The organism is Streptomyces sp. NPDC018263 (assembly GCF_055562575.1).
Genome location: NZ_JBVHFA010000005.1, coordinates 217,945 through 329,739, shown reverse-complemented (window position 1 = coordinate 329,739; position 111,795 = coordinate 217,945). Strand labels below are relative to the sequence as shown.

Genomic DNA, 111,795 nt, shown 5'->3' with positions numbered 1-111,795 from the left:
CGGTCGGTCTTGTCCTCGACGCGTCGGAAGAGCCGGAACGGAAGCAGGTCCAGCCAGTCCCGCACCTCGGGCTCGATCTCGATCTCCCACCGCCCCGTCATGCAATCGACGATATATACCATCGATTGCATAGCGCAAGCCCCGCAGGCTTCTGCTGCAGCGCCCCGTCGGGTAAGCGGGCCGCCCCGGGGAGGGGGATGGGGTGAAGACCCGGAGGGCACCCCGTGTTTATGTGGTGCTTACTTTTGCTGTAGCGTGCGCGCGTTCGAATTTTGTTCAGCTTCATAGAGAGAACGCCGATGAGCGCTTCGACGCCCCCCGCTGCCCCGAAGGACCCGTACTTCCCGCAGGAGCAGCCCGTTCCGGGGGCCGCGCCCGCGCCCGCGCCCGCCGCGCCTGCCAAGAAGGGCAAGGTGAAGAAGTTCTTCGGCATCGTGGCCCTGCTCGTCGCCGCCGTGGCGGTGAAGTTCGGGATCGCGTACGTGTTCAACTCGCCGGTGCACGCCGAGGCGGGCGACTGCGTTCGGGTCACCGGGTCGGAGAACAATCCCGAGGTCGACACCAAGGACTGCACCGACAAGGACGCCAACTACAAGGTGGTCAAGGTCGTCAAGGACACCTTCGACGTCAACGCCTGCACCGTCGGCGAGGCAGCGCTCGCGCAGGAGTGGGACGCGGAGAAGTTCGTGCTCTGCCTGGACCCCGTGAAGAAGTAGGTCAACTCCCGAGCCGGGTACGGCGGTTCATCCATGCCGCCACCACCGCCCCCGACACGTTGTGCCAGACCGAGAAGACCGCGGCGGGCAGAGCGGTCAGGGGGCTGAAGTACGTCGCCGCCAGGGACGCCGCCAGGCCGGAGTTCTGCATGCCGACCTCGAAGGCCATGGCCCGGCGGGCGGCGGGGTCGAGGCGGGCGAGGCGGGCGGCTCCGTAGCCGAGGGCGAGGCCGAAGGCGTTGTGGAGGACCACCGCCAGGAACACGATCGCGGCCGCCGCCTTCAGCGCGGAGGCGCTCGCCGCCACCACGATCAGGACGATCACCGCCACCGTCCCGGCCGACAGCCAGGGCAGCGCGGGCAGGCAGCGGCGGATCACCGGGGCGGCCAGGCGGCGGACCAGGAGCCCGGCCACCACCGGGACCAGGACCGTCTTCAGGATGTCCACGACCATCGGGCCCGCCTGGACATCCAGCATGTGCCCCGCGAGCAGCAGCACGAGGTACGGCGTGACCAGCGGGGCGAGCAGCGTGGAGACCGTCGCCACCGACATCGACAGGGCCACGTCGCCCTTGGCCAGGAACGTCACCACGTTGGACGCCGTACCGCTCGGCGTGCAGCCGACCAGGATGACCCCCACGGCCAGCGCCGGGGGCAGGTCCAGCAGCTCGGCGATCGCCCAGCCGAGGCCCGGCATGATCACGTAGTGCGCCACCAGGCCGAGCGCGACGACCCACGGGCGCTTGACCACGCCCTGGAAGTCCTCCGCCGTCATCGTCAGGCCCATGCAGAACATGACGACGCCGAGCAGGTACGGCACCGCCTCCTTGCCCGCGGCGAACGTCGACGGCATCAGCATCCCGACGGCGCCGGCGGCGAGCACGAGCAACGGGAAGACGGTCACGGCCCGTTTCGCCGTACGGTCGGCATCCGCCCCGCCGGCCCCGTCGGTTGCCGCCTCGACCGGTACGACCCGGCCCTCTGATTCCCGCACTCACCGCTCCCGCGTCCGCGTTCCGTCCTCGCGGACCACAACCGCCCGCCCGGTGATCGTGCCAGACCCGCCCCCGTCCGTGTAGGGCACACCTACCGCGGCCCCGCCCCCGCGCACCCCACGCACCGCGTGCTCGCCGGCCGTATCTCCAGCCGTTCCGCCGGGATCTCCGCCCCGCACCGCTCGCAGACCCCGTACCGCCCCTCGCTCAGCCGGACCAGGGCCTCGTCGAGGTGGTCCAGGTGCTGGCGGGCCCGGGTGAGGAGGGAGGCCACGTGGGCTCGCTCGAAGGCGGTGCTGGAGCCGTCGGGGTCGTGTTCGTCGTCCACGGCGACGAGGGCGTTCGCGTCGACGATGGCCTGGAAATCCCTGGTCAGGGCCTCGATCTGGGTCAGGGTGGCCGCGCGGTCGGCCGCGAGGCGGGCCTCGAAGTCGGCATTTCCGGGCATCTCGGTCATCTATGCCTCAGCGTCCAGCGGGACGGCCGTATTCCGGGCCGGGGTACGGCCCGCCAGCGCCAGCCCCAGGGTCGCCGCCACCGACGCACCCGCCATCACCGTCATCCCGGTCGCCGGAGACGTGACCTGGGCCAGCGACCCCGCCACCCCCGCACTCACCCCCTGCATGGTCAGCATCCCCGCCGAATGCAGCCCCAGGGCGTGGCCGGACAGCGCGTCCGGAGTCAGGGACATCAGCCGCTCCTGCTGGACCAGACTCGCACCGAACCCGACAGAGGCCAGCGTCACGCACACGACCGCGGGCCCCAGCGGAGGATGCGCCGCGAAGGCCAGGTACGGCACCGCGAGCAGGAGCAGCAGCGGTGTCGCCAGGTGCGCCCGCACCGCCGGAGGCAGCAGGCGGCCCACCGTGACATCGCCCGCCAGCATCCCCACCGCCCCGCAGGCGAACAGCGCGCCCGCCGACTCGGGGGCGTACGAGACGTACAGCGACTCGCAGCCGACGACCAGGCCGTTGGGGACCCAGAGGCCGAGGTAGGTGAGGCGGCGGGGGCGGGAGGACCACAGGACTGCGTTGGTGTGCCAGGTCGCCGCGACGGACGGGCGGCCGGTGGCGCGGGGCGGGCGATCGGTGAGGCCGAGGCGGAGCGTGAGGGCGGCGGTCAGGTACAGGGCGGCGGCGAGCAGGAGGCACACGCGCGGGGAGATCGTGGCCAGGAGGAGCCCACCGGTGGCGAACCCGACCGTCTGCATGAGGCCGTTGAGGATGTTGAAGAGGGAACGCCCGGGCAGATAGCCGTCCTTGGTGAGGATCTCGTTCAGCAGGCCCCAGCGCACGCCCCCGCCCAGCGCGGCCACCAGGCCCAACAGCAGGACCACGGCGAGGAGTACGCCCGGCGGCAGTCCCGGTACCGCCTGGAAGGCCGTGCCCGCCGCGAAGGTCGCCGCGATGGCGGACAGTGCCGTACGCGGGGGCAGGCGGTCGGAGCCGGAGAGCAGGAAGGTCGCGCCGACGACCTGTGCGAGGGCCGGGCCGAACATGCTGAGCGCCGAGAGCAGCGGGGAGCCGGTGGCCCGGTAGACGAGGGTGCCGAGCGCGAGTCCGCCCATGGTCTGGGCGGCGGTCTGCGCGGAGGCGGCGAGGAAGAGAGGGGTGAACTCCGGTGTGCGGAACAGGGATCGGTAGCTGGGCATGCCGGGAGTCTCGGCCGGGCACCGGGGGCCTCGTTATTGTTTCGCCGGGTGGCGAAAGGTGGTGCGGGGCATGGGGTGGTGGCTGCTCGACGCGGACACGCTGGCGCGCAGCCGGTTCGTGATCTCTCCTCTCGCCGAGACCTTCGCCTGCCTGAAGCTGCTGCACGCCGCCACGCCCGCGCACCCCGGCGAACGGGAGTGGCTGCACGCCCATCTCCCCGCGTATCAGGCCCGGTTGGCGCAGGACCCCGTCACCGCGCGCCTGATCCGCGCCGGGCTCGGCCGCGCCTGGATCGCCGACTTCCTCACCCCCACCCCCCGCGACGGCGAGACCTTCGCCGAGGAGGTGGACCGGGTACGGACCGCCCGCCCCGCCGACGCCCGCGCCCACCTGCTGCTCTCCCTCGCCGGCCCGCTGCCCGCCGTTCTGGAGCGGGACGACCTGCCCGAGCGGGCGGCCGTGCTGCTGGAGTGGGTGTGGGAGGAGACGGTACGGCCGTACTGGGAGCGGCGCAGGCGCGTCCTGGAGGCGGACGTGCTGGCGCGGACCGCGCGGATGGGGCGCGACGGCTGGGCCGGTGTGCTGGACTCGCTGCGGCCGGGGACGCGGTGGCTCGGGGAGAGCCGGTTCCAGGTCAACGCCCGGGCTTACCCGCCCCGCGAGATCTCCGGTGCCGAACTCCTCCTCGTCCCGGTGACCCCGCAGCGGCAGGGCTGGGTGGCGTGGGAGGGGCGGGAGCGGTACGCGGTGATCTACCCCTGCGCCGGTGCCCTCGCCGGACAGCCCGAGCGTCCGGTGCCCGCGAGCCTGGGCGCGCTGCTGGGCCCGGCCCGCGCGAGCGTGCTCACCCTGCTGGAGTCCCCCTTGAGCACCACCCAGCTCACCGCCCTGACCGGCCAGACCCTCGGCTCGGTCGGCCGCCATCTGAAGGTGCTGCGCGAGTCCGGCCTGATCACCCGCCGCCGCGCGGGCCGCTCGGTGCTGTACTCGCGCACGGCGGCTGGGGAGGTACTGGTGGAGGCGGGGCGGGCGGGGCCTAGGCTGCCCGCATGACCAGCGACCACAACACCTCTTCCCCCCTCGCCGTCGAGATCGGTGCCCTCCAGGGCGGTTCCGCCGAGCTGCCCCGGTACGCCGGCCAGGCCGTGCTCGTCGTGAACGTGGCCTCCAAGTGCGGGCTGACCCCGCAGTACACGGGCCTGGAGCGGCTCCAGGAGCGGTTCGGCGGGCGCGGCTTCACCGTGCTCGGCGTGCCGTGCAACCAGTTCATGGGCCAGGAGCCCGGCTCCGCCGACGAGATCGCGGAGTTCTGCTCGGCGACGTACGGCGTGACCTTCCCGCTCACCGAGAAGGTCGACGTCAACGGCGACACCCGCCACCCCCTCTACGACCGCCTCACCGGCTTCGCCGACGCCGAGGGCCACACCGGCGACATCCGCTGGAACTTCGAGAAGTTCCTGATCGGCCGCGACGGCCAGGTCGTCGCCCGCTTCGCCCCGCAGACCGAGCCGGAGTCGGCGGAGGTCGTCGCCGCGATCGAGGCCCAGCTCGGTTGACCTTGCCCCTGGGGCAGACCCGAGCGTCCCTGGCACCGGGCGGAGCGGCCGCCCGGTGACGGAGGAAGGCCCCATGGAAGCCGAACCCCTGCTGTCCATCGGCGCGTTCGCCGCCCGGTCCCGGCTCTCGCCCAAGGCGCTGCGCCTGTACGACCGCCTCGGCCTGCTCACCCCGGCCGAGGTGGACGGGGCCAGCGGCTACCGGTACTACCGGGCCGATCAGGTGGAGCGCGCCCGACTGGTGGCCCTGCTGCGGCAGTTGGACATGCCGCTGGCGCGGATCGCCGAGGTGGTCGGCGCTCGGGGCAGCGCGGCGGCCGGGCTGCTGGACGCCTACTGGGCGGACGTGGAGGCCCGGATCGCCGGGCAGCGCACCCTCGCCGCCTACCTCCGTGGACGACTGTCGGGAAGGACTTCCGAGATGGACGAGATGTTCGCGGTGGACGTGGTGGAGGTGCCGGAGCAGGTGGTGCTCACCGAGTCCCGGCACACCCTGGCCGACGAGCTGCCCACCTGGATCGGCGCCTCGCTGGACCGGCTGGAGACGGCCGCGCGGGAGTGCGGTGGCGTGGCCGGGGCGCCGTACGTCGTCTACCACGCCGAGGTGTCGATGGAGAGCGACGGTCCGGCCGAGTCGTGCGTACCGGTGGCCGACGAGGCGGCGGCGCGGGCGTGGGCCGCGCGGCACGGCGGGCCGCGGGCGGCCGGGGTGCGGGTGGAGCCCGCGGGGCGGCTGGCGCGGACCCGGATCACCAAGGCGCAGGTGGCGCATCCGCAGATCCTGGCCGCCTTCGAGGCGGTGGAGCGGTGGGTGGCCGCCGAGGGACTGACGGTGGCCGGTCCCTGCCGCGAGGTGTACTTCGCGGACTGGGCGGCGGCCGGTCCCGGTGACCCGGTGTGCGACGTGTCGCTGCCCGTGCGCTGACGTGACGAAGCCCCCTCGGCAAGGACGGCGGGCCGGCCGAGAGGGCTCCGGGGTGGTGCGTGTGCTGTGGGCGAAGCATTGGTCAGGTGCTTCTACGCGGTGGGACCGGGGACGGTCCCCTACGCCTTGACCGAGGCGACGAAGGCGTTCCACGCGGTGGCGGGGAAGGCCAGGACGGGGCCCGCGAGGTCCTTGGAGTCGCGTACGGCGAGTTCGGCGGCGGTCGGCGACTTGACCTCGACGCAGGCGCCGTTGCCCGCGGAATAGGAGGACTTCATCCACGTCTCCGTCGCGCCCTGAATCAGTGCCATGTCCACTCCTGTTGCGAGTTGCGGTGGTGCGGTTCGCGCCAACCCATACGAGCGATTGGCGTGATCGACGCTACCGGTCAACCCCCTTGCCCGCAGCGGCCGTTCACTCAAGCGGGTGGCATATTCCAAGCGAGCCGTCATGCGAGTGGGGCGACGGTGTACGATCCCTCGCCCCACGTATCACAGCCCTGCCGGAGCGGCTGCCGAGTCCCTACTGGGCGAACCTCTTCGCCGCGTCCTGGATGAACCGCTGGGACTGCTCCACCGGGAGCGCCTGGGCACGCAGGTGCTCGTACATCACGGCGTACTGCTGCACGTCCGGCCCCTTCTCCAGGTAGAGGTCGCTGGTGACGCCCTCCAGGTAGACCACGCTGGAGTCGGCCGCGTCGGCGAACTCCAGGATGGCGTACTGGCCGTTGAGCCCCGGATGCGCGCCGACCTCGAAGGGCAGCACCTGCACGGTGACGTGGGGGAGGTTGGACAGCTCGATCAGGTGCTCCAACTGCTCGCGCATGATGAGCTTGCTGCCGACCACCCGGTGCAGCGCGGCCTCGTCCAGCACCACCCACAGGCGCAGCGGGTTGCTCTCGTCGGTGACCCGCTCCTGCCTGCGCATCCGGACCTTGACGCGCTTGTCGATCTCGGCGGTCGAGGTCTCCGGCAGCGCGCCCCGCACCAGCGCCTCCGCGTACGCGTGGGTCTGCAACAGACCGGTCACCAACTGGGGTTCGTACACGCGCAGCGACTGCGCGGCCGACTCCAGGCCGATGTACACGCTGTACGGGATGTCGCCGAACGTGTGCCACCAGCCCTGCTGGCGGGAGTCGCGGGCCATCTCCATCAGTGAGTCGACCACCCTCTGATCCTCGACCTCGTAGACCCCGCACAGATCGCGGACGTCGCGCTGGCTGATGCTGCGGCGGCCGTTCTCCAGCCTGCTGATCTTCGACTGCGACACCAGCAGGCGGTCGGCGACCTCTTCGGCCGTCATGCCCTTGAGCTCACGGAGCTTGCGCAGCTCCTGGCCCAGCCGGCGCCGCCTGACGGTGGGATTGACATTGGACGCCACGGGACGCGCACCTCCGGCTGGCTGCCTGTATCTGACACTTTGTGTATCTGCTGTTGAGCAGACTGCCACCAAGGGGGTTTCTACCGCTGGGAAACGTCGGATATGCGGCGCCTGCCCGGCAGTTCGGGGTACGGACCGGCCGACGGCCTGGTATTGGGGTGAAGCGGCGGAGCGGGGCGGGGGGACTCTGTCGGTCCCCCCGCCCCGCTCTTCAACTCAGCCGTCGCCGACCGGGGTTGTGCCCGGCCGGGCCGTTCAGTGTGCCGCCGCGCGGGCCATCGTGCCGTGGTGCGGCTGCATCGGGACCCCGCGCGCGGGTTCCCCGGTCGCCCTGGCTCCCGGTCCGGCCGGCCGGCCGGCCGGAGCCTGGCCGCGCCTCGGCTGGGCGCCCACGCCGTTCTGCACGTCCATCACGGCGTGCGCGACCAGGCCGCCCATCGGGTCGTGCCGGATCAGGTCCCTGAGCCGGGAGCGGGACGAGCGTCCCTCGTTCCCCGGGTACAGGTGCTTGCCCAGGCCGACCGCGTGGGCCAGCGCGGCCAGCGCGGCGGTCCGTGGGTCCGGTGGTACGCCGGTGCGGATCGCGGAGTCGAGCCTTCCGCGGATCTCCCGGCTGATGGTGGTGTCCGTCGCCTGGTACCGCGTGGTCGGCAGCACGCCGCACATCTGGCCCGGTACGGCGGCCACCATGCCGCACCTTTCCAGGTGCGACAGATAGGTCTGGCGCAGGCCCAGCCGGGGCCCGCCTATCCAATGGACGGCCCGTACCGGAGCGCCGCGCCTTCGCAGCAGCTCCAACGCGCAGTCCAGAGTCGGATCTCCTGTCGGCCGTGGCACCACCACGGCGATACGATCCCCGTCTGGGGCTATCCGTCCGGCCAGCGCCAGCTCCACTAGCTGCGCACCGGCCAGACCGAGGTCGAGCGACTGCGGCTGCGCAGTGGTACCCGTGGCCGGGTCCAGTGCGAGCATCAGAAGCTCTTCCGGAAGTGTTCTGCGGCTCCTGCCCATCCATGCCTCCCCGCGTGGATGAATGACAGGGTGACGCCTCTCACATTCATCTGTCGAGAGCGCGTGCCGGGTTCGTGGGGGAACCGGCAGGTATGTCGTTCTCGTCTCCCACTACGGGCGTACCCCCACACAGGACACTGGTACATGGTTCGGACAGGGCGCGCGAGAGCGCGTGCGGCGCATCAAGGAGGCATCGGTGGCGGGCGAGTCCCCCGACAGGTCGAAGCAGCACGAAGACTCCGTCGGTTCAGCGGGTTCCGTGGCGGACGAGGAACTCCGCGAGGCGGTCTCGGCGTGGGTCCGGCCTCCCTCCGGGGGCCCGGCGAAGACCAAGTCGGCCGCTGCCGGGGCGGGTTCTGCCGACAGGGGGAAGGTTTCCGCAGGTTCCGACACCTCCGAGGCCGCCGCCACCACCGAACGTGACGCCACGCCCAGCAACTCCCCCGGACCCGGCTCCGCGAAGGGGACGAAGGGCGCCGACGCGTCCGGCTCCGCCGAGGGGGCGGGGAAGAAGGCGTCTGGCTCCGCCGAGGGGGCGCAGAAGGGCGAGGCGGCCGGCTCCGCCGAGGGCGCGAAGGACAGCGCGTCCGGCTCGGCCGAGGGCGGGAAGGAAAGCACGTCCGGCTCCGCCGAGGGGGCGGAGGAGGACAGCGCGTCCGGCTCCGCCGAGGGCGCCTCTTCCGGCGACGCCGAGGGCTCTGCGGCCCCGGCCGCGAAGGGGGGTGCCGAGGGCTTGGGCACGGGTGCCTCCCTCCCGACGGCTGCGGACGGTACGGAAGCCGCCGGGAAGGCCGCCTCCGGCTCTGCCGACGACTCCGGGACGGGCACCGGCAGTTCGGTCGCCGTGGGCACCGAGACGGATGCCTCCGCACCCGCCGCCAAGGGCGCGGATGCGGCCGTCGATGCGGGCGCCGCGAAGGGCGACGCCGAGTCGGCCGACGAGGACGACACCGAGGGCGCCGGGAAGGCCGCCTCCGGCTCTGCCGACGACTCCCGGACGGGCACCGGCAGTTCGGCTGCCGCGAGCTCCGAGACGGATGCCTCCGCACCCGCCGCCAAGGGCGCGGGTACGGCCGTCGCTACGGGCGCCCCGAAGGGCGACGTCCAGTCGGCCGACCAGGACGACACCGAGGACGCCGGGAAGGCCGCCTCCGGCTCTGCCGACGACTCCGGGAAGGCCACCGGCAGTTCGGCTGCCGCGGGGTCCGAGACGGATGCCTCCGCACCCGCCGCCAAGGGTGCCTCCAAGTCCGGCGCCAAGGGCGCGGGTGCGGGCGCCGCGAAGGGCGACGCCGAGTCGGCCGACGAGGACGACACCGAGGACACCGGGAAGGCCGCCTCCGGCTCCGGGACGGGCAGCGGTACTCCGGCTGCCGAGGGCGACGATGACGCCCCCGCGCCGGCCGCCGAGGGCACCCCCCGCTCTGCGAAGGACACCGGGGACACCTCCAGCGCCGCCGAGGGCATCACCGGCTCCGCCAAGGGCACCCCGGCCGCCGGCGCTCCCCAGAGCGACTCCGAGTTCGCCGCCAAGGGCACCCCTGGCTCGGCCAAGGACGACGAGAGCACGTCCCGCTCCGTCGGGGACGCCCCGGCCGCAGACACCGACAGCGCCGCCAACGGCGCGGGCGACGCGGCCGTCCCGGACGCCAAGAGCGCCCCTGGCTCGGTCGAGGACACTCCCGGCTCCGCCAAGGCCGACAGGGCTGTTAAGGACGACTCCAAGTCCGGTGCCAAGGGCGCGGGTACGGCCGTCGCTGCGGGCGCCGCCGTCGCGGCCGCGAAGGGCGACGCCCAGTCGGACGACGGCGACGACGCCTCGGCGCCGACCGCCAAGGGCACCGCCGTCACGACCCCCAACGGCACCGCCAGCTCCGCCGACGACTCCGGGACGGACACTGGCATCCCGGCCCCGAAGGGCACCGCCGGCTCCGTCCCCAAGGGCACCTCCAGCCCCGCCAAGGACGCCGAGGGCAAGTCCGAGGGCATCACCGGCTCCGCTGAGGAGGACTCCGAGTCCGGTGCCAAGGGTGCGGGTAAGGACGCCGAAGGCACCGCAGGTGCCGGCAAGGGCGCCGCCCTGCCCGCGCCCCGGGGTGATGCCAAGGCCCCCGGTAAGGCCGTGGACACCCCCACCACCGCGCTCAAGTCGCCCGCGGCCAGGAAGCCGCAGGTGGATCAGCCGACGACCATGCTCAAGGTCGGGGGGAAGGCGAAGCCGGCTCCCGCGGAGCAGGAAGCCGAGCGGACCAGCAAGTTCGTCGCGTTGAAGCCCGACCTCAAGGGGCCCTCGCCCCGCGTGGAGGAGACTCGGGCCGTGCCGCAGGTCGGGCCGGAGCGGACGACGCAGCAGCCCTTGCCGCCGAAGCCGCCGCTGGACCTGCTGGCGGAGCTGACGAACACCCCGCCCCCGCCGGAGACCCCGGTGCGCACGCTGGTGCGGCGGGTGAAGATCTGGACGCCGCTGGTGATCCTGCTGGTGGTGATCCTGGGCGTGGTCCAGGCGATGCGCCCTCTGCCGCAGCCCACGCTCGCGCTGACCGCGAAGGACAGCTACACCTTCGAGGGCGGCAAGCCGGACATCCCGTGGCCCACGGACGGACAGGCCGCGCTGGACGTACAGGGCATCGGCTCGTTCGGCTCGTCCGGTTCGGGCAAGCCCGTGCCGATCGCGAGCGTGGCGAAGGTGATGACCGCGTACCTGATCCTGCGCGACCACCCGCTGAAGAGCGGCGCCCCGGGCCCGGAGATCCCGATCGACAAGACGGCGCAGGCGCAGTCGAAGGCGGGCCAGGAGTCCACCGTCGACGTCACGGAGGGTGACAAGATCACCCAGCGGGAGGCGCTGGAGGGCGTGCTGATCGCGTCCGCGAACAACGTGGCCCGTCTCCTCGCCCGCTGGGACGCCGGCTCGGAGAAGGCGTTCGTGGCGAAGATGAACGCCGCCGCCAAGGGCCTCGGCATGAGCGGGACGACGTACACCGACCCCTCGGGTCTGACGAACTCCACCGTCAGCACGGCCGTGGACCAGGTGAGGCTGGCCAAGGCGGCGATGACGCAGCCCGCGTTCCGCGAGGTCGCGGCGATGATGTCGTACACCGACTACAAGGGCACGTACCACTCCAACTGGAACCAGCTCGTCGGGCACAACAACGTCGTCGGCATCAAGACCGGCACCACCACCTCCGCGCTCGGCAACCTGGTGTTCGCCGCGAAGCAGGACGTCGGCGGCGAGACCCGGATGATCATCGGCGCGGTGCTGCGGCAGCCGCCGAGCAAGCGGGACAACAGCATCCTCAGCGCCGCCATGGACAGCAGCGACGCGCTGATCCGGGCCGCGCAGGGCGCGCTGAAGGACGAGACGGTGCTGAAGAAGGGCACGGTCGTCGGGTACGTGGACGACGGCTTGGGCGGCCAGACGCCGGTCGAGGTCACCGAGGACGTGAAGGCGGCCGGCTGGGCGGGCCTGAAGGTCAAGCTCTCCTTCACGTCGGGCACGATCCCGCACACCGCGAAGGCCGGTACCGAGGTCGGCTCGCTGACCGTGGGCGACGGCTCGTCGGCCGGTGCCGTGAAGGTGCCGGTGGCGCTCCGCGCGGACCTGGCCGAACCGGGCCTCGGAGCCAAGCTGACCCGCATCGGCTGACCCCCGCGCGGGCCCCCGCGCCACCCGCTGTTTCCGCACCCCGTCGTCCGCCCTCCCGCCTCGGGAGCCGGTCGGCGGGGTGCGTGCTAGCGTCACGAATCGGGGCAGGTCACCGAGGACCCGCGCCGGGCCGCGCAGGGGCCGAGAACGGAAAGACGGGACACGGGGAGTGCCTGACGTGGCGACAACCGAGCCGAAGCGCGCCGAGAACGCCGAGCCGGACCCGGCGTCCGGCCCCCGGATACCCGGCCGGCCCGCGACGAGCCGCGAGGGCACGACGGGCCCCCTTGACACTCTGCACACTCTGCGCGCCCTCGCGCGCAAGCACCCCGTGCTGTCGGTGACCCTGCTCGCGGGTGTCCTGCACATCATCTGGTTCTTCACGTTCGCCAACAGCGGCGGCGACCTCGCGGCGCAGGACGCGTGGGCGGAGTTCGTCGGCCGGCACCCGGACTCGGCGTACAACCTCGCCTGGTACGGCGGCATGCACCCGGTGTCCTACAGCGTGGTCTCGCCCTATCTGATGTCCGTGCTCGGGGTGCGGACCACGATGATGATCGCCGGTACCGGCTCGGCGGCCCTGCTGACCATGGTCCTGGTGCGCAGCCGGGCGGTGCGCAATCCGCTGTGGGCCGCGCTGGCCGGGGTGTTCGCGCTGCTGGGGAACGCGGTCTCGGGCCGGGTGACGTTCGGGCTCGGCACGCTGTTCGCGCTGGGCGCGGTCGCGGCGGTGTTCTGCTGGCCGTACGAGGGCCGGTACGAGCGCTGGGCCAAGCCGATGGCCGCGGCGCCGCTCGCGGCCCTGGCGGGCATCCTGGCGCTGCTCGGCGGGGCGGTGTCCGGCTGGGTGATGTACGGGCTCGCGGCGCTGTTCGCGGCGGGCGCGGTGGCGGTGGTGTGCTGCTGGCCGTACCGGGGGCGGTACAAGCGGTGGGCGAAGGCGCTGGCGGCGGCTCCGCTGGCCGCGCTGGCCACGATGGCGTCGCCGGTGGCGGGGCTGTTCGTGGGGCTGGTCGCGGTCGCGCTGTTCCTCCAGAAGCGGCGGCCGGGCGCGTACGCGCTGGGGGTGGCGCCGACGGTGGTGGTGGCCGCGTCGGCGTGGCTGTTCCCGTTCTCCGGGACGCAGCCGATGACGTTCGGCTCGGTGGTGATGCCGCTGCTGTACGGGCTGCTGTGCCTGTTCCTGGTGCCCAAGGAGTGGGTCACCGTGCGGCTCACGGCGGGTGTGTACAGCCTGAGCGTGGTCCTGGTGTGGCTGATCAGTTCACAGATCGGCTCGAACATCTCGCGGCTGCCGATGCTGTTCGCGGGGGTGGCCCTGGTGGCCGCGCTGCCGTTCACGGCTCCGCGCTCGCGCCGGTGGTACGTGACGGTGCTGGCGCTCGCCGGGTTCGTCGGGTGGATCGGCTTCAAGTCGGTGGACGACGCGATTCACACGACCCCGGCCGCGTCCTGGGCGCGTGAGCTGGCGCCGCTGGTGCACCAGTTGCAGCGGGTGGACGCGGAGAAGGGCCGGGTGGAGGTGATCCCGGCGCGCTCGCACCGGGAGGCGTCCGCCCTGGCGCCGTACGTGAACCTGGCGCGCGGCTGGAACCGGCAGGCCGACATGGAGCGCAACCCGCTCTTCTACGACGACACGCTCAACTCGGCGAACTACCACGAGTGGCTCCAGCGGTGGGCTGTGCGGTACGTGGTGCTGCCGAGGGTGGACGACCCGGACGGGGACGGCGGGCTGCGCGAGCGGGAGCTGGTGCTGCGCGGGATGCCGTACCTGGACCGGATCTGGAGCGACTCCAACTGGCAGCTCTACCGGGTGACCGACCCGGCGCCGCTGGCCGAGCCGAACGCGGTGGTGCGGCGGGCGGAGCAGGGCGAGATGACGCTGGACGTGCGGGAGCCGGGGCGGATTCTGGTGCGGGTGCCGTACTCGCCGTGGCTGAGCGTGGTGGACGAGCACGGCAAGAGCCTGGCTCCGCCGCAGGAGACCGAGGAGTCGAAGCGGCGGCCGGAGGGGTCCCCGAAGTCGTTCGTGAACGTCAACGGGTGCCTCAAGGAGACCCCGGTGGACGCGGCGGGCGACCGGTGGACGGTGCTGCTGGCGCCGAGGGCGGGGACGTACCACCTGGCGGCGCCGTACCAACTGCCGCGCGGGACGCACTGCCCGGACGAGCTGAAGTGACGGAGACGAGCGTCACGGGTCAGGCGCGGGGGTAGCGGGCCAGCCAGCCCGGGGCGGAGCCCGCTGGGCTGTGCAGGGCGGGGCCCTGGGTCATTTCCAGGGCGAAGTCGTCGGCGAGTTCGAGGATGGTGGGGCGGCCCTCCAGGTCGGGGAGCCAGGCCGGGGGGAGGGCGGTTTCGCCGTGCAGGGCGCCCAGGAGGCCGCCTGTCAGGGTGCCGGCGGCGGCCGAGGGGCCCGGCTGGTTGACCGCGAGGCAGAGGCCGTGGCGGACGTCCTCGCCCACCAGGGCGCAGTAGACCGCGGCGGAGAGCAGGCCGTCCGCCATGCCCTCGCCCGCCAGTTCCGCCACGCGCGCCGGGCTGGGGAGGCCCTGGCGTACCGCGCCGAGGGCGCGTTGGAGGGCGGTCGTGACGGGCTCGTGGCCGGGGCGGGCGGACAGGAGGGCTAGGGTGCTCTGCACGGCGCCGTCCAGGCTCTCGCCGCGCGCGAGGGCGTGCACGATGACCGCGTACGCGCCCGCCGAGAGGACCGCCACCGGGTGGCCGTGGGTCTGGGCGGCGCACTCCAGCGCGAGTTGGACGACGAGCTGCGGCTCCCAGCCGACCAGCAGGCCGAAGGGCGCGGAGCGGGCGACGGCCTCGGGGCCCGCCTCGCCGGGGTTCTTGGGGCGTTCCAGCGTGCCCATCACGTCGTTGCCGAGCCCCAGCAGCAGGGCCCGGGTGGGGCCCCGGCGGGCGTACAGCCACTCCTCGCGGGCGAGCCAGCCGTCCTCCGCCCGGCGCTCGTCCGGGCCCCAGTCCCGCTGGGTGGCCGCCCAGCGCAGGTACGCCCGGTGCAGGTCGGTCGGCGGGTGCCAGGCGCCGGTGTCGCGGCGGACCTGGGCGCGGATCAGGCCGTCCACGGTGAAGAGGGTGAGCTGGGTGTGGTGCGAGACGGTGCCGCGTCTGCCCTGGCCGGGCGCGAGGTCGGTCAGGCCCTCGGGGCCGTGCGCGCTGCGGATCGCGTCCAGGTCCAGCGAGTCGACCGGTGCGCCGAGGGCGTCGCCGATCGCGGCGCCCAGCAGGGTGCCCCGTACGCGGCCCCGGAAGTCCTGCTGTTCCGCACGGCCCCAGACGGCGCCGCTCGTCGCACCCACCCAGACCTCCTCGCGCCACCGTCCGCCCGTACGCCGGTCAGCACTGTAATGGACCCGGAACGGTCCGATCAGGGACCTGATCGGTCTCCGCCGAACCCATACCGGCCAGGAACGGACGCTTCAGCTCCGCCCACACGGTCTTGGCCCCGGCGGGCGCGTCGACCACGCCCCACTGGTGCGCGTACGCGGCGACGATGCGCAACCCCCGCCCGTGGTCGGTCAGTTCGGTCGTCTCCTCCGGCAGCCGCGGCCTCCGTTCACCCCGCGCGTCGGTCACCTCGACACGGAGCGTGCCGTCGTCCCGCCGCAGCAGCTCCAGCCGGAAGTCCCGCCCGCTCACCCGGCCGTGCAGCACGGCGTTGGCCGCCAGCTCGGCCACGACCTGCGTCGCCGCCTCGAACGGCATGCCCCACTCGTCCAGTTGGCGCTCGGTCAGCAACCGGGCGAGCCGGGCACCTCTCCGCGTCGCGGACAACTGGATACGCAGCCGTGATTTCTCATTCATGTCACCCAGCGTGGCCGCCTGTCCCTACTCTGAACAGCGACGACCACGGTACGCAGGGTGACTGTACGGGTGGCCGGAGCAGCGGTACGGCTGGTACGAGGGAAAGGGGCGCCGGTGGAGGACGAGGAGGCCGAGGCCGTACTCAGGGCGGTCGGCCGGCAGATCAAGGCGTGGCGGGAAGCGGCGGGTCTCCGCCAGGTGGAGCTGGGCGCCGCCATCGGGTACGGGGAGGAGATGGTGTCCTCCGTGGAGCGGGGGCGCCGGGTCCCCAAGCCGGACTTCCTGGACCGCACGGACGAGGTCGTGGGGGCGGGCGGCAAGGTGTCCGCGATGAAGGCGGACGTGGAGAGGGCTCGGTATCCGAAGAAGGTCCGGGACCTCGCCAATTTGGAGAGGGACACGACAGAGCTAGGCGCCTATGCCGCCCTCCATGTGCATGGGCTCCTCCAAACTCCCGAGTACGCCCACGCCTTGTACGCCATGCGGCGACCCTCTTACACGGAGGAGGAGATCGAACGCCTCGTGGCCGCGCGCATGGCGCGCAAGTCCGTCTTCGACCGCGTCCCGTTCGCACAGATCACGTTCGTGCAGGAAGAGGCGACGCTTCTTCGACCGATCGGCGGCAAACTGGTCTTGCGGAAGCAACTGGAACACCTCGTCGAGATGGCCAAGTTGCGGCACGTTGAGATCCAGGTGATGCCCACTGCGTGCGAGGAACACGCGGGAATGATGGGCTCGATCCAGGTGCTGAAGCTCCGGGACGGCAAGACGCTTGCGCACACCGAGGGGCAGTTGTACAGCCGCGTGATCAGCGACCCGAGGGAAGCCCAGGTCATGGAGATGCGCTATGGAATGATCCGAACGCAAGCGCTCACGCCCCCGGCGTCACTGGCCCTCATCAAGGAAGTACTGAAATGCGAGACATGAACGGCCTGGAGTGGTTCAAGAGCAGCTACAGCGGCAACGACGGCCCCGAATGCGTGGAAGTCGCCCTCACCCCCGACCACATCCACATCCGGGACTCCAAGACCACCGACGGCGACCAACTGACCGTCTCCACGGACACCTGGACCTCCTTCCTCAGCTACGCAGTGCCCCGCGTCTGAAAGGCGTTCCTCCTCGGCGTGGGTCGGGAAGTATTCGGGTCATGACCATGACCGAATCTGCGGCCCCCGCCGACTCCACCCGCGCCGCCCGGACGGGACTGACGCTCGCCGCCACCGTCCTCACCGGCGTGCTCGCGCTGTACATCGCCCTCGTCGCCGTAGGCAACATCACCGACTTCGGGACGAACCAGCAGTACGTGCGGCACGTCCTGGCGATGGACACCACGTTCAAGGACGACCACCTGATGTGGCGGGCTATCACCAGTACCGCGCTCCAGGACACCGCCTACGTGGCGATCATCGCGTGGGAGACGGCGGCGGCAGCGGTGCTCGTGTGGGGCACCTGGCTGTGGGCCCGGCGGGACAACGCCCGCGCGCGCCGCTTCTCCACGTACGGCCTGCTGATGCTGATCCTGCTCTTCGGCGCCGGCTTCATCGCCATCGGCGGCGAGTGGTTCGCCATGTGGCAGTCCAAGACCTGGAACGGCGTGGACGCGGCGACCCGCGTCTTCCTGCTCAGCGGAGTGGCCCTGATCATCAACCACTTGCCGGCCCGCGACGAGCGGTAGCCGTCCGGCTATTCGACGACCGACACCCTCGTCCCCAGATCCCCGAAGGACCACAGCGCGGCTCCGTCCTCCTTGTGGAGGCGGATGCCGCCGGTCTGGGCTCCGTTCGCGGGTGGAGGCGAGGAGCCGTCGAGGGCGTTGGAGAAGCCTATGTTCACGCCGGAGACGGCCGTGAAGTACATGATGTGCTCCACCGGCACTCCGTCCGAACCGGTCGTGGCTTCGGTCCGCTTGATGACCGAGTACCGGCCCGGCTGCGGGTCCAGCGTCCCCGGCCACACCGTGAACGTCTTCGCGGGCGCCCCCGTCGCGTCCACCAGCCACACCCGGTGTGCCCTCACCGAATACACGATCCGCCGCCCCACCCCCGACGCCTCCGGCAGGGCCGGCGGGCCGGAGGGGGTCGGGGTGATGGAGGGGGTCGGGGAGGCGGAGGCCGTCGGGCGGGTGTGGGCCGCCGGGGCCGTGGGGCGCGGGCCGTGGTCGGCCTGGACGGCGAGGGCGACGACGGCGGCGGTCGCCGCGACCGTCAGTCCGGAGACCCAGGCCCACGAGGGCAGTAGGGCAGCCACGGGTACGCATCTCCTCCGCTGTGGGACCCCCTTCTCAGATCCGGGGTCGGATCATCGTACTCAGTCCACGAGGGGCAGCAGATCCGGCAGGTGCCCGTCCGAGGCGCGGGCCGCCGAGACCCGCTCCTCGGACACCTCGCCGTACAGCGTGGTCCTCGGCTTCGCCGGCCGCCCGGCCGCCTCCGCGACCGCCTCCAGGTCCCGTACGGACTTGTACGAGCCGTACGACGAGCCCGCCATCCGGGAGATCGTCTCCTCCATCAGCGTGCCGCCCAGGTCGTTCGCGCCGGAGCGCAGCATCTCGGCCGCGCCCTCCGTGCCGAGCTTGACCCAGCTCGTCTGGATGTTGGGGATCAGCCCGTGGAGCAGGAGCCTCGCCATCGCCGTCACCGCTCGGTTGTCCCGCATGGAAGGGCCCGGGCGCGCGATACCCGCCAAGTACACCGGCGCGTTGGTGTGGATGAAGGGCAGGGTCACGAACTCCGTGAATCCGCCCGTCCGTTCCTGGATTCCGGCCAGCGTGCGCAGGTGGCCGAGCCAGTGCCGGGGCTGGTCGACATGGCCGTACATCATCGTGGACGAGGAGCGGAGGCCCAGTTCGTGGGCGGTGGTGATGACCTCGGTCCAGGTGGCCGTGGGCAGCTTGCCCTTCGTCAGCACCCAGCGGACCTCGTCGTCCAGGATCTCCGCCGCCGTGCCGGGGATGGAGTCGAGCCCGGCCTCCTTGGCCGCCGTCAGCCACTCCCGGATGGACATGCCCGTACGGGTCGCCCCGTTGACGACCTCCATCGGGGAGAAGGCGTGGACGTGCATGCCGGGCACCCGCTCCTTCACCGCCCGCGCGATGTCGAAGTACGCCGTGCCGGGCAGGTCCGGGTGGATGCCGCCCTGCATGCAGACCTCCACCGCGCCCACCTCCCAGGCCTGCTGGGCCCGGTCCGCTACCTGGTCCAGGGAGAGGGTGTAGGCGTCGGCGTCGGTGCGCCGCTGGGCGAAGGCGCAGAAACGGCAGCCGGTGTAGCAGACGTTGGTGAAGTTGATGTTGCGCGTGACGATGTACGTCACGTCGTCCCCGACCACCGACTTGCGTACGTCGTCAGCCACTTGGCACAGCGCGTCCAGTGCACGACCGTCCGCGTGGAGAAGCGCCAGGGCCTCGGCATCCGTCAGCTTCGTCGGGTCGTCGGCGGCCGTGCGCAGGGCCTCGCGGACGTCGGTGTCGATGCGCTCGGGGACCATGCCGGGGGCGGCGGCCTCGCGCAGCTCGGCCCAGTCGCCGTACACCTCGTCGAAGTCGTCGCGCCGGTCGGAGGTGCGGCCCTCGGTGTCGATGGAGGCGTGCAGGTCGGTGCGTCCGGTGGCGGTGAAGACCTCCTCCGGCTCCTGCCAGGGCAGGCCCTCAGGGAGTACGCCGGGCCGGGCGAGGCCGGTCTCCGGGTCGGCCAGGGCGGCGACGTGCGGGCGCAGCCGGGGGTCCAGCCAGGGTTCACCCCTACGGACGAACTCCGGGTACACGCAGAGCCGTTCCCGCAGCTCGAAGCCCGCCGCACGGGAGCGCTCGGTCAGCTCCTCGATCTGCGGCCAGGGGCGCTCGGGGTTGACGTGGTCGATGGTGAGCGGCGAGACCCCGCCCCAGTCGTCGATCCCGGCGCCGATCAGCCGCTCGTACTCGCTGTCCACGAGGTTGGGCGGGGCCTGGAGGCAGGCGGCCGGGCCCATGATGTGCCGGGCGACGGCGACGGTGGCGATCAGCTCGTCCAGCTCGGCGTCCGGCATGCCGCGCATCGCGGTGTCGGGCTTGGCGCGGAAGTTCTGGATGATCAGCTCCTGGACGCCGTGGTAGGCGCGGGAGACCTTGCGCAGCGCGAACAGGGACTCCGCGCGCTCCTCGTAGGTCTCCCCGATGCCGATCAGCAGGCCGGAGGTGAAGGGGACGGAAGAGCGTCCGGCGTCCTCCAGCACCCGCAGCCTTACGGCGGGTTCCTTGTCCGGGGAGCCGTGGTGCGGGCCGCCCGGCTCGGACCAGAGGCGCTCGGCGGTGGTCTCCAGCATCATGCCCATGCTCGGCGCGACCGGCTTGAGCCGCTGGAAGTCGGTCCAGCTCATGACGCCGGGGTTGAGGTGGGGCAGCAGACCGGTCTCCTCCAGGATGCGGATGGAGATGGCGCGTACGTAGGCGATCGTGTCGTCGTAGCCGTGCGCGTCGAGCCATTCGCGCGCCTCGGGCCAGCGGTCCTCGGGCTTGTCGCCGAGCGTGATGAGGGCTTCCTTGCAGCCGAGCGCGGCACCCTTGCGGGCGATGTCCAGCACCTCGTCCGGCGACATGAACATCCCGTGGCCCGCGCGGCGCAGCTTGCCGGGGACGGTGACGAAGGTGCAGTAGTGGCACTTGTCGCGGCACAGCCGGGTCAGCGGGATGAAGACGCTTTTGGAGTACGTGATGACTCCGGGTCGCCCCGCCGCGTCGAGTCCCGCGTCCCGTACCCGTGCCGCGGAAGCGGTGAGGTCCTCGAGGGCCTCGCCGCGGGCCTGGAGCAGCACCGCCGCCTCGGAGACGTCGAGGGCGACACCGTCACGGGCACGTTTGAGGGCGCGACGCATGGAGTTCTCGGTGGGGCCGGTTCCGGGGGTCGCGGAAGTCGTCATTCCCAGAGCATACGTTCGGCGTGATCCACAGCTACGGGTGCTTTTCGGGCGGGCTCGGCGGTGTCATCACGCGCCGTCACAGCGCCAAGGATGGCACCACGTGACGCCACTCGGTGCCATGTGGTGCCAATAGGGGTTGCCATGGCGCCACAATGGTGCCAAGCTAACGCCATGGACCTCACCCCGTATGTCGACACCCTCCGCCGCGAACTCGCGGTGGCCGCCGAGGCCGGCGGCGAGGAGGCGCGCGAGCTGGCCGAGCGGCTCACCGCCCCCCTGGAGTCGGCGACCCGCCTGACCATGCTCCACGTGCTCTCCGCCGCGATGGACGAGATCACCCGCGAGCTGGCCCCCGGCTCGGTCGACGTACGGCTGCGGGGACTGGACCCCGAGTTCGTGGTCACCGCGTCCCCGGCCGAGTCCGCTCCGGCGGAAGCGGCCGAGGTCGCGCCCCAGCCGGTCCCCGAGGCCGACGAGGGCGGCACGGCCCGCGTCAACCTCCGGCTCCCGGCGCACCTCAAGGCGCGCGCCGAGGAGGCGGCGGGCCGCGAGGGCCTGTCGGTCAACGCCTGGCTGGTACGCGCCGTCTCGGCGGCGGTCGACGGCGGCGGCCGGCCACCGCGCCCGGCGGAGAAGACCCGCACGATCGGCCAGAGCTTCACGGGCTGGGTGCGCTAGCCGCACCCGCGCCACCGCTCCACTTCTCACCCACCTTCACGTCTCCCACCTGCGGAGACGACCTGACGAGCCAAGAGGACGGGACAGCCATGCCTTCTTTCGACACCCCTCAGCCCATCGCGGTCACCGCGCACATCGGCGCCGGTTCCCTCCGCTTCGCCGCGGGCGACCGTACGGACACCGTGGTCGAGGTCGCGCCCCGCGACCCCAAGCGGGACAAGGACGTACGAGCCGCCGAGCAGACCGACGTCGGCTTCGCCTCCGGCGCCCTGACCGTCCGGACGCGGGAGCGGCTGCTCATCGGCCCCTCCGGCCTGGTGGACGTGACGGTCCACCTGCCCGCCGGCTCCTCCGCCGAGGTCACCGGCTCCTGGACCCAGGTGCTCGGCGAGGGCCGCCTCGGCGAGGTCCGGGTGAAGACCTCCACCGGCGATGTCCGCCTGGACGCCACCGGCCCGCTGAAGCTGACCGTGTCGCACGGCTCGGTCACGGTGGACCGGGTCGAGGGCTCCGCCGAGATCACCTCCAGCAGCGGCAACATCCGCGTCGGCACCGTCGACGGCCCGGCCGTGCTGAAGAACACCAACGGCACCACGGTCCTGGCCGCCGTCACCGGCGACCTGCGCGTCAGCGGCGCCAACGGCGGCATCGACATCGGCCGCACCGAGGCGTCCGTCACCGGCACCACGACCAACGGCCCCCTGCGCGTCGCCGAAGTCGCGCGCGGAGAAGTCCAGTTGGAGACGTCCAACGGCTCCATCGAGATCGGCGTCCGCGAGGGCACCGCCGCCTGGCTCGACGTCAGCTCCACCCACGGCCAGGTGCGCAACGCGCTCGCCTCCGCCGGGGCGCCGGAGCACACCGAGGACACCGTCAAGATCCACGCCCGCACCAACTGGGGCAACATCGACATCCTGCGCGCCCGCGCCTGAGCGACCCCCTTCACCTCACTCCCGCCCTCAGGAGGGCCCCATGCCTGCATCTGTCATGCCCACGCCGAGAACAGCCACCGACGACCAGTCCCCCGCCGTCTCCGTCACCGGCCTGCGCAAGTCGTACGGCGACAAGACCGTGCTGGACGGCATCGACCTGAACATCCCCGCCGGGACCGTGTTCGCCCTGCTCGGGCCGAACGGCGCGGGCAAGACCACCACCGTCCAGATCCTCTCCACCCTCGTCGCCCCCGACGGCGGCGAGGCCCGGATCGCGGGCCACGACATCACCACCGCACCGGACGGCGTGCGCTCCGCGATCGGTGTCACCGGCCAGTTCGCCGCGCTGGACGACCTGCTCACCGCCGAGGAGAACCTCCTCCTCATGGCCGACCTGCTCCGCCTCGGCAAGCGCGAAGGCCGGGCCCGGACAAGGGAGTTGCTGGAGCGGTTCGACATCGCGGACGTGGCGGACAAGCGGGCCGCGACCTTCTCCGGCGGCATGCGGCGCCGGCTCGACCTCGCCATGACCCTGGTCGGCGACCCGCAGGTGATCTTCCTGGACGAGCCGACGACCGGGCTCGACCCGCGCAGCCGCCGCACCATGTGGGACACCGTCCGCATGCTGGTCGCGGGCGGCACCACGGTCTTCCTCACCACCCAGTACCTGGAGGAGGCCGACCAGTTGGCCGACCGGATCGCCGTCCTGGACGGCGGCCGGATCGTCGCCGAGGGCACCGCCGACGAGCTGAAGGCCCGCATCCCCGGCGCCCACGTCCGGCTGCGGTTCACCGGCCCCGACGAGTACGAGCGCGCGGCGGCGGCCTTCCCCGGCGCCGCGCGGGACGACGAGAACCTCGCCCTCCGGGTGGCCGGCGACGGCGGCCTGGACGCCCTGCGCGCCCTGCTCGACCGGCTCGACGCGGCCGGGGTGCGGGCGGCCGGGTTCTCCGTCCACACCCCCGACCTGGACGACGTGTTCCTCGCGCTCACCGGCCAGGGCACCACCGGCACCCCGCTCCACGTCAGCGCCGACAACACCGCCAAGGAGACCCAGCGATGAGCACCCTCACCTACGCCGTGCAGGACTCGATGACGATGCTGCGGCGCAACGTCAAGCACGCCGTCCGCTATCCGGCCGTCTCGCTCGGCAGTTCGATGCTGCCGATCCTGATGCTGCTGCTGTTCGTGTACGCCTTCGGCGGCGCGATCGGCGGCGGCATGGGCGGCGGCCGGGACGCCTACCTGGAGTACCTGGTCCCCGGTGTCGTCGTGATGGGCGTGGCGGCGGGGGCCATGTCGACCTCGATCGCGGTCTGTTCGGACATGACCGAGGGCATCATCAACCGCTTCCGGACCATGAACATCACTCGCTCGTCCTTCATGACCGGCCATGTCATCGGCAGCGTCCTCCAGACCATGGTCAGCCTGGTCCTGGTGATCGGGGTGGCGCTGGCCCTCGGGTTCCGGCCGGACGCGAGCCCGCTGGAGTGGCTGGCGGCGGCCGGGTTCCTCGCGGCCATCGCATTCGCGGTGACCTGGCTGTCGGTGGCGCTCGGGCTGATCTCCAAGACGGTGGAGTCCGCCAGCAACAAGCCGCTGCTGGTGCAGTTCCTGCCCTTCCTGGGCTCCGCGTTCGTGCCGGCCCAGTCGATGTCGCCGGGACTGCGCTGGTTCGCCGAGCACCAGCCCTTCACCCCGATGATCGAGACGCTGCGCGGTCTGCTGACCGGCTCGGCGATCGGGAACGACGGCTGGATCTCGCTCGCCTGGTGTGCGGGGATCGCCCTGGTCGGCTACCTCTGGTCCCGCTCGCTGTTCAACAGCACGACCAAGCGCTGAGCGGGAGCCGGAGCCGGGGAAAAACCCGGAGAGTGTAAAAACTCTGTGGAGTCCCCCGCGCCGCCTTGTGATCGGCGTCTCGCACGGCTGACGCAAGTGGCGTGAAGAAGGCAAACTGGCCTAGTCGTCGGACAGCCTAGGGGGCGAACGCATGGACGGTGGGGCGCGGATGCCGGAGCAGCGGGTCTCCGGTTCCGCCGTGCTGCGGTTCGGAGTACTCGGGCCGGTGCGGGCCTGGCGCGGTGAAGCGCCGGTCCCCACCGGCTCTCCGCAGCAACGCGCCTTGCTCGCCGCCCTGTTGCTGCGGGAGGGCCGTACCGCCACGGCGGCCGAACTGATCGACGCGCTCTGGGGGACCGAACCGCCCCCCAGGGCGCTCGCCGCTGTCCGGACCTACGCGTCCCGGCTGCGCAAGGTGCTCGAACCCGGCGTCCTGGTCAGCGAGTCCAGCGGCTACGCCATCCGGACGCTCGCCCCGCTGGACCTCGTCGTCGCCCAGGAACTCGCCGCACAGGCCGAGAAGGCGCGCGGCGCCGGGGAGTTGGGCGAGGCACGCCAGACGCTGAACCGGGCGCTGGCGCTGTGGGACGGCGAGGCCCTGGCGGGCGTGCCCGGCCCGTACGCGGAGGCCCAGCGTGTGCGGCTGGAGGAGTGGCGGCTCCAACTCCTGGAATCCCGCCTGGACATGGACCTGGAACAGGGCAGCCATGCCGAGGCCGTCTCGGAGCTGACCGCGCTGACCGCCGAGCATCCGCTGCGCGAGCGCTTCCGCGAGCTGCTGATGCTGGCCCTGTACCGCAGCGGCCGCCAGGCGGAGGCCCTCGCGGTGTACGCGGACACCCGGCGCCTCCTCGCCGAGGAGCTGGGCGTGGACCCGCGTCCGGGGCTCAGCGACCTCCAGCAGCGCATCCTGCGGGCCGACCCGGCGCTGGCGGAGCCCTCGGCCGCCGCCGAGGAACCTCCGGTGGCCCTGGTCCGTCCCGCCCAACTGCCCGCTTCCGTGCCGGACTTCACCGGCCGGTCGGCGTTCGTGACCGAGCTGAGCGACGTACTGGCCTCGGCCTCGGAGGCGGAGGGCCGGGTGATGGCGGTCTCCGCGCTGGCCGGGATCGGCGGCGTCGGCAAGACCACCCTCGCCGTGCACGTGGCCCACCGGGCCCGCGCCGCCTTCCCCGACGGGCAGCTCTACGTCGACCTCCAGGGGGCGGGCCCGCGCCCGGCGGAGCCCGAGACGGTGCTGGGCTCGTTCCTGCGGGCGCTCGGCACGGCGGACTCGGCGGTGCCGGAGTCGCCGGAGGAGCGGGCCGCGCTGTACCGGTCGGTGCTGGACGGGCGCCGGGTGCTGGTGCTGCTGGACAACGCCAAGGACGCGGCGCAGGTCAGACCGCTGCTGCCCGGCACCGAGGGGTGCGCGGCGCTGGTGACCTCGCGGGTGCGGATGGTCGGGCTCGCCGGGGCGCATCTGGTGGACCTGGACGTGATGTCGCCCGAGGAGGCGCTGTCGCTGTTCACCAAGATCGTGGGCGAGGAGCGGGTCGCGGCGGAGAAGAAGGCCGCGCTGGACGTGGTGGCCGCGTGCGGGTTCCTGCCGCTGGCCATCAGGATCGCCGCCTCCCGGCTCGCCGCCCGCCGCACCTGGACCACCTCGGTGCTCGCGGCCAAGCTGGCGGACGAGCGGCGCCGCCTGGACGAGTTGCAGGCCGGCGACCTCGCGGTGAAGGCCACCTTCGAACTGGGCTACGGCCAGCTCGAACCCGCCCAGGCACGGGCGTTCCGGCTGCTGGGCCTCGCCTACGGCCCCGACCTGTCGCTGGCGGCCGCCGCCGCTCTGCTGGACCTCGGCCCGGAGGACGCCGAGGACCTGCTGGAGTCCCTGGTCGACACCTCCCTGCTGGAGTCGGCCGCCCCCGGCCGCTACCGCTTCCACGACCTCGTACGGCTCTACGCGCGTGCCTGCGCCGAGCGGGACGAGCGCGAGCCCGGCGAGCGGGCCGCCGCCCTCTCCCGGCTGCTGGACTTCTATCTGGCCACGGCCGCGCGGGTGTACGCCATCGAGCGCCCCGGCGACCGGACCGTGGAGCACCTGCACCCCTACGACCACGAGGGGCTGTCCTTCGCCGGGCACCGGGACGCCCTGGACTGGCTGTACGCGGAGGCCGACTGCCTGCTGGCCTGCGTACGGCAGTCGGTGGCCCAGGGCAGCCTGCGGCGGGCGGTGGACCTGCTGATCGTCGCCAAGGACCTCGCCGAATCCGGCGCCAACGCCCACCAGTTCGGGGCGGCGGCCACCACCGTCCGGGACGCCGCCGCCGAGGCCGGGGACGCGCTGGTGGAGGGCCGGGCGCGCACCACACTGGCCCAAGTGCACCTCAACGCCGGGCGGTTCGACGAGGCGGAGGCGGAGGCCGAGCGCGCGGTGGAACTGGCCGGGGCGGCCCAGGACCCGTGGATCGACTGCAACGCGCCCAGTGAGCGCGGGATCGTGGCCGCGTACCGCAGTAGGCACGCCGAGGCCGAGACCTACCTTCAGCGCACCCTGGCCGCCTACCGCGCCGACGGCAACCTGCCGGGCGAGGCGAGCGCGCTGTGCAACCTGTCGCGGGTGCACCTGTCGATGGGGCGGGTGGACAGCGCGGTGGAGCTGGCCGAGTCCGGCGTCGCCGTCTACCGGCATCTGGGCCTCACCGTCCGCCTGGCGAACGGGAGTTACGCGCTCGGGCTCGCGCTGGCCGAGTCGGGGCGCGCGGAGGAGGCGGACGCGCGGCTCAACGAGGCGCTGACCATCTTCCGGGACAGCAGGCAGCGGCTCTGGGAGGGCATGACCCTGTTCCGGCTGGCCGAGGTCCGGCTCGGTGAACGCCCGGCGGCAGCGGCGGCGTTGGCCGAGCAGTCCCTCTCCGTCCTGCTCCACGTGGGCGGCGACTGGCGCCGGGCGGGTGTCCTCACCGTGCTCGGCAAGTCCCTGGACGCGCTGGGCGAGACGGACCGGGCCCGCGCCTGCTGGACGGACGCGCTGAGCGTCTACGACCGGCTGGGCTCGGCGGAGGCGGCCGCCCTGCGGGAACTGCTGTCCCCCGCGCCGGCCGGCTGAGGGCCGCCCCGCCGAAATGCGCGGGACCCGGCGTTCATCGTTCGTTTATCGTGCCCGTGCAGTCTTCTCGCAGCCGATTCGTCGTCACGGGGGCGGGCGGATCGGTAGTGCCGTCGGCCGCCCACGCGGGGGCCGGCTGTGACCGGGTCCGTCCGGAAGCCCTCGGGGGAGCGGCCGGGCGGCCCCGGCCACAACAGCACACCTCAGAGCAACGGAGTACGTCGATGAGCGACGCCAAGAAGTCCGACGAAGTCACCACGCAGGAGAGCCACATCACCGGTGAGGGCGCCACCGCGGCGGCCGCCCCGGAGGTCGCTCCGCAGGAGAGCCACATCACCGGCGAGACGACGGCCAAGGGCGACCTGGACGACGTCACCACGCTGGAGAGCCACATCACCGTCGGCGACCCGCGCTAGGGCGCGTCCGCGAAGTAGCGCCGTCTGCCCGGAGGGCAGGGCTCGCGGCGTCTGGTGCGTGCGATCGCAAGGCGGAGGGTCGTCCTCGTACTGGGCGTACGAGGGCGACCCGACAACGCGGCGAGCGTGCGTGCCAGGCGTCGCGAGCCAGGCGGGACTTTGCGGACACGCCCTAGGCGGGGCGGACGCACGGGGGGCGTGCGCCGGGGGCGGAGCGGAGGGGGAGCCGCCGCGGCGCGCGGGAACACGGAACGGCCGGGTCGGGGGACCCGGCCGTTTCCGCGTTCCCGGGCGCCCCTCAGGCCGTGCGGGCCGTCCCGGTGCCCTTCTCCGCGTCCAGCGCGTACACGCACCGGTCCTTGCTGCACGCGTACACCACGCCGTCCTTGACCACCGGTGAGCCGGTGATCTCGCCGCCGGTGGCGAGCTTCCAGCGCAGCCGGCCGTCGTCGGCCTTCAGGGTGTACAGCAGGTGGTCGGTGGAGCCGAAGTGGATGCGGCCCTCCGCGACCGAGGGGGCGCCCACCACGTCGCCGCCCGCCTGGAAGCGCCACTTGGGCGTGCCGGTGACCGCGTCCAGCGTGTACAGGCCCTTGCCGCTGCCCACGTGCACATGTCCGGCCGCCACCAGCACCGGTTCCACCGAGGAGCGGGCCTCGGTGGCGATGCGCCAGCGGTCGCGGCCGTCGGTGGCGTCCAGGGCGTAGACGGTGCCGAGGTAGTCGGCGAGGTAGACCCCGCCGCCGGTCACCGCCGGGCCCGGCACGAAGGCGGGCGGCGACAGGAACACCGCCGGGGCCTCGAAGTGCCAGCGCACCCGGCCGGTCGACACCTCGACGGCGAGGACCCGGCTGCCCGCGCTGACGTACACATAGCCGTCCGCCGCCGGGGTCACCCGTACCGGCACGCCCCCGCAGGAGGCCGCGTCGCCGATCGGGTAGGACCAGCGCTCGTCGCCGGTGCGGGCCTCCAGGGCGCGCAGCCGGGCGTCCTGCCAGACGTAGACCGTGCCGTCGTGCACGGCGGGGCCGGCCTCGGGGGACTCGAAGTCGGTCTGGCAGCCGGAGATCTCCCACAGCTTGCGCCCGGTCGCCGCCTCCCACGCCTGCACCCCGCCACCGCGCGTGCCGGTGACGACCGTGCCGTGGTCGGCGTGCAGCGAGTACACCCAGGCGTCCGTGGACAGCCGCCACAGGTCGGTGCCCTCGCGGGCGTCCAGCGCGAACAGGGTGGGCCCGTCGGAGGCGTGGATACGGCCGTCCGCGACCGCCATCGACCAGGCCACGTCCCGCGTCTTGAACCGGCGCCGCCCGGTGGCCACGTCCAGGGCGTGCACCTCGAAGGAGGTGACGTAGACGAGGTCCCCGTCGACCGCCGGGGTGCCCCACACGTCGTTGGACATCCGGAACCGCCAGGGCCGCCACCCCGCCGAGGTCTCCGGCAACTGCGCCGGCACCGGGGGTACGGCGGGGTCGGCGCCGTTGACGCCGGGGCGCGGGCGGGACCAGCTCGCCACCAGGCCGGCCTCCGGCGGCGGCGCCTTCACGGCGGCCGCGCGGGCGTCGGCGACGCGCGGTCCGGGCCCGATGGGCACCTCCAGCCCGGCCAGCCGCACCGGCCCGGTGCCGGGCCCGCCGGACGGCGCGGGGGCCGGGGCGGGCGCCGGGACGACCGGGTCGTAGGACGGCGGCGGGGGCACGGCCCGGCGGCCGCCGCTGCGCGGGCCGGGCGGCAGCGGGGCGGGCTTGGCGGGCGGACGGCTGCCCCGGCGGGACTCGATGAGCGCGACGGCCTTCTCCGGCAGCCAGGCGGAGGCGGTGCCGGAGTCGTCCGAGCCGGAGCCGAACAGATGCGGGGCGAGCTGGGCCTGGAGGTCGGCCGGGGAGGGTCGGCCGGGTGCCTCCATCTGCATGCACGCCTCGATCAGCGGGCGCAGCTCGTCGGGCAGCCCGGTGACGTCGGGGCCCTCGCGCAGCAGCATGAACACCGTCTCGACCGGGTTGGCGCCGTGGAAGGGCGGGTGTCCGGTGGCGGCGAAGACCAGGGTGGAGCCGAGCGAGAACACGTCGCTGGCGCCGGTGACGCTGCGGGAGTCCTTGGCCTGCTCGGGCGACATGTAGGCGGGGGTGCCGACCGCGACGTTCGTCATCGTCAGCCGGGTGTTGGACACCCCGGAGGCGATGCCGAAGTCGATGACCCGGGGGCCGTCCTCGACCACCAGCACGTTGGACGGCTTGAGGTCGCGGTGGACCAGGCCGGCGCCGTGGATGGACTGGAGCGCCTCGGCCACGCCCGCCGCGAGCCAGCGCACCGCCTGGGCCGGGAGCGGCCCGCAGTCGTTCACTATCTCCTCGAGCGAGGGCGCGGGCACGTACGCGGTGGCCAGCCAGGGCACCGCCGCGCGCGGGTCGGCGTCGACGACGGCGGCCGTGTAGAAGCCGGACACCGCGCGGGCCGCCTCCACCTCGCGGGTGAAGCGGACCCGGAAGAGCTGGTCCTCGGCCAGCTCCGTGCGGACCGTCTTGATGGCCACCCGCCGCCCCGACGCCGAGCGCGCCAGATAGACCAGCCCCATGCCCCCGGCCCCCAGCCGGCCCAGCACCTCGAACGGCCCGATCCGCCGCGGATCGTGCTGCGTAAGCTGATCCACCACTTGCCTGCCACCTCCCCGTACGAGCCGCGTCTTCCGCCTTTGGACGCGACCGAAGTGCAGCGTCTCACCACCGCACCGCCCTGGCGGCACGCACCCCGATTCTTCCTGGCCGGGCGGCCGGTTGCGAACCCGGTGGCGAATCGGGGTGTCTCGTGCCCTATCCCGTCATTTCACCGCCCCCGCCTCCGTCCCGTCACCGGGTCAGCAGCGCGAAGGACGCCCCTTGATTGTCCGTGACGACCGCCACCCGTCCGTACGACGCGTCGAAGGGCGGCACCTGGACCCGGCCGCCGAGCCGCTTCACGGTGGCGACGGCGGCGTCCAGGTCACCGACGCGGAAGTGCACCAGGAAGTGCGCGGGCATCTCGGCCGGGAAGACGTCGGTGATCAGGGCGCGGCCGAAGTCGGGGTCGGCACCGGAGCCGAAGAGGGCCTCGTGGAAGAGGTCGCCGTAGAAGGTGTTCGCGGCGACGGGGTCGGGGGTGTACAGCTCGGTCCACACGAAGGCGCCCGGCTCGCGGCGCCGCCCGAAGCCCCGGTGGCCGTCGGACTGCCACAGCCCGAACACCGCGCCCTCGGGGTCGGTGACCAGGGCGGCGGCGCCGAGGTCGGCCACCGCGAAGGGGCCGGAGATCAGGCGGCCCCCGGCCTCGGTGATCCTGGCGGTCAGGGCGCGGGCGTCCGGGGTGGCGAAGTACACCGTCCAGACGGTGGGCATCCGGCCGTCGGTCTTGGGCGCGAGGGAGGCGACCGGTTCGCCGTCCAGCCGGGCCCAGACGGAGGCGCCGGGGGCGTCCTCGCCGTCGAAGGTCCACCCGAACAGCTCGCCGTAGAACCGCTTGCCCGCCTCGACGTCGGGGAGCTGGGCGTCCGCCCAGCAGGGGGTGCCCTCTCCGAACATCGATGCGCTGTTTTCGGCCATGTCGTCAAAGTAACCGGGACCCGCGCACCCCGCAGGACCAGGGAAAGCTTGCCTCCTCCGGGGTCGCACCCCATTTGCAGTCGGCCGAATCGCGCTCCTGCCCCCCGTCGGTAAGCTGACGGCATGACAGGACAAGTGCGTACCGTCGACGGCCGGGTGGCCGGCCGGCGTGGGCAGGCGACCCGGCAGAAGCTGCTCGACTGCCTCAGCGAGATGCTCAGCTCCTCCCCGTACCGAGATGTCAAGGTCATCGATGTCGCGCGGAAGGCGGGCACCTCGCCCGCGACCTTCTACCAGTACTTCCCGGACGTCGAGGGTGCCGTCCTGGAGATCGCCGACTCGATGGCCGCCGAGAGCGCCGAACTGACCGAGCTGCTCGCGGGCCGGACCTGGACCGGCAAGGCGGGGTGGCAGACCGCGCAGGACCTGGTGGACGGCTTCCTCGACTTCTACCGGCGCCACGACGCGATCCTGCGCGTGGTCGACCTGGCGGCGGCCGAGGGCGACAAGCGGTTCAACAAGCTGCGGATGAGGATCCTGAACGCGGTGAACGGTTCCCTCACCGAGGCGGTCACCGAGCTGAAGGCCAAGGGCCGGGTGGACAAGGACGTGAACCCGGCGGCGATCGCCGGTTCCCTCGTCACCATGCTCGCCTCGGTCGCGGCCCACCAGAAGGGCTTCACCGCCTGGGGCGTGAAGCAGGCCGAGATCAAGCCGAACCTGGCGCTGCTGATCTACCTGGGAGTGACCGGCAAGAAGCCCACGAAGTAGCGACCGGCACCCGCACCGGCCCCAAGTCCTGTCTGGCAGGCGGTGGTCCACCTCGGCGTGGACCACCGCCTGTCGCCGTGTCCGGGGAGGGACGCGGCGGCGGATACTCGGCCCCATGGCACACGAGGCATCCGAAACCCCCGGCGAACTCGACGGACTGCTGCGCTCTCTGAAGGTCTGGTCCCCGGACACCACCGAGCTGCGACCCTTCGACCCGGACACCGCTCCCCCGACCCCGCTGCCCCTGTTCACCGCCTGGCTGCGCGAGGCGGCGCGCGCGGGCCAGCCTGAGCCGCACACCATGTCGCTGGCGACGGCGGACGCGGAGGGCCGGCCGGACGTACGGATCGTGATGCTGCACGGCGCCGACGCCGACGGCTGGACCTTCGGCACCCACTCCACCAGCCGCAAGGGCCGCGACCTGAGCGCCAACCCCTACGCGGCCCTCGCCTTCTACTGGCCGGCGCTGGGCCGCCAGGTCCGCGTCCGGGGCCCGGTGTCGGCCGCTCCCGCCGAGGACGCCCAGGCAGACCTCCGGGCCCGCTCCACCGGCGCCCTGGCCGCCGCGCTCACCGGCCGGCAGAGCGAGGACCTGGACTCGCTGGAGGAGCTGCGCCGGGCGTCCGAGGACGCCTGGTCGCAGGCCGGCGAGAACCCCGCGACCCCGGCCCCCACCTGGACCCTCTACCGCCTCCACCCCCGCTCGGTGGAGTTCTTCCAGGGCGACCCCGACCGCCGCCACGTCCGCCTGGAGTACCGGCGCACGGAGTTCGGCTGGGAGCGGCGGCTGCTGTGGCCGTGAGGGACGTCAGCGGGCCGTGAAGGTCCAGGTGGCGAAGTCCGCGACGGGCCGGTAGCCGAGCCGCTGGTAGAGCCGGTTGGAGACCGGGTTGGCCAGGTCGGTGAAGAGCAGCACCTCGGCACCCGTGGCCGCCGCCCGCCCGCTCACCTCGGCGGTGACGGCGCCCGCGTAGCCGTGGCCGCGCAGGGCGGCCGGGGTGTAGACGGGGGCCACCCGGATCTGCCCGGCGCTCTCGGGCAGGTTCCCGGCGAGGGAGACGGGGGTGCCGTCCGGGGTCTCCCAGAGGGTGGCGCCGCCGTGCGCCAGGCGGGAGTCGACCCACTGGGCGGGGTCCTGGCGGATGCGGCCGCCGGTGTCCGCCGCGAACTCCACGTACCAGCGCGCCAGGAGCTCCCGGTCGGCCGCGTCCGCCACCCGGGCACGGCCGGGCGGGGTGCGGTCGGGCGGGATCAGCTCGGCCAGCCGGTAGAGCCGCTGGCGCACGGACTCCTCGGCGGACCCGCCGGTGCGCCGCTGCCAGGCGGTGGCGAAGGCGGCCGCGGTCTCCCGCTCGGCCCAGACGCCGGGGATCTGGTGGCCCGCCTCCGCGAGGCGGGCGGCCAGCGCCGCCGCCTCCTCCGGACCGAGCGGGGTGAGCTGGACCGGGTGGGGCGGGGTGTGCAGCAGGGTCGCCCGGACGGACCCGTCCGTCTCACGCAGCACGCCGAAGCGGGGCGGCTCGGTGCCGTGGGCGTACGGACCGCGCGTGCACAGCGCCTCGGAGACCGTGAGGGTGACGGTGTGCAGGGCCGGCCGGGAGCGCAGGAAGTCTCCCGCGCTGTCCAGGAATTCGCCGAGGTCGTGGGTCAACTGCCAGTCACTGAGCCGCATGTGCCCATCCTGGGCCCCTGACTTCCCCTCAGTCGTGGCGATTTCCTTCACGGTGCGGGTGTTCCGGTGCGTTCTGTCCCCATGCCGTACACAGCCGTGATCAATCCGCAACCGATTCCGGTCTTGACCGAGACCCATCAATCGGGTGGGTGAATACGCTCGCGCTATGGCCGACTCGCGTCCCTCGTTCACTGACCTCTCCGCGACCCCCGCCGACCGTCCCGTCTATGTCGTCGGGGCGGGTCCGGGCGGTCTCGCGGTCGCGTACGCGCTGCGGGCGCGCGGGGTGCGGGCGGTGGTGCTGGAGAAGAGCGACCGGGTGGGCGCGTCCTGGCGGCGGCACTACGACCGGCTCCGGCTGCACACCACCCGGCGGCTGTCGGCGCTGCCGGGCCTGGCGATACCGCGCCGGTTCGGGCGCTGGGTGGCCAGGGACGACGTGGTCCGGTACCTGGAGAAGTACGCGGAGCACCATGAGCTGGAGATCGTCACCGGCGTCGAGGTGTTCCGGGTGGAGAAGGCGGCGGACGGCGCGGGCTGGCTGCTGCACGCCTCGGGCGGGCGCGAGCTGACCGGCGCCGCCGTGGTGGTCGCCACCGGCCACAACCACACCCCTCGCATGCCGGAGTGGCCCGGCGCGGACGGCTACGAGGGCGAGCTGCTGCACGCCTCGTCGTACCGGAACCCGAAGCCGTACGAGGGCCGGGACGTGCTGGTGGTCGGGGTCGGCAACACCGGTGCGGAGATCGCCGTGGACCTGGTGGCGGGCGGTGCCTCGCGGGTGCGGCTGGCGGTGCGGACGGCGCCGCACATCGTGCGCCGCTCCACGGCCGGCTGGGCGGCCCAGTACACCGGGATCATGGTGCGGCGGCTGCCGGTGCGGCTGGTGGACCGGCTCGCCCGGCCCCTGGCCCGCGTCAGCACCCCGGACCTCTCCGCGCACGGGCTGCCGCGTCCGGAGGCCGGTCTGTACAGCAGGGTCCGGCAGGGCGCGATCCCCGTGCAGGACGTCGGCCTGATCGACGCGGTGCGCACCGGCAAGGTGGAGATCGTGGCCGCCGTCGAGGGGTTCGAGGACGGCAAGGTGGCCCTCGCCGACGGCACCCGGATCGCGCCGGACGCGGTGATCGCGGCGACCGGGTACAGCCGGGGTCTGGACTCCCTGGTGGGGCACCTCGGCGTGCTGGACGAGCGCGGGCGGCCCACCGTCCACGGCGCCCGCACCCCCAAGGACGCCCCCGGCCTGTACTTCACCGGCTTCACCAACCCCATCAGCGGCATGTTCCGCGAGCTGGCGATCGACGCGGAGAAGATCGCCAAGTCGGTCGCCCGGCGCCTGCGTTAGGGCCTTTCGTTCGGATCAGGCCGGATCAGGGGCCGGGGCACGCGAGCCCGGCCTGATCCGGACGAGAGGCCCTAAGCCACGGCCGGCACCGCGGGCCGGCGCCGGATCACCAGCGACATCAGCGCCGCCGCCGCGCACAGCGACCCGGACGCGTACCAGACCATGTCGTACGTGCCGAAGACGTCGCGGGCGAAGCCGCCGAGCCAGGCGACCACGGCCGCGCCGATCTGGTGCGAGGCCAGCACCCAGCCGAAGACGATCGCGCTGTCGTCCCCGAACCGCTCCCGGCACAGCGCCAGGGTGGGCGGGACGGTGGCGACCCAGTCCAGGCCGTAGAAGACGATGAAGAACACCATCGGGACCTGGACGGCCGGTCCCAGCAGCATCGGCAGGAACAGCAGCGAGATGCCGCGCAGCGCGTAGTACACGGCCAGCAGCCGCCGGGAGTCGAAACGGTCGGTGAACCAGCCGGAGGCGATGGTGCCGAGCACGTCGAACACCCCGATCACCGCGAGCAGCGAGGCCGCCGCCGGTACCGGCATCCCGTGGTCGTGGGCGGCGGGCACGAAGTGGGTCTGGATCAGCCCGTTGGTGGACGCCCCGCAGATGGCGAAGCTGCCCGCGAGCAGCCAGAACTGGCCCGTGCGCACGGCGGAGGCCAGCACGGTGAGCGCCCGGCGCGCGGCCCCGGTCACCGGCGGCGGCTTGGGCACGAACTCCGTGGCGCCGTACGGCTTCAGGCCCACGTCGGCCGGGTGGTCGCGCAGCAGCAGCCAGACGAACGGGACGACGGCGAGCGCGGCCAGCGCGACCGTGACGGCGGCCGGACGCCAGTGGTGGTGCTCCACGATCCAGGACAGCAACGGCAGGAAGATGAGCTGCCCGGAGGCGGACGCGGCGGTCAGGATGCCGCTGACCAGTCCGCCCCGCGAGGTGAACCAGCGCCCGGTGACGGTCGCGGCGAACGCCAGCGCCATCGACCCCGAGCCCAGCCCGACGAACAGGCCCCAGCAGACCATCAGTTGCCAGGGCTCCGTCATCCACACGGTGAGCCCGGCGCCGAGCGCTATCACGGTCAGCGCGACGGCGACGACCCGGCGGATGCCGAAGCGGTCCATCAGCGCGGCGGCGAACGGCGCGGTGAGTCCGTAGAGCGCGAGGTTGACGGAGACGGCCGCGCCGATGGTGCCGCGCGACCAGCCGAACTCCTCGTGCAGCGGGTCGATCAGCAGTCCGGGCAGGGAGCGGAAGGCGGCCGCGCCGATGATCGTGACGAAGGTGACGGCGGCGACGAACCAGGCGCGGTGCACACGCCGGCGGCGCGGTGCGTCCTGGACGGGGGCGGGAGCGGGACGGGTCTGAGTCACACGCACCAGAGTCCCGGCACCGGTCGGGCACAACGAGTGGCCCGAAGGACAGTGTTCGCTAGGATCGGGCCATGACCGCTGAGATCCCGCCGGTGGACGGCGCGTTCCGCCCGCACCGCGTCGCCGTCCTCGCCCTGGACGGCCTCATCCCCTTCGAACTCGGCATCCCGCACCGCATCTTCGGCCGCCCGGCCGACGCGCAGGGCCGCCCGCTGTACGAGGTGGTGACCTGCTCCGTCCGCCCGCCCGGCCCGGTCGAGACCAGCGCCGACTTCGCGGTGCACGTACCGCACGGACCGGAGGCGCTGGCGACGGCGGACACGGTGATCGTCCCGGCGTCCTACGAACTCGGCCCGGTCTTCGAGGAGGGCCGGCTCACCCCCGAACTCGCCTCCGCCCTGGCCCGCGTCCGCCCCGGCACCCGCTTCGCCTCGATCTGCGTCGGGGTGTACGTCCTCGCCGCCGCCGGACTGCTCGACGGGCGCCCGGCGACCACCCACTGGGCCGACGCGGACCGGTTCCAGGAGCTGTTCCCCAAGGTCCGGGTGGACGCCGACGTGCTGTTCATCGACGACGGCGACGTACTCACCTCGGCCGGGGTCGCGGCCGGGATCGACCTGTGCCTGCACATGGTGCGCCGCGACCACGGCACGGCGGTCGCCAACGACGTGGCCCGCCGCATGGTCGTACCCCCGCACCGCGACGGCGGCCAGGCGCAGTACATCCACCGCCCGCTGCCCGAGCCGCAGTTGGCCAGCACCACGGCCGCCCGCGCCTGGGCGCTCGGCCGGCTGCACGAACCGCTCCAACTGCGGGACCTGGCCGAGCGGGAGGCGATGTCGGTACGGACCTTCACCCGGCGCTTCCGCGAGGAGGTCGGGGTGAGTCCGGGGCAGTGGCTCACCGCACAACGGGTCGAGCTGGCGCGGCAGTTGCTGGAGTCGACGGACCTCTCCGTGGACCAGGTGGCGCGGGACGCGGGGTTCGGCACGGCGCAGTCGATGCGCCAGCACCTCCAGCAGGCGCTGGGCGTGACGCCGACCGCCTACCGGCGCACCTTCCGCGCGGGCGCGGCCGCCGGGGCGGGGTGAGCGCGGGTGGCGGACCGGCCGGCGGCGCGTCCCCCCTTGCCCCCGTCACCACCGGCCGGTGCGACCCACACTCGACGAGGACTCACCCCCGCATGCCCTCGCCGTCCCCTCGCGGCGAATCGCCGTCCCCAAGCCTCCGCAACGCGCGTACCACCCGTCAACACCGGTACGGCGATTCATGCCCTATGCCCACTTCACGCCGGGCGCGCACGGAAGCACACCCGGCGCACGCCCCCCTGAAGACGCGCGAACTTGGCTAGAAGGCTTCGAAGAGAAGATCCTCGTAGGCGGCCGGCTGGACCCCGTACGCCGGGGCCGCGCCCTCGGGGGGCTGGGAACAGCGGTCCAGTTCGCACCAGATACTCTTGCCCGCACCCTCGGGGCTCCAGCCCCAGCGGTCGGCGAGACAGTCGACGAGGGCGAGACCCCGGCCGCCGGTGGCCTCGCGCCCGGCGCAGCGCGGCACGGGCGCGCGCGAGCTGGCGTCGGCCACCTCCAGCCGTACCGTCACCGAAGCCGCCGGCTCCGCCCCGGCGGGCGTCACGGGCGGCGGGCCGCCGGGCAGCGACAGCCGCAGCAGCGCCGGGCGGCCGGTGTGCACCACCGCGTTGGTCACCAGCTCGGAGACGAGCAGGACCAGCGTCTCGGCCAGCGGCTCGTCGGCCGCTATGCCCAGCCCGGCGAGCCGCGACCGGGCCCACTTCCTCGCCCGCCCCACCTCTTCGGGGTCGGGCCGGATCTCCAGCGTCACTTGAAGCACCTGCACCGCTCACACCATCCGAACCGGCGGACACATGACCGCACGACGACCCGCCGCCGCGGCGCGAACCGCGACGAACCGCACGACGAGGGCCACGATCGTAGCCATTTTCTGCATGGCCAGAACAACGGCCAGAGCAAGCGTTACGGAACGTGATTCCCTTACGAGACAGCATGGTTGACGTACAGTCACCCCAACAAGCGCTTCGGGCATATTCCCGCGCGAAGGAGTACTCGTGCGGCATACTGTGCGACGCACACGCCGGGGAGTCGAACAGGCGGCGCGCGGGGCCCCACCGGTGGCACTCGCGGTCGCGGTCACTCGCATTCGACCCAAGGTACCCGAGCGGTCGTCCGACTCCGGGCCGTGACGAGTCACCGTCGGAGTACGGGAATCATCTCCACGCTGCGTGACCCATTTTCGCCACGATCCGCGACATCGAAGGCCATGGATCGTGGCACCGAGGCCGTTCACCTCGGCGGTGCCGGCACTCAGGCGGACAGCGATCCCGCTTCGTCGGCGGTGGCGGCCTCGACGTCCGGGCGCACGTCGAAGAGGCGGCGCACCCCGAGCGCGCCGAGGACCCGGTTCACGTGCGAGCCGTCCTCCGCGCCCCGGTCGGGCAGGATCAGGCGCAGCCTGCCCTGGCAGGAGCGGATCAGCCGGCGGGCCGCGATGAGCACACCGACCCCGCTGGAGTCGCAGAAGAAGACCTCGGAGAGATCGAGGACCAGGCTGTGGTTCCCCTCGGCGACCACGTCGTGCACCCGCTGCCGCAGCACGGGCGAGGTCACCAGGTCCAGTTCGCCGGCCACCCGGAGCACGGCCCACTCGCCCCGTTCGGTGCCGGTCACTTCGAAAGCCACGGCCACACCTCTCCGCTCGGCGGATCTTGTGGAACCACCCGGAAACGGAAGCAGTTCCTTCGGTTCTTTCCGCGCGGCTGCCCAGCGGCCGTTTCCCTGAAACACGGAACCGCAAACCGCGGAGGGATCGACAGAGGGCTTGTTTCGGTCACTGTCGATCGGATTCGATCGTACTTCGATCGGAGATGGGGCCGAGATAAGTGAAGACGGTGTGAAGAGACCCCTATCACCTGCGACGCTGCCAGGGGCGCGCATTGACACAAAGGGGCGTGCACCGTCGGACGTGGGGACTACATTCGAGGGGACGCCGGGCACATCCTGGACACGGCGAGGGGAGGAATCGCATGCCTGCCAAGGACCTGCCGCCCCGCTGGGACCGCGCGATGCAGCAGCGGCTCGCACGCGGGGAGGCCGCCGCCCTGGGCGAGCTGTACGACCGGTTCGCCTCCCTGGTGCAGGGCCTGGCGCACCGCGTGCTGAGCGACGACACGGCGGCGGCGGCCGTCACCCGCGACGTCTTCGCGCACGTCTGGGAGCACCCCGACACCTACGACCACCGGCAGGGCCCGCTGCGCACCTGGATCGCCGCGACGACCCAGCGGCTCGCCGTGCAGAAGCTGCGCGAGACCGAGACGGCCGCGCTCGGCGGGGATTCGCCGGAGGAGCTGGCCGCCCTGGAGAGCCGAGTGCGGCACGCCTCGGTCGCCGCCCGCGCCGACTACATCGCCCACTCGATGCCGCATCCGCTGCGGGCCGCGCTGGAGCTGGCCTACTTCCAGCGGCGGGACTACCGCCAGGCCGCCGCCGACCTCGGCGTCACCGAGGACGAGGCCCGCCGCCGGCTCCGCCTCGGCCTGCAACTGCTCGCCACCGCCCACGACACCGGGGCGCCGCCGGAACTCGGGGGTGCGCGATGACCGGCCCGCACCACTTCGGGCCGCCGGAGGAACGTACGGACGACACGGCCGCGCGCGTGCCCCTGCCCCGCTCCCCCGCCGGGACCGAGCGGCTCGACCTCCCGCACGAGGTGCTGCGCTCCCTGCTCGGCGCCTGGGCGCTGGCCGCCTGTTCGGCGGCGGAGACGGACGCGGTGGAGGAGCACCTCGGCGAGTGCGGGGCCTGCGCGGACGAGGCACGACGCCTGCGCGAGGCGGTCGGCCTGCTGCACCGCCCGGAGAGCCTGGAGGTGGACCCCACCCTGCGCAACCGGGTACTGGAGAACTGCCTGCGCCGCCGCCCACCGCGCATCCCGGTCCCCGAGTGGGCGGCCTCGTACGACGCGGAGACCGCCCGGCTCGACGCGCTGCTGCGGGACTTCGGCGACGCCGAGTGGCACACGCCGGTCCGGCTGCGCTGGTTCGAGTCGGGCGTGCCCGCGACCCGCCGTACGACGGTCGCCGGGGTGATCGCGCATCTGCTGTCGGTCGACGGCATGGTGGCGACCGCGCTCGGCCTTCAGGACCCGCTGACCGACGCCATCGCCAAGGCCGGGCCGGACGTACGCGGCGCGGCGGGGCCCGCCGGCCGGACCGAGGCGTTCTGGCGCGCCTCGCACTTCCCGCAGACCCGCGCGGTACGCGCCCGTTGGCGGGACCAGAGCCACCAACTGCTGCGCACGGTGTCCTTCACCGGCGGCACGGGCGGCTTCCCGGTGGGCTACGGCGACTTCACGCTGCCGCTGCGGGACGCGATGGTGGACCGCGCCTTCGAGTGCTGGGTGCACGCGGAGGACATCGCCAAGGCGGTCGACTACCCCTACGAGCCGCCCGCCCCACGGCACTTGAGCCGCATGATCGAACTCGCGGCCCGCATGCTCCCGTCCGCGGTCGCCGCCCACCGGGGCGCGTCCCCGGCGGCCACCCCCGGCCGCAGCCTCCGCCTGGAGATCGAGGGCGCGGCCGGCGGCCAATGGCTGATCCCCCTGGACTCCCCTTCGGACCCCATCCCCGAACACGAGGTGGCCCACGTCGCCCTGGACGGAGTCGAATTCTGCCGCCTGGCGGCAGGCCACCTGACCCCGGAGGAAACGACGGCGGGCCAGAGGGGCGACAGGGAAGCGATCAGGGACGTCCTGACGGCGACAGCGTCACTGAGCCGGATGTAAGAGGAGGCCGGGGGCGCGGGGAACTGCGCGACAAGGCACGACGCACCCGCACCCGCCCACTCAGCTAGGCAAAAACGACGGTCCGGCGCCCATTGAGAAGAATCCTCCGCTCGGCATGCCACTTGACGGCCCGAGCCAACGCCTGACACTCCACATCCCGGCCGATGGCCACAAGCTGATCCGGCCGCAACTCATGCCCCACCCGCTCGACCTCCTGCTCGATGATCGGCCCCTCATCGAGATCCGCGGTCACATAATGCGCGGTCGCCCCGATGAGCTTGACCCCCCGCTCATGAGCCTGGTGATACGGCTTCGCGCCCTTGAAGCTCGGCAGGAACGAGTGGTGGATGTTGATGATCCGCCCGCTGAGCGCCTTGCAGAGATCGTCCGACAGCACCTGCATGTACCGCGCGAGAACCACCAGTTCGACCCCCTCCTCCCGCACCAGTTCCAGCAGCCGCGCCTCCGCCTGCGCCTTGGTGTCCCGCGTCACCGGGATGTGGTGGAAGGGGATGTTGTACGACCCCACCAGTTCTTCGAAGTCCGTGTGGTTGGACACCACGGCCGCGATCTCCACCGGCAGCGCCCCGATGCTGGCCCGGAACAGCAGATCGTTCAGGCAGTGCCCGAACTTGCTGACCATCAGCACGATCCGCATCTTCTGGTCGCCCCGGCTGATCTGCCAGTCCATGTGGAAGGAGTCACCGATCGCCGCGAAGCTCGCCCGCAGCTTCTCCAGCGTGACGGGGGCGTCGGCCGAGAAGTGGACGCGCATGAAGAACAGACCCGTGTCGTGGTCGCCGAACTGCTGACTGTCCTCGATGTTGCAGCCGGTCATGAAGAGGTAGCTCGACACGGCGTGCACGATGCCCTTTTTGTCCGGGCAGGAAAGAGTGAGGACGTACTGGTCCGCCGGGGTGTCGGCCTCGGCGGCGGCTCGGCTGGGCTGCTCGTTCATGCACTACACGATCTCACGCCGGGCAGCCCGGCCGGGGTCCGTGTCCGTCAGGCGGACGTCAGGCGGACGTCACACGGCCGTCGTCAGAGCGCGCAGCGCCTCCAGGCTGCGCGGGGCCGCCGCCGGGTCGTCGCCGTCGCCGGCGGCGAGACGCAGATGGGCGTCCTGGGCCGCCCGTACCGCCTCCGGCCACTGCGGGTGCTCCAGGTAGACGGCGACCGGGGCGTCCGGGCCGACCTGGTGCATGATCCGCAGCACCCGCAGCACGGCGGTGTCCACCAGCGCCGCCTCCTGGGAGTCCCGGAAGATGGTGCCGACGTATTTCTCCGCCGACCAGTTGTCCAGCCAGGTGTCCTCCACCAGCCGGTAGACCGCGTCGGTGACGTCCCCGTACCCCTCCACGCCCGCGAGCCAGACGTCGCGCTGGAAGGCCGGGTCGGAGAGCATGTGCAGCGCGGAGCGCACGTTGCTGCGCCAGCGCCACCACGGCATGTCGTTGAGCGGCATGCCACCCATGGTGGAGGAGCGGCGGCCGCGACGGGAAGAGTTCTCCGAACCTTGCACGGTCATCGATCGTACGTTCCCCACAATACGAGCCACATCCGCCCCCGCTGTTCACCCTCGTGTCACCCATGGTCGACCCGGTGTCACTCGGCGGTTGGCGATGTGCGGGAATCGTGGCGGCCCATGACCGGCAGGCGACGCACTCCCGACAGCTTCCCCTCCTCCCCCCGGCCGCGGCGGGCCGCCCGGTACGCGGGCGCGCTGGCCGCCTGTGCCGTGCTGACGGCCGGCTGCGGGACCGTGCCCGGCACGGGCGGCGCCGCCGGGGACGGCACGGTGCGGGTGATGACCTGGGCCCCGCAGAACACCGGCGCCACCAACAAGCCCGGCATGCCCGCGATGGCCCGCGCCTACGCGAAGTGGGTCAACAAGCACGGCGGGGTCGGCGGCCGCACCCTCACCGTGCTGACCTGCAACGAGCGCAACGACAGCGTGGGCGCCGCCAAGTGCGCCCGGCGCGCGGCGGCGGAGAAGGTGGTCGCGGTCGTCGGCTCCTACAGCCAGTTCGGGGACTCCTTCCTCGCCCCGCTGGAGAGCGCGGGCATCCCCTATATCGGCGGCTACGGCGTCACCAGCGACGAGTTCACCGGCCCGTACTCCTACCCGGTCAACGGCGGCCAGCCCGCGCTGCTCGCCGGGCTCGGGCAGGCGCTCGCGGCGGGGTGCGGCCCGGTCGCGCTGGTCCGGCCGGACAGCATCGCCGGGGACGAACTGCCCGCGCTGCTCAACTCGGGCCTGAAGGCGGGCGGCCACCCGGCGGCCACCGACCAGCTCGCCGCCGAGGACGCCACCGAGTACGGGGCGGAGGCCGAGCGGGCGCTGCGCGGGGCCACCGCCGACCCGGCGCGCAAGGGGTGCGTGGTGCCCGCGCTCGGGGACCGCACCGACACCTTCATGGACTCCTTCCGCCGCGCCCGCGCCGACCACGCCCCGGTGCGCACGGCGACCGTGCTGGGCAGCGTCGACCAGACCGAGATCAACGCGACCGGCGGCGCCTCGGGCCCGTACGAGGGGGCGTACATCACCGGCTGGTACCCGGTGGCGTCCGATCCGCGGTGGAACCCGATGAAGCAGGTGATCAACGAGGAGGCGTTCGGCGACAACAGCATCGACCCGGCCGACGCCGGGGTGCAGACCACCTGGATCGCCTACACGGTGCTGCGGGCCGTGCTGGAGCACATCGGCGACGGCGACGTGACCCCGGACGCGGTGCGCCACACCCTCGACGGCGGGCTGAAGGTTTCCACCGGCGGGCTGACCCCGACCCTGCGCTGGCCGGACGAGACCCGGCTCGCCGCGGTCGGCTTCCCGCGCCTGGTCAACGCCGACGTCACCCTCCAGGTGGTCCGGGAGGGGAAGCTGACCGCCGTCCGGCCGGGGGGCACGGGGGCCGCCTCGGACGGCGACATGACGCGGACGCTGGAGAGCGCGGACGTGGGCTGAGCCCCCGCCCGCCGAGGCCCCGCCCGCCGAGTTGCCGCCCGCCGAGTCCCCGCCCGCGCCGGGACCTCAGAGCTGGGTCGGCTGGCGGCTGGTGAGCCCGTACTTGGTGGCGATGGCGTTCCAGAGCTGGGCCGCCTTCGCCTTCTGGGCGCTGGCGGTGCCGCTCTGGGCGTTGCCGGCCTGGCTGTGGTTGGTCGAGCGGGCGTGGCCCTTGACGCAGACCTTCTTGCTCTTGGCCTGCCGCGCCCAGACCGCGTAGTGGTTGTCGGCGGCGGCCGACGCCTGCCAGGCGGCGGTGAGGGCCGCGTTCAGCTCGGCGTTGTTCGGCAGCTTGTCCACGGACAGCTTGCCGAGCCGGGTGACCAGGTCGGCGCGCTGTTTGGCGGCGCCGCGCAGGTCGGCGGCGGCCTGGTCGAGGTCCTTGCACTGCTTGATGCGCTCGACCGACTGGATCACGGTGGAGCGGCTGCTGCCGCTGTCGGCGAGGAGCCTGTCCAGTTCGACGGCCTGCGGCTGGGCCGGGTCGGCGGCCGACGCGGACGGCGAGGGCTGCTCGCTCGCCGGGGTGGAGGAGGCGACCGGCCGGTTGTCGTCGCCGTCGTCACCGCCGCCGCTGAGCAGGGCGCCCGCGCCGATACCGAGGACGACGATGCCGACGCCGACGGCCGCGATCAGCGGCACCCGCGAGCCGGTACGGCCGCCGCCGCGCCGTCCGCCGTCGTCGTGGTCCATCGGCGGCCGGTAGGCGGGCTGGGCCGAGACCATGGGCGCCGGCGGACGCGGCTCCGGGGCCGGGACGCGGGGCATCTGCTGGGTCGAGCCCTGGGCGGCGTCGGCGCCGTACTGGGTGCCCCGGAAGAGGTTGTCGAACTCGGCGGGCGGCTGCCGGTCGGCGCCGTCGGCACCGGCCTGGTAGGGCGGGATGTACTGGGTGGCCGCCTCGTCCGCCGGCTGCTGCGGGTAGCCCTGGCGGCCGTCGTTCCCGGTGGCCTCGGGCGGCAGCGCGCCCGACGCCACCGGGGGTATGTACTGGGTCGCGGCCTGGTCGGCACCGCCCGACGGGACCGGCGGAAGGTACTGGGTCGCACCCTCGGGCCCCTGGCCGGCGCCGGGACCCACGGGCGGCATGAACTGCGTGGCCGCCTCGTCCATCGGCGGCAGCGGCGCGGCCTGCTGGGGGTAGCCGTGGTCGTACCCCTGGTGCTGCTGGGGGTAGGGCTGTGCGCCGCCGTAGCCCTGCGCGTCGTACGCGGGGCCCTCGGGCGGCATCGGGCCGGGGCCGGACGGCTGCTCCGGGGCCTGCCACTCGTGGGCGGCGGCCGGGGGCCAGCCCTGGCCCTGCTGGTGCTGGCCCTGCTGGTGCTGCTGGCCTTGCTGGTCCTGGCCGGGGCCCCAGGAGCCGCCCCAGGGCTGGCCGCCGGGGGGCACCGCGGGTGTTCCCGTCATGCCCGGCAGCAGGGGCTCCCCTCCGTCGGAGGGCAGCACGATGCCTTCGTGCGCGGGTCGCGCCGAGGGCTCATCGCCCTGTCCACTCTGCGTCACCGGGACTCCTACGATTGAAGGACGTTCGGAATCGTCGGCTCACGCTACCGGGTCCGCGGAGCCCGGTGCCACGCAGCTCAGCGCCCGGGCGCCCCCGCTGTGACAGCGGTAACAGAAGCCCCGTCCCTCACGCTGTATTTGTCCCCGGTCGCGCCCGACTGCCCTTTCCGGCAAGGCCACTCGGACGCGACTCGCTGTTCAGGCCGCCTGCCGGACATCGAGTCTCGCCCCGAACTCCCGTACCACCGCCTCGTCCCGGAAGGGCTGCAGCCGCTGCTGGAGGTCCTCCAGGTACTCGGTGCCGCGCTCGGAGCGGAGCGTCTCCAGCAGCTCCACCGCCTTCATGCCGGTGCCGCACGCCTGCTCGATCTCGCGCTGCTGCACCTGGGCCGTGGCGAGGAGCACATAGCCGATGGCCCGGCGCCGGGCCCGCGAGACGGGATGCCGCTCCAGCGCCTGCCGGGCGTATCTGGCGGCCGCCTCGGCCTGGCCCAGGTCACGGTGGCAGTGCGCCAACTCGTCGGCCAGATAAGCCTCGTCGAAGTGGGCGATCCACACCGGGTCGTCCCCGTCGGAGGCGTCCGCCCGCTCCAGCGCCGCGATGGCCCGCCCGGCGGACGCCTGCGCCGCGCGCACATCGCCCAGTACGGCGTGCCCGCGCGCCTCGGCCGCGTGGAACATCGACTCCGCGCGCGGGGTGACCCGCCCACGGGCGCCCTCCTGCGCGGCACGCGCCAACTGGGCGATCTCGCGCGGGTTTCCCAGCTCGGCGGCGAGGTGGCTCATGGAGGCTGCCAGCACATAGCCGCCGTACCCCCGGTCCCCGGCCGCCTGCGCCAGGCGCAGCGACTGGATGTAGTACCGCTGGGCCAGGCCGGGTTGGCCGGTGTCGACCGCCATGTACCCGGCCAGCTCGGTCAACCGGGCGACGGCGGCGAAGAGTTCACGCCCGACCGCCTCCCGGTACGATCCCGCGAGCAGCCCGGAGACCACGCTGTTGAGGTAGTGCACGACGACCGGGCGCACATGCCCGCTGCCGTACTGGTGGTCGAGGTCGACCAGCGCCTGGGTCATCGAGCGCACCGCCGCCACGTCGGCCTGCCCCACGCGTGGGCCCGCCTGCCGGGCCACCTGGGCGTCCGGCGCCGAGATCAGCCAGTCCCGGCTGGGCTCGACCAGCGCGGAGGCGGCGACCGAGGAGCCGGACAGGAAGTCCCGCCGCCCCACGTCGCTGCGCCACAGCTCGCAGACCTGCTCGATGGCCCCGAGGACCGTCGGCGAGAACTGGAGGCCCACGCCGGAGGCGAGGTTCTTGCCGTTGGCCATGCCGATCTCGTCGATCGTGACCGTACGGCCGAGCTTGCGGCCGAGCGCCTCCGCGATGATCGCCGGGGCGCGGCCGCGCGGCTGCTGTCCGCGCAGCCAGCGGGCCACGGACGTCTTGTCGTAGCGCAGGTCGAGTCCGTGCTCGGCGCCGCACATGTTGACGCGCCGGGCCAGCCCCGCGTTCGAGCACCCCGCTTCCTGGATGAGTGCCTGCAGCCGTTCGTTCGGCTGCCTCGCCACTAGCGGCCTCGCGGCCATGCGCTACCCCCTGCGAACCCCTGGAGCCTGAAGATCAATGGTCGTTCCGGTCCTGAGATCACTTCCCAGTCGACATAGCGTCAATGCGCGACATGTGCGGTTTGCCGGGGTAAAGCCGTCTCGCCGCGCGCCCCGTGCCCTTCCTGGCTACCCGCGCCGCCCGTTCGCCTCGCCCGCGCGCCCCCGCCCGTGCTCCCGTGCGCCCCGGCGACCGGGCCGGTGTGCCGCCCCGGCGCACGGCCCGGCCGTAACCCCGGGTGGACGCGGGAGTTGAGTGGGACGTGGACGAGACGACCGCGGGCCCCGAGGCGGCCCGGATTCCGCGCCCGCGCGGGGGATCGCTGCTGGAGACCGCCGTTGCGTACGCCGAGGAGCGGCACTGGGAGGTGCTGGCGGGCAGTTGGCTGGAGGACGTGGGCGGCGTGCGGTACTGCTCCTGCGGCGACGCCGCCTGTCCCGCGCCCGGCGCACACCCCACGCGCCCCGACTGGGCCACGCGCGCCACCGGCAGCCCGGCGGTCGTCCGGCAGATGTGGCAGGAGCAGCCCTCGGCGTCGATCCTGCTGCCGACCGGCCGCACCTTCGACGCGCTGTCCGTGCCGGAGACGGCCGGGTTCCTGGCGCTGGCCCGGATGCGGCGCATGGACCTGAACCTCGGCCCGGTGACCCTCACCCCGGACCGGCGCATGCAGTTCCTCGTGCTGCCCGGCGGCGCGGCGAAGGCGCCGGACCTGCTGCGGCAGGTCGGCTGGGCGGCGGCCGCGCGCGATCTGGTCCCGCTGGGCGAGGGGCGGTACCTGGCGGCGCCGCCGACCCGGATCGGTTCGCGGGGCGCGGTGCAGTGGGCGTGCCGTCCGACGCCGGCCAACCGGTGGCTGCCGGACGCGGAGGAGCTGATCCCGCCGCTGGCGTACGCCTGCAACCAGGACTGCTGAGCGGCACCCGGACTTCGCCCTTCCGCCGCACGGGTGCCCCTGCCAGGGCCGCCACCGTAGGGTTTCCGTCATGACGGAGGCAGCGGTTCGGGTACGGGGACTCTGGAAGCGGTTCGGGCAGCATGTCGCGGTGGGCGGCATCGACCTCGATCTTCCGGCCGGGAAGTTCATCGGGCTGGTCGGCCCGAACGGGGCGGGCAAGACGACCACCCTGTCGATGGTCACCGGTCTGCTCCGGCCCGATCAGGGGGCCGTCGAGATCGTCGGGCACGACGTGTGGCAGGACCCGGTGGCGGTGAAGTCCCGGATCGGGGTGCTGCCGGAGGGGCTGCGGCTCTTCGAACGGCTGTCGGGGCGTGAACTGCTGGCGTACAGCGGGCGGTTGCGCGGGCTGCCGGGCGCCGAGGTGGACAAGCGGGCCACCCAGTTGCTGGACGTGCTGGACCTCGCCGGCTCGCAGCACAAGCTGGTCGTCGACTACTCGACCGGCATGCGCAAGAAGATCGGGCTCGCCGCCGCCCTGCTGCACAACCCCGAAGTGCTGTTCCTGGACGAGCCGTTCGAGGGCGTCGACCCGGTCTCCGCGCAGATCATCCGGGGCGTGCTGGAGCGGTACACCGCGTCCGGCGCCACCGTGGTGTTCTCCTCGCACGTGATGGAGCTGGTGGAGTCGCTGTGCGACTGGGTCGCGGTGCTGGCCGCCGGGCGCATCCGGGCGACCGGGACGCTGGCCGAGGTGCGCGGGGAGCACCCCACCCTCCAGGCCGCGTTCCTTGAGCTGGTGGGCGCGAGCGGGCGGGACGCCGGGTCCGATCTGGACTGGCTCGGCGGCGGGGCGGTCCGATGACGACCGCGACGCCCGCCTCCGCGACCTCGGTACTGGTCCGGCTGAAGCTGTCCCTGCTGCGCAACGGCCTGCGCCAGTCCACGGGCCGCCGGGCCGCGTTCGTGGCGTCGGCGGTGCTCGCCCTGGTCTTCGCCCTGCTGCAACTGCTGGGCTTCGTCGCGCTGCGTTTCCAGTCCCACCCGGAGTCCGTCGCCGTGCCCGGTGTGGCGGTGCTGGCGCTGGGCTGGGCGGTGATGCCGCTGTTCTTCCCCGGCGGCGACGAGACCCTCGACCCGACCCGCCTGGTGATGCTGCCCCTGCGGCCCCGGACGCTGGTACGCGGGCTGCTCGCGGCCTCGCTGGTCGGGATCGGCCCGGTGTTCACGCTGCTGGTGCTGGCGGGCTGCGGGCTGGCTCTGGCGCACGGCGCGGGCTGGGCCTTCGCGGTCGTGGGGGTCGCGCTGGCGCTGCTGACGTGCGTGGCGCTGGCGCGTGCGGTCGCCGCGGCCAACGTCCGCCTGCTGACCAGCCGCAAGGGCCGCGACCTCGCGGTGCTGAGCGGGCTGGTCATCGCCATCGGCGCCCAGCTCGTCAACTTCGGCGCCCAGCGGCTCGGCTCGGGCGGCCTCGGCCGACTCCAGCCGGTCGCCGACGTGCTGGCCTGGGTCCCGCCCGCCTCCGCGCTGGGCGCGGTCCACTCGGCGAGCGAGGGCTCGTACGGTACGGCGCTGGCGCAACTGGGGCTGTGCGCCGTGCTGTTGGCGCTGCTGATCGGGGCGTGGGCGCGGAGCCTGACCCGGCTGATGACCTCGCCGGACGGTTCCACGCTCCAGGCGGCCGACGACGGGGGCCGCGACCGCGCCTCGGCGGGGCTGGCCCGGCTGCTGCCGGCCGGGCGCACGGGGGCGGTGATGGAGCGGACCCTGCGCTATATCTGGCGCGATCCGAAGACCAAGGCGGCATGGGTGACCTCGCTGGCGATCGGGCTGATCGTGCCGGTGTTCAACGCCGTCCAGGGCACCGGGTCGCTGTACTTCGCGTGCTTCGCCTCGGGGATGCTCGGCATCCAGATGTACAACCAGTTCGGGCAGGACACCTCCGCGTTCTGGATGGTGGCGATGACCGTCTCCTCGCCGCGCGACGCCTACGCCGAGCTGCGCGGCCGGGCGCTGGCCCTGCTGCTGATCACCCTGCCGTACGCCACGCTCGTCACCGTGGTCACCACCGCGCTGCTGGGCGACTGGTCCCGCCTCCCCGAGGTGCTGGGCCTCTCCCTCGCCCTGCTCGGCGCGATGCTCGCCACCGGCGCCTGGACCTCGGCCCGCTTCCCCTACTCGATACCGCAGGAGGGCCACAAGAACGTCGCCCCCGGCCAGGCGGGCCTCGCCTGGATCTCCATCTTCGGCGGCATGGTCGCCTCGGCCCTGCTCTGCTCCCCGGTCATCGCGGCGACGATCTGGCTGAACATCGCCGAGGGCGGCGCCCGCTGGTCCTGGCTCCTCCTCCCGGTCGGCGCCGCCTACGGCGCAGCCCTGGCCCTGACGGGCCTCCGCCTGGCAGCACCACGGACCGCGGCCCGGCTGCCGGAGATCCTGGTGGCGGTGAGCAAGGGCTAGTCGGCGCCGCTACTGCTCTGGGGGGGAGCCCCTCAGGGTGTCCCCAGCTCCCCCAGGAACTGGTCCAGTACCCCCTGCCAGGCCGCCGGCTGGTCGTAGTGGGGGACGTGGCCCGCGTCGGGGATTTCGGCGTAGTGGCCGTCGGGGAGGACGCGGACCATTTCCTGGGCCTCGGCCCGGCCCAGTTCGCCGTCGAGGCCGCGGACCACGAGGGTGGGGCAGCGGACCTGGGTGAGTTCGTCCCAGTGGGCGTCGTGGACCCAGGTCTCGCGGGTGCGGAGCATGCGGTCGGGGTCGAAGCGGGGGCGCCAGCCGTCGGCGGACTCGCGCATGACCTCGGCGTAGAAGGCGCCGCGCGCGGGGTCGGGGCGCTCCAGGCGGGGATCGTCCTCGGCGAACCAGCGCCGGACGTCGGCGAGGGTGGTGAACGGCAGCGGCCAGGAGCGGAACCAGTCGGCCCACTCTGCCTGCGAGGCGGCGCCCAGCGCGGAGGCGCGCATGTCGCAGATGACGAGACCCCGCACCAGATCCGGACGGCGCGCGGCCAACTGCCAGGCGGTGAGCGCGCCCATCGCGTGGCCGACCAGGACGGCGGGGGCGAGGGCGAGCTGTTCCAGCGCGGCCTCGGCGTCCTCGACGTACGCCTCGCGGGTGCAGGCTTCCAGCGGCGGCTGGGCGCTCTGCCCGTGCCCGCGCTGGTCGAGCGCGACCGCGCGGTACCGGCCGGCGAGCCCCCGCGCGGTGGACACCCAGTGCGCGGCGCGCCCCATCAGGCCGTGGAGGAGTAAGACACCCCGCGCGCCGGGCCCGGTCCCCTCCTTGGGCGGGTCCGCGAACTCCCACGCGGCCAGCCGCACCCCGCCCGCCCCTGTCACCTCGATACGCCGTGCCATAGACCTGGCACCCCCCAGCTCCGCCTGCTTCGTACCGTTGTACCGCCGCTGTCGCTGTCGTGTGTGTCGCCCTGCTGCTGCCGTCGCAGATTATCGAAAACTCATTCGACGTAGGCGTTCGCTCCGCCAACACCCCTCGTTCGAGTGACACCGGAAGAGGAATGATCGCCACCGCCGAGGGGATCTTCTCTGGCGTGGGGGGCGGACCGCTCGGGGAAAAACGGTCCGGAGGGACCGACCCTGGGAGCTCGGGGCTCCGGGTCGGTACCGGGGAGGTGAGGCCCCGGCGCCGCGGCGGCGCCGGGGCCTCCTCGCGCTCAGCGCTTGGCGACGAAGACGTGGGAGGCGACGTCGGAGGCCAGCTCGGCCGCCTCACCACCACTGCCCACCAGCACGCCACCCGGCGACTCGGTCACGCTGACCACGGAGCCGGGCTGCACGCCCGCCCGCCGCAGCGTGTACATGAGCTGGGCGTCGGTCTGGATCGGCTCCCCGATCCGGCGCACCACGACCGTCTTGCCGTCCGAGCCGGGGTCCAGCTCAGCGAGCGAGACCATGCCCTCGTCCAGGAACGGGTCGGCGCCGTCCTTCTCGCCCAGCTCCTCAAGCCCCGGAATGGGGTTGCCGTAGGGGGACTCGGTGGGGTGGCGCAGCAGCTCCAGCACGCGGCGCTCCACCGCCTCGCTCATCACGTGCTCCCAGCGGCACGCCTCCGCGTGCACCTGCTCCCACTCCAGACCGATCACGTCCACGAGCAGACACTCGGCGAGCCGGTGCTTGCGCATGACGCGGGTGGCCAGCCTGCGGCCCTCGTCGGTCAGCTCCAGATGACGGTCGCTGGCCACGGACACCAGTCCGTCCCGCTCCATCCTGGCCACCGTCTGACTGACGGTCGGGCCGCTCTGGTCGAGCCGTTCCGCGATGCGGGCGCGCATGGGGACGACGCCTTCCTCTTCCAGTTCGAGGATGGTGCGGAGATACATCTCCGTGGTGTCGATCAGTCCGGACATACGTGCCCCTCGATTACTTTGCCGAAAAGCTCACCGCTCCCGGCGCGTGCGCTGGCCCAGAATCAATTCTGCCGGATACCACCGACAATCGTGCCGCGCCGGGGAGACACCGGGAACCGGCCGCGCTTCGGCCGGGAAGCGCGAAGCGTATTGACACCGCGCTGGTCCAGACCGCACGGTGATCCGCGACATCGACGCGCGAAGGGGCACCGCATGAGCGACGGCACGCCGGCCGACCGGTTCCTGGACGCGGCGATCGGCCTGCTGCGCCGGGTGCGCGAGGAGGAGGCCGGGGCCATCGCCGCCGCCGGGACCCTGCTCGCGGACACGGTCGAGTCGGGCGGACGGCTCTTCGCCTTCGGCGCCGGACACTCCTCGCTCCCCGCGCAGGACGTCGTCTACCGCGCGGGCGGCCTCGCCCTGATGAACCTGCTCGCCGTGCCCGGCGTGGTCGGCATCGACGTCAGCCCCGCCGTCCTCGGCTCCGCCCTGGAGCGCGTCGACGGGCTCGCCTCCGCCGTGCTGGACAGCTCACCGCTGCGCGACGGCGACGCCCTGGTGATCATCTCCCTGTCCGGCCGCAACGCCCTCCCGGTGGAGATGGCCCGGCACGCGCGCGCCCTGGGCATCAAGGTCATCGGCGTCACCTCGGTCGCCTACGCCACCGAGACCGCCTCCCGGCACTCCTCGGGCACGTTCCTGAAGGACCACTGCGATGTCGTACTGGACTCCAAGATCGCGGTAGGGGACGCCGAACTGGCCCTCGACACCGTCCCGGCGCCCTTCGCGCCCGCCTCCACGGTGGTCACCTCGGCCCTGATGCAGTCCATGGTCGCCACGGCGGCCGCCACCCTGGCCGACCGGGGCGTCGAGCCCCCGCTGCTGCGCTCGGGGAATGTGGACGGCGGCCACGACTGGAACGCCCGGATCATGGAGAAGTACGGCGACCGGATCTACTACCACCACTGAGAACTGGGCACTGAGGGCGCCGTCCCTCTGCCGCCGTCGGCGGTTCAAACCTGCTCGGTGCCCCGTACCGCGTCCGCCAGGTCCAGCGCCGCCGCGATGCGCGCGGCCACCTCTTCCGCGTACGTCGTGTCGGTGCGGTCGAAGCCGTCGCGGGAGGTGCCGCGCAGGAAGGTCAGCACGCCCAGGGTCCGGCCCCGGCTGCGCAGCGGGGTGCACAGCGCGTGGGCGGTGTCGGCGGGCCAGTGCCGGGTGCGGGCCCACTCCCCCGACCGCTCGGGCGGTACCCCGTTCACATCGGCGCGCACGGTGCCGCCCCGCTCGGTGCACCGGGGTGCCGGGTGGTCCGGGGCGTAGCGCACGGGCAGCCCGGTGTGGACGTCGGCGCCCGGTGTCCCGGCGGGTGTGGCGGCGAGCCGCTCCAGCCGTACGGTCTCCCCGCGCGACTCGGTGAGCCGGTCCAGCAGGGCGTGGTCGGCGAAGCCGGCCAGGGCGAACTCCAGGTGGACGACGGCCGCCTCGGCGGGGTCCTCGCACTCGGCGGCGGCACGGGCCGCGCGGTGCAACTGGTTGGAGCGGAACCGCAGCAGGGACGCCTCGCGCTCCCCCAGCCGGGCCTCGGTGACGTCCTGGAAGAGCCAGCCGACCCCGAGCGGCACCGGTTCCTGCCCCAGCGGCGAGGCCAGCCGGACGAACCCGCTGCGCCAGCAGCGCCGCCGCTCCCCCTCGGCCGTGCGCACGGTCACCCACAGCTCGATCGGGCCGGGCGGCGCGCCCTCGGCCAGTACATGGGTGAGCGCGTTCTCCAGCTCCTCCACGCCCTGGGCGAGGAGTTCGCCGAGCGGCCGGCCGAGCGCGGTGGAGCGGCCGACGCCCAGGGCGCGGGCCGCGTGCGCGTTGACGACGGCCGGGCGCAGGTCGGCGTCGATGAGGACGACGCCCCAGGACGCGTCCTCGAACAGGGCCTCGCTCAGCGCGATGGACCGCTCCAGGTCGATCTGGGTGTGCACCTCGCTGAACGCGCAGTACAGGCCCGCCGGGCGCCCGTCCGGGCCGCGTACGGCGGCGGACTGGGTGCGCACCAGGACCCGGCGGCCGTCCTTGGTCACAAGGGCGAACTCGTGGACCTGGCGGCCGGTGGCGCGCATCGCGGACCGCAGCCGCTCGCGCACCTCCGCGTCGTCGGCGCTGCGCACCGCCCAGCCCGCGAGTCCGGGCCGGCCGACCGCCTCGGCGGCGCTCCAGCCCAGGATGCGTGTCGCCTCGCGGTTCCAGTGGGTGACGGTGCCGTCCGCATCGAAGGCGCACAGGGCGGCGTCCATGCCGTCCAGCAGGGCGTTCAGCAGGTCGGCGCCGCCCGGTTCCTCCGGTCCCAGCTCGTCGGTGGTCCCACTGCGCCGGGAAGCACTCACCCTGGTCCCCCTTGCACGATCCGTCCGGCTGACGGCGTCGATGGTCATTCAACTCGACCGTGACCCAGCCCACACGCCGTTCCGCCAGATTGCGACGGTGAAAATCACTTGAACCGCGGGTGCCCGGTTTTTAGGCTGACGGCACACGGAAGGGAGGTGGTTCGGCAGATGTATGGAAACCGGACGCGTGAGGTGGCTGCGGGCTAGCGGCCCGTCACCACACCGAGTGCGGTGCCGGACCAGTACGTGATCCAGGCGTGCGGCCGGCCCAATCCCAAGCAGTCACCCGACCCGCGAGTTCGCCGGCACGTCCGGCCGGCTCCCCCGCCGCACGGCGGAGGAACCAGAACTCGCGGGTCGTTCCGTGTTCACGGGCCCTTGCGCTCTCAAGGGCTCAGCCGTTCCGTCGTCCAGGAGCCGTCCGGCAGGGCGGTGTACCGGAGCCGGTCGTGCAGCCGGTTCTCCCGGCCCTGCCAGAACTCCACCGTCTCCGGCGCGACGCGGAACCCGCCCCAGTTCTCCGGCACCGGCACCTCCTCGCCCTCCGGATACCGGGCGGCGAGGCCGGCGTATGCGTCGTCCAGGACGTCACGGGAGCCGATCACCGTGGACTGGGCGCTGGCCCAGGCGCCGAGCTGCGAGCCGTGCGGACGGCTGCGGAAGTAGGCGGCGGTCTCCTCACGGCTGGTGCGCCGGGCCACCCCGCAGACGATCACCTGACGGGCGATGGGGTGCCAGGGGAAGAGCAGCGAGATGTACGGGTCACCGGCGAGATCGCGGGCCTTGCGGGAGCCGTAGTTGGTGTAGAAGACGAAGCCGTCGTGGTCGTAGCCCTTCATCAGCACCGTGCGGGAGCTGGGGCGGCCGGTGGGGTCGACGGTGGAGACGACCATCGCGTTGGGCTCGTAGAGCGTGCCCAGGACGGTGGCGCGGGCGGCGTCCTGGAACCAGTGGGCGAACTGGTCCATCGGGTGCGCGGCGAGTTCCCGTTCGGCGAGACCGTGCGCCCGGTACTGCTCGCGCATGAACGCGGGGTCCACGGCCGGGTCGGGCTTCGGGGTGAGATCGCGGTCGGTCACGCGGTCATCCTGCCGTATCGCACGAACGTGGCACTGAGTGCCGCAGGGTCTCCCCAAGCGTGGCACTCAGGGCTATCGTGCTGTTCCCGCCCCTCGTTCCGGGTGACCCCCGTGCGTATGGGGCAGTACCGGTGATGACCGCCACCGACCCAGACCGAGGAGCCGCCTTATGTCCGCGTTCGTACCCGGACTAGAGGGAGTCGTCGCTTTCGAGACCGAGATCGCCGAGCCGGACAAGGAGGGCGGGTCGCTCCGCTACCGGGGCGTCGACATCGAGGACCTCGTCGGGCACGTCTCCTTCGGCAACGTGTGGGGGCTGCTGGTGGACGGCGCCTTCGCGCCGGGCCTGCCGGCGGCCGAGCCGTTCCCGATCCCCGTGCACTCCGGCGACATCCGGGTGGACGTGCAGTCCGCGCTCGCCATGCTGGCGCCGGTGTGGGGCCTCAAGCCGCTGCTGGACATCGACGCCGAGCAGGCCCGCGACGACCTCGCCCGCGCGGCCGTCATGGCGCTCTCCTACGTCGCCCAGTCCGCGCGCGGGCAGGGGCTGCCGATGGTGCCGCAGCGGGAGATCGACAAGGCCCGTACGGTCGTGGAGCGGTTCATGATCCGCTGGCGCGGCGAGCCCGACCCGAAGCATGTCGCGGCCGTCGACGCGTACTGGACCTCCGCCGCCGAGCACGGCATGAACGCGTCCACCTTCACCGCGCGCGTGATCGCCTCCACCGGGGCGGATGTAGCTGCCGCGCTGTCGGGGGCGGTGGGGGCGATGTCGGGGCCGCTGCACGGTGGCGCCCCTTCGCGCGTGCTCGGGATGATCGAGGAGATCGAGCGGACCGGGGACGCCGTCGGGTACGTGAAGAAGGCGCTCGACCGGGGGGAGCGGCTCATGGGGTTCGGGCACCGGGTGTACCGGGCCGAGGACCCCCGGGCGCGGGTGCTGCGGCGGACGGCGCGGGAGTTGGGGGCCCCTCGGTTCGAGATCGCCGAGGCGTTGGAGAAGGCGGCGCTGGAGGAGTTGCACAATCGGCGGCCGGATCGCGTGCTGGCCACCAACGTGGAGTTTTGGGCGGCTATCATGCTCGACTTCGCGGAAGTTCCGTCGCACATGTTCACTTCCATGTTCACGTGTGCGAGGACTGCCGGGTGGTCGGCGCATATTCTTGAGCAGAAGCGGACGGGGCGGCTGGTGCGGCCTTCTGCGGAATATGTGGGGCCTGGGACTCGGAAGCCTTCTGATATTTCCGGGTTCGAGAACATCGCCCACTGAGTGGGGTGGTTGGGGCGCGGAGAGCGGCTGATCCGCCGTCTTGGCCGGTCGCGCAGTTCCCCGCGCCCCTGACCACCTTTACGCGGGCGTCAGTAGATTGGCGTGGTGTCTTTCCGCCACCAAAGGGTGGGCTCGGAGCTTGCCCTTCAGTTCGTTGTAGCCGTATTCCGCGAAAAGTGGGTTTGACGGGTCCGTTGATATGCCTCGGGCCCTTTCCGCGTGCGGGAAAGGTACGGGGGCTATTTTGGCGTCCAGGCTCGGGTTGTAGAAGAAGGGGGCCGAGAAGCGTTCCGTGGCTGCGGGTGGGCTCACCACGCGGTGGTTCGTCGCGACCAGGTAGCCGTTGGTGGCCACCTCCAGGAGTTCGCCGAGGTTGACGACGAAGGCGCCGTCCAGGGGCGGGACTTCGTGGAAGTTGCCGTCGGCGCGCTGGACCTGGAGGCCGCCGACCTTGTCCTGGAGGAGCAGGGTGAGGAAGCCGTAGTCCTTGTGGGCGCCGACGCCCTGGTCGCTGCCGTCGCCCGCGCTGCCGGGGTAGCGGACCAGCTTGAGGTGCGGGTGGGCGTGGGCGCCGAAGACCGGGTCGTAGAAGCCGGCCGGGGCGCCGATGGCGGTGAGCAGCTCGCGCAGCAGGCGCTGGGCGACCGCGCTGAGCTTCTCGACCCAGGCGAGCGCGGCGGTGCGCAGCTCGGGCAGGGCGGCCGGCCACTGGTTGGGGCCCTGGAGCCACCAGTACGGCGGCTCGCCGGGGCCGGGCACGCGGGCCGGGCGCTCGGCGCCGATGTCGAGCTGGTCGCGCCAGTCACGGGCGCCGCCGGTGCGCTCGTCGCCGGTACGGGTGTAGCCCCGGAAGTGGGGGGAGTTGACGTTGTCCAGGGCGAGCCGGTCGGCCTCGGGCAGCGCGAAGAAGGCCCGCATGGCCGAGGTCAGGGCGTCGGTCTCGGCCTGTGTCACGCCGTGCCCGGTGAGCTGGAAGAAGCCCACGTCATGGGCGGCGCTGTGCAGTCGCGCGTGGAAGAGGGCCCGCTCCTCCGGACCGCGGTCGGCGGCCGAGAGGTCGATGATCGGGAGCTGGGCGTACGACGGGTCCGTCGCATGAGTCGTCATGGTGCGTCCGCGAGGTGTACGGGGCACGGGCAGCCGCGAGGGGTGGGGCGGCCCCCTGGTGCCGGACGAAGAGAAGAAGGAGACGAGAAGAGGGGGCTGGGTCAGGCGGAGCGCCGACAGCCCATGCTCGTGACGCGCACGTAGTCCACGTGGCGGCGTCGGACGAGCATCGGAAGCATGGGCCCAGAGTACTGCGGGCCTTCGATTTCGAGTGTGACGCCGGTCACGCCTACTTCGCCGTGCTCAGCCGAGGGCCTCGTCCAGCAGTGCCGCCCACTGGGCCACGACCCGCTCGCGGCGCGCGGTGTCGTCGGTGAGCAGGGTGGCAAGGCCGAGGCCGCGCGCCATGTCGAGCAGCCCCTGCACGCTCTCGCGCACACCGGGGCGGGACTCGTCGGCGCCCAGGAGTTCCACCGCGATCCGGTGGCTCTCCCGGCCGACGCGCGCCTCCAGCTCGGTCACCCGGCCGCGCAACTGCTCCTCGTTGGCGGCGGCCACCCAGAGCTGGAGCGCGGCCCGGAACAGCGGGCCGGTGTACAGGCCGACCAGGGCGGTGACGACGGCCCTGCGGTCGCCGGGGCCGTCGGGGAACAGATCGCGCAGGGCGGTGGAGCGCCGTTCCGCGACGTACTCGACGGCGGCCGTGAACAGGTCCTCGCGGGTGGGGAAGTGGTGCTGGGCAGCGCCCCGCGAGACGCCCGCGCGCTCGGCGACGACGGAGACCGTGGAGCCCGCCCAGCCGTGTTCGGCGAGGCAGGCCACGGCGGCCTCCAGCAGCCGCAGCCGGGTGGCCCGGCTGCGGTCCTGCTTGGGTACGCGGTCGCGTTCCGCCGTACTCACACCACCCATGCCGCATCCCGTCTTTCCAGGAAGGCCGTCATCCCCTCCCGCGCCTCGGGGGCGGAGAACAGCCGGGCCGAGAGCGCGGTGAACCGGTCCGCCTCCCGGTCGAACATCTCCAGCACCCTAGCCGTGAGCAGCTCCTTCGTCGCGGCCAGGGCCTCGGGCGAGGAGCGGCGCAGGCCGTCCAGGACCGGGGCGAGGGCGTCGTCGACGTCGTCTCCGGTGAGCGTGAGCAGGCCGAGCCGTACCGCCTCGGCGGGGCCGAAGCGCTCGCCGGTGAGGTAGTAGCGGGCCAGCTCACGCGGGTCGGCGCGCGGAAGCAGCGGCAGGGAGATCACGGCCGGGGCGACCCCGATGCGGACCTCGGTGAAGGCGAATGTGCCCCCGGCCGAGGAGGCCGCGATGTCGCAGGCGCCGACCAGCCCGAGCCCGCCGGCGCGGACGTGCCCGGTGATCCGGGCGATCACCGGCTTGGGCAGCTCCACGAGCCGGCGCAGCAGCCCCACCAGGGCGTCCGGGTGGGGCGGGTCGCGCAGGTCGGCCCCGGCGCAGAAGGTGTTGCCGGTGTGGGTGAGCACGACCGCCCGGACACCGGGGTCCTTTCCGCAGTCCGCCAGCGCCTCGGCGAGTTCGGCGACCAGGGGCGCGGAGAGGGCGTTGCGGGTGTCCGGGGAGTCCAGGCTGAGCGTCTGAACGGCACGGTCGCGGCTGCGTCCGACGAGGGTCATGGGCGCAGCTCCCGGCGCAGGATCTTGCCGGAGGCGGCACGCGGCACCCCGTCGGTGAAGGTGACCCCGCGCACCCGCTTGTACGGCGCGACGCGCTCCCCCACGTAGAGCAGCACGTCGTTGGCGCTGAGGTCCGGCGCGGTGGGCTGGCGGACGACGAAGGCGTGCGGGGCCTCGTTGCCGTCCTCGTTGACGACGCCGATCACGGCCGCGTCCGCGATGCCGGGGTGGGTGAGCAGCAGGGCCTCCAGTTCGGCGGGGGCCACCTGGAACCCCTTGTACTTGATGAGTTCCTTCACCCGGTCCACCACGAACAGCCAGCCGTCGTCGTCCACTTGCCCGACGTCCCCGGTGTGCAGCCAGCCGTCGGCGTCGATCATCGCGGCGGTGGCGTCAGGACGGCCCAGGTAGCCCTTCATGATCTGCGGACCCCGGATCAGGATCTCACCGCGCTCGCCGGGGCCGAGATCCTTGCCGGGGTCGTCCAGGGAGACGATCCGCATCTCGGTGCCGGCGATGAGCCTGCCGACCGTGCCGGGCGGCGCGGTACGCAGGTGGGCGAGCGGGACGACATGGGTGCCGGGCGACAGCTCCGTCATGCCGTACGCCTGGCCCAGCGGCGGCAGCCCGAGCCGGTCGGCGCAGGCCGCGGCGAGGTTCGCGTCCAGCGGGGCGGCGGCGCTGAGGACGTACTCCAGCGAGGAGAGGTCGTACCGGGCGACCGAGGGGTGCTTGGCGAGGGCGAGCACGATCGGCGGGGCGACGTACAGGCCGGTGATGCGGTGGGTCTCGATCGCCGCGAGGAAGGTGTCCAGCTCGAAGCGGGGCAGCACGACCACGGTGGCGCCGTTGCGCAGGGGCGCGTTCATCAGGGCGGTGAGGCCGTAGATGTGGAAGAACGGCAGCACCGCGAGGATGCGCTCACCGGGCTCCACCGTGAGGGCGGGCTCCAGTTGGGCGAGGTTGGTGGCGATCTGCCGGTGGGTGAGCATCACGCCCTTGGGCGTACCGGTGGTCCCGGAGGAGTACGGCAGTACGGCGACGTCCTCGGCCGGGTCGACCTCGATGTCCGGCTCGGGGGCGCCGGTGCCGAGCAGGTCGGTCAGCGAGCGGTGCCCCGGCGCCTGGTCGCAGACGAAGATCTCCCGTACCCCGACCGCGAGTTCGGCGGCTCTGCGGGCGGTCGGCAGCAGCGGGGAGACGGTGATCAGCCAGCGGGCCCCGCTGTCCGCGAGCTGCTTGGCCAGCTCCTCGGGGGTATGCAGCGGGTGCGCGGTGGTGACGGTGGCGCCCGCGCGGGTGGCCGCGTAGAAGGCGAGCGGGAAGGCGATGGTGTTGGGGCTGTGCAGGGCGAGTACGTCACCCTTGCGCACCCCGGCCTCCGCGAGCCCGGCGCTCAGTCGCCGGTGCAGGGAGTCGAGTTGGGCGTAGGTGATGGTGGTGCCGTCCACGCCGTCGATCAACGCGGGCCGGTCTCCGTGGGCGGCGGCCGCGCCCAGGACGGCGTCGTGGATGGGCAGTTCGACCGGCGGGACCTCGGCGTACGGGCTGTGGAACACGGTTCCTCCGAACGTCGGTGTCTCTAGTACGACTTGGGCAGGCCGAGGGTCTGGTGCGAGACGTAGTTGAGGATCATCTCCCGGCTCACCGGGGCGATCCGGGCCACCCGCGCGCCGATGATCAGCGAGGCGAGCCCGAACTCGCGGGTCAGACCGTTGCCACCGAGGGTGTGCACGGCCTGGTCGACGGCCCGTACGCACGCCTCCCCCGCTGCGTACTTGGCCATGTTGGCCGCCTCGCCCGCACCGATGTCGTCACCGGCGTCGTAGAGGAGGGCCGCCTTCTGCATCATCAACTTGGCCAGTTCCAGGTCGATGTGGGCCTGCGCGAGGGGGTGCGCGATGGCCTGGTGGGCGCCGATCGGGGTCTTCCAGACGGTGCGCTCACGGGCGTAGTCGAGCGCCTTGGCGACGGCGTACCGGCCCATGCCGATGGCGAACGCGGCCGTCATGACGCGCTCCGGGTTGAGTCCGGCGAAGAGCTGGAGCAGCCCGGCGTCCTCGTCGCCCACTAGAGCGTCGGCGGGCAGCCGGACGTCGTCCAGGACCAGTTCCCACTGCTTCTCGGCGGCGCTCAGCTCCATGTCGATCGGGTTGCGGGAGAAGCCCTCGGCGTCGCGCGGGACGATGAACAGGCACGGCTTGAGCTTGCCGGTGCGCGCGTCCTCGGTGCGGCCGACGATCAGGACGGCGTCGGCGTGGTCGACCCCGGAGATGAAGACCTTGCGGCCGGTGAGCAGCCAGTCGTCGCCGTCCCGGCGGGCGGTGGTGGTGATGCGGTGCGAGTTGGAGCCGGCGTCGGGCTCGGTGATGCCGAAGGCCATCAGCTTGGTTCCGTCGGCGAGTCCGGGGAGCCAGGTGCGCTTCTGCTCCTCGGTGCCGAAGCGGGCGATCACTGTGCCGCAGATGGCCGGGGAGACGACGAGCATGAGCAGGGGGGCTCCCGAGGCACCCAACTCTTCCAGGACGATGGAGAGTTCGGCTATGCCGCCGCCTCCGCCGCCGTACTCCTCCGGGAGGTTGACGCCGAGGTAGCCCAACTTGGCTGCCTCTTGCCAGAGTTCGGTGGGGTAGCGGCCTTCCGCGATGACCTGGGTGATGTAGTCGCGGCCGTAGCGCTTGCCCAGGGCGGAGACTGCTTTGCGGAGGGCCTGGTGTTCTTCGGATTCGATGAGGGTGGTCACTTTTTACTCCTTCGGGTGCGGGTTGTTCGTGGCTGGTCGCGCCCACGCGGCGGTAGCCGCACATCGATGCGGTCCCGCGCCCCTCAAGGCTGAACAGCTTCAACGACAGCCAGAAGGGTGCCCATCTCCACTTGGCGGCCCACGGCTGCCGGCAGCGCCGTCAGGGTGCCGTCCGTGGGGGCGGTGATGCGGTGTTCCATCTTCATCGCCTCCAGCCAGATCAGGGGCTGCCCCGCCTTGACCTCGGTGCCTTCGGTGAGGCCCTCCGCCACGCGGACGACCGTGCCGGGCATGGGGGCCAGGAGGGAGCCGGGGGCGTGTTCGGTGGTGGGGTCGGGGAAGCGGGGGAGGGCGGTGAGGGTGGTGGCGTTGACGTGGACCTGGTCGCCGTAGCGGGCGATCTCGAACTTCCGCCGTACGCCGTCCACTTCGAGGACGACCAGGTGCGGGTCGGTGTGCACCACGCGGACGCCGTCCGCCGCGGGGCCGGTGCGGGTGTGACGGTAGGCGGCCTCGTGCTCCTCGCCCGCCATCTCGTACCGCTTCACCTGCGGGCCCGAGGGCACGTTGCGCCAGCCGCCGAAGCGGGAGCGGCCGTGGGCGTCGGCGAGGGCGGCGGCGAGCGGGGCGTACGGGTCGGGGTCGGGCTCGGTCAGGGTGGTGAGGTGGCGGTCGTAGAAGCCGGTGTCCATGCGGGCTTCGGTGAACTCCGGGTGCCTGAGCGAGCGGACCAGCAGGTCGCGGTTGGTGACCGGCCCGTGCAGCGCGGTGCGCTCCAGGGCGCCGGCGAGCTTGCGGACCGCCTCGGTGCGGGTGGGGGCGTACGCGATGACCTTGGCGAGCATCGGGTCGTAGTGCACGCCGATGGTGTCGCCGTCCGCGCAGCCGGTGTCCAGCCGTACGCCGTCCGGCACGGTGAAGCGGTGCAGGGTGCCGGTCTGCGGGGCCCAGCCGCGCGCGGGGTCCTCGGCGTACAGCCGGGCCTCGACGGCGTGGCCGCGCGGGGCCGGCTGCTCGGCGGGGAGGGCGTGGCCCTCGGCGACCCGGATCTGCTCGGCCACCAGGTCGAGGCCGAACACCGCCTCGGTGACGGGGTGTTCGACCTGGAGGCGGGTGTTCATCTCCAGGAAGTGCGCGCGGCCGTCGGCCACCAGGAACTCCACGGTGCCCGCGCCCTCGTAGGACACGGCACGCGTCGCCCGCTCGGCCAACGCGTACAACTGCTCGGTGAGCGCGGGCGGCAGACCGGGCGCCGGGGCCTCCTCGATGACCTTCTGGTGCCTGCGCTGGAGTGAGCAGTCGCGGGTGCCGAGCGTCCACACGGTGCCGTGGGTGTCGGCGAGGACCTGCACCTCGACATGGCGCCCGTTCTCCAGGTACGGCTCCACGAACACCTCGCCGTCCCCGAACGCGCTCGCCGCCTCCGCGCGCGCGTCCTCCAGCGCGCCGGGCAGCGCGGCGAGGTCGCGTACGACGCGCATGCCGCGTCCGCCGCCGCCCGCCGCCGCCTTGACCAGGACCGGCAGGTCGGCCGGGGTGACGTCCTGTGCGTCGAGCGGGGCGAGGCCCATCAGCTCCTTGGCGCGGGTCTTGGACGCCATCGCCTCGATCGCCTCGGGCGGGGGCCCGATCCAGATCAGTCCGGCGTCCTGGACGGCGCGGGCGAAGTCGGCGTTCTCGGAGAGGAAGCCGTAGCCGGGGTGCACGGCGTCCGCCCCGGCCGCGAGGGCCGCCTTCACGATGAGGTCACCGCGCAGATACGTCTCGGCGGGCGCCGCGCCCGGCAGCCGTACCGCTGTGTCGGCCACACGTGTGTGCAGCGCACCCTCATCCGGGTCGGAGTGTATGGCGACGGTACGTATGCCCAGGTCGGCGCAGGTGCGGAAGATACGGCAGGCGATCTCGCCCCGGTTGGCGACGAGCAGGGTGGAAATCATGGGCCTCACATCCGGAAGACGCCGAAGCCGCCACGGGCGCCCTCGTAGGGAGCGGTGTGTATGGCGGACAGGCACATACCGAGGACGGTTCGGGTGTCGCGGGGATCGATGACGCCGTCGTCGTAGAGCCGCCCGGACAGGAACATGGGCAGCGACTCCGACTCGATCTGCCCCTCGACCATCGCGCGCAGGGCGGCGTCCGCCTCCTCGTCGTACGGCTGTCCCTTGGCCAGGGCCGACTGGCGGGCCACGATCGACAGCACGCCCGCGAGCTGCTGCGGGCCCATGACGGCGGACTTGGCGCTGGGCCAGGCGAAGAGGAAGCGGGGGTCGTAGGCGCGGCCGCACATGCCGTAGTGGCCGGCGCCGTAGGACGCGCCCATGAGGACGGAGAGGTGCGGCACCTTGGAGTTGCTGACCGCGTTGATCATCATCGAGCCGTGCTTCACGATGCCGCCCTGCTCGTACTCCTTGCCGACCATGTAGCCGGTGGTGTTGTGCAGGAACAGCAGGGGGATGTCGCGCTGGTTGGCGAGCTGGATGAACTGCGCCGCCTTCTGCGACTCCTCGCTGAACAGCACCCCGCGCGCGTTGGCCAGGATGCCGACCGGGTAGCCGTGCAGCTCGGCCCAGCCGGTGACCAGGCTCGTGCCGTACAGCGGCTTGAACTCGTCGAAGTCGGAGGCGTCGACCAGGCGGGCGATCACCTCGCGCGGGTCGAAGGGGGTGCGCAGATCGCCGGGGACGATGCCGAGCAGCTCCTCCGGGTCGTACTTCGGGGGCTCCGCCAAGCCCGGATCGGCGTACGCCTTGCGGTGGTTGAGCCGTGCGACCACCCTGCGCGCCTGCCGGATCGCGTCCCGCTCGTCCACCGCGAAGTGGTCGGCCAGGCCGGAGGTACGGGCGTGCATCTCGGCGCCGCCCAGCGACTCGTCGTCGCTCTCCTCGCCGGTCGCCATCTTCACCAGCGGCGGGCCGCCGAGGAACACCTTCGCGCGATCCTTGACCATGATCACGTGGTCGGACATGCCGGGGATGTAGGCCCCGCCCGCCGTGGAGTTGCCGAACACCACGGCCACGGTCGGGATGCCCTCGGCCGACAGCCGGGTCAGGTCCCGGAAGATCGCCCCGCCGGGGATGAAGATCTCCTTCTGCGAGGGGAGGTCGGCTCCGCCGGACTCGACCAGGCTGATGACGGGGAGCCGGTTGGCCCGCGCGATCTCGTTGGCCCGCAACGCCTTCTTCAGGCTCCACGGGTTGCTCGCGCCGCCGCGCACGGTCGCGTCGTTGGCGGTGATCAGGCACTCGGTCCCCTCGACCACACCGATGCCGGTGACCAGGGAGGCGCCCACGGTGTACTCACTGCCCCAGGCGGCGAGGGGCGACAGCTCCAGGAACGGCGTGTCGGGGTCGACCAGCAACTCGATCCGCTCCCGCGCGAGCAGCTTGCCCCGCTTACGGTGCCGGGCCACATATTTCTCGCCCCCACCCCCGAGCGCCTTGGCGTGCTCGGCCTCCAGGTCGGCGAGCTTGGCGAGCATGGTGTCGCGGTTGGCCTGGTGGTCGGGGGCGGTGGGGTCGAGGGCGGTGTGGAGGAGGGTCACGGGGTGCCTCCGGGGTGGGGGGTGGCTCGGGGGGAGGTGGCTCCGGGGTGGGGAGTGGCTTCGGGAGAGGTGGCTCCGAGGTGGGAGGTGGCTCCGGGGTTGGAGGTGTCTTCCGGGTGGGATGCCGGGGTACCGGAGGGTCGCGGTGTCCGGGGCGTCACAGGAGGTCCTCCGGGATGTCCAGGTGGCGGGAGCGGAGCCACTCGCCCAGGGCCTTGGCCTGCGGGTCGAAGCGGTGTTGGGCGGCCACGCCGGCGCCGAGGATGCCGGTGACGACAAAGTTCAGGGCGCGGAGTTCCGGGAGGACGTGCCGGGTGACCGGGAGGTCGCGGGCCTCGGGGAGCAGTTCCTGGAAGCGCTCCACGGTCAGCTCGTGGGCGAGCCAGCGCCAGGCGTCGGCGGAGCGGGCCCAGACACCGACGTTGGCGTCCCCGCCCTTGTCCCCGCTACGGGCTCCGACCACATGACCGAGGGGGGCGCGGCGGGTGCTGCCCACATGGAGGGGCTCGGGTAGTTCAGGCTCGGGCACGTCGTGGAGCGGGAGCGTCTCCTGCGGGGCGCCCACATGGATACGGCGCCCGTCATGGAGGACGGCCACATGATCGACGTCACCATGGGGTACAGCCACATGGTCGAACACCCCATAGGGCGACCCCTTCCCCGGGGGCGCCAGCACATGGAAGCCGGGATAACTGGCGAGCGCCAGCTCGATCGCGGCCCCGCTCAGCCCCCGCCCGACCACCTCGGGATCGGCGTCCCGCACGACGAGCCGGAGCACCGCACTCGCCGTCTCCTCCGTGTCCGCGTCGGCCCGGTCGGTACGGGCCAGCTCCCAACGCACCTCGTCCGGCGCCGCCTTGGCCAGCGCGGCGTCCATCTGCTCGCGCACCAGCTCCGCCTTGGCCTCGATGTCGAGACCGGTGAGGACGAAGGCGACCTCGTTGCGGAAGCCGCCGATCCGGTTGAGGCCGGCCTTGAGCGTGGGCGGGGGCGCCTCACCGCGCACCCCCTCGATCCGCACCCGGTCCGGCCCGTCCTGGCGGAGCCGCACCGTGTCCAGCCGGGCGGTGACGTCGGGCCCGGCGTACCGGGCGCCCCCCGTCTCGTACAGCAACTGGGCCGTGACGGTTCCGGTGTCCACGAACCCGCCGGTGCCGGGATGCTTGGTGACGACACTGCTGCCGTCCGCGTGGATCTCGGCCAGCGGAAAACCGGGACGGCGTACGTCACCGTCCTGGAAGTAGGCGTAGTTGCCCCCGGTGACCTGGGTCCCGCACTCCAGCAGATGCCCGGCGACGACGGCTCCGGCGAGCTGGTCGTGGTCCCCCGGCCCCCACCCGAAGTGCGCGGCGGCGGGCCCGGTGACGAGCGCGGCGTCGGTCACCCGCCCGGTGATCACCACGTCGGCCCCGGCCCGCAGACACTCCGCGATCCCGAAGCCGCCGAGGTAGGCATGGGCGGCGAGGGTGCCGGGGTACGCGGCGGTGAGGTCGTCGCCCTCGACATGCGCGACCCGTACGGGTGTCCCGAGCCGCTCCGCCAACTCCCGCACCCGGTCGGCCAGTCCGGCCGGGTTCAGGCCGCCCGCGTTGGTGACGATCCGCACCCCGCGCTCGTGGGCGAGCCCGAGGGTGTCTTCGAGCTGACGCGCGAAGGTGCGGGCGTACCCGGCGCCGGGGTCCTTCAGGCGGTCGCGGCCGAGGATGAGCATGGTCAGCTCGGCGAGGTAGTCCCCGGTGAGGACGTCGACCTCGCCGCCGGTGAGCATCTCGCGCAGGGCGCTTGCCCGGTCGCCGTAGAAGCCGGAGAAGTTGCCGACGCGGAGGGGGGCCGCCGTCACCGTGCGGGCTCCTCGGGCAGGGCTTTTTTGGGGTCGCGTCCGGTGCCGGGCGGGCCGGCGAATGCCTGGGCGATGTCCAGCCAGCGGTCGGCGTCTTCACCCACGGCGGTCAGGGCGAGGTCGGCGCGGTGGGCGCGCTGGGTGACGAGCAGGCAGAGATCGACCGCGGGGCCGGTGACCCGTTGCGCGGCATCCTCGGGGCCGTAGGTCCACAGCTCGCCCGAGGGTGCGCGGACCTCGACGCGGAACTCCTCCTCCGGCGCGGGCAGCCCTCGTACCCCGAAGGCGAAGTTCCGGGCCCGCACCCCGATGCGGACCACATGCCGTAGCCGGTCGGTGGGGGCACGCACCACACCCAGGGCGTCGGCCACGTCCTGGCCGTGGGCCCAGGTCTCCATAAGGCGGCCGGTGGCCATGGCGGCGGCCGACATGGGCGGCCCGAACCAGGGGAACCGGGTGTGCCGCGCGGCCGCCTCCCTCAGGGCCCTGTCGAGCGCCTGCCGTCCCTCCCGCCAGCGGGTGAGCAGTTCGGCGGGGCCGAGCCGGACACCTTCCTCGGCACCGTGGTCCACGAACGAGCCGGGCGACGTGAGCGCCTGTTCGGCGAACTTCCGGAAGGCCGCCTCGTCGCTCATGGCGAGCAGTGCGGCGCGGTCGGTCCAGTGCAGATGGGCGATCTGGTGGGCGATGCTCCAGCGGGGAGCGGGCGTCGCGCGTGCCCACTCACTCTCGGTCAACTCGGCCACGAGCAGGTCGAGTTCCCGGCTTTCCTCACGCAGGTCGTCGAAGACGGGCGGCGGATCGGACATGGGCAGGAGCATGGCAGCGAGGGCAGAAACAATCAAGCGTGCTTGCATTAATTTGTGGGCGGGGGCGGCCGGAAAACAGTGTGCTGTGGTCGTCTCCTACGGCTAGGTTCGCCGGATGCGCGCATTCACGGACCTCTCGGAGCTGCGACGACTGGTGCGGGAGGGGCTGGGGCCGGGGTGCCGGATCGCCGGTGTGGAACGGCTGCGCGGTGGCTCGAAGAAGGGGGTGTACCGGCTGACCCTGACCGGGGCGGGCGCCCCGCCCACGGTGATCGCCTATAGCTGGGTCCCACAGGAGAACTACTGGCCGAGTGTGCCGACGGCCCACCCCTCCGGCCTGGCCCCGTTCCTGTCCGCGCACCGCACCCTTCGCGAGGCAGGTGTTCGTACGCCACATGTCCTGTATGCCTCCGAGCCCGACGACCTGGCCTTGGTGGAGGACATCCCCGGCGACACCCTGGAGACGACCTTCAGCGCCGACCCACCCCGAGCGGCGAGGGCCCTGGCGAAGCTGGCCGTGGCTCTGGACCACATGGACGCGCACACGTCTCCAGCGGACCACGCCAGCGAGGACGTGACCCTGGCCCGCGCCCTCCACGACCTCACCGAAGCGGCAACCCGCGAGCCGCGCATCAACGCCGCGACCACTGCCCTGGCCGACCGCCTCCATGAACTGCACACAGCCGTGACCCCCCGCACCACCCACTCCCTGGTCCACGGCGAACTGGGCCCCGACCACATCCTCCTCACCCCCGACGCCCACCCCGTCCTGATCGACATCGAGTCCCTCACCCACTCCGACCCGGAACAGGAACACGCCTTCCTCCGCCTCCGCTTCGGTCCCCACTACGCCCCGCTCTCCCGCCCCACCCTGAACCCCACCCGCCTGTCCCTCCACACCCTCGCCCTCCACCTCTCCCTGGTGGCAGGCCCCCTCCGCCTCCTGGACGGCGACTTTCCCCACCGCGACGCGATGCGCGGGATCGCGGAACACAACACACGGGAGGCGCTACGGCTGGTGGGGGTGGTGAACTGAGCCGGCGATCAGCCGCCCGGTGAACCGGGCGGCTGGCGAGAGCCGCGTACGCCGAGCGCTGGTCCAGCCCCAATGCCTCCGACGCGCGTCGTGTCTCGGGCCGGGGTGATCTCCGCGTCCGCGAGAAGGTGCCGCGGGTCGGGGCTCGCGGAGGCGGGCACCCCGAGCGACAGGTCGCGCTCCGGGCAAGTGCGGGTCGGCCCGGTGGCGGCCGCTCAAGGTCGCGGCTCTCGATCACGGCATGCGCCTGCCCCAGTGGGTTCCGACAGGCGCTGAAGATCGAGGCGGTGCTCGGCGGTCCTCCGCGCGACAGCGCCGAGGACGGCGGCCGACAGCAAGGACGGCGACCGCGGCCCGCCCATCACCGGGCAGCGCCGCCCGACCCCCGCCCACCGAACGGAGTGCCTACGCCTCCGGCGCCGGAGGCGCCACCCGCCGCGTCTGCGTACGCACCGCGCCGATGCTCGCCGCGATGACCAGCGCGATGGCCGCGGCCTGCGTCAGGGAGAGCCTCTGGTGGAGGACGAAGAAGCCGGCCGTGGCCGCCACGGCCGGCTCCAGGCTCATCAGGATGGCGAAGGTGGGGGCCGGGAGACGGCGGAGGGCGAGGAGTTCGAGGGTGTAGGGGAGGACCGAGGAGAGCAGGGCGACCGCGGAACCGAGAGCGATGGTGGTGGGGTTCAGCAGACGGGAGCCCGCGTCGACGATGCCCAGCGGGAGGAAGACCAGCGCGGCCACACCCATGGCGAGGGCGAGCCCGTCGGCCTGGGGGAAGCGGCGCCCCGTACGGGCGCTGAAGATGATGTACGCCGCCCACATGACGCCCGCCGACAGGGCGAAGCCGACGCCCAGCGGGTCGAGTCCGCCGAAGTTTCCCCCGCCCAGCAGGAAGACGCCCGCCAGCGCGAGTCCCGCCCACACGGCGTTGATCGCGCGGCGCGAGGCGAAGACGGACAGGGCGAGCGGGCCGAGGACTTCGAGGGTGACCGCGAGACCGAGCGGGATACGGGCGACCGCCTGGTAGAAGAGGCCGTTCATCCCGGCCATGGTGAGACCGAAGACGATCACCGTGCCCCAGTCGGTACGGGAGTGCCCCCGCAGCCGGGGCCGGCACACCACCAGCAGCACGACGGCCGCCGCGACCAGCCGCAGCGTCACCACGCCGAGCGCGCCCGCGCGCGGCATCAGCGTCACCGCGAGCGCCCCGCCGAACTGGACCGATATCCCGCCCGCCAGCACCAGCCCGACCGGTCCCAGCGAGCCGAACCGGCCAGGGGAGTCCGGGGTGGTGGGGGTCTTGGTCGGGGTGGAGGTACGGACGGTGGTCACGGGCTGTCCTGGGGGGCCGGCGGGAGTGGACTTCTTGCGCATCGGTCGCGGGCGTGCGCGCCGCGTACATCTCGATGTACTTCCTGGTCCACGATAATGGACCTCCGTCAGGTGTGTGAACCCTTATGCCACTGTACGCAGGCGGTGTCTTGGATGCTGAGATCAAGGCCCAGCCGGCGGGCGCCTCAGCGGCGGGCCATGTACAGGTCGAACGCCTTGTGCAGCACCTTGTTCAGCGGGAAGTCCCACTCCCCCACGTACTCCGCCGCCTCACCGCCCGCGCCGACCTTGAAGCGGAGCAGGCCGAGCAGGTGGTTGGACTCCTCCAGGGTGTCGGTGATGCCCCGGAAGTCGTAGACGTGCGCGCCCAGTTCGTGGGCGTCGGCCATCATCCGCCACTGCATGGCGTTGTTGGGCTGGACCTCCCGCTTGCGGGCGGTGGAGGCGCCGTACGAGTACCAGACATGGCTGCCCACGATCAGCATCGTCGCCGCCGCCAGCACCTCCCCGTCGTGGTGGGCGAGGTACAGGCGCATGCGGTCGGGGTCCTCGTCGGCGAGCGCGGTCCACATCCGCTGGAAGTACGCCAGCGGGCGCGGGATGAAACGGTCGCGCTCGGCCGTCTCCTTGTACAGCTCGTAGAACACCGGCAGGTCGTCCGCGCCGCCGCGCACCACCTTCACGCCCGCCTTCTCGGCCTTCTTGATGTTGCGCCGCCACTGCTGGTTGAGCCCGCCGTGGATCTCCTCCAGCGACCGCCCGGCGAACGGCACCTGGCACACGTACCGGGGCTGCCCCGCCGCGAAGCCCTCCTCCGCGTCCGGTTCGCTCTGCCGCCAGCCCATGCCGCGCAGCCGGTCGGCGAGGACCTGGGCGCGGGGGTCCCGCCAGGTCGGCTCGGCGTCCCGGAGCCGGTGCGCGGCCGGGTCGGCGATGGCCGCCTTGACCGCCTCCGGGCTCCAGCGCCGGGCCACCACGGGCGGCCCCATCTTCACCGAGAACGCCCCCTGCGCCTTGAGGTACGCCAGCATCGGCTCCAGCCAGCGCTCCAGGCCGTCCGCGTGCCAGTCGATCACCGGCCCCTCCGGCAGATACGCCAGGTACCGCTTCACCTTGGGCAACGGCCGCAACAGCACCAGCCCCGCCCCCACGAGCCGCTCCTGCTCGTCGAACCACCCCAGGCTCTCCGCCCGCCAGTCGGGCTTCACCTCCCCCCACGACGGCACCTGCATATGGCTGACCGAGGGCCGCGAACCCACGAAGGCCAGATGCTCGGCCCGGCTGACAGGACGCAGGGTGAGGGTCATACGGAGGACTCCTTCGCGCAGGCAGATCCGGTCACCCTACGGTCCTGGCCTGCCGTCCCCGGGCCCGAACCACCGCCGACGTCGCCTATCCGCCACCCCTGCGCGCACGGCGTACCGCGACCCGCCCGAACTCCCCGTTCACTCCCGCCCCTCCCTCTCCAGCTCCTCCGCCAGCACCTCCGCGAGATGCCGGGCCCGCATCCCCGTCAGTTGCTCCACCTGGGTCCGGCAGGAGTAGCCGTCCGCCAGGATCGCCGCGTTCTCGGGGGCCGAGCGGAGGGCGGGGAGGAGTTGGTCTTCCGCGCAGGTGCGGGAGATGTCGAAATGGCCTGCTTCGAAGCCGAAGTTGCCGGCCAGGCCGCAGCAGCCGCCGGTCAGGGGGCCGGTCAGGGCGGCGGAGGCGCGTAGGTCGCGGTCGGCGGTGTCGCCGAGGACGGCGTGCTGGTGGCAGTGGGTCTGGCCGGTGACCGGGCGGTCGAGGGTGGGCGGCGTCCAGTGGGGGGCGTGTCGGCGGAGGGTCTCCGCGAAGGTGTGGACGGCGGCGGCCAGGCGGGGTGCGCGCGGGTCGTCGGGCAGGAGTTCGGGGAGGTCGGCGCGGAGGGCCGCCGCGCAGCTCGGTTCCAGGACGACGACCGGGACCCCGGCCTCCAGGACCGGTTCCATCAGGTCCAGCGTGCGGCGCAGCACCGCGCGGGCCCGGTCCAGGCGGCCGGTGGAGAGGTAGGTGAGCCCGCAGCAGACCTGGGCACGGCGGCACTTGAGCAGCGCGGTCGGCATGCGCGAGGTGCCGTCTCCCACCGGGCGCCTGCCGGGCGGCAGGGTCGGCGGCAGCGCCACCCGCAGCCCGGCCGACTCCAGTACCCGGACGGCGGCCCGCCCGACGGACGGCGACAGATGCTCGGTGAAGGTGTCCGGCCAGAGCACGACCAGTCGCCCCGAGCCGCCGCCCTCCGGCGCCGCCGGCCGCGCCCGCCACCACCGGCTGAACGTTTCCGACGCCAGCCGGGGAATGTCCCGCTCCGCCGCGATCCCGCCCATCCGTTTCCCCAGCCGGGCCAACGGGCCCACCGAGGCGAGCCGGTTGACCAGCGGTGCCGCCCGCGCACGCGCCACCCACCGCAGCCACACCGGCAGTGAGCCCAGGCTGTAGTGGGCGGCGGGGCGCAGCCGGCCGGCGTAGTGGTGGTGCAGGAACTCCGCCTTGTAGGTGGCCATGTCGACGCCCACCGGGCAGTCCGAGCGGCAGCCCTTGCAGGACAGGCACAGGTCGAGGGCGTCCCGGACCTCGGTCGAGTGCCAGCCGTCGGTGATCACCTCGCCCGCGAGCATCTCGTGCAGCAGCCGCGCCCGGCCCCGCGTGGAGTGCTCCTCCTCCCCGGTCGCCCGGAACGACGGGCACATCACCGAGGGCCCGCCCGCCGACTCCGTACGGCACTTGGCGACACCGACGCAGCGGCGGACGGCCGCGCGGAAGTCGCCGTCGTCGTGCGGATAGCCGAAGGCGACGTCGACCGGGCGGCGGGGCAGCACCGCGAAGCGGAGGTTGTCGTCCAGCCGGGCCGGGCGGACCAGCATGCCTGGGTTGAGCAGGTCGTCGGGGTCCCACACCGCCTTGGCCCGCTCGAACAGCGCCACCATCCGGGCGCCGTACATGCGCGGCAGCAGTTCCGCGCGGGCCTGCCCGTCGCCGTGCTCCCCGGACAGGGAGCCGCCGTGGGAGACCACCAGGTCGGCCTGTTCCTCGGAGAAGCGGCGGAACCGGCCCACCCCCGCCTCGGTGAGCAGGTCGAAGTCGATGCGGACGTGGACGCAGCCCTCCCCGAAGTGGCCGTAGGGAGCGCCGCGCAGGCCGTGGGCGGCGAGCAGGGAGCGGAAGTCGCGCAGGTAGGCGCCGAGCCGGGCGGGCGGTACCGCGCAGTCCTCCCAGCCGGGCCACGCCTCCGTGCCGTCCGGCATCCGGGTCGCCGTACCGCTCGCGTCCTCGCGCAGCCGCCACAGGCCGCGCTGGGCGACGGGGTCGGCCACCACCAGCGCGTCCACCACGTCGGCCGCGCGCACGACCGCCTCCGCGCGGGTCCGCGCCTCCCCCTCCGAGGCGCCGCCCGTCTCCACGAACAGCCAGGCCCCGCCCTTCGGCAGCCCGATCGGCGCCCGGATGAGGTCGGCCGCCATGCCCTCCACGGTCAGCGGACCGTGGGACAGCAGACCGGAGGCGGCGTCGGCGGCGGCGCTCTCGTCGGCATACCCCAGCACGGCCAGGGCGTGGACGGCCGGCGCCGCCACCAGGTCCACCACCGCCTCGGTGAGGACACCGAGCGTGCCCTCGGAGCCGCAGAAGGAGCGGGCCACGTCGGCTCCGTGCTCGGGGAGCAGGGCGTCCAGCGCGTACCCGGAGATACGGCGGGGCAGGTCGGGGAAGCCGGTGCGCAGCCGGGCCAGCTCCCCCTCCACCAGCGTCCGCAGTCCTTCCGGGGCGCCCGACCAGTCCCGGCCGAGGCGCGATCGTTCGCCGCGCGCGGTGAGTACGGACAGTTCGCGCACGCTGTCGGCGGTGGTGCCCCAGGCCACCGAGTGGGCGCCGCAGGAGTTGTTGCCGATCATGCCGCCGAGGGTGCAGCGGCCGTGGGTGGAGGGGTCGGGGCCGAAGCGGAGGCCGTGCGGGGCGGCCGCCGCCTGGAGCCGGTCCAGCACCAGGCCCGGCTGGACCCTCGCCGTACGCCCGGCCGGGTCCAGCTCCAGCAGGCCGTTCATGTGCCGGGTGAAGTCCAGCACCACCCCGGTACCCGTCGCCTGCCCGGCGATGGACGTGCCGCCGCCGCGGGCGACCACCGGTGTTCCGCGCGCCCGGCACACCTCCAGCACGGCCGCCACGTCCTCGGCGTCCCGAGGCGCCACCACGCCCAGCGGCACGCGCCGGTAGTTGGACGCGTCCATCGTCATCAGCGCCCGTGCGGTCGCGTCGAAGCGGACCTCGCCCCGCACGGCCCGCCGCAGCTCGGCGGCGAGCGATCCCTCGATCTCCATGTCGGTCCCCCGTCGATCGGTCATGGCTCCAGCATGCATCCGATCACGCAACGTCATCAGAAGTTGTCCACAGGCACCCCCTGATCATCAGATCGTCGTACGACCGCACAAGTCCACGACCCGGAGGAGTCGTCTCATCCGACGGACACGGCTTCGTCCGGTTTCGCGCACCCGATACGCTCCGACTCGTGGCCGACATCGAGATCCCCGCTGACATCAAGCCCGCCGACGGACGCTTCGGCGCGGGCCCCTCCAAGGTGCGGACGGAGGCGCTCGCCGCGCTCGCGGCGACCGGCAGTTCCCTGCTGGGCACCTCCCACCGGCAGGCCCCGGTCAAGAACCTGGTGGGCCAGGTCCGCGAAGGCATCAGCTCCCTGTTCTCCCTCCCGGACGGCTACGAGGTCGTCCTCGGCAACGGCGGCTCCACCGCGTTCTGGGACATCGCCACCCACGGGCTGATCGAGAACAAGTCCCAGCACCTCAACTTCGGTGAGTTCTCCTCCAAGTTCGCCAAGGCGGCCAAGCTCGCCCCCTGGCTGGCCGACCCCACCGTCATCGCCTCCGACCCGGGCACCCACCCGGAGGCGCGCGCCGAGGCGGGCGTGGACGTGTACGCGTTCACCCACAACGAGACCTCCACCGGTGTCGCCATGCCGATCAAGCGCGTGGCCGGTGCCGACGAGGGCTCGCTCGTCCTGGTGGACGCCACCTCCGGCGCGGGCGGTCTCCCGGTCGACGTCTCCGAGACGGACGTCTACTACTTCGCCCCGCAGAAGTCCTTCGCCTCCGACGGCGGCCTGTGGATCGGCGTGTTCTCCCCCGCCGCCATCGAGCGCGCCGAGCGGGTCCACGCCTCCGGCCGGCACGTCCCGGAGTTCTTCAGCCTGCCGACGGCGATCGACAACTCCCGCAAGAACCAGACGTACAACACCCCGGCGCTGGCCACGCTCTTCCTGCTCAACGAGCAGCTCAAGTGGCTGAACGGCCAGGGCGGGCTGGACTTCGCCACCGGTCGCACCAAGGACTCCTCGACCCGGCTGTACACCTGGGCGGAGGAGTCGAAGCACGCGACGCCTTTCGTCACCGACCCGGCCAAGCGGTCGCAGGTCATCGGCACGATCGACTTCGCCGACGAGATCGACGCGGCCGCGGTCGCCAAGGCGCTGCGCGCCAACGGCATCGTGGACACCGAGCCGTACCGCAAGCTCGGCCGCAACCAGCTCCGCGTCGCCATGTTCCCGGCGATCGACCCGGCCGACGTCGAGGCGCTCACCAAGTGCGTCGACTATGTCATCGAGCGGATCTGAAACCTGTAGATCCACGTGAGAAGGGGCGCCCGGTGGTGAACCGGGCGCCCCTTTCCGTGCCCCGCGCCTGCCCGTGCGCCTACTTCTTGCGCCGCATCAGCCGCATACCGAACACGGCGGCCGCGCCGAGGGCGAGCAGGACGGCGCCGGTCTTGAGGCCGCCTCCCCCGGTCTTCTCCCCCGAGGCGGAACTCCCGCCGGTGGACGGCGGCTTGGAGGCCACCGCGCCGCCCTTAGGTGCGTCCAGGGCCCGTACCTGGCTCTGCGCGCCCTCGCTGCCGTACATCAGCCTGGTGCCGTCGGCGGAGTAGCTGACGGACTCGCCCTGGCCCTGGAGGGGGACGTCCAGCCGGTCAAGCTTCTTGATCCGGCCGCCGTTCCAGTCGTAGGAGATGCCGCCGAAGTAGCCGCGTACGGCGAGCTGTCGGCCGTTCGGGGAGAAGGCGGCGTCGGTGGCCCACAGGTCGACGGGGGCGACCGGGCGGAAGACGTTCGCACCGGAGGACGACAGCCGGGCGGGGCCCTCGTACAGGTGGCCGCCGTCCTCGTTCTTGTCGATGATGTAGACGCGGCCGGTCTTGGGGTGGACGACCAGCGACTCGGCGTCCCGGGGGCCGTCGGAGTACTTCACGACGTACTGCGTGGCCGTGACCGTCTGGTCCTTCAGGGTCTTCGGCTCGGGCAGGCGGTAGATCCAGACGTAGGGCCAGCGGCCGTGGAAGTTGTCCCCGATGTCGCCGACGTAGATCTGGTCGTCCGGCCCGACGGAGATCGCCTCCACGTCGCGCGGGGAGCCGATGCCGCGCAGGGTGAGCGTGGCGACGGTCCTGCCCGTGCGGCTGTCGACGGCGTAGAGGTACGGGCCGTCGTCGCTGTCGTTGTGCGTCCAGTAGACGCCCGGGTGCTGGTGGGAGGCGGCCAGGCCGCTGGACTCGGTGATCCTGGGGTCCTCGATGGTGAACCCCTGGTCCCCGTCCGCGGCGTGGGCGGGCAGGGCGCAGGCACCCGCGAGCAGGGCCCCGGCAAGCAGGGCGAACGGTCGGCGCATGGTCCAAGACTGCCACCTGGCGCGGACGTTCAGCGGGGGTGGTGGGCCTCACATCGAGCCCAAGGGGGTGTCTTGCCGATCACGCCGGGCTCGCGACGCCTGGCACCGCTCCCTGATCCGGCCTGACCGACAAGACACCCCCTGGGTGCGGGCCCGTACCGCGATCCGCCATCATGAGCGGATGCTCAGGTTCATGCCCGTAGGTGACTCCATGACGATCGGGAGCGCGGGCGAACACACGTGGCGTTACCGGCTGTGGCAGCACCTTCGGGGCACATACGGCGGCCCGTTCCAGATCGTCGGTCCCCGCGAGACGCTGTACGACCCGGCCACCGGGGAGCCCGACTCCTACGAGTACGCCGACCCCGACTTCCCGCGCGCCCACCTCGCGGGGTGGGGCGAGGGCTGGCAGCACATGGCTCCGCTGATCGGGGAGGCGGTGCGGGCGCACCAGGCCGACGTGCTGCTGGTCTCCCTCGGGCTGATAGACCTGGGCTTCTACACCAACGCGGAGCAGACGGTCGACAACGTACGGGCGTTCGTGGCGGCGGCCCGCGAGGCGCGTCCGCGCGTCCGCATGGTGCTGCTGCCGGTCATCCCGAACGTCCGCGCCCTTGAGGACGGCCCCTTCGCCGAACAGGTCGACCTCTTCAACACCCTCCTCGCCAAGACCACCGCCGACCTGGACGAACCCCGGTCCCCGCTGCTGCTGGCCTCGGCGCCGGAGGGCTGGGACATCCACACCGACACGTACGACGGCACGCACCCCAACGCGAGCGGCGAACACCGCATCGCGGGGGCGTTCGCGGGGGCGATGCACGAGGCGTGGGGGGTGGGGGAGCCGTACGCGGCGTGATCGGACAGACCGATTTCCAGCGTTGCCCGGTGACGGTGCGTATCGTTTAACCGCGCGGCTGCACATCTGCGTGGGCAGCCGGGGAGGAGCGCCACGATGACCGTCCTCGACGACAGGACCGCGATGGCCGACATCGACACCGGACGCTTGGACGAGTGGTTCGAGCTGATGCCCGTCCCCGAAGGATTCCGGGCCGAGATCGTCGGGGGCTGCTTCTTCATGGTGCCGCAGCGGAACACGCATTGGCAGATCATCCGTCGGGTCCTGCGGGCCCTGGAGGACAGATTCGGACCGGACGTCATGGTGTTCTCGGACGTCCGTATCGATTTCCCCGGCCACCAGAACGGCTTCTGCCCTGACATCGCCATGCTCAAGGACTCGGCGGAGCCGGACGAGACGGGCCACTGGCGCCACCAGGATGTCCAGTTCGTCGCCGAGGTCATCTCCCAGGGCACCGCCGCCAACGACTACGGGCCCAAGAGGACCGCTTACGCCGTCGCGGAGGTCCCCGTCTACCTCATCGCGGACCCCTACCAGGGGCGGTGCCACGTCTACACCGACCCCAAGGACGGCGAGTACGTCCGTGCCCTTGAGGTGAGGTTCGGCGGCGACATCGACCTCACCGGCACGACAGCCGACATCGTCCTCCGTACCGCCGACTTCCCCCGCGACTGACCCCACCGCTTGCCTAGAGCGCGCTCCAAGACGTTGGCTAGGTGGGCATGAGGTATACGCAGCTTGGACGTACGGGTCTGAAGGTCAGCCGGCTGGTGCTGGGGACCATGAACTTCGGGCCGCAGACCGACGAGGCGGACAGCCACGCGATCATGGACGCGGCGCTGGACGCGGGCATCAACTACTTCGACACCGCGAACGTGTACGGCTGGGGCGAGAACAAGGGCCGTACCGAGGAGATCATCGGAACCTGGTTCGCGAAGGGCGGGGAGCGGCGCGAGAAGACCGTCCTGGCCACCAAGGTCTACGGGAACATGGGCGCGGAAGGCGAGCCCTGGCCCAACTACGACAAGCTCTCCGCGCTGAACATCCGCCGCGCGGTGGACGCCAGCCTGAAGCGGCTGCAGACCGACTACATCGACATCTACCAGTTCCACCACATCGACCGGAACACCCCGTTCGAGGAGATCTGGCAGGCGGTCGACGTCCTCGTCACCCAGGGAAAGATCCTCTACGCCGGTTCCTCCAACTTCCCCGGCTACAAGATCGCCCAGGCCAACGAGACGGCCCTGCGCCGGGGCAACACCCTCGGCCTGGTGAGCGAGCAGTGCCTGTACAACCTCGCCGAGCGCCGCGCCGAGATGGAGGTCATCCCGGCCGCCCAGGACTACGGGCTCGGCGTCATCCCGTGGTCGCCGCTGCACGGCGGCCTGCTGGGCGGGGTCATCCGCAAGGAGGCCGAGCGCGGGCGCCGCGCCTCCGGCCGCGCGGCGGACGCCCTCGCGGACACGGCCACGCGCAACCGGATCGAGGCGTACGAGGAGCTGCTCGCCAAGCACGGCCTGGAGCCCGGCGAGGTCGCGCTGGCCTGGCTGCTGACCCGGCCCGGCGTCACCGGCCCGATCGTCGGCCCGCGCACCGAGGCCCAGCTCGACTCTGCGCTGCGCGCGGTGGAGCTGGAACTGAGCGAGGAGCTGCTGACTTCCCTGGACGAGATCTTCCCCGGCCCCGGCCCGGCCCCGGAGGCGTTCGCCTGGTAGCGGCAAGCGAAAGGCCGCTCCGTACGGGGTTTCCCGCGGAGCGGCCTTGTGGCAGCAGCCGTCAGTGGACGGCCGCCGCCACGGCGACGACCACCAGCATCAGTACGAGCGCACCGGCCATGATCCGGTTCCGGATTTTCGGTTCCACGACGACGAGCCTAACGGGCCGTGCCCAGTGCCCAGCGGGCGACCGGGGCGTACCGGGGCTGTTCACCGGGGACGCCGGAGACCGGCAGATGGCTGCGGACGAGGACCAGTTCGCCCACCGTCCAGCCGGTACCGGCGAATTCGGCGAGGGCGTCGACGTAGGGCCGCAGGTCGGTGTCGCCCTTGCCGCGGGCCAGTGTGAGATGCGCCCGGTAGTGCCGGTGCTCCTCGCCGCCCGCCCCGGCCCGGCGTCCGGCCGCCTGCGCCCGCCCGGCCAGCCTGCCCAGCGCGGTGCGGTCGCCGGAGGCCCCGGCCCACAGCGCCTTGCCCCGCCCGAAGCTGCCGCCTCCGGCGAGGGCCAGCGGGAACGGTGCGCTGTGTGCGGCCGCGCGCTCCAGCCGGCGTTCCAGCTCCGGCGCGGTCTCCTCCGGGACCTCGCCGTAGAAGGCGAGCGTGAAGTGCCAGCCGTCCGGCTGGGTCCATCGCAGCGCGTCGGCGCCGGCCAGCCGCCGCAGCGCCCGTACCTCCCGGCCCAGCTCCTCCACGGCCCCCGGGGGCGGCAGTACGGCGGCGAAGAGTCTCATCCCCTCACGATCCCAGACGGGTACGCTGCGGCACCGTGACCGACGATGTCGAGGTGGCGACAGCAGGCGCCCTGGCCGGCGCCGCAGTGGTGCGCAACGGATTCGGCAAGGAGCTGGCCCGGATCGACAAGGGCGCCGGGGACTTCGCCACGGCGGCCGACGTGGAGGCGGAGCGAGCCGCCCTGGACGTCATCCGCGCCGCCCGGCCCCATGACGCGGTACTCGGCGAGGAGGGCGGACGGCAGGGCGCCACCGACACCGGGCGCCTCTGGCTCGTGGACCCCCTGTGCGGCACCCTCAACTACGCCGTCGGCACCCTGCTCGTCGCCGTCAACGTGGCTCTCCGCGACGGCCCGGCAGCCGTGGCGGACCCCTTCACCGGCGAGGTCTTCCGCACCGACGGCGAGACGGCCTGGCTGTACCGGGACGGCACCGACACCCCGCTGCGCCCCACGGCGGCGAGCGCCCTCGTGGACGTCAACCTCGACCCGCCCTTCCCGAGCGCCCCGGGCTTCCGCGCCACGGACCTCCTGGCCCACCCGGAATTCGCGGCGCGCTTCCGCCCTCGTGTGGTCTCGACAACCCTGGCCCTGACCTGGGTGGCGGCGGGCCGCCGCGCCGCCTACGTCACCGACGGCACCGACCTCTCGGCCAGCGTCCACTTCGCCGCCGGAATCGCCCTGTGCCGGGCGTCGGGCTGCGTGGTCACGGGCATCGACGGCACACCCCTCGGCCCGGACACCCGAGGCTTGGTGGCGGCGGCAGACACCGAAACCCACAGCCTGTTGACAAACCTGATCCGCAACGCCCCCTGACCGGCGCCAGCTCCGCGCCGCCAAGGGGTACGTGCGGGACACGACGGCACCTGCCCTGCCGGAACCCCTGCCTCTGCCGCGGCCTCGGACAGCCACCAGCCGCAGCCGCCTCCGACGCAGCAAAAGCCTGCCCCGGTCAGGCGTCACCGCCTCCCCAGTGCGAAGCATCAGCCCTTCCGCCGCCGCGCGGCACGAACGACAGACGCGGCACCCGAGGCCGGGTGGGGCCAGCCCGGTCGAGCCCTCGGCCCCGCCCCGCTCAAGCCCCCTCAAGCCGCCGGTGTCAGCTCCTCGCTCCCCCGCGGTACGAACCGTAGGTGGGGCCCGCGGTGCCAGCTCAGCCGGAGCCGGAGATCTCCCGCGCGGGCCAGAAACAGGCCGATGACGGCCGCCGCGGCGGCCGAGACCGCCCCGCCCGCGACGAAGCCGAAGCGGGCGCCGTACGTGTCGGTGACCCAGCCGACGAGCGGGGCGCCCAGAGGGGTGCCGCCCATGAAGACCATCATGAAGAGGGACATCACGCGCCCCCGCATGGCCGGGTCGGTGGACATCTGGACGGCGGTGTTGGCGGTGACGTTGACCGTGAGGCCGAACGCGCCGATGGGGACCATCAGGAGGGCGAACAGCCAGTACGAGGGCGCCAGCGCCGCGACGATCTCCACGGTGCCGAAGGCCAGCGCGGCCGCGACCAGCACCCGGAACCGGGCCGTACCGCGCCGCGCGGCGAGCAGGGCGCCGATCAGGGAGCCGACGGCCATCAGGGTGTTGAACAGGCTGTACGCACCGGCACCGGCGTGGAACACGTCGTCGGCGAAGGCGGTGAGCCAGACGGGGAAGTTGAAGCCGAAGGTGCCGATGAAGCCGACGAGCACGATGGGCCAGATCAGCTCCGGCCGCCCGGCGACATGCCGCAGGCCCTCCCGGAGCTGGCCCTTGCCGCGCGGGGCGCGATCGACGGGGTGCAGCTCACGGGTGCGCATCAGCAGGAGCCCGGCGATGGGCGCGACGAAGGACAGCCCGTTGGCGAGGAACGCCCACCCGGTGCCCACGCCGGTGATCATCAGACCGGCGACGGCCGGGCCGACCAGCCGCGCGGACTGGAAGTTGGCCGAATTCAGGCTGACCGCGTTCTGGAGCTGGCCGGGGCCGACCATCTCGGAGACGAAGGACTGCCGGGCCGGGTTGTCCACGACCGTGGCGAGACCGACCGCGAAGGCGGCGACGTACACGTGCCAGACCTGGACGTGTCCGGAGAGAGTGAGGGCGGCCAGCGCGAGCCCGGTGAGGGCCATCGCGGACTGGGTGAACAGCAGCGCGGGCCGCTTGGGCAGCCGGTCGACGAGGACACCGCCGTACAGGCCGAAGAGCAGCATCGGCAGGAACTGGAGGGCGGTGGTGATGCCGACGGCCGCCGAGGAGCCGGTGAGGCTCAGCACCAGCCAGTCCTGGGCGATGCGCTGCATCCAGGTGCCGGTGTTGGAGACGACCTGTCCGGCGAAGAACAGCCGGTAGTTCCGGACCTTCAGCGAGCTGAACATCGAGGTTCTGCCGGTGGCCGGGGTAGTAGTGGCCGGTGCGGGGACGGAAGCTGCTCCGGGTCCCGTACTCAAAAGGTCGCCTCCTGAAGCGATGCCGTGGCTACAGTTGCGCGAGCTTCTCCAGGACGGGGGCGGCGGCGCGCAGGGTGGCCCACTCGTCCTCGTCGAGGCCCTCGACCAGGCCGGCCAGGAACGCGTTGCGTTTGCGGCGGCTCTCCACGAGCATCGCCTCGGCCTGCTCGGTCCGGGTGACGACCTTCTGGCGCCGGTCCTCGGGATGCGGCTCGAGCCGGACCAGGCCCTTGGCCTCCAGGAGCGCGACGATGCGGGTCATCGAGGGCGGCTGTACGTGCTCCTTGCGCGCCAGCTCGCCCGGGGTGGCCTGTCCGCAGTTGGACAGCGTGCCCAGCACCGACATCTCGGTGGGGCTCAGCGACTCGTCGACCCGCTGGTGCTTGAGTCGACGGGACAGCCGCATCACGGCGGAGCGGAGGGAGTTCACGGCGGCCACGTCGTCGCCGTGGGTGAGGTCCGACATGTCTTTAGCCTAACTCATTACCCTCACTAAGTAACGCCACCCCGCACGGCGCGCCTCGTGATGTCCGCCACTGTGTCCAACTGTCACCCGTACGAGTGAGCCGGTTCCGAAAAGTGACCCATCGGGTGGCGGGATGTGGCGACCCTCGTACACATGGGGACCAGTGTGCTCAGCCTGCGGATGGACGGGGAGCTGCTCGAGAGGCTCCGGGAACGCGCGGCGAAAAGAGGAATGAGCGTGCAGGACTATGTGATCCGCACGCTCGTCAGGGACGACTTCGACGAGCGGTTCCAGACCGCCGTCGACGAGACCGAGAAGTTCTACGGGGTCACATGAGACTCATGTGACCCCGTGGGAACCTCAGCCGCGCCCCGGTCAGGTCAGACCGAGGGCCGGCATCAGGTAGTAGAAGCCGAAGACGGCCGCGACCACGTACATCGCCACCGGGATGTCCCGGCCGCGCCCGGCGGCGAGGCGGAGCACCACGAAGGTGATGAAGCCCATGCCGATGCCGTTGGTGATCGAGTAGGTGAACGGCATCATCACCATGGTCACGAAGGCCGGGATGGCGATGGTGAAGTCGGCCCAGTCGATCTCCCGGATCGAGCCCGCCAGGATCAGGAAGCCGACCGCGAGCAGCGCGGGGGTGGCGGCCTGGGACGGCACCATGGTGGCGACCGGGGTGAGGAACAGCGCGACGCCGAAGAGGGCGCCGGTGACGACGTTGGCGAGGCCCGTACGGGCGCCCTCGCCGACGCCGGCCGTGGACTCCACGAAGCAGGTGGTGGCCGAGGAGGAGCTGGCGCCGCCCGCCGCGACGGCGAGGCCGTCGATCAGCAGGACCTTGTTGATGCCCGGCATCTGGCCCTGGGCGTCGGTCAGCTTGGCCTCGTCGCTGACGCCCATGATCGTGCCCATGGCGTCGAAGAAGCAGGACAGCAGGACGGTGAAGACGAAGAGGACGCCGGTCAGCACACCGACCTTGCCGAAGCCGCCGAACAGGCTGACCTTGCCGATCAGGCCGAAGTCCGGGGTGGCGACCGGGTTGCCGGGCCACTTCGGGGTGGTCAGGCCCCAGGACGGCACCTTGGCGACCAGGTTGATGATCACCGCGAGGACGGTCATCGCCACGATGGAGATCAGGATCGCGCCCGGCACCTTGCGGACGATCAGCGCGAGGGTGAGCAGCACGCCCAGCACGAAGACCAGCACCGGCCAGCCGGTGAGGTGGCCGCCCGTGCCGAGGGTGAGCGGGACGGTGGTCTGGGCGATGTCCGGGATGCGGGTGACGAAGCCGGAGTCGACCAGGCCGATCAGCATGATGAACAGGCCGATACCGATGGCGATGGCCTTGCGCAGCCCGTAGGGCACCGCGTTCATCACACGCTCGCGCAGACCGGTGGCGACCAGCAGCATCACCACGAAGCCGGCGAGCACCACCATGCCCATCGCGTCCGGCCACGACATGCGCGGCGCGAGCTGGAGGGCGACGACCGTGTTGACGCCGAGGCCGGCCGCCAGCGCGATCGGGACGTTGCCGATCACACCCATGAGGAGGGTGGTGAGGGCGGCGGTGAGCGCGGTGGCCGTGACGAGCTGGCCGTTGTCCAGGTGGTGCCCGTACATGTCCTTGGCGCTGCCGAGGATGATCGGGTTCAGGACGATGATGTACGCCATCGCGAAGAACGTGGCGAAACCGCCGCGGATCTCGCGGGCGACGGAGCTGCCGCGCTCGGAGATCTTGAAATAGCGGTCGACGGCGCCGTAGGAGGGCGTTCCGCCCGGCTGTTCGGGGGAAGGAGCCTGGGCCGTGGCCGAGGTGGGCATGCGAGTCCTCTTCACCATTCAGGGTTCCCCCGAGCCCTTTTGGAGTTTCGTACGAACAGAAACAGTCAAAGACAAACCGCTTCAGTATGAACGTATGAAGCCTAGATCGCTATCTCCGCGCGTAGATATTCACCGAATGTCCGTGCGGCAGCGGGCTGCCGGGCGTGGCGTGGCGCCTCGTAAGCTGTGCCCATGACGAAGTGGACCCCCAAGCACGAAGCGCCGGAGCCCCTGGAGGGGCCCGTGGTCGCCACCATCACCGGCGGCACGATCGTGTGGTTCGTCCTCTTCCTGGTCCAGCTCCCCTTCTACGGCTGGTTCGAGGACCACGGCCATCTGTGGTGGGTGTGGACCTGCCTGGCCGGGGCCGGTCTCGGCCTGATCGGCATCTGGTACGTGCGCGGGCGGGACGCCGCGATCAAGCGGGCGGCGGCCGAGCGGGAGACCGTCTCCGCCGACTGACCTCCGGGTCGTGCGGGACCTCTGGACGGGAATGCGGGTTCCGTGTTGTCATGCCCACTGCTGTCCGATGACAACGTTGTACTGCGCGCGCCTGGAGCGCTGACAACGTTGTCTTCGTTGCACTGAACCACCCCTGAGCACGTCCGGCCCACCACCTCAGAGGTTCTGTATGACATGGACACGGCATATCGGTCGCTTCATGGCCGGGACACTGGCGGCGACCGCGCTGCTGGCCACTCCCGCGCACGCGCAGGCCGACCCGCCCGCCCGGCTGACCGACCTCGTCAACCCGTTCATCGGCACCCAGAACGAGGGCAACACCTACCCCGGCGCGGCGGTGCCGTTCGGCATGGTGCAGCTCTCCCCCGACACCGGCCACAACACCGGCTACGACTACGGCCAGGACCACATCCGCGGCTTCTCCCTGGTCCACCTCTCCGGCGTCGGCTGCGGCCTCGGCGGTGACCTCCCGGTGCTGCCCACCACGGGCGACGTCACCACCACCGACTACGCGCGGTACGCCGCGGGGTTCAGCCACGACGACGAGTCCGCGAGCCCCGGCTACTACCGTGTCGGCCTGGACTCCGGCATCGAGGCCGAGCTGACCGCGACCGCCCGCACCGGCGTGCAGCGCTACACCTTCCCCGCCACCGACAAGGCCAACGTCCTGCTCAACGCGGGCCAGTCGCTGCACACCAAGGTCGCCGCCGAGGTCGAGATCCTGGACGACCACACCGTGCGCACGAAGCTCACCGGCCGCGGCTTCTGCCAGGACACGGTCCCCTACACGCTCTACACGGTCACTCATTTCGACCGCCCCTTCACCGCCCACGGCACGTGGACCGGGGCAGCCGTCACCGACGGCGCGAAGACGGGTGCGGACGGGGCGTATCTGCGGTTCGACACCCGCGAGGACCGCACCGTCGAGGCCACCACCGCGCTGTCCTACGTGGACGCGCGCGGCGCGCTCGGCAACCTGCGCGCCGAGGGCGGCCGCTCCTTCGACGCGGTGCGCGACGCGGCCCAGCGGGCCTGGGAGGACCGGCTGGACGACGTACGGGCGCGCGGCGGGAGCGACACGCTGCGCCGGACCTTCTACTCCTCGCTGTACCGCTCGTTCCTCGCGCCGAACATCGGCAGCGACACCGACGGCCGCTACACCGGCTGGGACCAGAAGATCCACCGCACCCAGGGCTTCACCTACTACCAGAACTGGTCGCTGTGGGACACCTACCGCACCCAGTCCCAGTTGCTCTCGCTGCTGGCGCCGCGTGAGGCGCGGGACATGGCGATCTCGGTGATCCGGATCGACGAGGAGAGCGGCTGGCTGCCCAAGTGGGGCTACGGCACGGTCGAGACCAACATCATGACCGGCGACCCGGTCACGCCGTTCCTCACCAACGCCTACCAGCAGGGGCTGCTGCACGGCTGGGAGGAGCGGGCCTACCAGGCGCTGAAGAAGAACGCGGACGGCGTGCCGCCCGCCGGCTCGCCGGCCGTGGGCCGGGAGACGAACCGGGAGTACCTCGCCGACGGCTTCGCCCCGTACGTGAAGGACCGCCCGCACGCCAAGCCCGGTGACTCGGACTACGACCACGGGGCGTCGGCCACGCTGGAGTACGCGCTGTCGGACGCGATGCTGTCCCGGATGGCGCGCGACCTCGGGCACCGCGCGGACGCGGACCGGTACGCGGCACGGGCGCAGAACTACCGGAAGATCTTCGACCACTCCACGGGGTTCTTCCGCGCCCGTGACGCCTCCGGCGCCTTCACCGGACCGGCCGACCCCGCGCAGAGCGAGGGCTTCCACGAGGGCACGTCCTGGCAGTACCAGTGGCTCGTGCCGCAGGACCTGCCCGGCATGGTGGACCTGATCGGCGGCAATCAGGCGGCCAACGACCGGCTCGACTCCTTCTTCGCCTACGGGCAGTTGACCGAGGACCCGGCGAAGACCGCCCGCGAGGTGTGGGTGAACGGGCCGTACGACTACTACAACGCGGACAAGTACAACCCGCAGAACGAGCCCGACCTGATCGCGCCCTACACCTACCTGTCCACCGGGCAGCCGTGGAAGACGACGGACGTGGTGCACGCGGCGCTGACCCTGTTCACGGACGGGCCGACCGGGATGACCGGCAACGACGACCTGGGCACCATGTCCGCCTGGAACGTGCTGTCGTCCATCGGCGTCTTCCCGGTGCAGCCCGGCTACGACACCTGGGGCCTGTCCACCCCGGTGTTCGACCGGGTCGACCTCACCCTGGACCGCCGGTACTACCCGCACGGCGCGCTCACCATCACCGCGCCGGGCACCTCGGCGGACACCCGGTACGTGCAGTCGGCGCGGCTGGACGGCGCCGGGTACGGGCGGACGTATCTGACCACCGGGGCGCTGCGGACACACCGTTCGCTGTCCTTCACGGTCGGGTCGACGCCCTCCTCCTGGGGCACCGGGGCCGACGCGGGGCCGCCCGCGCTGGGCTGATCCGGGGCCTGTGCCGAGCCTGTGCCGGGCCTGATCCGGCTTGGTCAGGGGCTTGATCAGGGGCGCCCCCGAGACCTCCTCGGGGGCGCCCCTGGCGTTACCCGGAGATCGGTCCGCCCGGCAGGTGAAGCGGGGATCGGGCACGTAACGTCGGATGCATGACGAATGTCGACGCGGGTGCCGGACTGGACCCCGTGCACCCGGTCGCGCCGCCCACCACGGGGCCGGCGGGCCTGACCCGTGCGGAGGTCGCGGAGCGGGTGGCACGGGGGGAGGTCAACGACGTCCCGGTGCGCAGCAGTCGCTCGCTGGGCGAGATCGTGCGGGCGAACGTGTTCACCCGGTTCAACGCGATCATCGGTGTGCTGTGGGTGGTGACGCTGTTCGTCGCGCCGATCCAGGACAGCCTGTTCGGGTTCGTGATCCTCGCCAACACCGGGATCGGGATCGTGCAGGAGTGGCGGGCCAAGAAGACGCTGGACTCGCTCGCGGTGATCGGGGAGGCCCGGCCGACCGTCCGCCGGGACGGCCGTTCGGTACAGGTGCCGACCAGCGGGATCGTGCTGGGCGACCTGGTGGAGATCGGGTCCGGCGACAAGATCGTGGTGGACGGGGTGTGCGCCGAGGCCGACGGTCTGGAGGTGGACGAGTCCCTGCTGACCGGCGAGGCCGACCCGGTGGTCAAGCACCCCGGCGAGCAGGTCATGTCGGGCAGCTTCGTGGTCGCGGGCGGCGGGGCCTTCCAGGCGACCAAGGTGGGCCGGGAGGCGTACGCGGCCCAACTGGCCGAGGAGGCTTCGCGGTTCACGCTGGTCCACTCCGAGCTGCGGTCCGGGATCTCCACCATCCTGAAGTACGTGACCTGGATGATGGTCCCGGCCGCGCTCGGCCTGATCGTCACCCAGCTCGTGGTGAAGAGCAACGACTTCAAGGGGTCGGTGGCCCGGACCATCGGCGGGATCATCCCGATGGTCCCGGAGGGGCTGGTGCTGCTGACCTCGGTGGCCTTCGCCATCGGGGTGATCCGGCTCGGGCGCAAGCAGTGTCTGGTGCAGGAGTTGCCGGCGATCGAGGGCCTGGCCCGGGTGGACACCGTCTGCCTGGACAAGACCGGCACGCTCACCGAGGGCGGCATGGACGTGACCGCGCTGAAGCCGCTCGACGGTGCCGACGAGGGCCGGGTGCGGGAGGTGCTGGCCGCGCTCGGGGCGTCCGATCCGCGTCCCAACGCCTCGCTCCAGGCCATCATCGACGCCTACCCGGACGGCCACGGCGGGGACCGGCGCCCGGTGAGCACACTGCCGTTCTCCTCGGCCCGCAAGTACAGCGGGGCCGCGTTCGAGGAGGGGGACGGCGAGGTGGCCGGGTGGCTGCTGGGCGCCCCAGATGTGCTGCTCGCCCCCGACGACCCCGCGCTGAAGGAGACCGGCCGGCTGAACGAACAGGGGCTGCGGGTGCTGCTGCTGGCCCGCGCCGCCCGTGCCCTGGAGGGTCCCGACCCGGCGCGCGGGGCCCGGCCCGTGGCCCTGGTGGTGCTGGAGCAACGGCTGCGGCCGGACGCGGCGGAGACCCTGCGGTACTTCGCCGACCAGGACGTCCAGGCCAAGGTGATCTCCGGGGACAACGCGGTGTCGGTGGGCGCGGTCGCCCACAAGCTGGGGCTGTCCGGCAAAGCGGTGGACGCGCGGCGGCTGCCCGCCGACCCGGCCGACCTGGCCAAGGCGGTGGACCGGGCCACGGTGTTCGGTCGGGTCACCCCGCAGCAGAAGCGGGAGATGGTCGGCGCGCTCCAGTCGGAGGGCCGCACCGTGGCGATGACCGGCGACGGGGTGAACGACGTACTGGCCCTGAAGGACGCCGACATCGGCGTCTCGATGGGGTCGGGCTCGGAGGCCACACGCGCGGTGGCGCAGATCGTGCTGCTGAACAACAGCTTCGCCACGCTGCCCTCGGTGGTGGCGGAGGGCCGCCGGGTGATCGGCAACATCACGCGGGTGGCGACGCTGTTCCTGGTCAAGACGGTGTACTCGGTTCTGCTGGCGCTGCTGGTGGTGTGCTGGCAGGTCGAGTACCCGTTCCTGCCCCGGCATCTGACGCTGCTGTCCACGCTCACCATCGGGGTCCCGGCGTTCTTCCTGGCGCTGGCCCCGAACAAGGAGCGGGCGCGGCCGCACTTCGTGCGCCGGGTGATGCGGTACTCGATACCGGGCGGGCTGCTGGCCGGGGTCGCGACGTTCGTGACGTATCTGCTGGCCCGGCACCACTACACGGGCGCGGGCGCGCTGGCCGCCGAGACCAGCGCGGCCACACTGACCCTGTTCCTGATATCGATGTGGGTCCTCGCCATCATCGCCCGCCCCTACACGTGGTGGCGGGTGGCCCTGGTGGCCGCGATGGGCGTCGCCTTCCTCTTCGTGCTGACCGTCCCCTGGCTCCAGGACTTCTTCGCCCTGCGCCTGGTCGGCAACACCATGCCGTGGGCGGCGGTCGGAGTGGCGGTGGTGGCGGCGGCCGCCCTGGAACTCGTGTGGAGATGGGTCGGCCGCCGCTTCCCGGTGTGAGGGTTACCGCACGTCGACCGCGTCGGCCGCGGAGGTGACGGCGGCCGTGGTGGAGACGCCCGAGTAGACGTAGCGGTAGGAGCCGTCGACCGAGGCGGTGACGGTGGTCTTCAGCTTGCCGTAGCTGTCCGTCGTGACGGTCTTCAGCGTGGTGTAGGTGCTGGAGCCCTGCTTGGCGAACTGCAGCTTCACCGACTGCGCCCCGTAGCCGTAGTACTTGTTGTAGTCCCAGCTCGCGCGGGTCAGGGTGCCGGTGACCGTGATGGTCCTGCCCTTCACGACCGGCTCCGGGGCGGCGTCGGTGGTCAGCTTGGAGTAGCGCAGCAGGCTGGTGGTGGCCAGGCCGCCCTGGTCCTTGAAGCCGACCTTGCTGTAGTCGGGCGCGGAGGGGTTCTGCCCGTTGAAGGCGATCGCCTCGGCGGCCAGCGACCACTTGCCGGCGTCGGAGGCGGTCAGGTCGCCGTCGGCCGGGTAGATGTCGACGGTGCCGGTGCAGGCGAGCGTGGTGCTCGTGGCGACCTTGCAGGTGGCGGGGTTGTCACCCTCGACCGTGGCGGTCGGGTCGTCCAGCGAGCCCCGGTAGAGGTAGGCGTCGCTGTAGAAGTCGGAGGCGGTCGCGTTGACGCCCGTCCCGTGGGTCAGCGTGTACGAGTAGGTCGCGTGGACCCCGTTGGTGGTGCCGACCTTGATCGACGAGGCGATCTTCAGGTTCGAGAAGCTGACGTTCATCGTGTACGGCGTGGCCGGTGCGGCGTGCGCGGCCGGAGCGGCGAAGGCGGCGAGAGCCAGGGCGCCGGTGACGGCGGCCACGGTGGCACGTATGCGCATGTGCGGTTCCCTCTGGGGGAGAAGTGATCGGGGAGTCGGTCGACTCGGGTGATCAGATCCGTGAGGGGTCTTCCCGGTTGTACGGGCGGGGCGTTCCTCGACCGGAATTTGCCCACTCATTGCCTGGTCAAGGGCCCCGCCCGCTCACCTCCGGCGGATTGCCGCCGGATTACTTCACGTCGACGAAGTCGGCGGTCGAGTCGATCGCCGGGGTGGTCGACGTGCCCGCGAAGCTGTAGCGGAAGTAGCCGTCGGCGGACGCCTTGACGGTGGTCCTCAGGTTGCCCTTGGAGTCCGTCGTGACGGTCTTCAGCGTGGTGTAGGCGCTGGCGCCCTTCTTCTTGAACTGAAGCTTGACGGGCTGCTTGGTGTAGCCGTGGTACCGGTTGTCCTCCCAGTTGGCGCGGGTCAGGGCGCCGGTGACCGTGATGGTCCTGCCCTTCTTCACGGGCTCCGGGGAGGCGTTGACGGTCAGGCGGGAGTACCGCTGGAGCGAGGTGGAGCCGAGGCCGCCCTTCTCGGCGACGCCGATCTTGGAGGGATCCGGGTTCTCGCCGTTCTGGCCGTTGTAGGCGATGGCGATCGCGCCGCCCTTCCAGCCACCGGCGTCGGAGTTCCACAGCTCGCCGTCGGCCGGGTAGATGTCGATCTTGCCGGTGCACTTCGCCGTGGTGTCCGTGACCACCTTGCAGGTGGCGGGCAGGTCACCGAACAGCATGTTGTCCGGGTTGTCGAACGAACCCTTGTAGAGGAACGGGCCGTTGAGGAAGTCGTCGGCCGTGATGTCGACGTCCCTGCCGTGGGTCAGCGTGTAGGTGACCGTGGTGGCGACATGGTTGGTGGTGCCGACCTTGAGGGCCTTGGCCACCTTGAACTGCGAGAAGGTGACGTTCAGGGCGTACGGCGTGCCGCCGCGGACGCCCTTGACACCCTGCTTGCCCGAGGCGGCGTGTGCCCCCTTGAAGATCTTCACCGCTTCCGTGCGGTACGCGGAGGCGGAGCCGTCGGCGTGCGCGGCCGGGACGGCGAGGGCGGAGAGAGCCAGGGCGCCGGTCACGGCGGCCACTGAGGCGCGAATGCGCATGTGCGTTCCCCTGCGTTGTGGGGGTGAGACCCCTCTGAACGTGTGAGCCTGTTGGCTCACACGTTCAGACGTGCGATTCGGGGGGCCGGTTGTACGAAAGTCGCAGATTCTGCGATCAATTCGTGAAGCCCCCGTTCAGCAAGGGGATGTCAGTCGAACCAGCGGTCCCGTGCCAGTTCCTCCGTGCGGGACGGGTCCTCCAGGAGGGCGGCGACCTCGAAGCGGCGGGGCCACTGGCCGGCGGCCCAGGCGAGGCCGGCGGCGACACCTTCCAGGGTGGCCGCGTGGAGGACGCCGTCGTCGGTGAGACGCCAGTCGATCTCGACGCCGTCCACGACGAGTTCGTCGTGCTCGACATAGCCGGCCGGAGTGCCCGCACCGAGCAACGCCCGCACCGGCTGCGGTACTTCGTGTTCGGCGCCCTCGGAGTCCACCGCACCGGTGACGGACTCGCTCAGCCGCCGCACCTGGAACAGCTCGGCGAGCGCGCCCGCCAGCGACGGCCGGACGGGAAGCAGCGGCACCCCGGAGGTGAAGGGCAGCAGGTCGGGCGAGTCGACGACCACCGCGTCCCGCGCGTCCACCACGACCGCCTCCCCGTCGCGTACGGCGCGCAGCTCGTCGGGGAGGGTCACCTGCTCCGGGTCCAGGTCGGCCAACGAGCTGTAGAGCCCGTGGAGTTGGGCCGGAGAGACCGGCCGGCCGGGGTCGGCCAGCCGGTCGAGGAGTTCGGCGGCACCGCCCGGCTCGTCCAGCAGCGCGGCCACCGAGGTGCGCACCCCGAGGGCGCGGAGCACCTGCTCGTCGTGGAAGCCGGTGGCGTCCGCCTCGTCGTACAGGCCGCGCAGCAGCGGGTCGCCGCCGGCGGCCAGCAGACCCGCCGGGCGGCGGCCGTCGAGCACCGGGTGCCCGCGCAGCCACCAGGCGGTGTAGGGGCGTACGACCTCGTGGGTGCCGTCCGGGAGGAGGACGCGGACCGGCTGGACGAGGGCATCGCGCAGCGGGGGCTGGGCCAACAGGGCGAGCGCCTCGGGCCAGCGGTCGTCGTCCACCAGGTCCAGGTCGCGCACGGCGACGAGTTCGGTGGCGACGGGCGGTACGGGGCTGTCGGGGAAGCGGTCGAGGACGTCCTCGGACCACACGTCCACGGCGTCCAGCAGCCCGGCGTCGTCGGGTTCGGCGAAGTCGCTGTCGCGGGGCTCCAGTTCGTCCGGGTCGAGGACCACGTCGGTGGCGCGGACCAGCGCGAAGTCGGCCAGCACCCCGCAGGCGGCGAGCGGCTGGGCGCCCCACTTCCCGGCCAGTTCGGCGTCGACGGCGGCGAGTTCGCCCTCGCGGATCACGTGGGCGAACGGGCTGCCGGGCAGCACCAGTTCACCGGCCGGGGCGAGTTCGCCGTCCTCGTCGGGCAGGGCGAGCGCGCCGAGCCAGGGCTCGTCACCGGGCTCCAGGCCCGCGTCCCGCACCAGCGCGAGGACGGTGTCGGCGAGTTCCTCGGCGTCCGGAGTGTCCTCCTCCCACATCGCCCCGCCGTCGTCGTCCAGCGAGGCGGCGACGGCGGCGCGGACCTGCGGGGTGGTGAGCACCGCGCGCGGGGTGGCGGGCAGTGCGCCCAGCTTCTCCAGCAGCGGGTGGGCGGCGTCCGGGTGGGCCATCTTCAGGCCGAGCCGGGCCAGTACCTCGGCGTCCGGCGCGGTGGCGTCCGGGGCGGGGAGCAGCACCTGGCGGGGGCCGATCGTGGTGCGGCCGGTCCCGGCGAGCGGTACGGGCAGCCCGGACAGCCGCTCGGGGTCGACCCCGGCGAGGCTGTCGTAGAGCCGCCACCACCACTCGGGCTCCTTCTCCAGACCGGCCAGCCGGTCCACGGCGTCGGCCAGCGGCAGCCGGGCCACGCCGAGCGCGCGCAGCTCCGGGCGGCGTTCGAGCCCGGCGGGCAGCAGGGTGGGCAGCACCTCGGCGAGGACGCGCACGGTGGCCGCGCCCGCGCCCTCCACGATCTCGGCGTCCCTGGGGCGCAGCGCCTCGGGCAGCTCGTCGTCGCCCCGCGGGGGCAGCGCCGGGGGCAGGAACGCGGTGCGCGGCAGCCGGTCCAGGACGGCCTGGCGGAGCGCGCCGTCCAGCTCGCCCTTGCCGAGCGGGCCGGGCACGAGGTCGATGGCGCCCTCGGTCACCGGGCGCCAGCCGGCGAGGAGTTCGGTGTAGGCGTCGGCCGCGCGCTGCACCAGGAAGTCGGTGAGCGGGCCGGGCGCGGCGTGCCGGCGGGTGGTGTCCAGCGGGAAGGACGCGATGAGCACGCCGGGGAAGCCGAGGGGCTCGTCGCTGGGGGTGGGCGCGTGCAGCACGGGCGCGGTGCGGGGGCGTACCGGGCGGCCCTCGCCGTCCTCGGGCACGGCCCAGGTCACCGACCAGTGCGGGCGCAGCCGTTCCTCGACCGGGCGGTCCGCGAGAAGGGCGGCGTCGAGCGGGCCGTGGGCGGCGACGGTGCGCCAGCGGGTGCTGCCGTCGCGGGAGTCGTCCACGACGGTGACGGCGTCCTCGGTACGGCGGCGCAGGGTGCGCGGCTCGCGTCCCTCGACCTCGATGACGACCTCTTCGAGGCCGGGCAGCGCGAGCAGCAGCGAGTCGTCCACGGCGTCCAGCAGCCGCTCGGCCAGGGAGGCGGCGGCCGCGTCGCGCAGCGGCAGGATGACGGCGGTGTCGTACGGGTCCGGGGCGGTGCCCTCGGCAGCGAACGGCAGCCTGAGCAGCGGGACGTGGCCGTCGCGGCGGCGCACCTCGTCGCCCAGGCCGGGGCTGTGCCGGGAGGTCTGCGCCGTCAGCTCGCGGGCCTCGGCGAGCGACCAGCGGACCCCGCCGTGCCGGCCGACCAGCGCGGGTTCGTCGGTCACGGAGAGCACGGCGGCGAAGCCGACACCGAAGCGGCCGACGGTGGCGTGCTCGTCGTACCGCTCCCGCTTGGCGGAGGCGCGCAGGGTGGACAGCGACTCCACTCCGGCGGCGTCCAGCGGCGCGCCGGTGTTGGCGGCGATCAGCGCGCCGCCCTGGAGGGTGAGCCGGAGCCGTCCGGGGGTGTCCGCGCGGGCGGCGGCGTCGGCGGCGTTCTGGGCCAGCTCCACCACGAGCCGGTCGCGGTAGCCGCCGAGGACGAGGTCCTCCTCGGCGTTGGCGTCCTCACGGAACCGGGCGGGGCTGGTGGCCCAGGCGTCGAGGACACCGCGGCGGAGACGGGCGGTGCCGAAGGGGTCGGCGCCCTCGGCCGCCGGCCGCACGTACTTGCTCACGTTCACTCTCCATCATCGACGTGAGATCGAAGGTACAGCGACCTGACGGTCCGTCCTTCGCGGCGTACGCGCGGGCGGGCGGGCGGAGTGGCGTGCTACGAGTGCCCGAGTTCCGCCGCTTCGTCGTCGCCCTCGGCCGGGACCGAGCCGGAGTCGGCGGCGGGCCGGAGCGGGAACGGGTCGAGCCGGGTCTCGTCCACCACGGGCAGCGGCGGGCGGGGCGGGGTCGGCATGACGGCGGCCTCGGAGTGGGCGCCGCAGCCGTAGGCGAGGGAGACCACGCGGCCGTCGGCCGGGGAGAACTCGTTGCCGCAGACGCCGAACGCCTGGCCCAGCGAACCGCCGATCGGGGCGAGGAAACCGCAGGTCGCGCAGGTGGCCGGGGCGGCCTGGGCCATCGCGGTCTTCGGGCCGAACGCCTCCTCCCAGCGGTCGGCGGCGACATGCAGGCCGTAGCGGGACAGCACGCGGGCGCGGCGCATGCCCAGTTCCTCGGCGACCGAGGTGATCGAGCCGCGCGCGGGCGGGCCGGCCTGGACGGCGGGGCTGCCCGCGGTGACCTCGGCGTCCTCGCGCTCGGCCACCTCGCTCAGGCCCTCGGCCAGCGCGGAGTTCGGCGGCGGCTCCTCCTCGCCCGAGAAGCCGGGCTCCAGGCGCAGGTCCTCCTCGTCGGTGGGCAGGAGGTCGCCGGGGCCGAGGTCGCCGGGGCGCAGCCGCTCGCTCCAGGGCACCCACTCCGGGGCCAGGAGGGCGTCGCGGCCGGGCAGCAGCACGACCTCGTCCAGGGTGACGATCTTGGCGCGGGAGGCGCGGGCGACGGTGGCGGCCCAGCGCCAGCCCCGGTAGCCCGGTTCCTTGCACTCGAAGAAGTGGGTGACCACACGGTCACCCTCCGATACGACGCCGATGTGCTCACCGACGACACCGGGAGCGGCCGCTTCCTCCGCTGCGGTGCGCGCGAGGTCGACCGCCTCGGCGCACAGGCGGTCAGGGGTGCGGCTTCGCGTGGTCGCTGCGCTCACAGGTATCGCTTCTCTCCTACGCCGTCTACGAGTGCGGATGCACTCCGGCGGTGAAGCGGACGGAGCGGACCTGTGGGCCGCATCGACGTCCGCGTCCGATCACGCGCGGGCGCACCTCTGCCATCCATTCTGCGTTATGGCTGAGATACGCACGCTACCCCGTCGCCCGTGGTGGGGGACAGTCCGCGGCCACCCGGCGGGTTCCGGACAGGTGGATCTTCACGGGTCCGGGTCGACTCGCATGGCCGTAAACCGCCTATCGGACGGCCGCTCGGGGCACTATGAAGCACGTGGCAGCCACGGACAGGAGGCGCGGTGGCGGCGGTTCGGGCCGCGTCGGCGGCGTCGTCCGCTCCGTCGGCCGTGCCCTGCACCTGCCGGTGACCGGCACGGCGCGCGGCATCCGGAAGGTCACGCACGCGCACGGTGCGGGCGAGTCGGGGCTCGGCAAGCTGATCGAACTGCACGCGGTGAACGGTGCCGGGGACGTCATGATCACCGTGGCGCTGGCCTCCACGGTCTTCTTCTCGGTGCCGACCGACGAGGCGCGGGGCCGGGTCGCGCTCTATCTCGCCATCACCATGGCGCCCTTCACCGTCCTCGCCCCCGTCATCGGCCCGCTGCTGGACCGGCTCCCGCACGGACGCCGGGCCGCGATGGCCGGCGCGATGCTGGCTCGCGCGCTGCTGGCGCTGGTGCTGTCGGGGGCGGTGGCGAGCGGCGGACTGGAGCTGTATCCGGCCGCGCTCGGGGTGCTGGTGGCGTCCAAGGCGTACGGGGTGGTGCGCAGCGCGGTCGTGCCCCGGCTGCTGCCGCCCGCCTTCTCCCTGGTCAAGGCGAACTCACGGGTCACGCTGGCCGGGCTGCTGGCCACCGGGGTGGCGGCGCCGATCGGGGCGGGGCTCCAGATGATCGGGGACCCCTGGCCGCTGTACGGGGCTTTTGTGATCTTCGTGGCGGGTACGTTCCTGTCCTTCTCGCTGCCGCGCACGGTGGACTCCGCCAAGGGCGAGGACGTGGCGCTGCTCGCGGCGGACGAACAGCATCTGCACGGGCCGCAGCGCCGCCAACTGGGCAAGCGGCCGGGGCTGCGGACGGTCGGGCCCGCCGTGACACACGCGCTGGGCGCCAACGCGGCCCTGCGCTGCCTCTCCGGGTTCCTGATCTTCTTCCTGGCGTTCCTGCTCCGCGAGCACCCGCTGGCCGGCGAGAGCGCGGCCGTCTCGCTGGGCATCGTCGGCGTGGCGGCGGGCGCGGGCAACGCGCTGGGTACGGCGGTGGGGGCGTGGCTGCGCTCCAGGGCACCGGAGATCATCATCGTGACCGTGGTCGCCGTCGCCCTGGGCGCCGCCATCGTGGCCGCCGTGTTCTTCGGCGCCGTCCTGGTCACCTGCCTCGCCGCCGTGGCGGGCTTCGCCCAGGCCCTCGGCAAGCTCTCCCTGGACGCCCTGATCCAGCGCGACGTCCCCGAGGCCGTCCGCTCCTCCGCCTTCGCCCGCTCCGAGACCATCCTCCAGATGGCCTGGGTCTTCGGCGGCGCGGTGGGCATCGTCATGCCCCTGAACGGCACCCTCGGCCTGGCCGTGGCCGCCGCCCTGGTCGCCCTGGGCTGGCTGACGACCCTCCGGGGGCTGCTGGCGGCGGCCCGCCACGGGGGCCGCACCCGGCCACGGGTGGCGTGAGAGTCCGCCGCGCGGATCGAGGCGGGCGCGCCGTCCTCGACGTGCCGCCCGGCGAATCGGCCCCCGTGTCGGGCCACTCGACCGGGGTCACCCGGCACCCCGATGCGGCCCGCCTTGGCGGCGTACGCCAACCCCGCCTGCCAGGGCCGCAGCCGTACGGGCTTGCCTCGGCCAGGCGGGCCCGTGGCCGGTGGCCCGAGAGGCGCAGGGGCCGGTGCGGGGCCGGTCGCACCGCCTACGGCCGGCCGCTCAGGCGCGGTCGGCGGCCGTCGCTCCCGGGGGCCCGGCGGCCCCGGCCGCGGGGGCGCCCGGCGGCGCGCAGGGGGATGCTGTACCCCGCGTGGGGGCGCGGAGCGGGGGGCCCGATAGCCTTCGGGCATGACCTCGCTGCAATCCGCCCCGCGACGCCGCCGGGCGCTCGCCGCCGCCGGTGCCGTTTCCGCCGGACTGCTCGCTCTCTCGGCCTGTGACAAGCCGACGCCCGTCTCCACGGTCACCGTCGGGGACAGCTCGGTCAGTTCCGAGGCGCTCTGCTACAACGGCGACAAGACGCTGACCGCCAAGTCCCTCGCGGAGTGCGCGAAGAAGGCCGGCGACGAGAAGACGATCTCGGTGGACCCGGACGGCGACACCGTGCGCGTCGGCGTCGACCCGAAGATCGCGGACGCGGGCTGGGTGCTGCTGGTCAACGGCCGGCAGTTCACCGACGTCAGCAAGAAGACGTACTCCACCATCCCCGGCAGCGCGTTCTTCAACGCGCAGTACGGCACCCAGGGCGACACCAACACGCTGTCCATCCAGATGGGCACCGGTTCGTCGGCCAAGGGCCTGTGGAGCTACAAGCTCAAGAAGGCGACCTCCTGACGGAGGCTTCCGGTCCCGTGAACGCCCGTACGCGCGTCCTCGTCGCCACCGCCGTCCCGGCCGAACGGGACGCGGTGGCACGGGCGTTTCCGGGCACGGCCGAAGAGGTGGCGCTGCCCGGCGCGACGCTGCTGCGGACGGACGGCGTCTGCGACCTGCTGGCCGCCGGTGTGGGCCCCGCCCTCGCCGCCGCCTCCACCGCCACCGCGCTGACCGCCGCCGCCCTTACGGGCACCCCCTACGGCCTGGTCGTCTCGGCCGGGATCGGGGGCGGTTTCCAGCCGGAGGCACCCCTCGGCTCCCTGGTCGTCGCCGACGCGATCACCGCCGCGGACCTGGGCGCCGAGACCCCGGACGGTTTCCTGCCGGTCACCGACCTCGGCTTCGGCACCGTCACCCATCTGCCACCGGATTCACTCGTACGAGGAGTCGCGGACGCCACCGGCGCCCGCCCCGGCACCGTGCTGACCGTCTCCACCGTGACCGGCACCGCCGCCCGCGCCGCCGCCCTGCGGACGCGTCACCCCGGCGCGCTGGCCGAGGGCATGGAGGGGTTCGGGGTCGCGGAGGCGGCCGCCGCGCACGGCGTGCCGGTGCTGGAGATCCGCGCGGTGTCCAACCCGGTCGGCCCCCGCGACCGCGCCGCCTGGCGCATCGGCGACGCGCTCGCCGCCCTCACCGGGGCCTTCGGGAAGCTCGCGCCCGTACTGGAGAGTTGGAACACGCATGACGACTGAGCCCCTGCAGATCGCGTACTCGCCCTGCCCCAACGACACCTTCGTCTTCGACGCCGTCGCCCACGGCCGCGTCCCCGGCGCCCCCGCGCTGGACGTGACCTTCGCGGACATCGACATCACCAACGGCATGGCCGAGCGCGGCGAGTTCGACGTGCTGAAGGTGTCCTACGCCGTGCTGCCGTACGTCCTGGACGAGTACGCCCTGCTGCCCTGCGGCGGCGCGCTGGGCCGGGGCTGCGGGCCGCTGGTGCTGACGCGGGAGGCCGGGGCCGACCTGGCCGGGCGCACGGTGGCGGTGCCGAGCGAGCGCTCGACGGCGTACCTGCTGTTCCGGCTCTGGGCCGCGGACACGCTGCCGGACGGGGTCGGGGAGATCGTGGTGATGCCGTTCCACGAGATCATGCCGGCCGTGCGGGACGGCAAGGTGGACGCCGGGCTCGTCATCCACGAGGCCCGCTTCACCTACCAGGAGTACGGGCTGCACAAGCTCGCGGACATGGGCGAGCACTGGGAGCGGACCACGGGGCTGCCCATCCCGCTCGGCGCGATCATCGCCAAGCGGTCGCTGGGCGCCGAGACCCTGCGGCGGCTCGCGGACGCCTTCCGGACCTCGGTCCGGGCCGCCTGGGACGACCCGGAGGCGTCGCGCGCCTACGTCATGGAGCACGCCCAGGAGATGGACCCGGCCGTCGCCGACCAGCACATCGGGCTGTACGTCAACGAGTTCACCGCAGACCTCGGCGAGGACGGGTACGCGGCGATCCGGGGCCTGCTGACGCGCGCGGCGGCCGAGGGCCTCGTCCCGGCCCTCGGCCCGAAGGCGCTGGCGTTCCCCTGAGGGCTGCCCCTCAGGGGCGGGTCAGACGTCGAGCTGGTCCGCGACGGCGCGCAGGAGGCCGGCGATCTTCTTCCCCGAGGTGCGCTCGGGGTAGCGGCCCTTCTCCAGCATCGGCGTGATGTTCTCCAGCAGGGTGGTGAGGTCCTGCACGATCGAGGCCAGTTCGTCGGGCTTCTTGCGCTGGGCGGCCGCCACGGAGGGGGTCGGGTCGAGCACGGTCACGGAGAGCGCCTGGTCACCACGCTGGCCGGCCACGACGCCGAACTCCACGCGCTGTCCCGGCTTGAGCGCCTCGACTCCGGCGGGCAGGACCGAGGAATGGACGAAGACGTCGCCGCCGTCGTCACGGGAGAGGAAGCCGAAGCCCTTCTCGCTGTTGAACCACTTGACCTTGCCGGTGGGCACGTCTGTCCTCGTCCTCGTACTCGTCGGGAAAAGCTCGGAAACGGCTCTGTGTAGCACTGTGGCGGGTCGACCATGACCCGCCGACACCAAGGCTAATGGTCTTCGGGCGGGTGACAAGGTGCTCCCCGGTTGTTCTCTCGGGCTGGGAACTACCCTGGTCCGGTGCGTGACAAAACCCAAACGAATTCCGCCGGGCCCGGTGACGGACTGATCCGCGCCGGCGTCATCGTCTTCTTCCTCGGTGCGGTGGCCACGATGGTCACGGTGGCGCCGCTGTTCCTCGGCAGCGATCCGTTCCCTACCTACATGTTCGGGCTGAGCATGCTGATGGGGGTGGGGTTCTTGATCGCGGGGGCGGGTGTGCTGCGCTCTGTGGCGGCGGGTCGGCGGCAGGCCCGGAGTGCCGGTCGCTGAGGTTGACCGTATTCAGGGGTGCGCCGGTCGTCTTTCGGCCTGCGGTGCGTCGTGGCTGGTCGCGCAGTTCCCCGCGCCCCCAGGAGGTCGGCACGGCCGGCGTAGTCCCGATCAGTGGCCCTGAGCCGACGTCACGTGGGTGTTGAGCCAGGTCGGGAAGGTCGTCAGGTCGGGGAGGACCGCGTCTGCGCCTGCCTCGCGGAGTTCCTGCTCGGTGCAGGGGCCTGTGGCCACCGCTACCGAGAGGGCTTCTGCGGCCCGGGCGCCTCGGATGTCGCCGGTGTGGTCGCCTACGTAGATGTCGGCGCCGTGTTCGCGGAGGGCTCGGGCCTTGTCCTCGGCCCAGAGGTCGCCGACCACCACGTCGGGTTCGATGCCGAGGTGGGCCAGGTGGAGCTTGGCGTTGGGCTCGTACTTGGCGGTGACGACCAGGGTGCGGCCACCGGCGGCGCGGACGGCGGCGATGGCCTCGCGGGCGCCGGTCAGGGCGAGGGTCGGGGTGATGGCGTACTCGGGGTACATCGCCCGGTACAGGTCGGCCACGGCGGGGACGTCGGCGGCCGGGAACCAGTTCACCAGCTCCTGGGCGAGCGGCGGGCCGAGCCGGGTCACCGCGAGGTCGGCGTCCACGTACACCCCGGTCCGCTCCGACAGCGCGAGGTAGCAGGCCCGGATGCCGGGCCGGGAGTCGATCAGCGTCATGTCGAGGTCGAAGCCGACGGTGGGCGCATACTCAGTGGGCACGGCAGGCATGGCCGCCATTGTGCCCGGCCGGGGTCGCGGAGAGAGGGGCCGGGTCCCGTTACCGCCTGCGCTGCGACAGCCAGAGCAGGAACAGCGCGGAACTCACCGCCGCCCCCCGCACCACCCACGGCCAGGTCCCGGCCAGCGCGTCGCTCATGTGCCCCTCGGCCACCGGTGTCCCCCAGTGCCCGGTGTTGCGCCCCCACAGGTAGCCCACGCCGGCCGCGAGAGCGAGCGCGGGCAGGACCAGTACCGCCCACTTGGTCTCGGCCGGGGTCAGCCGGCGGGAGCCGTAGGCGATGAGCCAGCCCAAGAGCAGCGCGAACCAGTTGCCCAGCACCGCCCCGGCCAGCAGCGCGGCGGCGCCCAGCAGCAGGAGCGGGTTGGTCCAGCCGGCCGAGGGGAGCGGCACGAGCCGCCGGAACCGGGAGCGCGGGACCGCCTCGACGGGCTCCGCCACGACCTCCTTCGGCTTCACCTCCGCCTCCTGCTCGGGCTCCCTGGGGGGCCGCCGCAGCATCTCCGGGATCTCCACCCCGCCGACGAACCCCGGCACCGAGTCCGCGGCCGCCGCGCCGAACGGTCCGTCCGCCACCCGCCACCAGTCGGGCCGGGTCAGGGAGTCACCGAGTTCGTCGGCGGACGCGAGGTGCGGCGGGGAGGCACCCCCGGCCGGTACCGAGGGTCCCGGCTCGGCCGGGCGCGGCCGGGGCACGGCGGCGCGCAGCCCCTTGAACCCCCGGGGCCTGCGCTCCGGCTTCTCGGGCTCCGGCTGCATCGGCACGGCGGTGGGCGGCGGCTGCGGTGCCGGGCCCTTGCCGCCCGCCGACCGCACCACGTCGTCCGGGCTGCCGAGCTGGTCCAGGATGCGGCGCACGGCGGCCGGGCTGTCCACCGTGGCGCGGGCGCGGTGCCGGTCGATCTCGTTGCGCAGCTCGGACACCAGCCGCATGCGCGTGGACGACGGCAACTGCCGCTGCTGCGCCACGTCCCCGACACGGCTCAGATACTCGTAGACGACCTGGTCGCTCTCGATCCCCAACGGAAAACCCCTCCGGGGCGACGGCGGTGGAACCTCGTGGAGGAAGGTAGCGCAGACCGCCACCAATCGGCCCACGCGGGCGGAGCGGCCCCCCGGGACCCTCGGCCGCCGCTTGCCCCAGCCGCTAACGTGGGTCAGATGAGCCCCGAGGCATCTTCAGCCCCCCGGTCCCTGGCGGAGGCACTCCGCGCGCGGGACGACGCCTCGCTGGCCGCGCTGCTGCGCGACCGACCCGACCTCGTCGCGCCCGTTCCCACCGATCTCACCCAGCTCGCCACCCGCGCGGGCACCCGTGCCTCGGTGCTGCGGGCGCTGGAGCACCTGGACCGGTTCGCCCTCCAGACCGCGCAGGCGCTGGCCGTCGCCCCGGACCCGGCGACCTACGACACGCTGCACGAGCTGCTGGCCGGTGACGACGGCGACCCGGCCGTCACCGAGGCGCTGCCCGGTACCGTCGCCGCGCTGCGCAGGCAGGCCCTGATCTGGGGCGACGACGACCGGCTGCACCTGGTCCGCACCGCCCGCGAACTCCTGGCGCCCTCCCCCCAGCACCCCTCCCCCACCGGGCTCGGCCCGACCGTGCGGGAGGCGACCTCGGGCATGTCGCCGGGGCGGGTGCAGCAGATCGTCAACACGGCGGGGCTGCCGTCCACGCACGACCCGGTATCGGCCGTCACCGCGCTCACCGCCCTGTTCACCGACCGCAAGCGGATGGACGCGCTGCTCGCCGGGGCACCGGAAGCCGCCGGCGAGGTGCTGAGCCGGCTGATGTGGGGGCCGCCGTACGGCCAGGTCACCGCCGATCCCGCCGCCCATCTGCGCTGGCTGCTCGACCGGGGCCTGCTGCTGCCGACCGCGCCCGGCACGGTCGTGCTGCCCCGCGAGGTCGCGCTGCATCTGCGCGGGGGCCGGGCGCACCGGGTGCCCGAGCCGGTGCCGCCCGCCGTGGAGCCGTCCGTGGCCCACGGTCCGCGGACCGTGGACGCGACGGCCGCGGGGCAGGCGTACACCGCGCTCGCCACGATCGAGGAACTGCTGAAGCACTGGGACCAGGGGGGTCCGGCGGTGCTCCGGGCGGGCGGGCTCAGCGTGCGCGACCTGAAGCGGACCGCCGTCGCCCTCGACGCGCCCGAACCGCTCGCCGCGTTCTGGATCGAGCTGGCGTACGCCGCCGGTCTGCTCGCCTCGGACGGCGCGGCCGACGAGCGGTACGCCCCCACTCCCGCCTACGACACCTGGCTGGAACGCCCCGTCGCCGAACGCTGGGGCCGCCTCGCCGCCGCCTGGCTCGCCGCGACCCGTACGGCCGGGCTGATCGGCGGCCGGGACATCAAGGACCGCGCCCTGTCCGCCCTCGGTCCGGGCCTGGACCGCTCGGCCGCCCCCGAGGTACGGCACCGGGTCCTGGCCCTGCTGGCCGCTCTCCCGGCCGGGGTGGCGCCGACACCGGAGGCGGTGCTGACCCGGCTGGCCTGGGAACGCCCCGTGCGCGCCCCCCAGCGCGACGGCACGGAGGACCTCCGCGTACGGCTGGCCCGCTGGACGCTGAACGAGGCGGAACTCCTCGGCGTCACCGGCCGGGGCGCCCTCTCCAGCCACGGCCGGGCCCTGCTGGGACTGGCGCTGCCCGAAGCCGAGCCCGGCACCTCGCAGGCCGACGCCGAGCGGGCCGTCCCCGCCGGCCCCCTGTCCCTCACCTTCACCGAACAGACCACGGCCACCGCCGTCGGTCTCCTCGCACCCCTCCTCCCCGAACCCCTCGACCACGTCCTGCTCCAGGCCGACCTGACCGCGGTGGCCCCCGGCCCGCTGCTGCGCCCCCTCGCGGAGATGCTCGGGGTGCTCGCGGACGTGGAGTCCAAGGGGGGCGCCACCGTGTACCGGTTCACCCCCGCCTCCGTGCGCCGGGCCCTGGACGCCGGGCAGACCGCCGCCGACCTGCACGCCTTCCTCGCCCAGCACTCCCGCACCCCGGTACCGCAGCCGCTGACGTACCTCATCGACGACGTGGCCCGCAGGCACGGGCACCTGCGGGTGGGCGTCGCCTCGGCGTACGTCCGCTGCGACGACGACTCCGTGCTGAACGAGATCATCGCCGACAAGCGGGCCGCCGCCCTGCGGCTGCGCCGCCTCGCCCCGACCGTGCTGGCCGCGCCCTGCGACCCGGCGACCCTGCTGGAGGGCCTCCGCTCGCTGGGCTACGCGCCCGCCGCCGAGTCCTCCCAGGGCGATGTGCTGATCACCCGCGCCGACGCCCACCGCACCCCGCCGCGTACCGCGCCCGAGCCGGTGCCGGAGGGTCCGCCCGCCCCCGACAACGTGCTGCTGACCGCCGCCGTCCGCGCCATCCGGGCCGGCGACCTGGCCGCCACCACCCCGCTCAAGGCACCCGGCCCGCAGCCCGCCGGCGGCGAACTCCCCCGCACCAGCCCCGCCGACACCCTGGCCACCATGCAGGCGGCCGTGATGACCGGCGAGGCCGTCTGGATCGGCTACGTCAACGCCGACGGCGCCGCCAGCCAGCGCGTCGTCGCCCCCATCCGCGTCGAGGGCGGCTTCGTCACCGCCTACGACCACACCGCCGACGAGGTCCGCACCTACCCCCTGCACCGGATCACCGGAGTGGCCGAGCTGGCGGAGGACTGACCGCGGGGACCTGCCTTCCGGCCCCCGTATCAGGCACGCATCAGGCACACTGGAGGTTTGGCCGCGCGGAAGGATGGCACACGTGAACGGTCCGCTGATCGTCCAGTCCGACAAGACTCTGCTCCTGGAAGTCGACCACGAGCGGGCCGACGAGTGCCGTCGGGCCATCGCGCCCTTCGCGGAACTGGAACGGGCCCCCGAGCACATCCACACCTACCGGCTCACCCCGCTCGGCCTGTGGAACGCGCGGGCGGCCGGGCACGACGCCGAGCAGGTCGTCGACGCGCTGGTGCAGTACAGCCGGTATCCCGTGCCGCACGCCCTGCTGGTCGACATCGCCGAGACCATGGACCGGTACGGCCGGCTCACCCTCAGCAAGCACCCGGCGCACGGGCTGGTGCTGACCACCACCGACCGGCCGGTGCTGGAGGAGATCCTGCGGTCCAAGCGGGTCACCCCGCTGGTCGGCAACCGGATCGACCCCGACACCGTCGCCGTGCACCCCTCCGAGCGGGGGCAGATCAAGCAGACCCTGCTCAAGCTGGGCTGGCCCGCCGAGGACCTCGCCGGATACGTGGACGGCGAGGCGCACCCGATCGACCTGCGCGAGGACGGCTGGGCGCTGCGCCCGTACCAGAAGCAGGCCGTGGAGAACTTCTGGCACGGCGGCAGCGGTGTCGTGGTGCTGCCCTGCGGCGCGGGCAAGACGCTGGTCGGCGCCGGGGCGATGGCGCAGGCCGGGTCGACCACGCTGATCCTGGTCACCAACACCGTCTCCGCCCGGCAGTGGAAGCACGAGCTGGTGAAGCGGACCTCGCTGACCGAGGACGAGATCGGCGAGTACAGCGGCACCAGGAAGGAGATCCGGCCGGTCACCATCGCCACCTATCAGGTGCTGACCACCCGCCGGAAGGGCGTCTACCCGCACCTCGAACTCTTCGACTCCCGTGACTGGGGCCTGATCGTCTACGACGAGGTCCATCTGCTGCCGGCTCCCGTCTTCAAGTTCACCGCCGATCTCCAGGCCCGCCGCCGCCTCGGTCTGACCGCGACCCTGGTGCGCGAGGACGGCCGCGAGTCCGACGTGTTCTCCCTGATCGGGCCCAAGCGGTTCGACGCGCCGTGGAAGGAGATCGAGGCGCAGGGTTACATCGCGCCCGCCGACTGCGTCGAGGTCCGCGTGAACCTCACCGACTCCGAGCGGCTCGCCTACGCCACCGCCGAGACCGAGGACAAGTACCGCTTCTGCGCCACCACCGCGACCAAGCGGAAGGTCACGGAGGCGATCGTGCGCCGGTTCGCCGGGCAGCAGATCCTCGTGATCGGGCAGTACATCGACCAGTTGGACGAGCTGGGCGAGCATCTGAACGCGCCCGTGATCAAGGGCGAGACCTCCAACGCCCAGCGGGAGAAGCTCTTCGACGCCTTCCGCGAGGGCGAGATCAGCGTGCTGGTCGTCTCCAAGGTCGCCAACTTCTCCATCGACCTGCCCGAGGCGACCGTCGCCATCCAGGTGTCCGGCACCTTCGGCTCCCGGCAGGAGGAGGCCCAGCGCCTCGGCCGGGTGCTGCGGCCCAAGTCGGACGGCCACCGGGCGCACTTCTACTCGGTCGTCGCCCGCGACACGATCGACCAGGACTTCGCGGCCCACCGCCAGCGCTTCCTGGCCGAGCAGGGCTACGCGTACCGGATCGTCGACGCCGACGAGATCCTGGCGGAGGGGTCGAAGGAGAACTAGTCGAAGGAGAACTGAGCGAGGGGCGGGACCCGGACTATGGGTCCCCGAGGGCGTCCCCGTATCTGCGGTGGACGCCCGCCTCCTCGCCGTACTCGCCGAGTATGACCACGCCGAACGCGGCCTGCGCGTAGACCTTGATCGCGCGCAGGGCCTCGCCCAGGACGTGGTGGTGGGCGTCGCCGGCCACGGCGGTGGCTCCGGACGGACGGGGTGGGGCGGGGTGAAGGGTCGCTGCACTCATGTCTCCATGGTGGGACTTCCGGCATAAGTCCGGAATACACCTACGGGCCGGTTCTCAAAGCGATCCCTCTGCACCCAGGGGTGGAGCCGGCCCCTACGCCCCGCCGCCGGAACCCCCTAGGGGTAGCGACGCGACGCGAAATTCGTTGGCCTCCCCCCGCCCGGCCCGCCTACAATCTCCGCTCTTGCCCGCCTCCCCTCGGAGTGCCGCCGTCCGGCCGGTAACCGGACGACATCCCCAGGCCGCATCCGGCCGTGACCACGCAGCAGGTTCCCTCGGAGGCACTCCCTTGTCCGCGACCGCGCCCGACCCCCTCGACGACCCCCGCGCCCCCCTGACCCGCGAACGCACCCATCTGGCCGACTCCCGGGCCGCCCTGCGCGCCATGCGCGAGGACGTGGAGGCGCTGGACATCAAGGACGTCGCCGCGAACTGGGTCAACGCGCAGGTGCTGAGCCGCCAGATCGACGAGCGGATCAAGGCGCTGGCGGACCTCAGCGACACCCCGCTGTTCTTCGGCCGGCTCGACTATCTGCACGCGCCGGGGGCGGAGACGGGTGGGCGGTTCTACATCGGGCGGCGGCACGTGCACGACGCGGACGGCGACCCGATGGTCATCGACTGGCGTGCGCCGGTGTCGCAGCCGTTCTACCGGGCCTCCAGGAAGGACCCGATGGACGTCGGGCTGCGCCGCCGCTTCGGGTACACCGGCGGCGAGCTGACCGCGTACGAGGACGAGCACCTCTGCGACCCCTCGGAGACGGCGGCCACCAGCAAGCTGCTCCAGCAGGAGATCGAGCGGCCGCGCGTCGGCCCGATGCGGGACATCGTCGCCACCATCCAGCCCGAGCAGGACGAGATCGTCCGCAGCGGGCTGGGCGGCACGGTGTGTGTGCAGGGAGGCCCCGGTACGGGCAAGACGGCGGTCGGTCTGCACCGGGTCGCCTATCTGCTCTACGCCCACCGGGAACGGCTCGCCCGTACCGGCACGCTGGTCATCGGGCCGAACCGGTCCTTCCTCCACTACATCGAGCAAGTGCTGCCCGCACTGGGTGAGTTGAGTGTGCAGCAGGCCACCGTGGACGACCTGGTGTCCCATGTGGAGGTGCGCGGCACGGACGAGGCGCCCGCCGCCGTGCTCAAGGGCGACGCCCGGATGGCCGAGGTGCTGCGCCGGGCGCTGTACGCGCAGGTGACGATGCCCACCGAGCCGGTCGTGGTGGTGCGCGGCTCCCGCCGCTGGCGGGTCCCGGCGCACGAACTGGAGGAGATCGTCCGCGAGTTGCTCGCCCGCGAGATCCGGTACGGCGCCGCCCGCGAGGCACTGCCGCAGCGGATCGCGCACGCGGTGCTGGTGCAGATGGAGCGGGCCGGGGAGGCGCCGGACGACCGGGTGCAGGACGCGGTCGCGCGCAACAGCGCGGTCAAGGCTGCCGTGAAGGCCGTCTGGCCGGCCGCCGATCCGGCCAAGCTGGTGCTACGGCTGCTGTCCGACGGGGAGTTCCTCGCCGAGCACGCGGCCGGAATCCTGGACGAGGACGAGCAGAAGGCGGTGCTCTGGGCCAAGCCGGTGCGCAGCGTGAAATCGGCCAAGTGGTCCTCCGCGGATGCCGTGTTGATCGACGAGGCGGCCGATCTGATCCAGCGCACACACTCGCTCGGCCATGTCGTACTGGACGAGGCGCAGGACCTCTCACCCATGCAGTACCGCGCGGTCGGCCGCCGCTGCACCACCGGCAGCGCGACCGTCCTCGGCGACCTCGCGCAGGGTACGACCCCCTGGGCGACGCGGAGCTGGGACGAGGCGCTGGCCCATCTCGGCAAGAGCGAGGGCGTGATCGAGGAGCTGACGGCCGGTTTCCGCGTCCCCACGGACGTGATCACGTACGCCTCCCGGCTGCTCCCCCACATCGCGCCCGGCCTCACCCCGGTCGCCTCCGTCCGGGAGAACCCCGGCTTCTTCGAGGTGCGCGGGGTGGAGGGGGTGGGCGAAGTGGTCGCCGCCTGCGAGGAGTTGCTGCGCAACGAGGGCTCGACCGGTCTGATCGCCGCCGACGCCCGCGTGCCCGTGCTCGCGGACGCCCTGACGGCGGCCGGGATCGGCTTCCTCGCGCCCGGCGAGGAGACCACCGAGGAGACCCGGCTGACCCTGGTCCCCGCCTCGCTCGCCAAGGGCCTGGAGTACGACTACGTGGTGCTGGACGAGCCGCGTGCCGTGGTCGACGGCGAGCCCGACGAACGCACGGGCCTGCGGCGGCTGTACGTGGCACTGACCCGAGCGGTGTCGGGGCTGATCGTGGCGCATACGGGGCCGCTGCCCGAGCAGCTCTCCGGCTGAGCGGCTGGGGCTGGCGACGGGGCGGATGCTGTCGGGGCTGATGCCCGACCTGGGCGATGGCAAGACCGACCTCACGACCGGCTCCTGCGCCCGCAACGACGCCTGCGTCCCGTTCGCCGACCCCCTCGGCTCAGGCCCCGCCCTGTTCCTCGGCTTCCCGCGCCTCCCGTACCACCCGCCGGGCTCCGCCGGGCGCCCACCGTCTCCGCTCCGCCAGCCGCGCGACCACCCGCCCCAGCCAGTCCGCGTCGGCCAGCCTGGCCGCCTCGCCGGCGTGCACGGTCTGCCGCAACAGCTCGTCCAGCAGGGCCAGTTCGGTCAGGTAGTACCAGTGCGGGTGGCGGTCGAAGAACACCGTGCGGTCCTCGTAGGGGTCGCGCACGGTCATGTGCAGGTAGCCGCCGAAGCGCCCCCGGTAGGGGCCCGGCAGGCCGCCGAGCGTGCCCCGCAGACCTGTCTGCCCGCTCTTCCCGGGGTACCGGCCGCCCAGGGTGAGCCCG

General features: G+C 72.7%; 96 protein-coding genes (2 of these 96 cut by a window edge). 45 read left to right on the top strand and 51 right to left on the bottom strand.

The features are described from left to right. Positions 1-101: the 5' portion of a type II toxin-antitoxin system RelE/ParE family toxin gene (locus tag ACZ3HQ_RS17105; RefSeq protein ID WP_467511662.1), read on the bottom strand. The gene continues 268 nt to the left of window position 1, outside the view; 101 of the gene's 369 nt are visible here — the first part of the coding sequence; the start codon lies at positions 99-101; its stop codon lies beyond the left edge, outside the window. A 198-nt stretch (positions 102-299) separates the two neighbouring features. Here ACZ3HQ_RS17105 and ACZ3HQ_RS17100 point away from each other — a divergent pair, with 198 nt between their 5' ends. Next, on the top strand, positions 300-716 hold the full coding sequence (locus ACZ3HQ_RS17100) for an LppU/SCO3897 family protein (RefSeq protein ID WP_467511660.1): 417 nt from the start codon (positions 300-302) through the stop codon (positions 714-716). Between the two features lies 1 nt (position 717). On the opposite strand, the gene ACZ3HQ_RS17095 is transcribed toward ACZ3HQ_RS17100, so the two are convergent. The 3 genes from ACZ3HQ_RS17095 to ACZ3HQ_RS17085 all read right to left on the bottom strand — a co-directional run bounded on the left by ACZ3HQ_RS17095 (position 718) and on the right by ACZ3HQ_RS17085 (position 3,362). After that, positions 718-1,710, bottom strand: a complete 993-nt coding sequence (locus ACZ3HQ_RS17095; RefSeq protein ID WP_467511658.1) for a bile acid:sodium symporter family protein — start codon at positions 1,708-1,710, stop codon at positions 718-720. Positions 1,711-1,802: 92 nt separating this feature from the next. Beyond that, complete coding sequence (locus ACZ3HQ_RS17090; RefSeq protein ID WP_467511656.1) at positions 1,803-2,168, bottom strand: TraR/DksA family transcriptional regulator; 366 nt, start codon at positions 2,166-2,168, stop codon at positions 1,803-1,805. Continuing rightward, on the bottom strand, positions 2,169-3,362 hold the full coding sequence (locus tag ACZ3HQ_RS17085; RefSeq protein ID WP_467511654.1) for an MFS transporter: 1,194 nt from the start codon (positions 3,360-3,362) through the stop codon (positions 2,169-2,171). A gap of 70 nt (positions 3,363-3,432) precedes the next feature. On the opposite strand from ACZ3HQ_RS17085, the gene ACZ3HQ_RS17080 reads away from it, so the two are divergent. From ACZ3HQ_RS17080 to ACZ3HQ_RS17070, 3 genes are all read left to right on the top strand, one after another. Next, entirely contained in the window at positions 3,433-4,416 is a 984-nt protein-coding gene (locus tag ACZ3HQ_RS17080; RefSeq protein ID WP_467511652.1) for an ArsR/SmtB family transcription factor, read from the top strand. After that, positions 4,413-4,919 carry a glutathione peroxidase gene (locus ACZ3HQ_RS17075; RefSeq protein ID WP_467511650.1) on the top strand — a complete coding sequence of 169 codons (507 nt, stop codon included), beginning with the start codon at positions 4,413-4,415 and terminating at the stop codon, positions 4,917-4,919. Before ACZ3HQ_RS17080 ends, ACZ3HQ_RS17075 begins: the two co-directional genes overlap by 4 nt. A gap of 73 nt (positions 4,920-4,992) precedes the next feature. Next, the gene (locus ACZ3HQ_RS17070; RefSeq protein WP_467511648.1) at positions 4,993-5,844 is read left to right on the top strand and encodes a MerR family transcriptional regulator; all 852 of its coding nucleotides are present in this window, start codon (positions 4,993-4,995) and stop codon (positions 5,842-5,844) included. 119 nt (positions 5,845-5,963) lie between these two features. Here the strand turns inward: ACZ3HQ_RS17070 and ACZ3HQ_RS17065 are convergent, their stop codons facing one another. The 3 genes from ACZ3HQ_RS17065 to ACZ3HQ_RS17055 form a co-directional block, all read right to left on the bottom strand. Further along, a complete protein-coding gene (locus ACZ3HQ_RS17065; protein ID WP_467511646.1) occupies positions 5,964-6,155 on the bottom strand; it encodes a DUF397 domain-containing protein in 192 nt (63 codons plus the stop codon). Positions 6,156-6,366: 211 nt separating this feature from the next. Beyond that, positions 6,367-7,224 carry a helix-turn-helix domain-containing protein gene (locus tag ACZ3HQ_RS17060; RefSeq protein WP_467511644.1) on the bottom strand — a complete coding sequence of 286 codons (858 nt, stop codon included), beginning with the start codon at positions 7,222-7,224 and terminating at the stop codon, positions 6,367-6,369. Between the two features lie 255 nt (positions 7,225-7,479). Further along, positions 7,480-8,235 (bottom strand): GOLPH3/VPS74 family protein, encoded by a 756-nt coding sequence (locus ACZ3HQ_RS17055; RefSeq protein ID WP_135791882.1) that lies wholly within the window; start codon positions 8,233-8,235, stop codon positions 7,480-7,482. 196 nt (positions 8,236-8,431) lie between these two features. Here ACZ3HQ_RS17055 and ACZ3HQ_RS17050 point away from each other — a divergent pair, with 196 nt between their 5' ends. Both ACZ3HQ_RS17050 and ACZ3HQ_RS17045 read left to right on the top strand, forming a co-directional pair. Then, entirely contained in the window at positions 8,432-11,881 is a 3,450-nt protein-coding gene (locus ACZ3HQ_RS17050) for a D-alanyl-D-alanine carboxypeptidase (RefSeq protein ID WP_467511642.1), read from the top strand. Between the two features lie 295 nt (positions 11,882-12,176). Further along, positions 12,177-14,060, top strand: coding sequence for an MFS transporter (locus tag ACZ3HQ_RS17045; RefSeq protein WP_467512018.1), 1,884 nt, complete (start codon positions 12,177-12,179; stop codon positions 14,058-14,060). A gap of 19 nt (positions 14,061-14,079) precedes the next feature. On the opposite strand, the gene ACZ3HQ_RS17040 is transcribed toward ACZ3HQ_RS17045, so the two are convergent. Both ACZ3HQ_RS17040 and ACZ3HQ_RS17035 read right to left on the bottom strand, forming a co-directional pair. Then, on the bottom strand, positions 14,080-15,195 hold the full coding sequence (locus ACZ3HQ_RS17040; protein WP_467511640.1) for an ADP-ribosylglycohydrolase family protein: 1,116 nt from the start codon (positions 15,193-15,195) through the stop codon (positions 14,080-14,082). Positions 15,196-15,232: 37 nt separating this feature from the next. After that, a complete protein-coding gene (locus ACZ3HQ_RS17035; protein ID WP_467511638.1) occupies positions 15,233-15,700 on the bottom strand; it encodes an ATP-binding protein in 468 nt (155 codons plus the stop codon). A 114-nt stretch (positions 15,701-15,814) separates the two neighbouring features. Between ACZ3HQ_RS17035 and ACZ3HQ_RS17030 the strand changes: the two genes are divergently transcribed. From ACZ3HQ_RS17030 to ACZ3HQ_RS17020, 3 genes are read left to right on the top strand one after another with little or no spacing between them, the layout of a single operon-like run. Then, positions 15,815-16,627 carry a helix-turn-helix domain-containing protein gene (locus tag ACZ3HQ_RS17030; RefSeq protein ID WP_467511636.1) on the top strand — a complete coding sequence of 271 codons (813 nt, stop codon included), beginning with the start codon at positions 15,815-15,817 and terminating at the stop codon, positions 16,625-16,627. Continuing rightward, positions 16,615-16,806: a DUF397 domain-containing protein gene (locus ACZ3HQ_RS17025; protein WP_467511634.1), complete on the top strand. Its 192-nt coding sequence runs from the start codon at positions 16,615-16,617 to the stop codon at positions 16,804-16,806. The genes ACZ3HQ_RS17030 and ACZ3HQ_RS17025 overlap by 13 nt, the downstream gene beginning before the upstream one ends. A 47-nt stretch (positions 16,807-16,853) precedes the next feature. After that, complete coding sequence (locus ACZ3HQ_RS17020; protein ID WP_467511632.1) at positions 16,854-17,375, top strand: DUF2165 domain-containing protein; 522 nt, start codon at positions 16,854-16,856, stop codon at positions 17,373-17,375. An 8-nt stretch (positions 17,376-17,383) separates the two neighbouring features. Here the strand turns inward: ACZ3HQ_RS17020 and ACZ3HQ_RS17015 are convergent, their stop codons facing one another. After that, positions 17,384-17,947: a L,D-transpeptidase gene (locus ACZ3HQ_RS17015; RefSeq protein WP_467511630.1), complete on the bottom strand. Its 564-nt coding sequence runs from the start codon at positions 17,945-17,947 to the stop codon at positions 17,384-17,386. A gap of 60 nt (positions 17,948-18,007) precedes the next feature. Beyond that, positions 18,008-20,593, bottom strand: a complete 2,586-nt coding sequence (locus tag ACZ3HQ_RS17010) for a bifunctional FO biosynthesis protein CofGH (protein ID WP_467511628.1) — start codon at positions 20,591-20,593, stop codon at positions 18,008-18,010. Between the two features lie 171 nt (positions 20,594-20,764). On the opposite strand from ACZ3HQ_RS17010, the gene ACZ3HQ_RS17005 reads away from it, so the two are divergent. The 6 genes from ACZ3HQ_RS17005 (at position 20,765) to ACZ3HQ_RS16980 (ending at position 27,552) form a co-directional block, all read left to right on the top strand. Beyond that, the gene (locus ACZ3HQ_RS17005; RefSeq protein ID WP_467511626.1) at positions 20,765-21,271 is read left to right on the top strand and encodes a toxin-antitoxin system HicB family antitoxin; all 507 of its coding nucleotides are present in this window, start codon (positions 20,765-20,767) and stop codon (positions 21,269-21,271) included. A gap of 89 nt (positions 21,272-21,360) precedes the next feature. Continuing rightward, the gene (locus ACZ3HQ_RS17000; protein ID WP_467511624.1) at positions 21,361-22,203 is read left to right on the top strand and encodes a DUF4097 family beta strand repeat-containing protein; all 843 of its coding nucleotides are present in this window, start codon (positions 21,361-21,363) and stop codon (positions 22,201-22,203) included. Between the two features lie 40 nt (positions 22,204-22,243). Further along, complete coding sequence (locus ACZ3HQ_RS16995; protein ID WP_467511622.1) at positions 22,244-23,266, top strand: ATP-binding cassette domain-containing protein; 1,023 nt, start codon at positions 22,244-22,246, stop codon at positions 23,264-23,266. Further along, positions 23,263-24,045 carry an ABC transporter permease gene (locus tag ACZ3HQ_RS16990; RefSeq protein WP_350904272.1) on the top strand — a complete coding sequence of 261 codons (783 nt, stop codon included), beginning with the start codon at positions 23,263-23,265 and terminating at the stop codon, positions 24,043-24,045. The genes ACZ3HQ_RS16995 and ACZ3HQ_RS16990 overlap by 4 nt, the downstream gene beginning before the upstream one ends. Positions 24,046-24,196: 151 nt before the next feature. Next, on the top strand, positions 24,197-27,136 hold the full coding sequence (afsR, locus tag ACZ3HQ_RS16985; RefSeq protein ID WP_467511619.1) for an SARP-family global regulator AfsR: 2,940 nt from the start codon (positions 24,197-24,199) through the stop codon (positions 27,134-27,136). A 224-nt stretch (positions 27,137-27,360) separates the two neighbouring features. Then, complete coding sequence (locus tag ACZ3HQ_RS16980; protein ID WP_467511617.1) at positions 27,361-27,552, top strand: hypothetical protein; 192 nt, start codon at positions 27,361-27,363, stop codon at positions 27,550-27,552. Positions 27,553-27,850: 298 nt separating this feature from the next. Here the strand turns inward: ACZ3HQ_RS16980 and afsK are convergent, their stop codons facing one another. Together afsK and kbpA are read right to left on the bottom strand one after the other, a co-directional pair. Further along, complete coding sequence (gene afsK / locus ACZ3HQ_RS16975; RefSeq protein WP_467511615.1) at positions 27,851-30,205, bottom strand: protein serine/threonine kinase AfsK; 2,355 nt, start codon at positions 30,203-30,205, stop codon at positions 27,851-27,853. 193 nt (positions 30,206-30,398) lie between these two features. After that, positions 30,399-31,127, bottom strand: coding sequence for an AfsK-binding protein KbpA (gene kbpA, locus ACZ3HQ_RS16970; RefSeq protein WP_467511613.1), 729 nt, complete (start codon positions 31,125-31,127; stop codon positions 30,399-30,401). 135 nt (positions 31,128-31,262) lie between these two features. Here kbpA and ACZ3HQ_RS16965 point away from each other — a divergent pair, with 135 nt between their 5' ends. Together ACZ3HQ_RS16965 and ACZ3HQ_RS16960 are read left to right on the top strand one after the other, a co-directional pair. After that, positions 31,263-31,898, top strand: coding sequence for a TetR family transcriptional regulator (locus ACZ3HQ_RS16965; protein WP_467512016.1), 636 nt, complete (start codon positions 31,263-31,265; stop codon positions 31,896-31,898). A 115-nt stretch (positions 31,899-32,013) separates the two neighbouring features. Continuing rightward, positions 32,014-32,700, top strand: coding sequence for a pyridoxine/pyridoxamine 5'-phosphate oxidase (locus ACZ3HQ_RS16960; protein ID WP_467511611.1), 687 nt, complete (start codon positions 32,014-32,016; stop codon positions 32,698-32,700). A gap of 6 nt (positions 32,701-32,706) precedes the next feature. Here ACZ3HQ_RS16960 and ACZ3HQ_RS16955 read toward each other — a convergent pair whose 3' ends face one another. After that, positions 32,707-33,570 carry a GNAT family N-acetyltransferase gene (locus ACZ3HQ_RS16955; protein ID WP_467511609.1) on the bottom strand — a complete coding sequence of 288 codons (864 nt, stop codon included), beginning with the start codon at positions 33,568-33,570 and terminating at the stop codon, positions 32,707-32,709. 166 nt (positions 33,571-33,736) lie between these two features. On the opposite strand from ACZ3HQ_RS16955, the gene ACZ3HQ_RS16950 reads away from it, so the two are divergent. Further along, positions 33,737-34,915, top strand: a complete 1,179-nt coding sequence (locus tag ACZ3HQ_RS16950) for a flavin-containing monooxygenase (RefSeq protein WP_467511607.1) — start codon at positions 33,737-33,739, stop codon at positions 34,913-34,915. A 71-nt stretch (positions 34,916-34,986) separates the two neighbouring features. On the opposite strand, the gene ACZ3HQ_RS16945 is transcribed toward ACZ3HQ_RS16950, so the two are convergent. Continuing rightward, positions 34,987-36,282: an MFS transporter gene (locus ACZ3HQ_RS16945; RefSeq protein WP_467511605.1), complete on the bottom strand. Its 1,296-nt coding sequence runs from the start codon at positions 36,280-36,282 to the stop codon at positions 34,987-34,989. Positions 36,283-36,353: 71 nt separating this feature from the next. On the opposite strand from ACZ3HQ_RS16945, the gene ACZ3HQ_RS16940 reads away from it, so the two are divergent. Beyond that, a complete protein-coding gene (locus ACZ3HQ_RS16940) occupies positions 36,354-37,373 on the top strand; it encodes a GlxA family transcriptional regulator (protein ID WP_467511603.1) in 1,020 nt (339 codons plus the stop codon). Between the two features lie 256 nt (positions 37,374-37,629). Here ACZ3HQ_RS16940 and ACZ3HQ_RS16935 read toward each other — a convergent pair whose 3' ends face one another. Both ACZ3HQ_RS16935 and ACZ3HQ_RS16930 read right to left on the bottom strand, forming a co-directional pair. Beyond that, positions 37,630-38,124 carry an ATP-binding protein gene (locus ACZ3HQ_RS16935; RefSeq protein WP_467512014.1) on the bottom strand — a complete coding sequence of 165 codons (495 nt, stop codon included), beginning with the start codon at positions 38,122-38,124 and terminating at the stop codon, positions 37,630-37,632. 500 nt (positions 38,125-38,624) lie between these two features. Beyond that, the gene (locus ACZ3HQ_RS16930; RefSeq protein WP_467511601.1) at positions 38,625-39,005 is read right to left on the bottom strand and encodes an STAS domain-containing protein; all 381 of its coding nucleotides are present in this window, start codon (positions 39,003-39,005) and stop codon (positions 38,625-38,627) included. A gap of 338 nt (positions 39,006-39,343) precedes the next feature. On the opposite strand from ACZ3HQ_RS16930, the gene ACZ3HQ_RS16925 reads away from it, so the two are divergent. Beyond that, complete coding sequence (locus ACZ3HQ_RS16925; RefSeq protein WP_467511599.1) at positions 39,344-39,916, top strand: RNA polymerase sigma factor; 573 nt, start codon at positions 39,344-39,346, stop codon at positions 39,914-39,916. After that, a complete protein-coding gene (locus tag ACZ3HQ_RS16920; protein ID WP_467511597.1) occupies positions 39,913-41,103 on the top strand; it encodes a maleylpyruvate isomerase N-terminal domain-containing protein in 1,191 nt (396 codons plus the stop codon). Before ACZ3HQ_RS16925 ends, ACZ3HQ_RS16920 begins: the two co-directional genes overlap by 4 nt. A gap of 64 nt (positions 41,104-41,167) precedes the next feature. On the opposite strand, the gene purU is transcribed toward ACZ3HQ_RS16920, so the two are convergent. Next, positions 41,168-42,061 (bottom strand): formyltetrahydrofolate deformylase, encoded by an 894-nt coding sequence (gene purU / locus ACZ3HQ_RS16915; RefSeq protein ID WP_467511595.1) that lies wholly within the window; start codon positions 42,059-42,061, stop codon positions 41,168-41,170. A gap of 69 nt (positions 42,062-42,130) precedes the next feature. Beyond that, on the bottom strand, positions 42,131-42,631 hold the full coding sequence (locus ACZ3HQ_RS16910; protein WP_467511593.1) for an SCO4402 family protein: 501 nt from the start codon (positions 42,629-42,631) through the stop codon (positions 42,131-42,133). Between the two features lie 117 nt (positions 42,632-42,748). Between ACZ3HQ_RS16910 and ACZ3HQ_RS16905 the strand changes: the two genes are divergently transcribed. Next, the gene (locus ACZ3HQ_RS16905) at positions 42,749-44,068 is read left to right on the top strand and encodes an ABC transporter substrate-binding protein (RefSeq protein WP_467511591.1); all 1,320 of its coding nucleotides are present in this window, start codon (positions 42,749-42,751) and stop codon (positions 44,066-44,068) included. 66 nt (positions 44,069-44,134) lie between these two features. Here ACZ3HQ_RS16905 and ACZ3HQ_RS16900 read toward each other — a convergent pair whose 3' ends face one another. Together ACZ3HQ_RS16900 and ACZ3HQ_RS16895 are read right to left on the bottom strand one after the other, a co-directional pair. Beyond that, positions 44,135-45,610: a hypothetical protein gene (locus ACZ3HQ_RS16900; RefSeq protein ID WP_467511589.1), complete on the bottom strand. Its 1,476-nt coding sequence runs from the start codon at positions 45,608-45,610 to the stop codon at positions 44,135-44,137. A gap of 198 nt (positions 45,611-45,808) precedes the next feature. Then, complete coding sequence (locus ACZ3HQ_RS16895) at positions 45,809-47,194, bottom strand: tetratricopeptide repeat protein (protein WP_350904304.1); 1,386 nt, start codon at positions 47,192-47,194, stop codon at positions 45,809-45,811. A 281-nt stretch (positions 47,195-47,475) separates the two neighbouring features. Between ACZ3HQ_RS16895 and ACZ3HQ_RS16890 the strand changes: the two genes are divergently transcribed. From ACZ3HQ_RS16890 to ACZ3HQ_RS16880, 3 genes are all read left to right on the top strand, one after another. Next, entirely contained in the window at positions 47,476-48,129 is a 654-nt protein-coding gene (locus ACZ3HQ_RS16890) for a bifunctional DNA primase/polymerase (RefSeq protein ID WP_467511587.1), read from the top strand. Positions 48,130-48,199: 70 nt separating this feature from the next. Further along, complete coding sequence (locus tag ACZ3HQ_RS16885) at positions 48,200-48,976, top strand: ABC transporter ATP-binding protein (protein ID WP_467511585.1); 777 nt, start codon at positions 48,200-48,202, stop codon at positions 48,974-48,976. After that, entirely contained in the window at positions 48,973-50,571 is a 1,599-nt protein-coding gene (locus ACZ3HQ_RS16880) for a transporter (RefSeq protein ID WP_467511583.1), read from the top strand. The genes ACZ3HQ_RS16885 and ACZ3HQ_RS16880 overlap by 4 nt, the downstream gene beginning before the upstream one ends. Positions 50,572-50,603: 32 nt before the next feature. On the opposite strand, the gene ACZ3HQ_RS16875 is transcribed toward ACZ3HQ_RS16880, so the two are convergent. Together ACZ3HQ_RS16875 and ACZ3HQ_RS16870 are read right to left on the bottom strand one after the other, a co-directional pair. Further along, complete coding sequence (locus ACZ3HQ_RS16875; RefSeq protein ID WP_467511581.1) at positions 50,604-51,464, bottom strand: alpha/beta fold hydrolase; 861 nt, start codon at positions 51,462-51,464, stop codon at positions 50,604-50,606. Positions 51,465-51,781: 317 nt separating this feature from the next. After that, positions 51,782-52,474: a metal-dependent transcriptional regulator gene (locus ACZ3HQ_RS16870; RefSeq protein ID WP_452694614.1), complete on the bottom strand. Its 693-nt coding sequence runs from the start codon at positions 52,472-52,474 to the stop codon at positions 51,782-51,784. A gap of 213 nt (positions 52,475-52,687) precedes the next feature. Here ACZ3HQ_RS16870 and ACZ3HQ_RS16865 point away from each other — a divergent pair, with 213 nt between their 5' ends. Next, positions 52,688-53,443: an SIS domain-containing protein gene (locus tag ACZ3HQ_RS16865; RefSeq protein WP_467511578.1), complete on the top strand. Its 756-nt coding sequence runs from the start codon at positions 52,688-52,690 to the stop codon at positions 53,441-53,443. Positions 53,444-53,487: 44 nt separating this feature from the next. Here the strand turns inward: ACZ3HQ_RS16865 and ACZ3HQ_RS16860 are convergent, their stop codons facing one another. Together ACZ3HQ_RS16860 and pdxH are read right to left on the bottom strand one after the other, a co-directional pair. Next, on the bottom strand, positions 53,488-54,852 hold the full coding sequence (locus ACZ3HQ_RS16860) for a PAS domain-containing protein (RefSeq protein ID WP_467511576.1): 1,365 nt from the start codon (positions 54,850-54,852) through the stop codon (positions 53,488-53,490). 386 nt (positions 54,853-55,238) lie between these two features. Next, positions 55,239-55,931 carry a pyridoxamine 5'-phosphate oxidase gene (pdxH, locus tag ACZ3HQ_RS16855; protein WP_467511574.1) on the bottom strand — a complete coding sequence of 231 codons (693 nt, stop codon included), beginning with the start codon at positions 55,929-55,931 and terminating at the stop codon, positions 55,239-55,241. A 169-nt stretch (positions 55,932-56,100) separates the two neighbouring features. On the opposite strand from pdxH, the gene ACZ3HQ_RS16850 reads away from it, so the two are divergent. Further along, positions 56,101-57,201, top strand: coding sequence for a citrate synthase 2 (locus tag ACZ3HQ_RS16850; RefSeq protein WP_030804770.1), 1,101 nt, complete (start codon positions 56,101-56,103; stop codon positions 57,199-57,201). A 78-nt stretch (positions 57,202-57,279) separates the two neighbouring features. Here ACZ3HQ_RS16850 and ACZ3HQ_RS16845 read toward each other — a convergent pair whose 3' ends face one another. The 9 genes from ACZ3HQ_RS16845 to ACZ3HQ_RS16805 form a co-directional block, all read right to left on the bottom strand. Then, a complete protein-coding gene (locus tag ACZ3HQ_RS16845; protein ID WP_467511572.1) occupies positions 57,280-58,308 on the bottom strand; it encodes an isopenicillin N synthase family dioxygenase in 1,029 nt (342 codons plus the stop codon). A gap of 243 nt (positions 58,309-58,551) precedes the next feature. Continuing rightward, on the bottom strand, positions 58,552-59,157 hold the full coding sequence (locus tag ACZ3HQ_RS16840; protein WP_467511570.1) for a TetR/AcrR family transcriptional regulator: 606 nt from the start codon (positions 59,155-59,157) through the stop codon (positions 58,552-58,554). Continuing rightward, positions 59,145-59,879: an enoyl-CoA hydratase family protein gene (locus ACZ3HQ_RS16835; protein WP_467511568.1), complete on the bottom strand. Its 735-nt coding sequence runs from the start codon at positions 59,877-59,879 to the stop codon at positions 59,145-59,147. The genes ACZ3HQ_RS16840 and ACZ3HQ_RS16835 overlap by 13 nt, the downstream gene beginning before the upstream one ends. After that, positions 59,876-61,438 (bottom strand): 4-coumarate--CoA ligase family protein, encoded by a 1,563-nt coding sequence (locus ACZ3HQ_RS16830; protein WP_467511566.1) that lies wholly within the window; start codon positions 61,436-61,438, stop codon positions 59,876-59,878. The genes ACZ3HQ_RS16835 and ACZ3HQ_RS16830 overlap by 4 nt, the downstream gene beginning before the upstream one ends. A 23-nt stretch (positions 61,439-61,461) precedes the next feature. Beyond that, complete coding sequence (locus ACZ3HQ_RS16825; protein WP_467511564.1) at positions 61,462-62,622, bottom strand: acyl-CoA dehydrogenase family protein; 1,161 nt, start codon at positions 62,620-62,622, stop codon at positions 61,462-61,464. 83 nt (positions 62,623-62,705) lie between these two features. Beyond that, on the bottom strand, positions 62,706-64,559 hold the full coding sequence (locus ACZ3HQ_RS16820; protein WP_467511562.1) for an acetyl/propionyl/methylcrotonyl-CoA carboxylase subunit alpha: 1,854 nt from the start codon (positions 64,557-64,559) through the stop codon (positions 62,706-62,708). Between the two features lie 5 nt (positions 64,560-64,564). Next, positions 64,565-66,163: an acyl-CoA carboxylase subunit beta gene (locus tag ACZ3HQ_RS16815; RefSeq protein WP_467511560.1), complete on the bottom strand. Its 1,599-nt coding sequence runs from the start codon at positions 66,161-66,163 to the stop codon at positions 64,565-64,567. A gap of 157 nt (positions 66,164-66,320) precedes the next feature. Further along, complete coding sequence (locus ACZ3HQ_RS16810; RefSeq protein ID WP_467511558.1) at positions 66,321-68,003, bottom strand: acyclic terpene utilization AtuA family protein; 1,683 nt, start codon at positions 68,001-68,003, stop codon at positions 66,321-66,323. Then, entirely contained in the window at positions 68,000-68,812 is an 813-nt protein-coding gene (locus tag ACZ3HQ_RS16805; RefSeq protein WP_467511556.1) for a TIGR03084 family metal-binding protein, read from the bottom strand. Before ACZ3HQ_RS16805 ends, ACZ3HQ_RS16810 begins: the two co-directional genes overlap by 4 nt. 115 nt (positions 68,813-68,927) lie before the next feature. Here ACZ3HQ_RS16805 and ACZ3HQ_RS16800 point away from each other — a divergent pair, with 115 nt between their 5' ends. Continuing rightward, positions 68,928-69,848: a phosphotransferase family protein gene (locus ACZ3HQ_RS16800; RefSeq protein WP_467511554.1), complete on the top strand. Its 921-nt coding sequence runs from the start codon at positions 68,928-68,930 to the stop codon at positions 69,846-69,848. A gap of 405 nt (positions 69,849-70,253) precedes the next feature. Here the strand turns inward: ACZ3HQ_RS16800 and ACZ3HQ_RS16795 are convergent, their stop codons facing one another. The 3 genes from ACZ3HQ_RS16795 to ACZ3HQ_RS16785 all read right to left on the bottom strand — a co-directional run bounded on the left by ACZ3HQ_RS16795 (position 70,254) and on the right by ACZ3HQ_RS16785 (position 75,532). Further along, a complete protein-coding gene (locus ACZ3HQ_RS16795) occupies positions 70,254-71,219 on the bottom strand; it encodes an EamA family transporter (protein WP_467511553.1) in 966 nt (321 codons plus the stop codon). Positions 71,220-71,362: 143 nt separating this feature from the next. After that, positions 71,363-72,484 (bottom strand): lipid II:glycine glycyltransferase FemX, encoded by a 1,122-nt coding sequence (locus ACZ3HQ_RS16790; protein WP_467511551.1) that lies wholly within the window; start codon positions 72,482-72,484, stop codon positions 71,363-71,365. A 138-nt stretch (positions 72,485-72,622) separates the two neighbouring features. Further along, positions 72,623-75,532: an FAD-binding and (Fe-S)-binding domain-containing protein gene (locus ACZ3HQ_RS16785; RefSeq protein WP_467511549.1), complete on the bottom strand. Its 2,910-nt coding sequence runs from the start codon at positions 75,530-75,532 to the stop codon at positions 72,623-72,625. 164 nt (positions 75,533-75,696) lie between these two features. Between ACZ3HQ_RS16785 and serC the strand changes: the two genes are divergently transcribed. Beyond that, positions 75,697-76,815, top strand: coding sequence for a phosphoserine transaminase (gene serC, locus ACZ3HQ_RS16780; RefSeq protein ID WP_467511547.1), 1,119 nt, complete (start codon positions 75,697-75,699; stop codon positions 76,813-76,815). 79 nt (positions 76,816-76,894) lie between these two features. On the opposite strand, the gene ACZ3HQ_RS16775 is transcribed toward serC, so the two are convergent. After that, complete coding sequence (locus ACZ3HQ_RS16775; RefSeq protein ID WP_467511545.1) at positions 76,895-77,863, bottom strand: WD40 repeat domain-containing protein; 969 nt, start codon at positions 77,861-77,863, stop codon at positions 76,895-76,897. A gap of 181 nt (positions 77,864-78,044) precedes the next feature. Between ACZ3HQ_RS16775 and ACZ3HQ_RS16770 the strand changes: the two genes are divergently transcribed. The 3 genes from ACZ3HQ_RS16770 (at position 78,045) to ACZ3HQ_RS16760 (ending at position 80,434) form a co-directional block, all read left to right on the top strand. Beyond that, on the top strand, positions 78,045-78,719 hold the full coding sequence (locus tag ACZ3HQ_RS16770) for a GDSL-type esterase/lipase family protein (protein WP_467511543.1): 675 nt from the start codon (positions 78,045-78,047) through the stop codon (positions 78,717-78,719). 96 nt (positions 78,720-78,815) lie between these two features. Further along, positions 78,816-79,394 (top strand): Uma2 family endonuclease, encoded by a 579-nt coding sequence (locus ACZ3HQ_RS16765; RefSeq protein WP_467511541.1) that lies wholly within the window; start codon positions 78,816-78,818, stop codon positions 79,392-79,394. Positions 79,395-79,441: 47 nt separating this feature from the next. After that, positions 79,442-80,434 (top strand): aldo/keto reductase, encoded by a 993-nt coding sequence (locus ACZ3HQ_RS16760; protein WP_467511539.1) that lies wholly within the window; start codon positions 79,442-79,444, stop codon positions 80,432-80,434. A gap of 158 nt (positions 80,435-80,592) precedes the next feature. Here the strand turns inward: ACZ3HQ_RS16760 and thpR are convergent, their stop codons facing one another. Continuing rightward, on the bottom strand, positions 80,593-81,165 hold the full coding sequence (thpR, locus tag ACZ3HQ_RS16755) for an RNA 2',3'-cyclic phosphodiesterase (protein ID WP_467511537.1): 573 nt from the start codon (positions 81,163-81,165) through the stop codon (positions 80,593-80,595). A gap of 35 nt (positions 81,166-81,200) precedes the next feature. Here thpR and ACZ3HQ_RS16750 point away from each other — a divergent pair, with 35 nt between their 5' ends. Continuing rightward, positions 81,201-81,980 (top strand): inositol monophosphatase family protein, encoded by a 780-nt coding sequence (locus ACZ3HQ_RS16750; protein ID WP_467511535.1) that lies wholly within the window; start codon positions 81,201-81,203, stop codon positions 81,978-81,980. 269 nt (positions 81,981-82,249) lie between these two features. On the opposite strand, the gene ACZ3HQ_RS16745 is transcribed toward ACZ3HQ_RS16750, so the two are convergent. Both ACZ3HQ_RS16745 and ACZ3HQ_RS16740 read right to left on the bottom strand, forming a co-directional pair. Then, positions 82,250-83,518, bottom strand: coding sequence for an MFS transporter (locus ACZ3HQ_RS16745; protein ID WP_467511533.1), 1,269 nt, complete (start codon positions 83,516-83,518; stop codon positions 82,250-82,252). Positions 83,519-83,618: 100 nt separating this feature from the next. Continuing rightward, a complete protein-coding gene (locus ACZ3HQ_RS16740) occupies positions 83,619-84,056 on the bottom strand; it encodes a MarR family winged helix-turn-helix transcriptional regulator (protein ID WP_030804715.1) in 438 nt (145 codons plus the stop codon). A 153-nt stretch (positions 84,057-84,209) separates the two neighbouring features. Here ACZ3HQ_RS16740 and ACZ3HQ_RS16735 point away from each other — a divergent pair, with 153 nt between their 5' ends. Then, positions 84,210-84,392, top strand: a complete 183-nt coding sequence (locus tag ACZ3HQ_RS16735) for a ribbon-helix-helix protein, CopG family (RefSeq protein ID WP_086694930.1) — start codon at positions 84,210-84,212, stop codon at positions 84,390-84,392. Between the two features lie 39 nt (positions 84,393-84,431). Here the strand turns inward: ACZ3HQ_RS16735 and ACZ3HQ_RS16730 are convergent, their stop codons facing one another. Then, a complete protein-coding gene (locus ACZ3HQ_RS16730) occupies positions 84,432-85,883 on the bottom strand; it encodes an NCS2 family permease (protein WP_467511530.1) in 1,452 nt (483 codons plus the stop codon). Between the two features lie 192 nt (positions 85,884-86,075). Here ACZ3HQ_RS16730 and ACZ3HQ_RS16725 point away from each other — a divergent pair, with 192 nt between their 5' ends. The 3 genes from ACZ3HQ_RS16725 (at position 86,076) to ACZ3HQ_RS16715 (ending at position 91,391) form a co-directional block, all read left to right on the top strand. After that, positions 86,076-86,345 (top strand): DUF2530 domain-containing protein, encoded by a 270-nt coding sequence (locus tag ACZ3HQ_RS16725; RefSeq protein WP_467511528.1) that lies wholly within the window; start codon positions 86,076-86,078, stop codon positions 86,343-86,345. 169 nt (positions 86,346-86,514) lie between these two features. Then, a complete protein-coding gene (locus tag ACZ3HQ_RS16720) occupies positions 86,515-88,830 on the top strand; it encodes a GH92 family glycosyl hydrolase (protein ID WP_467511526.1) in 2,316 nt (771 codons plus the stop codon). A 158-nt stretch (positions 88,831-88,988) separates the two neighbouring features. Beyond that, positions 88,989-91,391 carry an HAD-IC family P-type ATPase gene (locus ACZ3HQ_RS16715; RefSeq protein WP_467511524.1) on the top strand — a complete coding sequence of 801 codons (2,403 nt, stop codon included), beginning with the start codon at positions 88,989-88,991 and terminating at the stop codon, positions 91,389-91,391. A gap of 3 nt (positions 91,392-91,394) precedes the next feature. On the opposite strand, the gene ACZ3HQ_RS16710 is transcribed toward ACZ3HQ_RS16715, so the two are convergent. The 4 genes from ACZ3HQ_RS16710 to ACZ3HQ_RS16695 all read right to left on the bottom strand — a co-directional run bounded on the left by ACZ3HQ_RS16710 (position 91,395) and on the right by ACZ3HQ_RS16695 (position 97,606). Then, a complete protein-coding gene (locus tag ACZ3HQ_RS16710) occupies positions 91,395-92,219 on the bottom strand; it encodes a hypothetical protein (protein WP_467511522.1) in 825 nt (274 codons plus the stop codon). A 169-nt stretch (positions 92,220-92,388) separates the two neighbouring features. Continuing rightward, positions 92,389-93,303, bottom strand: a complete 915-nt coding sequence (locus ACZ3HQ_RS16705) for a hypothetical protein (RefSeq protein WP_467511520.1) — start codon at positions 93,301-93,303, stop codon at positions 92,389-92,391. Positions 93,304-93,452: 149 nt separating this feature from the next. Further along, the gene (locus tag ACZ3HQ_RS16700; protein ID WP_467511518.1) at positions 93,453-96,584 is read right to left on the bottom strand and encodes a sacsin N-terminal ATP-binding-like domain-containing protein; all 3,132 of its coding nucleotides are present in this window, start codon (positions 96,582-96,584) and stop codon (positions 93,453-93,455) included. Between the two features lie 95 nt (positions 96,585-96,679). Further along, positions 96,680-97,606 carry a DUF3027 domain-containing protein gene (locus tag ACZ3HQ_RS16695; RefSeq protein WP_467511516.1) on the bottom strand — a complete coding sequence of 309 codons (927 nt, stop codon included), beginning with the start codon at positions 97,604-97,606 and terminating at the stop codon, positions 96,680-96,682. Between the two features lie 281 nt (positions 97,607-97,887). On the opposite strand from ACZ3HQ_RS16695, the gene ACZ3HQ_RS16690 reads away from it, so the two are divergent. The 4 genes from ACZ3HQ_RS16690 to ACZ3HQ_RS16675 all read left to right on the top strand — a co-directional run bounded on the left by ACZ3HQ_RS16690 (position 97,888) and on the right by ACZ3HQ_RS16675 (position 101,727). After that, a complete protein-coding gene (locus tag ACZ3HQ_RS16690) occupies positions 97,888-99,288 on the top strand; it encodes an MFS transporter (RefSeq protein ID WP_467511514.1) in 1,401 nt (466 codons plus the stop codon). A gap of 378 nt (positions 99,289-99,666) precedes the next feature. After that, positions 99,667-100,152, top strand: coding sequence for a DUF2771 domain-containing protein (locus tag ACZ3HQ_RS16685; RefSeq protein WP_467511512.1), 486 nt, complete (start codon positions 99,667-99,669; stop codon positions 100,150-100,152). Positions 100,153-100,169: 17 nt separating this feature from the next. Then, the gene (locus ACZ3HQ_RS16680; RefSeq protein WP_467511510.1) at positions 100,170-100,889 is read left to right on the top strand and encodes a futalosine hydrolase; all 720 of its coding nucleotides are present in this window, start codon (positions 100,170-100,172) and stop codon (positions 100,887-100,889) included. Continuing rightward, on the top strand, positions 100,879-101,727 hold the full coding sequence (locus tag ACZ3HQ_RS16675) for a 1,4-dihydroxy-6-naphthoate synthase (protein WP_467511508.1): 849 nt from the start codon (positions 100,879-100,881) through the stop codon (positions 101,725-101,727). Before ACZ3HQ_RS16680 ends, ACZ3HQ_RS16675 begins: the two co-directional genes overlap by 11 nt. A 21-nt stretch (positions 101,728-101,748) precedes the next feature. On the opposite strand, the gene ACZ3HQ_RS16670 is transcribed toward ACZ3HQ_RS16675, so the two are convergent. Further along, positions 101,749-102,132 (bottom strand): cold-shock protein, encoded by a 384-nt coding sequence (locus ACZ3HQ_RS16670; RefSeq protein WP_086694554.1) that lies wholly within the window; start codon positions 102,130-102,132, stop codon positions 101,749-101,751. A 162-nt stretch (positions 102,133-102,294) separates the two neighbouring features. Here ACZ3HQ_RS16670 and ACZ3HQ_RS16665 point away from each other — a divergent pair, with 162 nt between their 5' ends. Beyond that, positions 102,295-102,546: a hypothetical protein gene (locus ACZ3HQ_RS16665; protein ID WP_467511506.1), complete on the top strand. Its 252-nt coding sequence runs from the start codon at positions 102,295-102,297 to the stop codon at positions 102,544-102,546. Between the two features lie 111 nt (positions 102,547-102,657). Here ACZ3HQ_RS16665 and ACZ3HQ_RS16660 read toward each other — a convergent pair whose 3' ends face one another. Continuing rightward, positions 102,658-103,308 carry an HAD family hydrolase gene (locus ACZ3HQ_RS16660; protein WP_467511504.1) on the bottom strand — a complete coding sequence of 217 codons (651 nt, stop codon included), beginning with the start codon at positions 103,306-103,308 and terminating at the stop codon, positions 102,658-102,660. 40 nt (positions 103,309-103,348) lie between these two features. Continuing rightward, the gene (locus tag ACZ3HQ_RS16655) at positions 103,349-104,332 is read right to left on the bottom strand and encodes a hypothetical protein (RefSeq protein WP_467511502.1); all 984 of its coding nucleotides are present in this window, start codon (positions 104,330-104,332) and stop codon (positions 103,349-103,351) included. Between the two features lie 138 nt (positions 104,333-104,470). Between ACZ3HQ_RS16655 and ACZ3HQ_RS16650 the strand changes: the two genes are divergently transcribed. Both ACZ3HQ_RS16650 and ACZ3HQ_RS16645 read left to right on the top strand, forming a co-directional pair. Then, positions 104,471-106,978: a helicase C-terminal domain-containing protein gene (locus ACZ3HQ_RS16650; RefSeq protein WP_467511500.1), complete on the top strand. Its 2,508-nt coding sequence runs from the start codon at positions 104,471-104,473 to the stop codon at positions 106,976-106,978. An 82-nt stretch (positions 106,979-107,060) separates the two neighbouring features. Then, positions 107,061-108,716 (top strand): DNA repair helicase XPB, encoded by a 1,656-nt coding sequence (locus ACZ3HQ_RS16645; RefSeq protein WP_467511498.1) that lies wholly within the window; start codon positions 107,061-107,063, stop codon positions 108,714-108,716. A gap of 34 nt (positions 108,717-108,750) precedes the next feature. Here the strand turns inward: ACZ3HQ_RS16645 and ACZ3HQ_RS16640 are convergent, their stop codons facing one another. Beyond that, on the bottom strand, positions 108,751-108,957 hold the full coding sequence (locus ACZ3HQ_RS16640; protein WP_467511496.1) for a hypothetical protein: 207 nt from the start codon (positions 108,955-108,957) through the stop codon (positions 108,751-108,753). A 289-nt stretch (positions 108,958-109,246) separates the two neighbouring features. Between ACZ3HQ_RS16640 and ACZ3HQ_RS16635 the strand changes: the two genes are divergently transcribed. Then, complete coding sequence (locus ACZ3HQ_RS16635; protein ID WP_467511494.1) at positions 109,247-111,295, top strand: HelD family protein; 2,049 nt, start codon at positions 109,247-109,249, stop codon at positions 111,293-111,295. Between the two features lie 130 nt (positions 111,296-111,425). Here ACZ3HQ_RS16635 and ACZ3HQ_RS16630 read toward each other — a convergent pair whose 3' ends face one another. Further along, on the bottom strand, positions 111,426-111,795 hold the 3' portion of the coding sequence (locus ACZ3HQ_RS16630; protein WP_467511492.1) for a hypothetical protein. It continues 170 nt past the right edge of the window; the window shows 370 of its 540 coding nt (coding positions 171-540); its start codon lies off the right edge, out of view — the gene reads right to left on this strand; it ends in the stop codon at positions 111,426-111,428.

What these genes read in the sequence shown, in the direction of transcription:
- ACZ3HQ_RS17100 (WP_467511660.1), top strand. Translation starts at nt 300, where the DNA reads ATGAGCGCTTCGACGCCCCCCGCTGCCCCGAAGGACCCGTACTTCCCG.
- ACZ3HQ_RS17090 (WP_467511656.1), bottom strand. Translation starts at nt 2,168, where the DNA reads ATGACCGAGATGCCCGGAAATGCCGACTTCGAGGCCCGCCTCGCGGCC.
- ACZ3HQ_RS17085 (WP_467511654.1), bottom strand. Translation starts at nt 3,362, where the DNA reads ATGCCCAGCTACCGATCCCTGTTCCGCACACCGGAGTTCACCCCTCTC.
- ACZ3HQ_RS17080 (WP_467511652.1), top strand. Translation starts at nt 3,433, where the DNA reads ATGGGGTGGTGGCTGCTCGACGCGGACACGCTGGCGCGCAGCCGGTTC.
- ACZ3HQ_RS17075 (WP_467511650.1), top strand. Translation starts at nt 4,413, where the DNA reads ATGACCAGCGACCACAACACCTCTTCCCCCCTCGCCGTCGAGATCGGT.
- ACZ3HQ_RS17070 (WP_467511648.1), top strand. Translation starts at nt 4,993, where the DNA reads ATGGAAGCCGAACCCCTGCTGTCCATCGGCGCGTTCGCCGCCCGGTCC.
- ACZ3HQ_RS17065 (WP_467511646.1), bottom strand. Translation starts at nt 6,155, where the DNA reads ATGGCACTGATTCAGGGCGCGACGGAGACGTGGATGAAGTCCTCCTAT.
- ACZ3HQ_RS17055 (WP_135791882.1), bottom strand. Translation starts at nt 8,235, where the DNA reads ATGGGCAGGAGCCGCAGAACACTTCCGGAAGAGCTTCTGATGCTCGCA.
- ACZ3HQ_RS17035 (WP_467511638.1), bottom strand. Translation starts at nt 15,700, where the DNA reads ATGAATGAGAAATCACGGCTGCGTATCCAGTTGTCCGCGACGCGGAGA.
- ACZ3HQ_RS17025 (WP_467511634.1), top strand. Translation starts at nt 16,615, where the DNA reads ATGCGAGACATGAACGGCCTGGAGTGGTTCAAGAGCAGCTACAGCGGC.
- ACZ3HQ_RS17020 (WP_467511632.1), top strand. Translation starts at nt 16,854, where the DNA reads ATGACCGAATCTGCGGCCCCCGCCGACTCCACCCGCGCCGCCCGGACG.
- ACZ3HQ_RS17010 (WP_467511628.1), bottom strand. Translation starts at nt 20,593, where the DNA reads ATGACGACTTCCGCGACCCCCGGAACCGGCCCCACCGAGAACTCCATG.
- ACZ3HQ_RS17005 (WP_467511626.1), top strand. Translation starts at nt 20,765, where the DNA reads ATGGACCTCACCCCGTATGTCGACACCCTCCGCCGCGAACTCGCGGTG.
- ACZ3HQ_RS17000 (WP_467511624.1), top strand. Translation starts at nt 21,361, where the DNA reads ATGCCTTCTTTCGACACCCCTCAGCCCATCGCGGTCACCGCGCACATC.
- ACZ3HQ_RS16995 (WP_467511622.1), top strand. Translation starts at nt 22,244, where the DNA reads ATGCCTGCATCTGTCATGCCCACGCCGAGAACAGCCACCGACGACCAG.
- ACZ3HQ_RS16990 (WP_350904272.1), top strand. Translation starts at nt 23,263, where the DNA reads ATGAGCACCCTCACCTACGCCGTGCAGGACTCGATGACGATGCTGCGG.
- afsR (WP_467511619.1), top strand. Translation starts at nt 24,197, where the DNA reads ATGGACGGTGGGGCGCGGATGCCGGAGCAGCGGGTCTCCGGTTCCGCC.
- ACZ3HQ_RS16980 (WP_467511617.1), top strand. Translation starts at nt 27,361, where the DNA reads ATGAGCGACGCCAAGAAGTCCGACGAAGTCACCACGCAGGAGAGCCAC.
- kbpA (WP_467511613.1), bottom strand. Translation starts at nt 31,127, where the DNA reads ATGGCCGAAAACAGCGCATCGATGTTCGGAGAGGGCACCCCCTGCTGG.
- ACZ3HQ_RS16960 (WP_467511611.1), top strand. Translation starts at nt 32,014, where the DNA reads ATGGCACACGAGGCATCCGAAACCCCCGGCGAACTCGACGGACTGCTG.
- ACZ3HQ_RS16955 (WP_467511609.1), bottom strand. Translation starts at nt 33,570, where the DNA reads ATGCGGCTCAGTGACTGGCAGTTGACCCACGACCTCGGCGAATTCCTG.
- ACZ3HQ_RS16950 (WP_467511607.1), top strand. Translation starts at nt 33,737, where the DNA reads ATGGCCGACTCGCGTCCCTCGTTCACTGACCTCTCCGCGACCCCCGCC.
- ACZ3HQ_RS16940 (WP_467511603.1), top strand. Translation starts at nt 36,354, where the DNA reads ATGACCGCTGAGATCCCGCCGGTGGACGGCGCGTTCCGCCCGCACCGC.
- ACZ3HQ_RS16925 (WP_467511599.1), top strand. Translation starts at nt 39,344, where the DNA reads ATGCCTGCCAAGGACCTGCCGCCCCGCTGGGACCGCGCGATGCAGCAG.
- ACZ3HQ_RS16920 (WP_467511597.1), top strand. Translation starts at nt 39,913, where the DNA reads ATGACCGGCCCGCACCACTTCGGGCCGCCGGAGGAACGTACGGACGAC.
- purU (WP_467511595.1), bottom strand. Translation starts at nt 42,061, where the DNA reads ATGAACGAGCAGCCCAGCCGAGCCGCCGCCGAGGCCGACACCCCGGCG.
- ACZ3HQ_RS16910 (WP_467511593.1), bottom strand. Translation starts at nt 42,631, where the DNA reads ATGACCGTGCAAGGTTCGGAGAACTCTTCCCGTCGCGGCCGCCGCTCC.
- ACZ3HQ_RS16905 (WP_467511591.1), top strand. Translation starts at nt 42,749, where the DNA reads ATGACCGGCAGGCGACGCACTCCCGACAGCTTCCCCTCCTCCCCCCGG.
- ACZ3HQ_RS16895 (WP_350904304.1), bottom strand. Translation starts at nt 47,194, where the DNA reads ATGGCCGCGAGGCCGCTAGTGGCGAGGCAGCCGAACGAACGGCTGCAG.
- ACZ3HQ_RS16885 (WP_467511585.1), top strand. Translation starts at nt 48,200, where the DNA reads ATGACGGAGGCAGCGGTTCGGGTACGGGGACTCTGGAAGCGGTTCGGG.
- ACZ3HQ_RS16880 (WP_467511583.1), top strand. Translation starts at nt 48,973, where the DNA reads ATGACGACCGCGACGCCCGCCTCCGCGACCTCGGTACTGGTCCGGCTG.
- ACZ3HQ_RS16875 (WP_467511581.1), bottom strand. Translation starts at nt 51,464, where the DNA reads ATGGCACGGCGTATCGAGGTGACAGGGGCGGGCGGGGTGCGGCTGGCC.
- ACZ3HQ_RS16870 (WP_452694614.1), bottom strand. Translation starts at nt 52,474, where the DNA reads ATGTCCGGACTGATCGACACCACGGAGATGTATCTCCGCACCATCCTC.
- ACZ3HQ_RS16865 (WP_467511578.1), top strand. Translation starts at nt 52,688, where the DNA reads ATGAGCGACGGCACGCCGGCCGACCGGTTCCTGGACGCGGCGATCGGC.
- ACZ3HQ_RS16850 (WP_030804770.1), top strand. Translation starts at nt 56,101, where the DNA reads ATGTCCGCGTTCGTACCCGGACTAGAGGGAGTCGTCGCTTTCGAGACC.
- ACZ3HQ_RS16845 (WP_467511572.1), bottom strand. Translation starts at nt 58,308, where the DNA reads ATGACGACTCATGCGACGGACCCGTCGTACGCCCAGCTCCCGATCATC.
- ACZ3HQ_RS16840 (WP_467511570.1), bottom strand. Translation starts at nt 59,157, where the DNA reads ATGGGTGGTGTGAGTACGGCGGAACGCGACCGCGTACCCAAGCAGGAC.
- ACZ3HQ_RS16835 (WP_467511568.1), bottom strand. Translation starts at nt 59,879, where the DNA reads ATGACCCTCGTCGGACGCAGCCGCGACCGTGCCGTTCAGACGCTCAGC.
- ACZ3HQ_RS16820 (WP_467511562.1), bottom strand. Translation starts at nt 64,559, where the DNA reads ATGATTTCCACCCTGCTCGTCGCCAACCGGGGCGAGATCGCCTGCCGT.
- ACZ3HQ_RS16805 (WP_467511556.1), bottom strand. Translation starts at nt 68,812, where the DNA reads ATGTCCGATCCGCCGCCCGTCTTCGACGACCTGCGTGAGGAAAGCCGG.
- ACZ3HQ_RS16800 (WP_467511554.1), top strand. Translation starts at nt 68,928, where the DNA reads ATGCGCGCATTCACGGACCTCTCGGAGCTGCGACGACTGGTGCGGGAG.
- ACZ3HQ_RS16795 (WP_467511553.1), bottom strand. Translation starts at nt 71,219, where the DNA reads ATGCGCAAGAAGTCCACTCCCGCCGGCCCCCCAGGACAGCCCGTGACC.
- ACZ3HQ_RS16790 (WP_467511551.1), bottom strand. Translation starts at nt 72,484, where the DNA reads ATGACCCTCACCCTGCGTCCTGTCAGCCGGGCCGAGCATCTGGCCTTC.
- ACZ3HQ_RS16785 (WP_467511549.1), bottom strand. Translation starts at nt 75,532, where the DNA reads ATGACCGATCGACGGGGGACCGACATGGAGATCGAGGGATCGCTCGCC.
- ACZ3HQ_RS16775 (WP_467511545.1), bottom strand. Translation starts at nt 77,863, where the DNA reads ATGCGCCGACCGTTCGCCCTGCTTGCCGGGGCCCTGCTCGCGGGTGCC.
- ACZ3HQ_RS16770 (WP_467511543.1), top strand. Translation starts at nt 78,045, where the DNA reads ATGCTCAGGTTCATGCCCGTAGGTGACTCCATGACGATCGGGAGCGCG.
- ACZ3HQ_RS16765 (WP_467511541.1), top strand. Translation starts at nt 78,816, where the DNA reads ATGACCGTCCTCGACGACAGGACCGCGATGGCCGACATCGACACCGGA.
- ACZ3HQ_RS16760 (WP_467511539.1), top strand. Translation starts at nt 79,442, where the DNA reads ATGAGGTATACGCAGCTTGGACGTACGGGTCTGAAGGTCAGCCGGCTG.
- thpR (WP_467511537.1), bottom strand. Translation starts at nt 81,165, where the DNA reads ATGAGACTCTTCGCCGCCGTACTGCCGCCCCCGGGGGCCGTGGAGGAG.
- ACZ3HQ_RS16745 (WP_467511533.1), bottom strand. Translation starts at nt 83,518, where the DNA reads ATGTTCAGCTCGCTGAAGGTCCGGAACTACCGGCTGTTCTTCGCCGGA.
- ACZ3HQ_RS16740 (WP_030804715.1), bottom strand. Translation starts at nt 84,056, where the DNA reads ATGTCGGACCTCACCCACGGCGACGACGTGGCCGCCGTGAACTCCCTC.
- ACZ3HQ_RS16735 (WP_086694930.1), top strand. Translation starts at nt 84,210, where the DNA reads ATGGGGACCAGTGTGCTCAGCCTGCGGATGGACGGGGAGCTGCTCGAG.
- ACZ3HQ_RS16730 (WP_467511530.1), bottom strand. Translation starts at nt 85,883, where the DNA reads ATGCCCACCTCGGCCACGGCCCAGGCTCCTTCCCCCGAACAGCCGGGC.
- ACZ3HQ_RS16725 (WP_467511528.1), top strand. Translation starts at nt 86,076, where the DNA reads ATGACGAAGTGGACCCCCAAGCACGAAGCGCCGGAGCCCCTGGAGGGG.
- ACZ3HQ_RS16720 (WP_467511526.1), top strand. Translation starts at nt 86,515, where the DNA reads ATGACATGGACACGGCATATCGGTCGCTTCATGGCCGGGACACTGGCG.
- ACZ3HQ_RS16715 (WP_467511524.1), top strand. Translation starts at nt 88,989, where the DNA reads ATGACGAATGTCGACGCGGGTGCCGGACTGGACCCCGTGCACCCGGTC.
- ACZ3HQ_RS16710 (WP_467511522.1), bottom strand. Translation starts at nt 92,219, where the DNA reads ATGCGCATACGTGCCACCGTGGCCGCCGTCACCGGCGCCCTGGCTCTC.
- ACZ3HQ_RS16705 (WP_467511520.1), bottom strand. Translation starts at nt 93,303, where the DNA reads ATGCGCATTCGCGCCTCAGTGGCCGCCGTGACCGGCGCCCTGGCTCTC.
- ACZ3HQ_RS16690 (WP_467511514.1), top strand. Translation starts at nt 97,888, where the DNA reads ATGAAGCACGTGGCAGCCACGGACAGGAGGCGCGGTGGCGGCGGTTCG.
- ACZ3HQ_RS16685 (WP_467511512.1), top strand. Translation starts at nt 99,667, where the DNA reads ATGACCTCGCTGCAATCCGCCCCGCGACGCCGCCGGGCGCTCGCCGCC.
- ACZ3HQ_RS16675 (WP_467511508.1), top strand. Translation starts at nt 100,879, where the DNA reads ATGACGACTGAGCCCCTGCAGATCGCGTACTCGCCCTGCCCCAACGAC.
- ACZ3HQ_RS16660 (WP_467511504.1), bottom strand. Translation starts at nt 103,308, where the DNA reads ATGGCGGCCATGCCTGCCGTGCCCACTGAGTATGCGCCCACCGTCGGC.
- ACZ3HQ_RS16650 (WP_467511500.1), top strand. Translation starts at nt 104,471, where the DNA reads ATGAGCCCCGAGGCATCTTCAGCCCCCCGGTCCCTGGCGGAGGCACTC.
- ACZ3HQ_RS16640 (WP_467511496.1), bottom strand. Translation starts at nt 108,957, where the DNA reads ATGAGTGCAGCGACCCTTCACCCCGCCCCACCCCGTCCGTCCGGAGCC.